Genomic DNA, 110011 nt, shown 5'->3' on the forward strand with positions numbered 1-110011 from the left:
TGCATGCACCAACTCGTGTTTCACACGAGTTGGCCTCATGACTGCGACTCATGTGACCCGGCATGCTACGGCAAATATATCAAAGCCATTGATCTGAAAAGACTGCTCATTAAAAAAAGCGCAACGTTCTAGTCATTACTCGCAACAGTGTGTAGAATTCCCGCAACATTCTGCCTCAAATGCGCAACATTTTGGGGTAATTGCGCAACGTTGACAAAAATGAGTCACAGTCATCGTTGTCTCACTCCAAGTAAACTTGTTGTTATAAGTATTAGTTGCTTTCATATGCAATTTAGTTGCTCTCACGCCTATTTTGGTTGCTTTCGGAATAGATTTAGTTGCTTTCCACAATCAATTGGTTGCCCAAAGCCATTTACTGGATACACTTCATGAAAAAATTAGCATCACATTTTGTTTTTAGTGAGCAGATACTTAATAAGTAAACAATTTCTATTGATTTTCACTGTAGACGGCGACTCCTATCGAGACCAACAGAATGTTGGTCTCGAAGGTGTTACCACACGATGTGGCGCTCTTAGCCTTTGTTCTTCTGGGAGCAAAATGAGCCTTCACAAGGATGAAGGCTCATCACTCACCCTACGGAAAGCGTCCGCCCTGCTGCGAAAATCCCTGTAGACACTTCATACAACACACTACGATACACTATCACTATAAGATGAAAAACAAAATAAACTTAAAAGACAGTCTCGTGTTTTATTAAATATATTAAACTAAATATTTGCAATTATAGTTCTAATCTGACAAAATGAAATAGAGACTATTTTTTTATTTTAATAGTTTTGGAAGCGCATACACGTATATGTTCAAGCATATATATTTGTGATGTGCAAAAAATGTTGCTAAGGGGAGGAATTACAAAATGGTTTATGCATTTCCGAATACAGAAGGTTCAAAGGTTTCGTTTAAGGACAAGTATGAAAACTATATTAATGGTGAATGGACACCCCCAGTAAAAGGACAATATTTTGATAACGTTACACCGGTTACAGGTAAAGTATTTACACAAGTTGCGCGTTCAACGGCAGAAGATATCGAACTTGCATTAGATGCAGCTCATGCAGCAAAGGATGCATGGGGCAAAACTTCTGTTGCAGAACGATCTAATATATTAAATAAAATAGCAAATCGAATCGAAGAAAACCTAGAAACACTAGCGATAGCGGAAACATGGGATAATGGAAAGGCAGTTCGAGAAACATTAAATGCCGATTTACCACTTGCTATTGATCACTTCCGTTACTTTGCTGGAGCTATTCGTGCACAAGAAGGTGGACTAAGTCAAATTGACAACGATACAGTGGCGTATCACTTCCATGAGCCGCTTGGTGTTGTTGGACAAATTATCCCTTGGAATTTCCCGCTTTTAATGGCAGTTTGGAAACTAGCACCAGCACTGGCAGCAGGGAACTGCGTGGTGTTAAAACCGGCTGAACAAACACCAGCTTCTATTTTAGTATTGACAGAGCTAATTGGTGATTTATTACCACCTGGTGTTTTAAATATTGTGAATGGCTTTGGTTTAGAAGCTGGAAAACCGCTAGCATCTAGTCCGAGAATTAGTAAAATTGCCTTCACTGGAGAAACAACTACTGGTCGTTTAATCATGCAATATGCTTCTCAAAACTTAATCCCTGTCACGTTAGAGCTTGGAGGGAAATCGCCGAATATTTTCTTCGAAGATATAATGGACGAAGACGATGCATTTTTAGATAAAGCAGTAGAAGGATTTGTTTTGTTTGCCTTGAACCAAGGAGAAGTATGTACATGCCCTTCGCGTGCACTTATCCAAGAGTCTATTTATGATAAATTTATGGAACGTGTTCTCCAAAGAGTAGAGGCGATTCAAACAGGAAACCCACTAGATCCAAACGTAATGATGGGTGCTCAGGCTTCCACAGAACAAATGGAGAAAATTTTATCTTATTTAGATATTGGTAAGCAGGAAGGTGCAGAATGTTTAATCGGCGGAGAGCGTAATACACTAGACGGAGAGCTTTCAGAAGGGTATTATATTAAACCAACTGTGTTTAAAGGGAATAATAAAATGCGTATTTTCCAAGAAGAGATTTTCGGACCAGTAGTATCTGTTACAACGTTCAAGACGAAAGAAGAAGCATTAGAAATTGCGAATGATACATTATACGGATTAGGTTCTGGTATTTGGACAAGAGATATGAATACTGCATACCGTTTTGGACGCGAGATTCAAGCGGGCCGTGTTTGGACGAATTGCTATCACCAATATCCAGCACATGCTGCATTTGGTGGATATAAAATGTCCGGCGTAGGTCGTGAAAATCATTTGATGATGTTAAGTCATTATCAACAAACAAAGAATCTTCTTGTAAGCTATAGTGAAAATAAATTAGGATTCTTTTGATTAAAGAAAGGGTGAGTGTAGATGGTTGAGCGGGTAATTGCAACAGACGCTGCACTGGAACTCATAGAATTATTGAAAAGTAAGCATGGTCCTTTAATGTTCCATCAGTCAGGCGGTTGTTGTGATGGTTCTTCCCCGATGTGTTATCCAGACGGTGACCTTATTATAGGAGATCAGGATGTGTTATTAGGTCAAATTGGAGAGGTCCCGTTTTATATGCATAAAAACCAGTTCGATTACTGGAAGCATACGCAGTTAATCATTGATGTGGTGGACGGTAGGGGAGGAATGTTCTCTTTAGAAGGAGTAGAAGGGAAACGTTTTTTAACAAGGTCTCGTGCTTTTACAGAGGAAGAATATAGACAACTACAAGCATAATCAAAGAGCGTATGAGGAAGTCAAAAAGACCTCCTTATCCGCTTTTTTTATGCTGGAAAGGCTTGCTCCTGGGCAAAGCTCGTCGCAAACAAAACCCGCACGATGCGGTGCACTTTGCAGACTTACCCTATTCACATTTACCTGTTGGGGCAGAGACAGGCACTTGCGCTTTTGTACATAAAAAATCCCAAAATATTGTTTAATCAAGAAATATAAGTTCGAATATTGTTATAATTGTGTTAAACTAACTATATTGATGGCAATTGAATTTAGTTAGGTATGTTTAGTTGGAAGGGAAGATTACATAGTAATGATTATTGGTTTACTTATTATACTGTTGCTCGTATTATTTTTACCTTTTAGTGTTAAATACGTGGAACATAACTTAGAAGTCTTTTTATTTATCATGGGTATTGCGGCGGCAATTGTCAGTGGCGTGTTGGATATGTCTCTATTTATAAAAGCACTAGAAGATCCTATTAAAATAACGCTAGCTGTTCTAGTGGCAGGATTATTATTCAAATGGCTTCAAACTCCTTTAGAAAAAGGAATTTTAGGCATAAGTAATGCAATGCCATTTCGGTTATTTACCGCACTGATTGTTATTGTTTTAGGATTACTTTCTAGTATTATTACAGCAATTATTGCTGCTTTAGTATTAGTGTTAATCGTTAGTGTCATTAAACTTGATCGCAAATCAGAGGTACGTCTTGTTGTATTAGCTTGTTTCTCTATTGGTCTTGGTGCGGCTTTAACTCCGATTGGAGAACCACTTTCGACGATTGCTATTAGTAGACTAGATCAAGACTTTTTCTATTTAATCCGTCTAATCGGTCCGGAGATTATTTCTGCGGTCATTATTTTTGGGATATTAGCAGCTTTTCTTGTAAAGCCGAAACAAAGCGAAGAAGGTCTATCTAGTAAGCAAGAAAGCGAATCATATAAAGAAATTATTATTAGAACAGTTAAAATCTACTTGTTTGTAATGGGACTAACATTACTTGGAGCAGGTTTTGAACCACTCATCAATAATTACTTGCTTGATTTGAATCCTGCTATTTTATATTGGATCAATATGATTTCAGCTGTTTTGGATAATGCTACGTTAGCAGCTGCTGAAATCAGTCCAGCTATGAGTGAGGAAACGATTCGAGCGATTCTACTAGGTCTTATGATTAGTGGAGGAATGCTCATCCCGGGGAATATACCAAATATTATTTCTGCAGGTAAACTTGGTATTCAAAGTAAAGAATGGGCTAAGTTTGGGTTCCCGCTTGGACTAGTTGCAATGGTTGTATATTTTATCGTGCTATTCGCATTCTAAATTATTAAAGTATAAGAGTGGATGAAAGTGTCTATAGAAGGCACATTTGTCCACTCTTTTCGTTTTTTCGGTATACTTATACATAACAATTAAAAATGAAAGAGGTTATGGCAAATGGTAGAAAAATTATTACGTTCCCATGCATCGGTTCGAAAGTATAAAGACTATACACTTACGAAAGAAGAGGTCATAGAGTTAGTCGAAACTGCTCAACACGCTGCGAGTTCTCACTTCGTACAAGCATATAGCGTCATTTGGGTAACAGACAAGGTTAAAAAAGAGGAACTAGGTAGACTTTCACAAAATCCTAAACAATTTGAAACAGCCGGAGCTGCATTATTATTATGTGCAGATTTCCATCGCCTGCAAGCAGCAGGAAAGCTACATAACATGCAGATTGAAATCGATACAACTGAAAATGTTTTGGTTGGAACGGTCGATGTAGCTTTATTTGCACAGAACTTAGTTATTGCTGCAGAGTCGAAAGGTTTTGGTATTTGCTTCATAGGAGGAGTGCGTAATGCACCAACAGAGATTAGTCAGTTAGTTGGCTTGCCGGAAGGAATATTCCCGTTATTTGCGATCACTTTAGGGGTACCAGATCAGCAAAATGAAGTAAAACCTCGTCTTCCCGTTGCTGCAATTTTACATGAGAATAACTATGATAGTGCAAAATACGAATCACTATTAAGAGAATACGATCACACGATGGAAGCATACTATGCAAGCCGTGGTTCCAATCAAAAAGTAGCAAATTGGACGCAACAAATGGCAGAATTCCTGGAAAAACCACGTCGTCCACATATGGCAGAATTTCTTGCAAGTAAAGGATTTCAATTGAAATGAAATGGTCAATCGAACTTGTGAAAAGCTATATGGAACCTTATAGAAACGAGGAAAACGCATTGCCAATGGCTGCGTATATGAAAAATAATTTTCCGTTTTTAGGTATTAAAACGCCCGAACGAAGGGTGCTATTTCGGGCACTTGTGAAAGAAAATGAGCTGCCTGATTTGGAAGCTGTACAAGAAGAGGTTTGGGCACTTTTTCAATTAAAAGAGCGTGAATATCATTACGTAGCAATTGAATTGCTTGCCAAATACCAAAAACAATTGACAGTCGACCATTTGCCTTTTTGCCTAAAACTCATTGAAACAAAATCCTGGTGGGATAGTGTTGATGCCATTGCTCCTAAAATTGTTGGAGATATTGTAAAAAGGAATAGAGTAGAAGGAGAAGCTATTATGATGGAGTGGGCAAAGTCTGCTAATATGTGGACAAATCGTGCATCCATTTTACATCAGTTAAAGTATAAGCAAGAGACGAATGAAGCATTATTATTTGCAATCATTAACCGACATGCGGGTTCAAAAGAATTCTTTATCCAAAAAGCAATCGGTTGGGTACTAAGAGAGTATGCAAAAACTAAGCCAGAAATTGTTCTTCAGTTTGTAGAAAATACAAAGCTTGCACCATTGAGCAAAAGAGAAGCGTTAAAACATATGAAATAATGAAAAGGGCTACCTTAAAAGGATAGCCCCATTTTTTTATTTCGAGTAAAAATTTTCCGTATAGTAAGGAGTGGCATTTTCATTAAAAGCAGTTCCTACACCTAAATTTCGGTAATCGCTATTTAATATATTTTTTCTATGGCCCATGGAATTCATCAACCCTTCATGAGCGAAAATACTACTCGTTTGTCCATAAGCTAAGTTTTCACCTGCGAAAGAAAAAGTTAATCCGTCATCCTCTAGTCTATCAAAAGGGGATTTTCCTTTTAAATTTTCATGACTAAAGTAATTATGAATCGCCATATCCTCACTATGTTTGCGCGCTGTGTTACTGACAGCATCATCATATGTAAGAATAGACAAGCCTCTAATAACTCGTGCAGAATTAGTTAAGTCAAAAAGTTGAAATTCAAAACCTGTCTTTAGTTCGTCAGAAGGTTCACCGAATGTCTTAGTTTGATTTTTTTCGACAGATTCTTTCATAATTTGTATTGCAGTAATCGTATTGTTTTCATGTAAATCATAAAAGAAAGTTACATAACTTTGGTCGATTAGAAATAGATCGTATTCTCCCGAATCGGGCAGTATATAGATGATATTGCCTTTTTTTAATTTCTTAATGGGTTCCCCTAGTTTAGCAAGAACTTCATCTCTTGTACTGTCCATCGGTAATCCTAAAAAGGAAGATTCGGAAGGTTGATTTGTGAACATGGCATTCACCGTATTTTTGCTATCGTATGAAACCATCATGAAGTTTTGATAGTCTTCATGATACGTATGCCAAACCAAATTGTATTCATTCAAACTTACTCTTTTTGCATTGCCATGGGTTTTCTCAATATCACTTTTCTTCATCCCAATGGTGATTTGATCTAATTCGATACCTTCACCAGGAAGTGTTTGTTCGTTGGAAGAAATATTGGTGACTGGTTCATCTTTTATTTCTTTCCAGTATGCTTTTGCTTCGTTCAAATAGTGTGTAACCTCAATGGAATCGATCCATTCATCTACAGGCTCTAAAAAAGCAAGGTCTACATATTTTGCAGCATGTTCTTCCCATAATGGTCTAGAGAAGAAGATGGCTAAAACTAAAAGGAGTAACCAGCCTATTGTTTTCATCCAAATCACCTCCCAATTTATTGCTTAATCTCTCCACAAACGATACGATCTCCGGAATTGCCGGAAGGGTCTGTCTTATAATCATCTGCACTTTCATGGATAATAATAGAACTCCCATCTGCGTCTAATAGAGAGTTACTTTTTCCGGCAGCTAATACTACCGCAGGAGATACTGTTTCTAATTCAACTGTACCATTTGCATCCACTTCAATATTAGGTAAATCACCTAAATGATAACCTTTTGGATTTTGAAAACCGTGTTCTTTATGCGTAGGATTAAAGTGGGCGCCGGCAGTTTTGAAATCTGGTTTCTCACATAAAGCTGTCTCATGAAAATGTATTGCCTTCACTCCTGGTTCTAGGCCTTCTGCTTTTATGAAAATGTGAACACCTTTTGCTTGGTCAGTAAGGGTAGCTTGTCCTACTTCTTTCCCCTCCGCATTTAGCAGTGAGACTTGAACTTGTTCATTTGAATCTGCGTCTGCTAACGGGAAGCTACATCCACTAAGTATAACTATTAATAAAACGTATAAACTAATGTATGGTTTCTTCACCTGTATTCCCTCCTGAATATATGTCCATTCAAGTCTTGCCAAATAGAGGGATAATATACATAGTTGAACCGGAAATTGGTAAAGAAAAACCGTTCAGCTTTTCGCTAAACGGTCTTTTTTCTTTTGTAATCCCATAAATAGGAGGAGGGCTACAAAAACAATTACGCCAGACAATAAATATAAGTTCTGATAGCCAAATTGTGCAGCAATTATTCCGAGTAAGAATGATCCTATTGCTAATCCAGTATCAAACAAAGTAAAGAATGTAGCGGTAGCATATCCACTTCTTTTATGTGTAGTAGATTGGATAGCGAGTGTTTGAAAGCTCGGTACAACTGCCCCGTATCCAAGGCCAATAAATGCACCTGAAAGTAAAAATAAGAATGGAGAATTCATAAAAGCAAGTAAAACAAGGCCAATAATAAAAGAAATTAGACCTGGGATAATAATATACTTTGGTCCCTTTTCATCGAAGATTTTTCCGGTAAAAGGACGAGTCACTAGCATCACGATTGCAAACAATGCAAAAAAGCTACTTGTTAAATGTAATACTCCTTTTTGTTGTGAATAAATCGACAAATAGGAGAGAACACCCGCATAGGAGAAACCAACTATACAAGCATTAAGTGCAATAGGCAGTGCTTTTTTCTCAAATAGATCATTCCAAGTCAATCGGGACTTCGCTGGAGGAGTGGCAGCTTTCTTATCGGCAGGTATCATTAAAGCAGCAATCCCACCAATAATAAGTAAGACAGTCAACGTTAAAAACATGATATCGTATGAGAAATATTGAATAATAGTTAATGTGACAAGAGGTCCGACAACAACAGCTAAGTTTGTTGACATCACAAAATATCCTAATCCAGCACCACGTCTAGAGATAGGGATATTGTCTGCTGCCAAAGATCCGCTTGCTGTCGTTGCAATACTAAAGAAAATCCCTTGTGCGAGTCGTAAAACTAATAACGCCTCAAAGGGTACTACGAAGTAATAAAGCGCAGTACATAGCAGGTAAAGAAAAAGTGTAGCCCAAAGTACCTTTCTCTTACCGATTAAGTCCAATATCTTTCCAGAGAATGGGCGCACAATAATTGCGGAGATTAAAAAGATAGTCATTAATAAACCTGCATCTTTGTCAGAGCGAGATAAAACGTCCGTTGCATAAAGAGGAAGTGCTGATACTAAACCATAAAAAATGAGAAAAATAGAAAAGTTTGTTGTGAACAAACTGATAAATGCTTTTGTCCATATAGGTTCTTTTTTGTTCACATGTATTGCTCCTTATTTAATTTTACGTAAAAGCTCGATTAGTATAGTTTCTTCTTCTTTTGTGAGACTTTCGACCATTCTATCTTCAAACTCCAAGATAGATTCTTTAATGTGGGCGAAGTCTTGAGAAGCCTTTTCGGATAAACGCACAATTTTCTCACGGCGATCTTTTCCAGGTCGAATATCAATCCATCCGAGCTCAACTAAACGATAAACAGTACGAGTAATGGTTGGAGCTTCCACATTTAAATACTTCCAAATTTGTGTCAATGACATCTCTCCATGTTTTTGAATGGTAAATAGAACTGTCCATTGGGAGGCATATAAATTGTGTTTTTTTAAAGTAAGATTTATTTCATTCGTTAAAAAACGAGTTTTCTGAAAAAGTTCATGAAAAAGTGGGTTCATCGATTAAACGGCTCCTTTTAAAATATTAAAGAAATATATTTACCTAGCTAAATATATTTTACTACGATTTAAACACTCTGTAAAGAATGATGAAAAAGCGGGTTGAATCGAATGAGGTAGACTTGTCCAAACTAATTAGAAAGAAGGAGGCGAGAAGATATGACGGAATTTCCTGTAATACATACAAATATTTGGGACTCTCTTTGGGCTGTACCAGTTATCATTGTGCTAACAGAAATTTTAAAAGTAATGCTCCCTATTCGACCGCAATACATTTCTACTATTGCGACGTCTATTGGGCTAATCATTTCTATTTTTATAAGCCATCCCCATCATTTATCAGCTGGGATTTTTATGGGTTTTTTTTATAGTGGAGCCGCGATTGGAGCTTATTCTTCTATTAAAACTTCTCTTATGGCTTACCGTAACCGTGCATAAAAACCGAGCATCGCTGCTCGGTTTTACTTTAGAAACATTGGAAAGACGAGATTCTATTTAAATCTGTTCCATAATATGTCCACATACGTCCAGTCCATCTAAATCCAGCTACTGATCTCCTGCCAACAAAGGTTGGGTAAAACCAAAAAGAATTTCCGTTTACAAGCCAGATAAACGTATTTCGGAATAAACACCCTCTTATAGCACCTGCATCTACAGCAAAAGTACCTATAGACTGTTGCTGACGTTGTGGAGTAAATGACGGTGGTGGGCTTGTTGGTGGATTCCCTTCCGGATTTTGTTGTTGCCCTGGAAAACTAGGGGGAAATGATGGTCCTTGTTGACCAGGAAATTGCCCAGGGAACTGTCCTGGAAACTGTCCAGGGAAACGACCAGGGAATTGATCAATTGGTGGCATCATGGGCATTGTATTTCCTGGGAAACGTGAACTTCCCGATTGAAAAGGGTTTTGATCTTGTGGAAATGGAAATTGATTGTTCAACTTAAAAATCCTCCTCTCCTTGCATTGTCAAATTATTATATGGAGGGAGGATTTTTATGGAACGGTGATTTACCTTATTGTATATAAAAAATTGCTTTTTCTATCAATTGTTCACTAGATAATGTATTTTCTCCTCCTCCTTGTGCCATTTTTTCATTGCCCCCTCCTTTTCCGTTTATAGAAGGAAGAACATTTGTGATTAATTCTTTCATGCTTTTTTCTACCATGTCACCTTTTGCTGCCACGATTTGTAGTTTATGTTCGTTTTCCGAAACAAGTATGCAAATTGTGTCTAGCGCATCTGCTACTACTGTTTTTGCTAACTTCTGTAGTTCTTGAATAGAGCGGTTTTGAAAAGTATCCGTAACAATAGACGTTTCTGCTCTCGATAATAACTCTCTTGCTTCATAGTGTATGAGTGTATCTTTTAAATCGGCTATTTGTTTTTCAGAAGCCTTACCATTGTCTAACGATGACTTTGCTGCCTCTACTAACTTTTCTTCTGGTGCGTTTAGTGTACTGATTAAATTTAATAGTACTTGTTGTTTGCGATGTAAATGCGTAAGGACTCTTTCCCCACAAACGAACTCAACACGGATATGTCTTTTTTGTTTTTCTGTCTGCAGTATTTTGATGAGTCCGACTTGTCCTGTTTCTTTCGGATGTGTACCTCCACATGCATTGTAGTCGAAATCGGGTATGAGGACGAGACGAATATCTTCTGTAAGAGTAGTCGCTTTTCGTAACTTGTACTGGGCAAGTTCTTCCAATGTGACCCATTTCGTGTCGATTGGTCGATTTTCCAAAATGATTTGATTGGCAAGTTTTTCTGCATCTTTTAATTGCTCCGCGGTAACGACAGTCGTGTCTAAATCGATTGTAGCGCTTACTTTTCCTAAGTGGAAACTAACCGTTTGAAATCCAAATAAGCTTTCAAAAGCAGCAGATAAAATATGCTGTCCAGCATGTTGCTGCATATGGTCAAAACGTCTATCCCAGTCAATAGTACCTTCTACTACTTCTGTATTTTCTGGAAGCGGCTTTGCTAGAAAATGCCTTACTTCTCCGTCAATGGTTTCCACATTTATCACGTCAATCCCGCTTAATGTGCCGGTGTCATGCGGTTGTCCGCCACCAGTAGGGTAGAAGGCAGTCTCTGAAAGCACGACGTAGTCATGGTCCTGCTTGATAACTTGTGCGGAAAATGTTTGTATGTATGGATTTTCATAATATAGTTTTTTAGTCATTTGCGATCTCTCCTTTATAAAAATATAGCATGATAAAGAAAAGACCGCATTTTTAGGCGGTCTCCTTTGGTTGGTTAATCATTTGCAAAGCATATTGGATTGCATCATCTGTATGTGTAAAGAACTGATCGGCACCAATCAGGTTATAGATACTTCCTCGTTTTAATCCATTTATAAGCTTTGGCGAAGCTTCAGCAATCAGCAGTGTACCATTACTTTTTTGCACGTATTTTATGATATTCGATAAGTTCTCTTCAGCGGTAGTATCGATGAAAGGAACATTTTTCATATTAAGTATAAGTACGATCGCCTTTGAATGAATCATTTCGATTACTCGTTGCTCAAATAGCTCCGCCGTCCCGAAAAACAAAGGACCATTAATCGTGAACATATCAATTTGAGGAGAATCATAGTCAGGCAATACTTTTGTAACAATTTGGATAGCGGTCATTTTTCCAATAAATAACACAATAGATAGTATCAGTCCAACTAAAACAGCAGTTGTAATACTTGTGAAAACGGTAAAGAAAAAAGTTGTTAATAAAACAAGAGACTCACCATTTTTAAGTTTCAAAACTCGACCAAATGCTTTCCGTTCACTCATATTCCAAGCAACCATCATGAGCACGGGTGCCATGCTGGCAAGTGGAATTTGCGATGCAAAAGGAGCAAACAGTAGTAAAGTCACTAAAACGATTAATCCATGAAAAACACCCGACATTCTGGAAACAGCACCGGATTTAATATTGGTAGCAGTACGAGCAATGGCTCCAGTAGCAGGAATACCACCGAAAAGGGGAGTGACGATATTAGCAATTCCTTGTCCGATTAATTCTTTATTACTATTATGTTTTGTTCCAGATATTGTGTCTGCAACAACGGCAGATAGAAGTGATTCTATCCCCCCAAGCACCGCAATTGCAAAGGCAGGAACGATTAATCGTTGTATTCTTTCCCAGCTTAGCTCAGGAAGATGAAATGCTGGAAGCGAATTTGGAATACCTCCATATGCAGAACCGATAGTCGCTACTTGCCCCGAAAAAAAGAAGTAACCTATTAATGTAGATACCAAAAGACCAATAATGGGGCTAGGAACTTTAGGAAAGACTTTTGGTGTAGCAAGTATGAAAAAGAAACAAATAATACTGATAGCAATACTATAAACATTGAGTGTAGGGAGATGAATCACAATTTCTTGCATATTGGCAATAAAACTTTCATGTTTTTCAATACCTTCCAGACCAAAAAAGTTTGCGATTTGTCCAGTAAAAATAATGATAGCGATACCTGCTGTGAACCCTATCGTAACGGGTCGTGGGATAAATTTAATAAGCGAGCCAATTTTGAATATCCCCATAATGACTAATAGTATTCCTGCTAATAATCCAGCAAGAAGAAGATCTTCATAGCCATATGCTATAACAATACCAAGCAAAATGGGGACAAAGGCACCCGTAGGACCGCCAATTTGAAACTTAGAACCACCGAAAATAGAAATAATAATACCTGCAATAATTGTTGTATAAATTCCATATTCCGGTTTAACTCCCGAAGCAATAGCAAAAGCCATTGCTAGTGGAATAGCAATGACACCAACAATCAGCCCTGAAAGTAAATCTTTCTGAAGATGATACAAGGAATAATTTCCTTTATTCAACTGAAATGGTCCTTTCACATTTACCCCTTCTTTTTCTCCCTATTTTTACTGCTCTTCTAATTCTTCATACATTGATAAAGTATCGATTAAATGGTTGTTAAAAAGTTCTTTTGCCACGTTAAGCAAATCTACAATTGCTGGGTCACGTAATGAATAGACAACCCGTTTTCCGTCTTTTGCCCCAATGACGATGTTTTTTGCACGAAGTACACTTAATTGCTGTGAAACAGTGGAGCCTGAGCTTCCTATAATCTCTTGTATTTCATTGACACTTTTTTCCCCGGTAGATAAAATTTCTAAAATCCGAATTCGTAAAGGATGGGAAAGTGCCTTGAAGAAATCAGCTTTAAATTGTTGTAAGTCACTCCACATAAAAACGCTCCTATATTATACATATTTAAATATTTGAATATGTTGATATAATCATCATAAGATGAACTTGACGGTTTTGCAATAGTATTTAGACAATTGTTTTAATATACTAATAGTAAAGCAATGAAGAATCGAGGAACTCATCATGAATGAAAGAGCGCAAGAATATTGGAAGACATTTTGGGCAGGAAAAGATGAACCCAAATCAGTTAGTGCATGGCAATTTGGAGGAAGTCCAGATGAATTAGCGCAGCTTGTAGTAGATGGAGTGAAATCTGCCACATGCTCGGGGCATATATTTTATGAGGTAGAAAAAGAACCACTTCCAAAAGTGGATGACTACAGTATTGTTTTAAATAGTAGAGATGAACCTGTTGGCATCATTCGAACTTCTGAAGTGAACATAATACCGATGAACGAAGTGCCAGAAGAATTTGCATACGATGAAGGAGAAGGAGATCGTTCCTACAAGTATTGGAGAGATGTGCATATTGAATTTTTTACAAGTGCATTAAAGGAAGTAGGATTAGCTTTTTCGGAGGATATGCTTTTAGTTTGTGAGCGTTTTGAATTAATCGACGTCAAATAATGGGGTGAAAATATGTTTCAGTCAGTAAAGTTATATACAGATAAACTAAAACAACTGAAGGGCTTCTACGGAAATGTATTAGGGTTTACTATTGTCGAGTCGGGCAATGAGTATTTCAAATTATCCGTAGGTACATCTACATTAACTTTTCAGCAATCGACTAAAGAGGCTTTATATCATTTTGCTATTAATATTCCTGGAAATCAATTTACACTTGCAAAACACTGGGCAAAAGAAAGAGTTACGTTAAATAGGGAAGATGCGGTAGATGAAATTTATTATTCTCGTTTTGATGCAGATGCATTTTACTTTGAAGATCCAGCGGGTAACGTTATCGAACTAATTGCAAGACGAAATGTAGATAAGTGGAGTGATTTCAGTATCGATTCTCTGTTAAACCTAAGTGAAGTTAGTATAACAACTCCTTTTGTACAGGAAGTAGGAGAGCAAATACAAGACATTGGTATACATGTTTCGGGGCATGTAGATATAGAGCCGAATGAGCTTAACTTTTTAGGAAGTAAAAATACATTTATTTTATTAGTTCCTCCTAATAGAAGATGGTACTTCTCGAAAAAAATGAGTATAACATCGCCTATTGAAATAGAACTTACAGCTGGGCAGACGATTAAAGTATCGGAAGATGGAAAAGTAGTATAATGTCCCTGTGCAGCAAACAATTCAGAATTGTTTGCTGCACAGGGACTTTTGTTAAGAGTTTTCCTTCAAAGCTTGCATTAAACTTGAATACGTCTTAATACTTGTAAAATCTATCTCGAGTGAAAGCATAGATTGTGCTAACTCTGGGCGAATACCTGAATAAATCGCTTCGACACCGATAAGATTAAGCGCCAATAAGAGCTGATATAACTGGTGTGCTACTGTCGAATCAAGTATTGGAACTGCTGAAAAGTCGATAAAAATAGTAGTGATTTTTTTGGCATAACTTTGCGCTAACGTAGATTCAAAGATTAGTTTTGCTCGGTCGTTATCAATACTACCTATGAGCGGTAACACCCCAATTCCTTCTTTAATAGGAATGACAGGACTACTAAGTTCGGTGATTAATGCTTGATTCGTAGTGAGAATCTTATGTGAGTACTCATGATGGTGCTTAGCAAAAAGCTCAATGATATAATCGATAGCCGTATTCATCAAATCAGACCAAATAGCCACATCAATTCCTGTCACTTTTTCCTCTGTCTGTTCGATAAATTTTTCGACGTAATTCCAAAATATTTTCCGAACTTTATTGAATCCATGAATACTTTCATAGAGTGGAAAAGATTCTTTCACACGAATTTCCGCTACTTGGAAAGCTCGGTTTTCGATATACGCTCGATATTCTTTTTTATCTTGAATGTACACGGAAGAAATAGCCTCTATTAGAAAACCATTTTCATCTCTCAGAAACTTTTCCTTGTCGTTTTGGATAAAAGAGGGGTTGTCCAACAGCTTACCTGCTAGCCACTCATCGGTTATATTTGATTTGTTTTCTATGAGGAAGTTATATAACTCTTTGTTTAAGTTACTCAATTTTATATGCTCCTTCGCCGTTCATTCTATTATGTACATTGTAGAATATTGCTCCGTTTAATTCTAGTCATGACAATGCGAGCAAGGAGATTAATAGTGTACAATGGAAGAAGCAATAGAAAAAGTAGAGGGGGGAAACAATTGCATAAAACAACATGGACAATTATAGGAATCACCCTCGTCTTACTAATCGGTGTAGTTTATGTATTAAATAGCAACCAAAAGCAAGCGAAACAAGGGAATGTGGAACAATTACATGTAACAACACATGATTTTCAAAAAGTGTTAGCTTACGAAAGTGATTATATGGGCGATGCATCCAATATTAGTAACCTATTTAATAATCTCCCGCTTTCTAATCACAAAGGGACGATTGAGCTAGATTCGGATAATTTCATATGTGTCGTCAATTATGATGCAAAAAGTGATGAAAAAGTAGCTATTTACAATGCAACAGCAGCTTTTGTGTTAATTAAAAACTTAGAAACGGTCGACATGCGTTTTTCTGATCGATCATATGAGATTACAAGGAAACAAGTCGAAGGATGGTTTGGGCCTGATTTTGAAGCATTGATCGATCCAACCGTATTTAAAGAGAAGATTCAACAGCCTTTGTTGGAGAATAATACAGGTGAATGGATAAAATAACTGGACTTACAAGGGGAAATGAGAATGGGAAATGGTTTAATCGAGCATATTGAACATATTCAAAAAGAAATTGGTTTTTCGGGGTCATTAATGGTTAAACAAAAAGGGAAAGTACTTGCTCAAAGCGGTTTTAGTTATGCTAATCGATCAGATGAAATTAAAAATGAAATAGCAACTCGTTATGGTATAGCATCTGGATGTAAAATTTTCACGGCAGTAGCTATTTGCCGACTTGTTGAGGAAGGTAAGCTTTCTTTTGATACAAAGTTAAAGGAATGCTTAGATATCCCTTTCCCTAAATTTGATGAAAATATTACTATCCATCATCTCTTGACTCATACTTCAGGCATACCTGATTATTTCGATGAGGAGACAATGACAGACTATGAGGAACTGTGGATAGACAGGCCGATGTATCATATGAGACGTCTTCATGATTTCTTGCCATTATTTCAACATGCCCAAATGAAATATAGCCCCGGTGAGAAGTTCCATTACAATAATGCTGGATTTATCGTCCTTGGTTTAATCATTGAGAAAGTAAGTGGTTTGCTATTTAAAGATTATGTACAAAAACATGTTTTTGAAAAAGCCGGGATGGCATACTCAGGTTATTTTGCTTTAGATTCCCTACCTGAAAAAACGGCAATTGGTTATATAGAGCATGAAGATGGTACTTGGAAAACCAATATGTACTCTCTTCCTATTCAAGGTGGTTCCGATGGAGGAGCCTTTGTAACAGTGGGGGATATGTTAAAGTTTTGGGATGCACTTATGAACAATGTATTGCTTAGTGAGTCATTGACGAAAACGTTACTAACACCTCATGTTAAAGAAGAAGCCGATGATTTTTATGGGTATGGAGTATGGATGAAGAAAAAAGGTGATACAATTTTGAAGTATCATGTAATGGGCTACGATCCAGGGATAAGCTTCCATTCCGCCTTGTATCCGGAAATGGACACACAACTAGCTGTTTGTGCAAATATTTCTAGCGGAGCCTATAAAATAATGAATGAAATAGAGAAACGATTATATAAATAGGATTATTTTTTAAAAAACATGATAAACTGTATAAACGGAGGTGGACTTTGTGAAAATAACATCCTACGAGGTTGATAAAATAAAAGATCCAACAGGTATTATTACGGGAGATCGTTATGAGTTCCTATTAGGTATTGAAGTCCCGGAAGATGACGAGTTATTCGATGAAAATAATTCTTTAGATTTGCGTGTGATTTTAGCGGTAATAGAAACCGAAGAACGTATTGTGCAATATCATTTCTTAGATCGTAGTAATGGAAAAGTGCTAGACTTTGGTTTGGAAGAGGAAGAAGAGTTGGAAGTTCTTGCTTTTTGTAAAGAACATTATAAAGAAGCAATTTAAACCGAGAAGGGACTTCCTTCTCGGTTTTCTTCTTTTGTTAATTACGGTAAACTGTAATGTACAAACGATTTCACAAAAAGGTGGCCACTTTAATGGAAATAACAAAGTTAATGAAATATGTAGATGTAATTGAAGTAAAAAATGCAAAACAATTAGATATAACAGGACTTGCTTATAATTCACGAAAAGTGGAAGAAGGACAAGTATTTGTTTGTATAAAAGGATTTAAAGTAGATGGACACCAGTTTGCTGGACAAGCTGTTGAAAATGGCGCAGTAGCACTAGTTGTGGAGGATTATATAGAAGGTTTGGAAGTTCCTCAGTACAAAGTAGAAAATGGCCGTATCGCACTTGCTACACTTGCAGATGCTTTTTATGATCACCCCACTCGTAAACTAAAAACGATTGGTATTACTGCGACAAATGGGAAAACTTCTACTTCGTTTATGACGAATGCTATATTAGAAAACCACGGTTTGAAAACAGGATTAATGGGCACGGTTGTAGTGAAAATTGGCGATTATGCAGAACCATCTGAGCTGACGACACCTGAATCTCTAGATTTACAACGTTTTTATGCACAAATGGTCAAAGAGGAAGTAACACATGCAACGATGGAAGTCTCTTCATCCGCACTTGAATTAAACCGTGTGGGATGCGTAGATTTCGACATTGTTACATTGAATAATATAAGTCGAGAACATATTGACTTACATTCGTCATTTGAAAACTATTTTGAACATAAATCTAGTTTGATTCGTAAGGCTGGAAAGAATAAAGTAGCAATCTTAAATTTAGACGATTCATACTCAGCTTCCCTTGTAGATCAAACCGAAGCAACAGTAATCACTTATGGCGTGGAAGAGCAGTCCGCAGACGTTACTTGCAAAAACCTAGATTTATCAACAGGTCGTGCAAACTTCACAGTGGTCATTTCTAAAGATATTGTTACGAAGGATATCGTTATTCCGAAGCAGCAATTCCAGATTGAGCTTTCTACACCAGGTTTCCATTCTGTTTATAATTCGATCGTTAGTATTATTATAGGATTATTATGCGAAGTACCTGTTGCGACGATTCAAAAAAGCTTACGAGAATTTGTTGGAGTGGAACGCCGTTTTGAAATTATTTTTGAAGATGATTTTAAAATTATCGACGATCACTTTGCCAATAGCGGAAACATCGATATTACGTTAGGGACATTAGAAAAAATGGATTTTAATCGTATTTCTCTAGTGTATGCGATTCGAGGAGATAGAGGAGTCACGGTGAATAGAGAAAATGCTGAAACGATTGCTAAATGGGCACCAAGATTAGGTATTCATGAGGTTGTCGCTACATTAAGCCGCTCCCACGTCACGCAAAAGGACGTTGTTTCTGATAGCGAGCTTGCGGTATTTGAAGAAGTGATGGAAGAAGCAGGCATTAACGTTCGTTTATACGAAGAATTGCCAAATGCGATTGAACAAGGTTTGCGAGATGTAGCAGAAGGGGATCTCCTATTACTAGCGGGATGCCAAGGAATGGACTACGGAGCAAAAATAGCATTAGAACAACTTGAATCGATTCGACCGAACGTAGACAAAAAGAAATTATTCCAAGCGCTAGAAAAACGTGTAGCTGGAAATTCATAATAACGATAAACACAAACGTGCAATTGAAAATATACATGAAATAGCCCAGTTCAAGGAACTGAGCTATTTCATGTATTTCTTCTTCAGTTTCAACTATTACTTTTTGCCACGCCTGTTGGTTAGCCAAAATTATCCGGTAAATTGAATATTATGGTTGTGATAACTCATAGCACTCTATGCATAAATGCTTTTGTAGTGCTTTGAACGAAAGCGAGTTCTACACCATTATACGAGATTTCTTCATGTATAGGGATGCGACTTCGTCGCATCCCTATACATTTTTTTCGGTAATCGTGTGGTAGTCTTTCGGCCGTCGCACTCCAAAAGCATGGGTAATCGAAGTGCTAAAGCTTTGGAGAACAAAAGAATAGCCACCTTCCTATCTGGATAAAAGCAGCAAAGATACAATTTTGGCTGCTCAGTCCTTCTCTATTGTAATTCTGCCTTTACGATTGGAAGGAAGCGTTCCTTTTCTATCTAGTATCAACGTATTACTAGCACGAACTTTGAAAAAAATAAGCAAGGAACACCTGATACACTTATCCCACGATGATGATATAGTGAATATTTCGTCTAAAAAGAACCAAGAACGTAAAAGTAAAAAATGAGATACTTGAGCATAATTGGTGAAATTTTAATGGTAGAAATTAGCCAATCAACAGATGTGATTTTTGTAACTATATTCTTCAATAAAATCACCATCTACACTATGAGAAACATTCATTTGTTCTCCAACAAATGTTAATGTCCTAACTCCTCGTTGTCCCTCTGTTCCATACTGATCATCCTCTTAGTTATAAGTAAAGTAATAATATATAATCCAATCAAAACTAAAAGAACTATATGTCAAAAACAAGAATTTTTTTCAGAAAAACGACTGAATTCTTCCTCAAAGCAGGACGTGCTACTGTATGCTTTTATGTGAATTATGTTACTATTTTCTTAATATATTGAAAGGGGCGATTGCATTGGGAAGGAATTCATGCATATTGGCGAGATAGCGAAACTTAGCGGATTATCTACTCGGACAATCGATTACTACACAAGCTGCGGTTTTTTTCCTATTGAGCGTTCTGAAGCCAACTATCGGCTATACCCTGCAACGGTCCTTCAGACGATTGAACGGATTCAGCTATTAAAAAAACAGCGCATGTCCATTGCGGAAATCAAACAAATTCTAGTCACAGATGAAAATCTAGAAGCCGAACTCTTGTTAAAGGATATTCAAGAGGAATTTGATTGTTTACAAAAAAAATTAGCTCGGTTGGAGGAACATTTGAAAGATGCTCCTACTCACGTAAAAGTAACCATTCATAAAACGATAGAAACACGAATGACGTCGATTGCTTTGTTATTGACTTTAATGTAATTAATTTGGAGGTGAATCCCTTAAAGGGAATATAGGTGGATATAATTACTATATTGAATTTAGTTTTATTAGTGATTTTGATTGGCTTGACCGCGTTTTTCGTTGGAGCGGAATTTGCCGTCGTCAAAATTAGGATGTCTCGGCTTGATCAATTAATCGCTGAAGGAAACCAAAAGGCTGTAATTGCGAAAAAAGTTGCTGTTAATTTGGATTATTACTTATCAGCCTGCCAGCTAGGTATTACAGTTACCGCTCTAGGATTAGGTGCATTAGGGAAACCAACTGTTGAACGTCTAATGTACCCGATTTTTGACTTTTTTGCTGTCTCCGATGCGGTAGCATCCGCAGCCTCATACGCCATAGCCTTTCTACTTGTAACGTTTCTACACGTCGTTATTGGAGAGATGGCACCGAAAACATTGGCTATTCAATATGCTGAAAAGATGACCTTGATTCTCGCACCTTCTCTTTACTGGTTTGGATATGTCATGAAACCGTTTATTTGGACTTTGAATGGATCAGCGGGCGTTTTGTTAAAAACATTTGGTGTTAAACCTGCTGGACATGAACAGGCTTACTCGGAAGAGGAACTAAAAATCATCATGACCCAGAGTTACGAAGGGGGTGCGCTCAATCAAACGGAGCTATCCTATATGGAGAATGTATTCACGTTTGATGAACGGTTTACCAAGGACATCATGGTTCCAAGAATGGAACTGGTTACTCTGGATAAAGACATGCCACTAGATGAGATAATTAAAACGTTGGATGAAAACAACTACACTCGTTATCCGGTATCGGAAAACGGGGACAAAGACCGGATCCTCGGTTTTGTCAGTGCTAAAAAGATGCTGCCCCATATTGTGGCTGGACGAGAGCGAAAACTCGAGGAATTCATACGAGAAATTCCTATTGTTTTTGAAACTACTGGACTACAGGATGCTTTGCTTAGGATGCAGAATACACATGTTCATATCGCATTAGTAGCTGATGAATATGGAGGAACTGCCGGCATCATCACTATGGAAGACATTCTAGAGGAAATTGTGGGTGAAATCCGCGATGAATTCGATGCTGACGAAGTACCGGATATCAACAAGATTGATGAAAAACAATACCTCATTAATGGCCGTGTACTCTTAAAAGACCTTCAAGACCGCTTTGGTTTAGTTTTTGATGAAAGCGAAGATGTCAATACCATTGCGGGATGGATTCATACCCAAAGCCCAGGAGAAGTTCAAACAGGTGATATAATCTCCAAAGATAACTTTCTATGGACGGTTACTGAAATGGATCAACAACAAATAAAGAGGATTATGTTTCAACAAGAGACTTAAAAAAGGTGATCCGATACAATTGAGTTAAATATTACTGGAGGTGAATCCCTCTCATGGGGGAGAAAATTTGGATGGACAAACCATAATAAACTTGTTATTAATAGCATTGCTCATACTCTTGACCGCTTTCTTCGTTGGGGCTGAATTTGCCATCTTAAAGGTGCGTATGTCAAGAATCGACCAATTGATATCAGAAGGAAATAAGAAGGCAGCACTCGCAAAGAAAATTACGAACGAATTGGATTATTACCTTTCTGCCTGCCAACTGGGCATTACGGTTACAGCTTTAGGGCTAGGTGCATTGGGTGAACCGACTGTTGAAAGAATGCTACATCCATTATTTGAGTATTTTGCTGTTCCAGAAGCATTGGCGACTGTACTTTCTTATGCCATCGCACTAGCAATAGTAACGTTCCTGCACGTGGTGATTGGAGAATTGGCACCAAAGACATTGGCTATTCAATTCGCAGAAAAAATGACCTTGCTACTTGCTCCCCCGTTATATTGGTTCGGAAAAGTAATGAGTCCGTTCATCTGGTTACTGAACGGTGCTGCGAGGATCTTTTTACGACTATTCGGAGTAGAGCCAGCTGGGCATGAAGAGGCCCATTCGGAAGAAGAATTGAAATTAATCGTGGCGGAAAGCTTCCAAAGTGGCGAAATCAATAAAACCGAATTAACCTACCTTAAAAATATTTTTGCTTTTGACGACAGAATTGTAAAAAATATCATGATAGATCGGTCAAAAATCGTAACTGTGGACAAAGAATTATCGAAATCCGAATTGTTTGAGGCACTAGATGCACATGAATACACGCGTTATCCCGTGACAGAAGGCGGAAACAAAGACAAACTAATCGGTTTTATCAATACAAAAGAGTTATTGACCAGCATGGCTGCTGGAAGAACAGTGAAATCGGAATCGTTTATTCATGAAATGCCGCGTTTCCCTGAGACTACTTCTATCCAGAAAGTACTGTCTAAAATGCAGCAAAGCAGGGTTCATATGGCCATTGTTACAGATAAAGATGGTATCACTGCCGGTCTCGTGACAATGGAAGATATTTTAGAAGAAATTGTCGGCGAGATTAGTGATGAATATGTGGATGTTCAAACCACTTAAGGAAAAATTTTTATTATATGAACTTCTATTGAATTAACAAAAAAGAGACTGCTTATGGGGCGTCTCTTTTTTACAGTGTAGAACTCGTTCTGTTTAAAGCACTCTATTGGATATTTAATGTTATTCAACCCATGTGATTTCAACTATCTTCATCATCATTTTCCACCACATACTTCAGCATCGACAACTTATTATTCCAAAACTGATCGTAATAAGAAAGCCAATCTTTTAACTCTTGAAACGTTTCAGGTTGTAGACGGTATATTTTTTCTCTACCGACTTTTTGTCCGCTTACTAAATTTGCTTCTGAAAGTATATGGAGATGCTTGGCGATTGCTGTGCGGGTCATCGGAAAATGAGAAGTAATTTCCCCGATTGGCAGTTCCTGATGGGCAAGCAGCTTTAATACGTCTCTACGTGTTGGGTCAGCTATTGCTTGAAACACATCATACTTTTGGGCAGAAGAGGACAATTAGTTTTCAACAGCCTTTCGCAAGCCCTTTTGTACAATGCCCACCCAACCTTGAGACATTTTTTCATGAATATCTGCGCTTTTTTGATTTGCTTTTGAGATGAGTGCATCTGGTTGTTTCCATCCACCGTGAATAAGCGTGAACTCTGTTTGATCTCCTAATTCTTCTAAAATAAAAGAAACAAACCATCCATCTGTATCCCATATAAATGAAAGCTTGTGGGGAGCATTTACTTCTGTCACTTTGCAAGGAGACGGTCCGAAAGGTGATTGAATATGGAATTCGTACCCTACTTCTAATTTAAAGTCATTTGGCATAAACCATGAAGCAATACCTTCGGATGTAGCAACTGTATCCCATACTTTTTGAATTGGCGCGTTTAAAATGACCGTTTGTGTAATATCTTGTAATGTATTATCCATCGATTTCCCTGCTTTCTTATAAAAAATATGAAACCTTTTAGTTTCGCTTTATTTATTATATGAAACCATTTGGTGTTATGTCAAATCCATGTTTGCACAATTATCGTTTGGGGGAATAGTTAAGTGTAGTGAATAATTCTTTTTTCTCACTGTCGGTTAACTCTCTCCATTCTCCGATAGGAAGACCTTCGATCGTAATATTCATAATTCGAATACGCTGCAATCGTTTAACAGTAAAGCCAAGGGCGGAACACATTCTTCTAATTTGTCTATTTAGACCTTGTGTTAATGTAATGTTGAACATGTTTGGACCTAATTTTTTCACTTTACAAGGTAGTGTTTTCGTACCGAGTATATTTACTCCTGCAGCCATTTTCGTTAAAAATGTATCCGTAATTTTTTCATTGACAGTAACGATATATTCTTTCTCATGCCCTTTTTCGGCACGAAGAATTTCATTGACGATATCGCCATCGTTTGTTAATAGAATGAGACCGTCTGAGTCTTTATCCAATCGACCGATATGGAAAATGCGAAGTGGATGATTTACATAGTCGACGATGTTTCCTTTAATATGACGTTCCGTTGTACTTGTAATGCCAACAGGCTTATTTAAAACAAGGTACACTAGTGGTTGTTCCACAACAATTGGTTTTCCGTCTACTTGTACATCATCGCCAGCTTCTACTTGGCTACCTAACTCTGCTTTTTTTCCATTAATCATAACTCTTCCATCTGTAATCCACTTGTCCGCACCTCGTCGAGATACAATGCCAGCTTCACTTAAAAATTTATTTATACGAATGATTGCCACCTACTTTTATTAGTTAAAATAATTATATCAAAGCGTGAAACCATTATAGTGCAAATTCCGTAAAAAAGAAAAGGAGTGAGTGAAGATGATGGTCAATGAAAAAATTGAAAGAACATATAATGCGCTTAAAAAAGTTTTAGGGTGGACGGTAGATAAAAGAGTAATATTGTCTCTTGCGGGGTATTATGTAACATTAGAAAGAGAATTTAACGAAAAAAGATATAATGAAATTTCGATGCATATTAAAAAAAGTACTGGCATGTTTAGTCCGTTACGTTCTCATTTACATCCTCTATTCGTATCCACGCTAGATGTAAGTGATTTAGAAGCAAAAGAAGCAGTAGAATTGCTTATAGAAAAAGCTGATGCATTAAAATCAGCTTCTTTTAAGATGAATAGCTATGCGTATTTAGCCGCGTTAATGATGTCTGATGACAAAGAGACATGGTCCGAGGAAATAAAGCGTGCAGAGCAATTGATGGCAGATATGAAAAAACATCACCGTTTTTTAACATCTACCGATGACTATCCTTATGCAATGTTTTTAGGAAAGCTAGACGGTGACACCGCTCTCCGTGCAGAAACGATGAACAGGTATTACAAAGAATTGAAGGATTATAAGTTTTATGGAGGAAATGAATTACAATGGATGTCCCAAGTATTAACATACACGGGTCCCGACTACGAAGATAGCTTAGTACAAAGAGCAGTTATTATTCGAGATGGGTTAAAAACTGTCAAAATAAAAACATCGGCGCCGCAATATCCGATTATTGGATTTATGGCCGCACTAAAATTAGGGGAAGATCAGTTAAATGAAATCGTGACTACCTACGAATCAATCGCAAGTATGAAGTTATTTTCCTGGTATAAAGAATCCGCATTGCCAATAGCGTTCGGACTTTCGTTAAGATCATCAAAAGACATTTATGCCACAGCTGCAATTTCGATGGCAACTTCTCTAGAACTTATTTTACAAGCGCAACAAGCCATGATGATTTCTACTATTGCAGCAACGAGCGTAGCAGCGTCTTCTAGTTCCAACTAAACATCATGGTATACTAACAAAGAATAGAAACAGACGATTAAAAGGAGTAATTTATATGAAAACAAACCCGATGAGCCAATCTAGAACCATACAGTCCCATTTAGTTCTCCCGCCGGATACAAATCACCATCAAACAATTTTTGGTGGAAAAGTACTCGCTTATATCGACGAAATTGCAGCTATTACTGCGATGAAACATGCAAAAGGTGCGGTAGTAACAGCATCAATCGATTCGGTGGATTTTGTATCTTCTGCAAGGGTCGGGGATGTAATTGAACTAGATGCCATTGTTTCTTCAACTGGTCGTTCTTCGATGGAAGTATATGTACGTGTAACGTCGATGAATGTACTAACGGGAGAAGAGAAGTTAACAACCGAGTCTTTTGTAACAATGGTTGCAGTGGACGAAAATAATAAACCGATTCCCGTAAAAGGTATTCATCCAGAAACGAAAGATGAAATTCGCTTATATGAAACAGGACCTGCAAGACGCTTACACCGTAAACAACGTATGGAGATGAGATACTAGAAGAGTAGGACGTGATCGTATGCTTAAGAAAATCGACGAACTTTATAAATATATTTTGATTATATTGCTCGTCGTTTATTTGATCAATTCTATTTATATAAAGGCACTGATGCTCACATTTACTATTATAGGTCTTGTAATTATTTTAGAGCTTGTGAAACATCGTCGTCGCATCAAGCGACTTACATTCTCACAACTTGCTATTATCGGAGTCGTGCTGCTCACAGGCGGCGCAGGAACGATCTATTTACTCGTGTTGTTTCAAATTTTCTTAGAGCCTTTATCTATACCAACCTCTTTGGAAACAGTGTTATTAATCTTGTTTGTGCTCGTTTGTTTATATGTCCTAGGATACTTTTTGAAAAGAATGTTTGGGCGAGCGATAAAGAATCGATAAAATTCCCTTTAGAAGTTATAGAAAGATAGCTTCTAAAGGTTTTTTTATGAAACTATTCGAAATGTTCACTCGTATGTAGTAGTAGAGGTGTTGCAAATGAAGCATATATATGAACGGACAGCAAAGTATACGAAGTTAGGTTCATTTTTAACATTAGTTATTTATTTGGTGCTAGTCATTATTTTTCGGGATGTGATGTGGAAAGATCTCGAGAATCATTTTATGATAGGATTTTCAGTGTGTATGCTGTTAGGTACTTCTTATTTTTTTCAACATGCTGCAGAGAAGTTGCCGGATGAGAAAAAAATAGATAGCGAATATTATTCTATCGATTTCCCTGTTCATGAGTTAAACTATCAAAATGATGTATCGCTCATTCCTCATAGTTATTTAGTTTCCCATACAGGAGAACGACTTTACACTATTACACCGACAGAAAATGAACCGCTCAAGCGTAGGTTAACTAGCTTTGCTATTTTTAAAAGCGGTTTGTTTTTTCCAATTACATATGATTTAAAGACAATGGATGGGCAAATCGTTAGTCAATTTTCCATTCGAAACAAATTCAAATTTATGCAAATGAGCGTTTATGATCAAACTAAAACATTAATTTCTACAATTGTTATGCCTATTGCTTCTGTGAAAAATAGAGCAGTTATCTTTGATGCCAATAATGAAAAAATGCACGAAATGAAAGCAAAAAGTGCATACGGAGATATTGACGTAAATAATTTCGAGGGAAAACGCTTGGCAACGTATCGTTTTGGTATGTTTCCTTATGCAACCCACCCAGCATTTGAAGCACAAGCCATGAACACACACGTATTGCTAACTTCTGATTTGTCCAATATAGAGAAACTAACTTTTACTGCACTGTTTTACTACTGGACCGCCAATCAATAAGGAGCTGACATTGTCAGCTCCTTTTCAATGTGCTTTATAGTTATAAATTGGTTTAATAACTATAAAGCTCCTTTTCAATGTGCTTTATAGTTATAAATTGGTTTAATAACTTCCAACACATCTACCGTATCCTCGATATGTGCAAGTATGTCTTGCATATCTTTGTAAGCAAATGGTGACTCATCGACTGTACTTGCTACAACGGAAGTACTCCACACGTCTTTCATCGAATTTTGAAAGTCCTCCAATGCTACAAGCTTTCTCGCTTGGGAACGACTCATAATACGACCTGCACCATGTGGACCGGAGTAATTCCATTCCGGATTTCCTTTTCCTCGACAAATTAATGAACCATCTCGCATATTCATTGGAATAATGACAATTTCTCCATCTTGTGCAGAAATAGCACCTTTACGGAGTATCATATTATCTAAATCGATATAGTTATGAATGGTGTCGAATGCTGATTCTATTTTCCAGTTCATACCTCTGCAAATAACATCAACCATCGTTTTTCGATTAAGTGCTGCATACTTTTGTGCGATAGAGAGATCCCATAAATAATCTTTCATATTTTGGCCTTCTACATATGCTAAATCTTTTGGAACAGTATCCCCGAGAGATTGATGAGCAACTTGTTGATAATGTTCTGCAATTTGTTTTCCTAAATTTCTGCTCCCCGAGTGGATTACTAAATAGATACTACCGTCATTTCCTTCATTCAGCTCGATAAAGTGATTTCCACCACCAAGTGTCCCGAGGCTTAAACGAGCACGGCTTTCATTAATCGGAGCAGCAACTTCTGCAAATGGTATTTCTATCGTATGACGATGTTCTTTATTTCTAATTCGTGTTCCGCTTGGGACATTTTTCTTTATTGTTTTATCTAGTTTTTCGAAGTTAACGTCTTCTTTTTTTATCTCTAGTTTTGCACAAATCATTCCGCAACCTAAGTCGACACCAACAAAGTTAGGTACAACTTTGTCGGAAATTGTCATTGTTGTCCCGACTGTGCACCCTTTTCCTGCGTGAAGATCTGGCATCATACGTATTTTTGAATCTTGTAGAAAGGACAGACTACAAAGCTCCTCGACTTGATGCTTTGCCGTTTCCTCTATTGTATCCGTAAAAACAACTGCATCATTAAATGTTCCTTTTATTTCTATCAATATTTCACCTCATTAAGTTAGTTTTTAAATAAGTTAAACCAGCCTTTATATTTAAACCAAGCAAGCATTGATATGGCAGTAATTAGCATAATGCCAAGTACAACGAAATAGCTATATCTCCACTCAAGCTCAGGCATATTTGTGAAATTCATCCCGTACACTCCAGCGATAAAAGTCAAAGGGATGAAAACGGTAGAAACAATCGTTAAGATCATCATTATTCGGTTCATATGGCTCGAGTTAATGGACATTTGACTATCCCGAATGTCAGCTGTTAACTCTCTATTCGATTCGACCATATCCGCAAGTTTTAATAAATGATCGTAAATATCTCCAAAATATGCTTTTTCAGTTTGTTGCAAATTGACGCGTTCAGAATTCATCACCCGGTAGAGCAAGTCTCGCATTGGAAGAATTGTGCGACGTAGTCTTAGCAAATCACTTCGAAGGTCAAACACCTGATCTAAGGATAAGTGGTACACATCGGAGGATAGCTTATCTTCTATATCGTTTAAATAATCCTCAATTTTATAGACAATCGGAAAATAAGCATCCACTACTTTATCTACGATATGGTATGTTGTATGCATTGCTCCACGATCCCAACCTTTTGGGTTTTGTACAATACGATCGCGTGCTTGATCTAATTCATGCATCGGAGGAAAGTGGAAAGACACGATAAAATTTTGACCGACAAATAAGTTTAGTTCCTCTGCTTCAAGTGTATCTTCGTTAAAAGTATGCAACACAAAAAAAGAATGTCCGTCATAATGATCTACTTTTGGCCGTTGAAGACGAAACAAACAGTCTTCGATTGCTAACGGATGAAAATGAAAAAAAGAACTAAGTAATGCTTCCTCTTCTTTTGTAGGCTCGCCGATATCGACCCAATACCACTCAAACTTGTTTTCTGATATATCTTCTAGCTGGAAATCATTTATTATTTCTTGATTAATTGTTTTTCCAATTGTTCGAATCATACTAAAACCCCCTTTGCAGCTTTATTATCTCATAATCAATTCTATGTATTCAAAAGTATGCCGTTTCTTTAGAAGAAAAATGTAAAATGCCAAGGAAATATGGATAGTCCTTGGCATTTTAACGTATTTATTTTTTGGTTTTCATCAGTTTCGCTTCTTTTTTTAATCCCATTAGTAAAGAGGCGATCATGAGAAGCATGACGAAAGAAAATGGCAAAGCTGCGATAATAATTGTATTTTGCAAAGCATCAAGTCCGTTAACGGCCAATAAAACTATTGCAATGATAGACAATGTAATTCCCCAAACAAGTTTCACTTTATTTGGTGGAGTCAATGATCCTTTTGTCGATAGCATACCCAGAACAAAAGTTGCGGAATCGGCTGATGTGATGAAAAAGCATGCAATAAGTACCACGGCAAAAATAGATATAATGGTAGCCAATGGCATTGCATGGAACATTTCAAATATAGTCAACTCTGTAGATGCTTTCGCTAAATCAGCAACCCCTCTTTTTTGGATATCGATGGCAGTGGATCCAAAAGCGGAAAACCAAATTGCTCCAAGTAATGTAGGCGCAACTAATACGGCAGTAACAAACTCTTTAATCGTTCTTCCTTTGGATACACGAGCTATAAACATGCTGACAAATGGTGCCCATGAAATCCACCAAGCCCAGTAAAAGATTGTCCAATCTTCCAGCCATGCGCGATCCGTTACACTGAGTGGTGCTGTACGTAAGCTCATTTGAACGATATTGGCTAAATATCCTCCAAAAGAATCCGTGAACATATCAAAAATGAGTAACGTTGGACCTACTAGGATAACAAAACCCAGTATTGCAAGTGCTAATACTAAATTTGTATTCGATAAATACTTAATACCTTTACTTAAACCGGACCAGGCAGAGGCAAGGAATAGGACCGTTACGATAGCGATAATAATAACTTGAGTAAATATTCCAATCGTCCATCCGAAAAGATAGTTTAAACCTGCATTAATTTGAACGGCACCGAAGCCGAGTGAAGTAGCCACACCAAATGCGGTAGCAAAAATAGCAAGAACGTCGATAAGGATGCCAAATGGACCTTCCATCTTTTTACCGAAAATCGGCTTCAATGTTGCTGATATTAACCCTGGTTCGTCTTTACGGAACTGAAAGAAAGCAAGGGATAATGCAACAACTCCGTACATGGCCCAAACATGAAATCCCCAGTGGAAAAAAGATTGGCGGAGAGCTTCTTTAAAGGCAGTAGCTGTGTTAGGTTCTGCTGTAGCTGGATTGATTGCATAATGCGATAAAGGTTCTGCCGCCCCGTAAAAAACAAGACCAATGCCCATACCAGCTGAAAATAACATTGAAATCCAGGTTACCGTTGAAAATTGTGGACGATCAGTATCTTTTCCCAAACGAATTTTTCCATATGGACTAAAGATAAAAAATATACTAAGTGCCAACATGAACGTCATCAGTAGCATGTAGTACCAACCAAACGAAGATGCAACAAAGCTCTTAATGAAGGTGGTGATTTCTTCAAAACTTTCGGGCCAAAGTGCTCCGTATCCGGCAGCTAAAATGATTAAGCCCAGAGTGATATAAAATGTTATAGATAGTTTCTTCATACTTCCCCCTCGTGGAATGGATAATTTAAATGTTTAACTATACTAATAAAGCAATGTGAAATCAAATGATATCAAGGGTTCCGTTTCTTCAAAATCATACCCGTAATTCGAATATTTAAAACAGTTTATTGGACTTAAAATAAAACATCTAAAATTCAGTATTGACGGAATAAATGAAAATATGTAATCTAGTAATCGATTTAGAGTATGATGATGACAGTTCTGGTGATTTACATTCCAAACGGCGGAGCAAAAGTAGTTCTAAGTGTGTTCACATCGAAAAATGGACAACTAGAAAATAAAGAAAATATTATCGCACGTGTCAAAGAAGCATTGGAATATGTGCCGCTCGACCTACTAAGCATAAGCTCGCAATGTGGATATGCTTTTACACATCACGGCAATAAATTAACAGAAGAGCAACAGTGGGAAAAACTAAAATACATCGTAGACATCTCAAAAGAAACTTGAAGTTAATAAAGGGCAACATCTCGTAACAAGCCAATTTCCCGTTTGCAAGGCTAGAACGAATAAAAATAAAATGCTATCTTTCCTGAATGTCTCATTTGATCGAGTAGGAAAGAGAGTTGTAAATTGCAAGGAAACACTACACACATGAATATGGGAAGTAGAAAAAGAGCGTATTCTTCGGAAGCGTTCTTTTTTTATGTTGAGCGTAGTATAGGGATAATTCGTCGTAGTAAGCTCAATAAGGAGACCACTATACCGCCGCCGGTCGAGTGACGAGCCACTACGTCGCTAACGCTCTTGCACGAAGGTTCTTCTCAAACCTTCGTGCAAAATTCCAAAGAATGGCTAAGGGCAATCAAAAAGCTATTGAAAGCAACTAATTTTAGTACGAAAGCAACTAGAACTAGCATGAGAGCAACTAAAATGTCGATGAAAGCAACTAATTCGTTACAATAACAAGTTTACTAGTATTGAGACGATCAAAATTTAGGTACGTTATAGAAATAATATGCTTAAAATCCTACCTAACTCGCCTAGCCGTCATATGCTCGACTATTTTGTCGAGTTCCACCACTTATTGTTAATTTGGGATGCTGGTAAGTAAGCATTTTCCAGTGGGTTTTCGCTGCAGGGCGGCGAAGGCTCATCGCTCACCCCACAAAAAGCGTCCGCTCTACAGTGAAAGTCACAGTGGATCCTAATAGAGCAATATAAGACGCACTATCCCTATTATGTGCAATCTATCCTTAAAAAAGGAATTTTTTTATTTGCAGTGAACTGAGATGTTTGTCTAGTTTGTCGACCGGTCTTTTGCATCTACTATTATAAGTGCAAGAAGGAGGTGATTTAATCATGAACCAAAATCGTCATTCATGTAGTTCATGCGGGCAAATGCAACAATGGGGACAAAATCGATGTGGCTGTGGGCAAGTATCCCCATGGCAGCAACCACCAGCTCAACCAATAGTATGTCCTCCACAATATCGGGTGCGGGATTCATTCTTACCAAGAATGCAACCGGTAATTCATCCAATTGTGAATGTAAATAGAGAACATATTGTCAACGTGCCTCAACATTTCTGGACTGAAACCAACCGAAATGTAGTTGTGAATCCACCTCAGCAAGCTTTCCCGATGCAACAAGGAGGATTCCAGCAACCATTTGGCCAACAATTCGGGCAGCCGATGGGGCAACCGATGGGGCAACCAATGGGGCAACCGTTTGGTCAACAACAGTTCTTCCCAGGCCAACCAAGATAACGGAACTAAATTTTTTTAGTTAAGGAGAGCAAATGCCTTTATTTTAAAGTGCATTTGCTTTTTAGAGTTTAACATTTTATGTAATTCTGAAGATTAAAACATATTGTAATAGTCTGTATATTTTGATAAAGTAGAACTATTCTATATTTGGAATTTGTATGAAAAAAGTAAAGGGTTGGGGGTTGGTCACATGAAACTTTTTCTATCCATTGATATGGAAGGGATTACAGGCTTACCAGACTATACATTCGTAGATTCTAGTAAGCATAATTATGAACGTGCACGACGTATAATGACGCAAGAAGCAAATGCAATTGTAGAAGGAGCTTTATCAAGCGGTGTAAAAGAAGTGCTAGTAAATGATAGCCATTCGAAGATGAATAATATTTTGATAGAAGAATTGCATCCGGAAGCATCCTTAATAACTGGCGATGTGAAACCGTTTTCAATGGTGCAAGCCTTAGATGAAACATACATAGGGGCAGTATTTGCTGGTTATCATTCGAGAGCAGGACAACCTGGGGTAATGAGCCATTCGATGATATTTGGCGTTAGAAATATGTATATAAACGAAGTAGAAATTGGTGAACTAGGATTAAATGCATACGTAGCGGGTCATTTTGGTGTACCAGTTATCATGGTTGCAGGAGATGATGGAGCTTGTAGAGAGGCGGAGGCACTAATTCCTGGTGTTATCACTGCAGTAGTGAAAGAATCTATTTCTCGATCTGCTGTTAAAACATTGCATCCGCAAAAAGCACATGCATTACTAAGAGAAAAAGTTACACAAGCTATTAGTGAAAGAAATCAAATAAAACCGCTCGTGCCACCAAAAACTCCTACGTTACGAATAGAGTTTGCCAATTATGGTCAAGCGGAATGGGCAGCGCTAATGCCAGGTTGTGAAATTATAGAGGGAACGACAATCGTCCAGTTTGAAGCGAAGGATATATTAGAAGCATACCGCGCGATGCTTGTAATGGTTGAGCTAGCAATGCAAACGAAATTTTGTTAAGGGGGGAGTTTGCTAATGGCGAAGTATATTATTAAACGTTTTCTCATGATGATTGCAACAATTCTTATCATTTCTACCTTAACTTTTGTATTGATGCACTCCATCCCCGGTTCTCCATTCGATGAGGAGCGCACATCGAATCCTACTATTCAAGCAAACTTAGAGAAATTTTATAAACTAGATGAACCCATGCATGTTCAATATTTGTATTATTTAAAGTCCATAGTGACATTTGACTTTGGTCCTTCTATCAAAAAACCAAATGAATCTGTAAACGAATTACTTGCCAGAGGATTCCCCATTTCGTTTGAGCTAGGTATGCTCACGATACTAGTTGCATTATTGTCCGGGACTATTTTAGGGACACTTGCGGCTCTCCGGCATAACGGCATTATAGATTATTTGGCAATGACCTTTGCGGTAGTTGGTATTTCCGTGCCGAACTTTGTGTTAGCGACATTGCTTATACAACAAGTTGCCGTAACTTGGGAGTTGCTTCCTGCAGCTACATGGAGTAGCCCTTTGCATATGATTTTACCGATTCTTGCTCTAGCAACCGGACCAACTGCAATTATTGCTCGTTTAACGAGATCTAGCATGCTAGAAGTACTTACTCAGGATTATATAAAAATGGCTCGTGCAAAAGGTCTTTCACCAGTTCGAATTGTCGTCAGGCACGCACTGAGAAATGCGCTAATGCCTGTGGTGACAATTATGGGGACGATGCTAGCGGGTATTTTAACTGGAACTTTTGTTATTGAGAAGATTTTCGCTATTCCCGGAATGGGAAAATATTTCGTAGAGAGCATTAATAATCGTGACTATCCCGTAATAATGGGATCGACGGTATTTTATAGTGCATTTCTCGTATTCATGCTTTTCTTAGTGGATATTGTATATGGATTTTTAGATCCACGCATAAAATTACACCGAAAAGAGGGGGATGCATAATGACGAACGCACAAAACTCGGTATCCCCGCCGAATATTAAAGATGAATGGTTCCGTCCAAAACAGAAAGATCAAGGCAGGGCGGAGTCTGTCGTAAGACCCTCCTTGTCTTATTGGCAAGATGCTTGGAGAAGACTCCGCAAAAATAAGCTTGCAATGGGAGGACTGATATTCCTAGTTTTGCTTATGCTCTTTGCAATCTTTGGACCAATTTTTTCTCCTTACTCCGTAACAGCAACTGACTATCCTAGTCAGAACCAAGCACCATCTGCAGCTCATTGGTTCGGTACGGATGAAGCGGGAAGGGATGTATTTACTAGAACATGGTATGGTGCCCGGATTTCCTTATTTGTTGGAATCATGGCAGCTCTCATTGACTTTTTTATCGGCATTATTTACGGCGGAGTTAGTGGATATAAAGGCGGTCGCACAGATACAGTCATGATGCGTGTAGTAGAAGTGCTATATGGATTGCCACATTTGTTAGTTGTTATTTTACTAATGGTCGTCATGGGTGCTAGCTTAACTACGATTATTGTAGCTCTTACTGTAACCGGATGGGTAGGGATGGCTCGAATTGTTCGAGGACAAGTGTTGCAGATTAAAACGTATGAATTTGTGACCGCATCTAAATCGTTTGGTGCAAAGACTTCTCGTATTATTCGGAAAAACCTTCTACCGAACACGATGGGCCCTATTATTGTGCAAATGACGCTTACTGTTCCAAGTGCTATTTTTGCAGAAGCATTTTTGAGTTTCTTAGGTTTAGGTGTTGCGGCTCCTTTTGCAAGTTGGGGGGTAATGGCCAACGACGCGTTGCCCGTTATATTATCTGGTCATTGGTGGCGTCTATTCTTCCCGGCACTTTTTATTTCCCTAACAATGTTTGCTTTTAATGTACTAGGAGATGGGTTACAAGATGCGCTTGATCCGAAGCTTAGGAGGTAAGAGTTGTGAATGCAGTTAAGAAAAAAGAAAAGAAAATGATGTCTAGCGAAAAAGTATTACAAGTGAATAATTTACAAGTTTCTTTTCGAACATACGGCGGTGAAGTAGAGGCCGTTAGGGGTGTTGATTTTGTCTTGTATAAAGGTGAAACACTTGCAATAGTTGGGGAATCTGGCTGTGGTAAAAGTGTTACGTCCAGTGCAATTATGGGGTTAATCCCACAACCACCTGGAATTATTAAAAACGGAAGTATTGTATTTAAAGAAAAAGAATTAACGAAGATGTCTAAGGCACAATTGAGAAAAATTCAAGGTGTCGACATTTCAATGATATTCCAAGATCCGATGACTGCGTTAAATCCGACGTTAACGATTGGGGAGCAGTTAACAGAAGGATTACGTACACATAAGAAAATAGGGAAGAATGAAGCGAAGGAAAAGGCAATTGACATGTTGAAGCTGGTAGGAATTCCGAATCCAGAAGAGCGATTAAAGCAATTCCCTCACCAATTTTCAGGTGGTATGCGCCAACGGATTGTTATAGCTATTGCACTCATTTGTGAGCCACAAATATTAATAGCAGATGAGCCAACGACTGCACTAGATGTTACGATACAAGCGCAAATTTTGGAGTTGTTTGAAGAGATTCAGGCGAAAAAAGGAATTTCTATTATATTAATCACGCATGATCTGGGAGTAGTAGCAAAAATAGCGGATCGGATTGCGGTAATGTATGCAGGGAAAATTGTAGAGATCGGTGATAAAAGAGAAATTTTCTATACTCCCGAACATCCATATACGAAGGGGCTACTAAACTCGGTACCCCGTCTAGACTTAGTAGAAGAAGAGTTGCAACCAATCGACGGAACACCTCCAGATTTATTTTCACCACCGACAGGATGTCCGTTTACGGCACGATGTGATTTTGCAATGGAAGTTTGTGATCATGTCTATCCATATTCAACTAAGTTATCCGAAACACATGGAGTAGATTGTTGGCTACAAGACGAACGAGCAAAGGTATTGCAAGCTCAAGATAGAATCGGATGAGCGCGCGCAAGTGCATTCACATATACAATACAGAGGGGGAACTAAGATGAAGAAGTGGTTATCGTTATTTGTAGCGGCATTATTTGTACTCGTGTTAAGCGCTTGTACAGCTACGGAAAACGCTGGGGAAAAACCGAGTACAGAAACAGAAGGAGGCAAAGAGGAAACAGGAACAGAAACAGAGTCAGCGCCAACAGAAAAAGTACTCTATTTGAATAATGGCAATGAACCGACCTCTTTCGATCCATCTGTGGGGTTCGATGCAGTATCCTGGAATTCTTTAAACAATCTAATGGAAGGGTTAGTTAGACTTTCAGAAGATCATCTAGCAGAGCCTGCAACAGCTGAAAAAGTGGATGTGTCTGATGATGGTTTAACGTATACATTTACGATTAAAGATGATGCAAAATGGTCTAATGGTGATCCGGTTTTAGCGAGTGATTTCGTATATGGCTGGCTTCATATGCTTAATCCGGAAACTGCATCTCCAGCAGCGTTTCTTGCTTATTTTATTGAAGGAGCAGAAGCTTATAATGACGGAAGTGGGACTGCGGATGCGGTAGCAATCAAAGCAGTAGAAGAAAAGGTATTTGAAGTAAAACTGAATACCCCAACAGAAGCATTTTTAAATATCGTGACTAACCCAAGCTTCTTCCCGGTAAATGAAAAAGTAGCAACAGCAAATCCAACATGGTTTGCAGAAGCGGACTCATTTGTAGGGAATGGTCCATTTAAACTAGCGGCATGGGAGCATGATGTAAGCCTTACATTCGAGAAAAACGAGAACTATTGGGATGCGGATACAGTTAAACTTGATAAAGTAGAGTGGGCGATGATAGACGATTCCAATACAGAATACCAAATGTATAAAACTGGAGATTTAGATGTATCAGGTGTTCCAGCAGAACTTGCTGATCAGTTATTGAATGACCCGGAACTTAAAAATGAGGACCAGGCAGGACTATACTTTTACCGCTTCAATACGTCTATGGAGCCATTTACAAATAAAAAAATCCGCCAAGCGTTTGGATTAGCGGTAGATCAACAAGAAATTGTGGAGTTTGTCACGAAAAATGGAGAAAAACCAGCGGAAGGGTTTGTTCCTTATGGATTTATCGGACCTGATGGCAAAGAATTTAGAGAAACTGCTGGGAAACTAGTAGGTTTTGATGCAGAAAAAGCAAAAACATTATTAGCAGAAGGTATGAAAGAAGAAGGATACACAGAACTTCCAGCAGTCACATTAACTTATTCAACTAGCGATTCTCATAAGAAAATCGCGGAAGCACTTCAAAGTAAATTTAAAGAAGTACTGGGAGTAGATGTGGCACTACAAAATGTAGAGGCGAGTGTATTTGGAGCAGAACAAAAAGAATTTAAGTATCAATTATCGCGCTCTTCTTTCTTGTTTGATTATGCTGATCCGGTGAATGCGCTGGAAAGCTTTATTACAGGTTCATCGATGAACCGTACTACATGGTCCAATGCTGACTTTGATAAACTTATTTCTGATATCAAAAATGAAACAGATGAAGCGAAACGTTGGGCTATGTTAATAGAAGCGGATGCATTATTGATGGAAGAAATGCCGATTTTCCCACTTTATTATTATAACCAAGTGACGCTTGAAAAGCCGTCAGTATCAGGTATTGTTAGACATCCAGTAGGTTACTTAGACTTAAAATGGGCTGACAAAAACTAAAAAGACGCGGCACTTTTCTTAGTGCCGCCCTTTTGTATTAGAAGGAGAAAATAAATATGAAAATTCGTCCAAAAAGATTACAACAAGGAGACACGATTGGCATTATTGCACCTTCGAGTCCTCCAAATTTAGAACAACTGAAGCGTTCGTTAACATTTTTAGAAGAGCTAGGCTTATCTTATAAAATGGGGAAACAAGTAGAAAATGTACATGGTTATTTAGCCGGCACAGATGAAGAGCGTATAGAAGATTTACACGAAATGTTCGCAGATCCAAGTATCGCTGGAATCATTTGCGCAGGAGGTGGATATGGTTCTGCTAGATATACCGATAAAATCGATTTTCAATTAATGCATGAATGTCCGAAAATTTTCTGGGGCTACTCAGACATTACTTTTTTACATACAGGTATGAATTTGTATTCTAATATCGTAACATTCCACGGTCCAATGCTAGCTTCCGACGTAGGAAAAGACACCTTTTCCGACTTATCAAAGAAAATGTTCGGACAGCTATTTGAACCGATGGAGCTTCATTATACAGAAACGATATCCCCCCTTGAACGACTTTCGGGAGGAATAGTAAGAGGTGAATTGACAGGAGGGAATTTATCGCTTCTTGCTAGTGGGATTGGTACCAAATACCAAGTCGATGCAAGAGGGAAAATATTATTAATCGAAGACATAGGGGAAGAACCATATCGAGTGGACGGCATGCTTAATCAGCTAAGACAGGCAGGGATATTGGAGGCGGCAGCAGGATTTGTGATTGGTGATTTTAATGATGCAAAACCAAAAAAGCGTAAAGTTTCTCTATCATTAGACGAAGTGTTAGATCATTATTTAGGGCATCTAGGAAAGCCGGCTGTCAAGGGATTCAAGATCGGGCATTGTGAACCGCACTTTGCCGTTCCACTTGGGGCAGATGCGGAGTTAGATGCAAATAACTTATCATTAATAGTTTTACCAGGAGTTGAGTAAAGGAGGGGCAACTGATTGATTATCCAATCGATTGAAACGTTCGACGTAGCTATACCACTTACTAAACCGTTCAAAACTGCATTACGGACAGTCACTACCGCTTATTCTGTCTATGTGAAGATTACAAGTAGCGAAGGTATGATAGGGTACGGGGAAGCTCCTCCGACTCATGTGATTACGGGAGAGTCCATGGCTAGTATTCGGTACGCAATTAATGACATTATTGCACCTCAACTTGTAGGGTTAAATCTTTTAGAAAGTGACCGCATCTTTCAAAAACTAAATACTTCACTCGTCAGAAATACAAGTGCGAAGGCTGCAATTGATATGGCGCTTTATGATTTACTTGCCAGAAAAGCTAATCTTCCTTTGTTTCAATTTCTCGGTGGGTTTAGAGATACATTTGAAACTGATTTTACTGTTAGTGTAAATGATCCGCAGGAAATGGCGGATGATGCCGAAAAGTATATAAAAGACGGATTTACTATGCTAAAAGTGAAAGTCGGTATAGGGGACGTGAAGGAAGATATTGAAAGAATCCATGCTATTCGCAAACGGATAGGACATGACCCAAAGCTGCGGCTGGATGCAAACCAAGGTTGGAATGCAAAAGAAGCTGTGCGAGCGATTCGTACAATGGAGGAAGCGGGACTTGAAATCGAATTTGTCGAGCAGCCTGTTCCGGCGCACGACTTAGAAGGACTGAAGTATGTTACGGACCATACAGATACGCCAATCATGGCAGATGAAAGTGTATTTTCGGTTTATGATGCAAGAAGGGTTTTGGAAATGAGGGCAGCAGATTTGATCAATATTAAGTTGATGAAATCTGGGGGTATCTATCATGCGATTAAGATTAATGCACTGGCAGAAGCTAATGGAGTTGCATGTATGGTAGGAAGTATGATTGAAACGAAAATAGGAATTACAGCCGCTGCCCATTTCGCTGCTAGTCAGCCAAATATTCAGTACTTCGATTTTGATGCACCACTGATGCTTGCGAAAGATCTCGTTTCTGGTGGAGTTATCTATGAAAGAAGTAAGATGACGTTCTCAAAAGGATATGGTCTTGCTATTTCAAATTTAGAAATCATTTAGGGGGGATTTGGATGGAAACAGAAGCGCAAGAGTGGGTTTGTTCTGTAAAAGTAGCCACAGTTTGGACGGATCCAGCGTCCGCAAGGGAATTGGATAGCCCTGGGACAACGAACCCGGTTTTATTGGCAGAGTGGCTGGAGGCATTGACATATAAAGAGCGACTCGCACTTTGTGATGAAAACCGTATACAAACACAACTCCTTTACGGGGAGCCTGTGCTTGTAGAAAAGATAGAAGGGGAATGGGCGAAAATCATTGCTATGTGGCAACCTTCTAAAAAAGATACTCGAGGATATCCGGGATGGGTTCCAGTTAAGCAGTTACAAAAATCGACATATGTTGATTCCATCGGCTTTGCACGTGTCAGCTCGGTGAAAGTCCAATTATGGGATAAAGAAGGAAATCCTTTACTAGTCATTCCATTTAACACTATCCTACCTATTATTGCAGAGGATAAATCTGCATTTACTGTTCAAACACCTCAGGGGGAAGCGAGACTTTTGAAAGAGCATGCTGAATTTGCAACGTCTATGGAACAATATCCAAAACGTACTGCGGAAGATGCAGTAACCCTCGGTGAGCAGTACTTAGATTTGCTTTATTTATGGGGTGGGATGTCTCCGTATGGCTATGATTGCTCCGGATTTACGTACAATATGCTGAAAGCGTGCGGATATTTAATCCCTCGTGATGCAGGAGATCAAGCGGGTAGTGGAGAAGAAATTTCGCTAAGTGATCCATCGGCTTGGAAAAAAGGGGACTTGTTGTTTTTTGCGAACGATGAGGGTACTGGACCGGTTCGTCATGTCGGATTTTATTATGGAAACGGTCAATTATTGCATTCACCGTCTACAGGAAAAACAGTGGAAATTTTGACCTTAGAAGGATCAAAGCTAGAAAAGGAAATTTGTGCAGTGAGAAGATTTGCCGTTTAGGGGGGATTTACATGGCAGAAAAAGTTCTTTTATCCGTACAAGATTTAAAAAGACATTTTGAACTCGGGCGCGGTGAGACGTTAAAAGCGGTAGATGGCATTAGTTTTGACATTGTAAAAGGGGAAACGTTTGGCCTTGTCGGAGAGTCAGGTTGTGGAAAGTCTACAGCAGGTCGAACGATTTTAGGATTGTACAATAAAACAGAAGGTAATGTTCTGTTTGAAAATAAAAATGTCCATGAAATGAACGATAAAGAACGAAAACAATACCTCAAAAAGATGCAAATGATCTTTCAAGATCCGTATGCTTCACTAAACCCAAGATCAACCGTACTAGAGATTATTGCGGAACCCATGGAAGTACATAATTTATATAAAACGAAAGAAGCATTAAAAAGTAGAGTATATGAGTTGCTAGAAGATGTGGGTCTGAATAGAGATCACGCTAACCGCTATCCGCATGAATTTTCTGGTGGACAAAGACAACGTATAGGGATTGCACGTGCATTGGCATTAGATCCTGAATTCATCATTGCAGATGAACCAATCTCTGCTTTAGACGTTTCCGTTCAAGCACAAGTTGTGAAGTTACTGCAACGATTGCAAAAAGAAAAAGGGTTAACGTATTTATTTATTGCGCATGATTTATCCATGGTAAAATATATTTCCGATCGGATTGGGGTCATGTATTTAGGGCATATGGTGGAACTAACAACAAGTAACCAATTGTATGATGACCCATTGCATCCGTATACACAAGCATTATTATCGGCTATTCCTATCCCAGACCCAGATATCGAGGAATCTCGTGAACGTATTTTGTTGCACGGAGAGCTGCCAAGTCCAATTAATCCTCCATCTGGTTGTGTTTTTAGAACACGATGCGCGCATGCGATGTCTATTTGTGCAGAGAAAAAACCAGTTTGGAAAGAACAAGAAACAGGACATTTTGTTGCTTGCCATTTATATAATTGACAAGTCTCGGAATTTATTGTATTCTGAAAACAACTTAAAGAAAAAGGAGTGAGGCATTATGGCAAACTTAATTTTAAATACACAAATCAGTAAGTTCATGATGTCCCACTCTCAATATATCTAAGAATGCATAGTTTTTTATGCTGTTCTTTGTATATACTTCTTTTCTAATGACCGGGGAAACCATGTTTGCTGATTTGTGCAATCATGGTTTTTTATTGTCTAAAATTAGGAGGAAGTAAATTGAATTTAATCGAACAATATGGTTGGAATGATAAATGGGAAGAAAAAAAGCAAGGTAGTGGAATCGTAGGTCGCGTTCTTTTAGAGCATAAACATTTATATCGCGTTATAACAAATGAAGGAGAATGGCTATGTTCTCTTTCTGGAAAGTTTAAATTTGAGCATGGTCGTGAAGCATTTCCAGCGGTTGGAGATTGGGTTGTATTAGAACAAATGCCGGGAGAAGAAAAAGGAATTATCCATGAAGTGCTCCCTCGTAGTTCTCAGTTCTCGCGAAAAGTGGCTGGCTTAACAATTGAAATTCAGTTAGTCGCTGTAAATGTCGATTATGTCTTTCTTGTGATGTCTCTCAATGACGATTTTAATGTGCGTAGATTAGAGAGATATTTATTAGCAGCATGGGATTCTGGGGCAACGCCAGTAGTGGTTCTAACTAAGAAAGATGCATGTGATGACTTAGCGTATTATGTAAGTGAAGTAGAATCGGTTGCTTTTGGCGTAGATGTATTTGCGGTCAGCAGTGTAACAGGAGAAGGGATCGATAATTTAGCGAATCTTTTGTCTACAGGTAAAACAGGTGCACTTTTAGGATCTTCAGGGGTAGGGAAGTCTTCCTTGATCAATGCACTGTCTGGTGAAGAAGTAATGGCTGTTAACGATATTCGAGAAGACGACAGCAAAGGTCGACATACAACGACACATAGAGAGCTTACATTACTACCGGATGGCGGGTTACTAATCGATACTCCAGGGATGCGAGAATTTCAACTTTGGGATACAAGTGAGGGAGTAAGTGCAAGCTTTAAAGATATTGAAGAACTTGCCGAAGGGTGCCGCTTCCGAGACTGTAAACATGTGAAAGAACCAGGATGTGCGATACAAGAAGCTATATATACTGGTGCGCTTAAAGAAGATCGATATAAAAGCTATGTAAAACTAATGAGAGAACTTGCACATATCGAACGAAAAAATGATGTCGCCGCTCGAAAAGTAGAACGTGATAAATGGAAACAAATTACGAAAACGCAAAGAAGTAATTACAAAAAGAAAAGTAAATAATGCGATAAAAAACTACTAATTCATGTGATTAGTAGTTTTTTTATCTTTTAGGGAATAATAAAGTAGATGATTTGGCGCGGTTTATAGATAATGTGTCTTAGTGACCACTGTGATTTTCGCTGCAGCCGTACGCTTTCCGCCGGGTGAGCGATGAGCCATTCCCGCCGCTTGCGCGTACGTTGGAATGGCTCATTTGCTCACGCATCCGGCTGGAGTCGACGTCTGCAGCGAAGATCAATACAAGTTACCTACTTATTTAGTATCGTCTCGATTAAAACAATTATCTTTTCATGGAGTGTATCCAGTAAATGGTTTAGAGCAACCAACTAGTCATTGAAAGCAACTAAATCTACTCCGAAAGCAACTAAACTTAGGACGAGAGCAACTAAATCGCTGATGAGAGCAACTAATTCTTGAAACAGTAAGTTAACTTGGAGTGAGACGTCGATGTTTTCGACAATTTTCTAGGAATAATATGTAGTAAAGCCTGCTAAGCTTGCCTAGGCACATCTGCTAGATAGTGGTTGTCGCGTGACATCATTTATTGTGAATTTTCCACTACGATTAGTTAGTATTTTCCGTTGATTTTCTCTGCAGGTCGGCGACTCCGAAGGGATCAAGTGAGTAAGATGAGACTTCACAACGTACGCGCGTAGGCGCGGCGATGAAGGCTCATCACTCCCCCCCCCGGAAAGCGTCCGTCCTGCAGCGAAAATCACAGCGGTCGCTACGACGCTTTATCTCTATACTATACAACTTCTTCCGAAGCTCAAAAATAACATACATATAAAGCCTATTCATGTTTTTTTATTTGAAATTTCGGGAACACTGTAGGGAGAATCGTATCAATTGCACATCCATAATTTTCTCGTTATAATATAGTCAAAGTTAGTCAAAGTCAGTTTGCGAGAAGAGGTGAGAAGGTGAAAAATATATCTGACATTATTGAAGGTTATTTGAAGTCAATTATCGAAGAAGAGAGTAGGGGACAAATTGAAATAAAAAGAAGTGAAATTGCTGAAAAATTTCAGTGTGTCCCATCACAGATAAATTATGTGATCAATACTCGATTTACCCAAGATCGTGGATACTTAGTGGAAAGTAAACGCGGTGGCGGTGGATATATTCGAATCCTCCGTGTGCGGGCGCATACGAAAGCTGATTTGATTGAGCATATAATACAAAGTCTAGAAAATGGCGCATCTGAATCGGTAACAGAAGATATCGTGTTTCGATTAATTGATGAAGAAGTTATTTCTAATCGAGAAGCAAAACTCATTTTAGCTGCCCTTAATCGTACAACACTTGCTATTCCACTACCGGCAAGAGACGACTTGCGAGCACGTATCCTATGCGCAATGTTACTGACATTAAAATACGAAAAAAAGTGAAAACGAACGGGGTGTTGAAAAGTGATTTGTGAAAATTGTAAGCAAAGACCAGCAAAAGTAACGGTTACGCAAGTGCATAATGGAGAGCACTTTGAAAGACATTATTGTGAGGTCTGTGCAAATAGTCTTCACCCGTTTTATGTAGAATATAAACAAGATCCATTATCTCTTCACCACCTATTATCGAATTGGTTCAATCAAACAGAACAGAAACCAATGCAACAAGTACAAAAGAAACCTCCGTTAGAATGCGAATCGTGTGGTTGGTCTATTCAACGATTTCTAGATGAAGGTAAATTTGGCTGTGCCGCTTGTTACAATAGTTTTCGTCATCAGCTGCCTACTGTGTTTAAACGTCTACATAACGGAAACGTGGAACATGTAGGGAAAGCACCTGGTGCATTTGGTGAAAAATTAGCTTTGAAAAAACGTATTGAAGCAATACGATTGCAGATGAAAGAAGCAATTGAAACAGAAAAATTTGAAGAAGCAGCATTGCTAAGAGATGAGGCAAGAGAGCTAGAGGATAAGCTTGTCGCTGGAGGTGAAGAAACGCATGTCGATTGAACGGTTTTTAGATAATTCAATTTCCAGTTGGATGGCAGGAGATGGGGAACATTCCGATATTGTCATGAGTACAAGAATTCGACTAGCTAGAAACTTAAATGGATACCGATTCCCGCTTGCATTTACAGAGGACGAAGCGCATAAAATTGACCAATCCGTTTCGGCTACATTATTAGACGCCGATGAAGATTTACAGATGAACTTTTCTTCTATTCAAATAAAGGATCTGTCCGAATTGAGTCGCCAAGTGCTTGTAGAAAAGCATTTAATCAGTCCTAAACTAGCAAATTCTCCGGAGACTGGTTCTGCTCTAATATCTGATGATGAAGCTGTTAGTGTAATGGTCAATGAAGAAGACCATATCCGTGTTCAGTGCTTATTTCCAGGTCTTCAAATTCAAGAAGCTTATAGTCAGGCAGATGCGATTGATCGCGTGTTAGAAAAAGAATTATCTTACGCGTTTGATGAACAATTCGGTTATTTAACAAGCTGTCCTACTAATACGGGGACTGGGCTACGTGCTTCTGTCATGATGCATTTGCCAGCTTTAACGATAACGAAACAAATGACTCGAATCATCACTATTATTTCTAGGTTAGGAATGGTTGTAAGAGGGATTTACGGGGAAGGTAGTGAAGCGCTCGGGAATGTATACCAAGTATCCAATCAAACAACGCTTGGTAAATCAGAGGAAGACATAATTGCCGATCTTCAAAGCATAACCGAACAAATTATTCAAAAAGAAAGAGAAGCAAGGGATGCACTCTTAAAGCATTCGGCCAATACACTAGAGGATCGGTTATATCGTTCTTTAGGGACATTGTCATATGCACGTATCATGACGACGGAAGAGGCAGCAAAATGTCTATCCGATGTTCGTTTAGGGATAGATATGGGACTCATAGAAGATATAAGTATGACTATTTTGAATGAATGTATGGTCTTTATGCAACCAGGATTTTTACAGCAATATGCTGGCACTACTTTAAATACTTCGGAGCGCGACTTGTTTCGTGCGAAGTTACTAAGGGAAAGGTTGCAAAAGGGAGAAAATATAAAAACAAAAGGAGAGAACTCGTATGATGTTTAATCGATTCACACAAAGATCACAAAAAGTTTTACAATTAGCGCAAGAAGAAGCAATTCGCTTAAAGCACGAATCTATAGGCACTGAACATATATTGCTTGGCTTAATCCGAGAAGGTAGTGGTATAGCTGCAAAAGCTCTAGAAGCAATTGAAGTAGATACAAAAGTTATTGAAGTGGGAATTGAAGAGTTGGTAGGAACTGGTGCAGAAGATGTTGGGCCAATCGTCAATTATACACCACGTGCGAAAAAAGTGATCGAGCTTTCTGTAGACGAGTCTCGTAAACTAGGGCACTCCTATATAGGAACAGAGCATTTATTGCTAGCATTGATCCGTGAGGGAGAAGGAGTTGCAGCAAGAGTTCTAAATAATGCTGGTGTTAGTCTAAATAAGGCACGCCAACAAGTACTTCAATTACTAGGAAGTAATGACCAATCACATGGTAATGCTAATAATAGCGCTGCTCCTGCTAGTACTCCTACGCTCGATGGATTGGCACGTGATTTAACTCAAATTGCTAGAGAAGGTACATTAGATCCTGTAGTGGGACGTAGTAAAGAAATTACACGTGTCATTGAAATCTTAGCGCGTCGTACAAAAAATAACCCTGTTTTAATAGGGGAACCTGGTGTTGGTAAAACAGCCATTGCAGAAGGTCTTGCACAACAAATTATACAAAATGAAGTGCCAGAAATATTGCGAGATAAACGAGTAATGACGCTTGATATGGGGACAGTGGTTGCTGGAACCAAGTATCGCGGTGAGTTTGAAGATAGATTGAAAAAAGTAATGGATGAAATTCGCCAAGCGGGAAATGTGATTTTATTCATCGATGAACTTCATACATTAATCGGAGCAGGTGGGGCCGAAGGTGCAATTGATGCATCGAACATTTTAAAACCAGCACTTGCACGTGGAGAAATTCAATGTATTGGCGCGACAACATTAGATGAGTATCGCAAATACATTGAAAAAGACGCAGCATTGGAGCGTCGTTTTCAACCAATTCAAGTGGATGAACCATCCGTTGCTGAAGCGATTCAAATTATATACGGCTTACGTGATCGTTATGAGGCGCATCATCGTGTGAAAATTACGGATGAAGCTGTAGAAGCGGCGGTTAAAATGTCCGATCGTTATATTTCTGATCGCTTTTTACCGGATAAAGCAATCGATTTAATCGATGAGGCAGGTTCAAAAGTAAGACTACGTTCTTATACAACTCCTCCTAATTTAAAAGAATTAGAGGCGAAACTAGAAGCAATTCGTTCGGAGAAAAATGCTGCTGTTCAAAGTCAAGAATTTGAAAAAGCTGCATCATTCCGCGATAAAGAACAAAAGCTTAAAGACGAGCTTGAAAAAATGAAAAATGACTGGAAAGAGAAACAAGGAAAAGAAGAGTCAGAGGTAACAGTAGAAGATATCGCAGCTGTTGTGTCTATGTGGACGGGAGTACCGGTATCTAAACTAGCACAAACAGAATCTGAAAAGTTATTAAAACTAGAAGAAAAGCTGCATGAACGCGTAATTGGTCAAGCGGAAGCTGTGGATGCAATCTCTCGAGCTATTCGCCGTGCCCGTGCAGGATTAAAAGATCCTAAACGCCCAATTGGTTCCTTTATTTTCCTTGGACCTACTGGTGTTGGTAAAACAGAACTTGCCCGTGCGCTTGCGGAAGTAATGTTTGGCGACGAAGATGCAATGATTCGGGTAGATATGTCTGAGTATATGGAAAAACATTCGACTTCGCGTCTTGTAGGTTCTCCCCCAGGTTATGTTGGATTTGAAGATGGTGGACAGCTAACGGAAAAAGTACGTCGTAAACCATATTCTGTTATCTTATTAGATGAAATAGAGAAAGCACATCCAGATGTGTTTAATATTCTTCTTCAAGTATTAGAGGATGGTCGATTAACCGATTCGAAAGGACGTACAGTTGACTTCCGCAATACGGTTGTTATTATGACATCTAACGTAGGGGCAGATGCACTTAAATACAATAAACATGTTGGATTTAACCTACAAGAAGGTGGAAAAACGGATTATAAAGATATGAAAGGCAAAATGTTAGAAGAATTGAAAAAAGCATTCCGTCCTGAATTTTTAAACCGTTTGGATGAAATGATCGTGTTCCACTCACTTGAAAGAGAACATTTAAAACAAATTGTTTCCCTAATGACAGAACAATTAGCGAAGCGTTTGAAAGAACAAGGAATTGATCTAGAGCTTACAGAAGCAGCTCAAGAGAAGATTACAACAGAAGGATACGATCCGACATATGGAGCACGCCCGCTACGTAGAGCGCTTCAAAAGCACGTAGAAGACCGACTTTCTGAGGAGTTATTAAAAGGAGAAGTTTTAGCAGGTCAACATGTCGTGTTCGATGTGGAAGATGGAGAATTTGTTGTTCGTACAAAAGCGAAGGTAGCTGTGGAAAAATAATATTGTGGGCATTCCAACCCTTATGGACGGAATGCCTTTTTTACATAGGAGGCACTATGGCGAAGAAAAAAACGAAATTTATGTGTAATGCTTGTGGATACGAATCGGCTAAATGGATGGGAAGATGTCCAGGATGTGGCGAATGGAACACGATGGTGGAAGAAGTAGAAATCGTATCAAAAGGACCAAAACGTTCGTTTCAGCATTCTACAGGAGTAGCACAAAAAGCAACACCCATTGTTTCAATTGAGACAAAAGAAGAACCCCGCGTAGCAACTGATTTCGGTGAGTTAAATCGCGTACTAGGCGGAGGAATAGTGCCGGGTTCCCTTGTGTTAATAGGTGGCGATCCAGGTATAGGTAAGTCAACGCTTCTTTTACAAGTTTCAGCCCTACTTGCCAATAAAGGAGAGCGTGTTTTATATATTTCTGGTGAAGAATCTATTCGTCAAACAAAGCTTCGTGCAGAACGTTTAGGGGTTACTTCAGCAGAACTGTATATTTATTCAGAAACGAATTTAGAATTGATCAACGAAACAATCGATAGTGTAGAACCGAAATTTGTTATCGTAGATTCTATTCAAACCGTCCACCATCCAGAAGTAACAAGTGCACCGGGAAGTGTGTCTCAAGTAAGGGAATGTACAGCGGAGTTAATGCGTATCGCTAAAACGAAAAATGTGGCTATCTTTTTAGTGGGGCACGTAACGAAAGAAGGGCAAATCGCGGGACCTCGAATACTAGAACATATGGTAGACACCGTTTTATACTTCGAGGGAGAACGCCACCATACGTATCGGATTTTAAGGTCTCAAAAGAACCGATTTGGTTCTACCAATGAAATTGCGATATTTGAAATGGTGCAACAAGGATTAAAAGAAGTATTAAATCCTTCCGAACTATTTTTACAAGAACGTTCTCATGGTGCAGCAGGGTCGGCAATTGTTGCCTCGATGGAAGGGACAAGACCGATTTTAGTAGAAATCCAAGCGCTTGTGACACAATCTAGTTTTAACTATCCGAAACGAATGGCAACGGGAATTGATCAAAATCGTGTGTCTTTGCTCATGGCAGTGTTAGAAAAACGTATGGGATTATTACTTCAAACACAAGATGCATATATAAAAGTTGCCGGTGGAGTGAAGTTAGACGAACCTGCGATCGATTTAGCCGTCCTAGTAAGTATCGTATCAAGTTTTCGCGATACAGGTGCATCTCCTACCGATTGCTTCATAGGAGAAGTTGGACTTACTGGAGAAGTGCGAAGAGTTTCTAGAATAGAACAACGTGTGCAAGAAGCGGCAAAGTTAGGGTTCAAACGAGCGATTGTTCCTGCTTCTAATATTGGAGGATGGGATTATCCGAAAGGAATTCAAGTGATCGGAGTAGAATCTGTAAACGAAGTAATGAAAGAAGCATTTTCTTAAGAGAATGCATAAATATGTATACTTCTTGTGGTCTCAATAGACGTAAGAAGACTACAAGAAGTATAATTAATAATTAATGGAGGTGGCATTTTGTTGAAGTGGATTATACAAATCGCATTTGTTTTAATTGGAGGTACGTTGGGGTTAATATTATTACCGCATTTATACGAATTTATTAATTTATCTAATACCCCTTGGCTCCACAATCCTTATGTATCTATTCTAATTGGAGCGGTTTTACTTTATGTTATTGCCTTATTTTTAACGGATTACTTAATAAACTTTATTAAGTGGATGGAAGAACGTCTGTTAAGGGCACCGATTGGAGATTTACTTTTTGGTACACTCGGGTTAGTTATTGGATTAATCGTCGCATTTTTACTTGGGTCGGCGATTAATAATATTGCCATTCCGGGTATAGATTCCGTCGTTCCGGTCTTATTGTCGATCGTTCTTGGGTATTTGGGATTCCAAGTAGGATTTAAAAAGAGAGATGAATTACTTCATGTTTTTACTTCTACCAAGCAACAATCGAACAAAAAGAAAGCAACAGATGAAGAAGTGGTGCAAGGTTTAGGTTTGGGTACGTATAAATTGCTAGATACGAGTGTTATTATCGATGGGCGTATTACAGATATTTCGGAAACAGGTTTTATCGAAGGAGTACTAGTAGTTCCTCAGTTTGTACTAACGGAGCTGCAACATATCGCGGATTCTTCTGACACCCTTAAAAGAACGAGAGGTCGCCGTGGGTTAGATGTATTGAAAAAATTACAAACCGAGCGTGCTTCCGCAGTTTTAATAGTGGAAGAAGACTTTGAAGATATTCATGAAGTAGATTTAAAGCTAGTTCGTCTAGCGAAGAAGATGAATGGAATTGTTGTTACAAATGATTTTAATTTGAATAAAGTGTGTGATCTACATCAAGTACGTGTTCTAAATATTAATGATCTAGCGAATGCAGTTAAACCTGTTGTTATTCCCGGGGAAATAATGCATGTAGTAGTAATTAAAGATGGGAAAGAACATAATCAAGGCGTTGCATACTTAGATGATGGTACGATGATTGTTGTAGAAGGTGGGAAAGCATATATTGGTCAGGCGATAAATGTAGAAGTAACAAGTGTTTTGCAAACTTCTGCAGGTCGTATGATTTTCGCGAAACCACAAGAGTCCAAATAATGGAGAAGGGTAGTTTCCTCTTACTTTAATAGGAAAACGCCCTTTTTCTATGTAAAGTAGGAGGGAATATTAATGGCATACACGGTGTTATTACCTGCTGCTGGAAGCGGAAAACGAATGGGAGCAGGACAAAATAAACTTTTTTTAGAACTAAGAAATACGCCTATATTAATACATACATTACGAGCTTTTGAACAAGACCCATTGTGTCGTCACATTGTATTAGCGGTGAAAAAAGAAGAGCAGGCTTTTATCGAAGAGTTGCTAGCAGAATATCACATAACAAAAGTAGCTGCGATTACAGAAGGAGGAGCAGAACGTCAACATAGTGTATATGCTTGCTTAAAAGCTTCTCCTACAAAAGGTATTGTGCTTGTGCACGATGCGGCAAGACCCTTCATTAAACAAGAAGTTATTCACCGTCTAGTGCAGGCAACAAAGGAATTTGGTGCAGCAGTAGCAGCGGTTCGGGCAAAGGACACGATGAAAAAAGTAGAAAATGGTATAATCCAAGAAACAGTAGACCGTAATAGTCTATGGATTATTCAAACACCGCAAGCATTCCAATATGATGTACTAGAAAAAGCCGAAAGACTAGCCGAAAAAGCAGGTTTTTTAGGCACAGATGAAGCAATGCTTGTGGAACGACTAGGCGAGCATGTTCATATTGTGGAAAGTACCTATGATAATGTGAAAATGACAACACAAGAAGATCTTCTTTTTGGAGAAGTAATTTTAACTAAACGAGAGCAGGAGGAACAATAACATGATGCGAATTGGTCAAGGATTTGATGTACATGAGTTTGCGGATAATCGTCCGTTAATAATAGGGGGAGTTACGATTCCTTACGAAAGAGGGCTTATCGGCCATTCTGATGCAGATGTACTGCTTCACACGGTGACGGACGCAGCGCTTGGAGCAATTGGAGAAGGTGATATCGGAAGACATTTCCCAGATACTGATCCTGATTTTAAAGATGCGGATTCCGCAAAATTACTGGAACATATTTGGAAAATGGTAGATGCAAAAGGGTATAAACTAGGGAATATCGATTGCACGATTATTGCGCAAAAACCAAAAATGGCTCCACATATTGAAGCGATTCGTGCAAGAGTTGCAGAGCTTCTTCAAGCGGATGTAAGCCAGGTGAATGTAAAAGCAACAACGACAGAAAGATTAGGATTTACTGGGCGTGAAGAAGGAATTGCTTCGATGGCGACTATTTTACTTGTAAAGAAAGACTAACTTTAAAAAACGTCGCAGCAGTGGTAAAATGATAAAAGTTTACACTTAATTCAGCAAAAGAAGCCCTTACTGAATTAAGTGTAGCCTCCGGCGGATGTCACAGATTTTGTAGGGAGTTAATTGAGCAAGCTCAATTCAAAATCTAGACGCAAATACGCCAAGGCGGATTTGATTTAGACGAAAACTAGGAGGAAACACAATGACACAAGAAGTTCGCGTACGTTACGCACCAAGTCCAACTGGACATTTGCATATTGGAGGAGCACGTACAGCATTATTCAACTATTTATATGCACGTCACCATAACGGGAAGTTTATCGTTCGTATTGAAGATACGGATATTGAACGTAATATTGAAGGTGGCGAACTATCGCAACTAGAAAACTTAAGATGGTTAGGGATCGACTACGATGAGTCTGTTGATATCGGAGGGCCATACGCACCGTATCGTCAAATGGAGCGTCTAGATGTCTATACAAAACACGCAGAAGAAATGTTAGAAAAAGGACATGCTTATAAATGCTTCTGTACTTCAGAAGAATTAGAAGCAGACCGTGAAGTACAAAAGGAAAATGGAGTAGCTGCTCCTATGTATAATGGCAAATGCCGTCATTTATCAGCTGAGGAAGTACAAGCAAAAGAAGCATCAGGTCTTCCTTACACTATTCGCATGCGCGTACCAGAAAATGTGACATATACATTTGAAGATTTAGTTCGTGGAGCTGTTACTTTCGAATCAAAAGATGTTGGTGATTGGGTTCTTGTAAAAGCAAATGGAATTCCGACATATAACTATGCAGTTGTATTAGATGATCATTTCATGAAGATCTCTCATGTATTCCGTGGAGAAGAGCATTTATCGAATACGCCGAAACAATTGATGATATTTGATGTATTTGGATGGGAGTATCCTAAATACGGTCATATGACATTAATCATCAATGAAAACCGTAAAAAACTTTCCAAACGTGACGAATCGATTATTCAATTCGTTTCTCAATATAAAGATCTTGGCTACTTGCCAGAAGCAATGTTCAACTTCTTTGCATTATTAGGGTGGTCACCTGAAGGGGAGGAAGAAATTTTCTCCAAAGAAGAGTTCATTAAAATCTTTGATGTAACGCGCTTATCTAAATCTCCATCGATGTTTGATAAACAAAAACTAACATGGATGAACAACCAATATATTAAGCAATTACCATTAGAAAAAGTAATAGAACTTGCATTACCGCATTTGCAAAAAGCAGAACTTCTTCCAACCGAATTATCGGAAGAGCAACAAACATGGGCAAACAATTTAATCGGATTGTATCATGACCAAATGAGTTATGGGGCTGAAATCGTAGAATTGTCTTCATTGTTCTTTAATGATGAACTTGCATATAATGAAGAAGCGACGGAAGTGTTAGCAGGAGAACAAGTTCCAGAAGTGATGGCTGCATTCAAAGTGCAATTAGAGAGCTTAGAAACATTCGAAGCTGCGGAGATTAAAACTGCAATCAAGGCTGTGCAAAAAGAAACAGGACATAAAGGGAAAAATCTATTTATGCCGATCCGTGTCGTAACGACTGGTCAAACACATGGTCCAGAGTTAGCAGATGCTATTAGCCTAATCGGAAAAGAAAAAGTAATCGCACGTGTTGCAAAATACGCAAAACAATAAGATTGACTTTCCGCATCTAAGGTGTGAAAATGAGGGTACAATTACGAAAACGAAAAAATAGAAAGCGAAGAAGAGGAGAAGTAAGTAACGCATGTTCTTTAGAGAGGACCATCACCGGCTGAAAGTGGTCTGAACGAGTGAGTTACTGAAATGCACCTCAGAGCGCCATGCCGAACATACGAAGTAGGCTGGACGTACCATCTGCGTTAAAGATGCGAGAGTGGGAAAGAGTAGTATGTTTTTCCAATCAGAGTGGAACCGCGCTTACTTGCGTCTCTGTCTATGTATATAGGCAGAGGCGTTTTTTATTTGCCAATAAAAGAGGGAGGAACCAACATGTTTGAACGTATGAAAGAAGACATAGCTGTCGTTTTTGAGCAAGATCCTGCAGCAACTAGTAAACTGGAAGTAATATTAACATACGCAGGCTTACATGCTATTTGGAGTCATCGACTTGCGCATGCTTTATTTAAAAAACGCTTTTTCTTCCTTGCTCGAGCAATCTCCCAAATCAGTCGCTTTTTCACTGGTATCGAAATTCATCCCGGAGCTACAATTGGTAGACGATTTTTTATAGACCACGGCTCAGGTGTTGTAATTGGAGAAACTTGTGAAATTGGGAATGACTGTACGATTTATCAAGGAGTCACATTAGGTGGAACGGGTAAAGAAAAAGGGAAGCGACATCCTACTCTTGCAGATAATGTACTTGTTGCGACGGGAGCAAAAGTATTAGGATCCATCACAATTGGGGAAAATAGCAAAGTAGGTGCTGGTTCAGTTGTGTTGAAAGACGTACCAGGGAACTCTACGGTTGTTGGTATACCAGGAGTTGTCGTTATACAAGATGGAGTGAAGGTGAAACGTAACTTGGATCATCAAGACTTACCGGATCCATTCGCTGACCGTTGTAAAAAGATGGAAGAGGAAATTGCAGCACTTCAAGAAGAAATTAGACGACTAGCAAATGAAAGGGAGAAACACTTATTATGACAATTCAAATTTTTAATACATTAAAACGTGAAAAAGAACCTTTTGTACCGATGGAAGAAGGCAAAGTAAAAATGTACGTTTGTGGTCCAACTGTCTACAACTACATTCATATTGGAAATGCCCGTCCTGTAATTGTTTACGATACAGTTCGAAAGTATTTGCAATACCGAGGCTACGACGTAACGTTTGTATCGAACTTTACAGATGTGGACGACAAAATTATTAAAGCGGCAAACGAGCTAGGAGAAGATGTTTCCGAGTTAACTGCTCGTTTTATCAAAGCATATTTTGCGGATGTAGAAGCACTTGGTTGCAGTAGAGCAGATGCGCATCCTCGTGTAACAGATCATATGGATGGAATTATTGATTTTATTAAAGTTTTAGAAGAAAAAGGGTACGCGTATGAATCACAAGGAGACGTATATTACCGTACTAGAAAATTTGACGGTTATGGTAAGCTCTCTCACCAATCGGTGGATGATCTGAAAGTTGGAGCGCGTATCGAAACTGGGGAAAAGAAAGAAGATGCTTTAGATTTTGCTTTATGGAAAGCAGCAAAACCAGGAGAAATTTTCTGGGAAAGTCCTTGGGGGCAAGGGCGACCTGGTTGGCATATCGAATGTTCAGTAATGGCACGTGAAATACTAGGAGATACAATTGATATTCACGCTGGCGGGCAAGATTTAACTTTCCCACACCATGAAAACGAAATTGCTCAGTCGGAAGCTAGAACAGGCAAAACATTTGCGCGATATTGGATGCATAATGGGTATATTAATATTGATAACGAAAAGATGTCTAAATCTCTTGGTAACTTTGTATTAGTAAATGATATTCGTCAGCAAATTGATCCGCAAGTATTGCGTTTATTCATGTTAAGCGTACATTACCGCCACCCAATCAATTATTCAGTCGAGCTTGTAGAACAAGCAGAAGCGGGACTTGAACGTATCCGTACTGCATATGCAAATGTATTACACCGTTTGAATGCTACAGCAGATTTGGGTGATCAACATGATATTTGGCTCCATAAAATCGCGGAAGTCCAAACACAATTCGAGACAGCCATGGACGATGATTTCAATACAGCCAACGGTATAGCAGCAATTTTTGAATTGTCGAAACTTGCGAATACGTATTTGCTAGAAAAACAAACCGCTGAACAAGTGTTAAAACAGTTTATAACAGTATTTGATAAGTTAATGGCGGTATTAGGTATAACGCTCCAACAAGAAACCGAAGTATTGGATGAAGAAATTGATGCATTAATCGAAGAGCGAAACCAAGCGAGAAAAGATCGAAATTTCGCACGTGCTGACGAAATAAGAGATCAACTGAAAGAAATGAATATTATTTTGGAAGATACTGCGCAAGGTATCCGATGGAAACGAGGATAAACTTGTGGGGAATTTTAAATTATCCGATGTAAAACAGTTAAATGCTTTAGCATTAGCGTATATGGGAGATGCTGTATTCGAACAAATAGTTCGGAAGCATCTCATCCATTCTGGGCGAGTGAAGCCCAATACTTTGCATAAAGAAGCGACGAAGTATGTTTCTGCTAAAGCACAAGCGACAATTGTACGAGAAATGCTAAATATCGGGTTTCTAACAGAAGATGAGGAAGCTGTACTTCGAAGAGGACGCAACGCAAAGTCTGGTACAGTTCCTAAAAATACAGATGTCCAAACGTATCATTATAGTTCAGCGTTTGAAGCGGTTGTAGGGAGTCTATACTTAAGTGAACAAGAAGAACGTCTACAAGAAGTACTGCAATTTTCAATTGACTTTATCGATGGGCAGAAAGGGGAGAAAAAGTAAATGGCAGAACAAACAGAACAAACAGGAGAAATTATTGCAGGAAAAAACCCCGTAGTGGAAGCTTTACGTTCGGGTAGAGATATGAATAAGGTGTGGCTAGCAGAGGGAATCCAAAAAAGTGGAGTTTCTGAAATTATGCAATTAGCAAAAGAGGCTGGAATCATTGTTCAATTTGTACCGAAAAAGAAATTGGACGGTTTGACGGATGCCAATCACCAAGGGATTGTCGCATCCGTTGCAGCTTATCGATATGCGGAATTAGATGATTTATTTGCTTTAGCAAAAAGTAAACAAGAGGACCCACTTTTTATCATTTTAGATGAAATCGAGGATCCGCATAATCTAGGTTCGATTATGCGAACAGCTGATGCAGTGGGGGCACATGGTATTATTATCCCCAAAAGACGTGCTGTTGGACTGACGGCTGTCGTTGCAAAAGCATCTACAGGAGCGATTGAACATATCCCGGTATACCGAGCGGGCAATTTGTCTCAAACGGTAGATGAGTTAAAAGAACGTGGTATATGGATTGCTGGAACAGATGCTCAAAAATCAACCGATTATCGTAATATGGACGCAACACTCCCGCTTGCGCTAATCATTGGTAGCGAAGGAAAAGGGATGAGTCGTTTATTAAAAGAAAAATGTGATTTTCTTTACCATTTGCCAATGGTCGGTCATGTAACTAGTTTGAATGCGTCAGTAGCCGCGTCTATACTTTTATACGAAGTATTGCGCGTCAGAAATCCGCTAAAAGGATAAAAAAATGCAAATTTTACTAGTCGATGGATATAACATCATCGGCGCATGGAGCGAACTAAGAAAGCTGAAAAATGATAAATTGCTAGACGCTAGAGACCGATTGATCGAGCTAATGGCAGAATATAAGGCGTTTACAGGTATTCGAGTGATTGTTGTTTTTGATGCACATCTAGTGCCAGGTATCGAGCATAAAAAGAAAGAATCTAATGTGGAAATCATTTATACACGCAAAAATGAAACAGCTGATGAGCGCATTGAAAAACTTACGTTAGAACTTAGCGGCAGAAGAGTGCAAATTTATGTGGCAACTTCAGATATGACAGAACAGAGAGTAATATTTGGTCAAGGGGCGTTAAGAAAATCGGCAAGGGAATTTGAAATTGAAATGATGGCTATTTCCTCGAATATAACAAAGAAAATGAAGCATATACAAGAGGATAAGCCGACTTCTACTATTCCGCTTACAACGGAAATTGCAGAAATTTTTGAAAAATGGCGGCGTGGATTAAAATGATTCATTGACGCTATAAAATTTCATCCTGTATACTTGTGGTAACTATTAGTAATTTGGCTGAGGTGACTTCATTGGAAAAGACAGAACAGAATCTACAGCAATTGGATAGTTTACTAGATGAGGAACTTGTAGAGCTAGTTCATCAAGGAAACACTGAAGCGCTAGATTTCTTAATAACGAAGTATCGTTCATTCGTTCGAATGAAAGGAAGATCCTATTTTTTAATAGGTGCCGATAAAGAAGATATTCTCCAAGAAGGAATGATTGGATTATATAAAGCAATACGAGATTTCAAGGAAGAGAAGCTTGCTTCTTTTCGTGCGTTTGCGGAGTTGTGTATTACAAGGCAAATTATTACCGCGATTAAAACCGCAACCCGTCAAAAGCATATCCCGTTGAATTCTTATGTATCCTTGGACAAGCCTATTTACGATGAAGAATCGGATAGAACGCTGATGGATATGATTGCTGGTTCGGTCGTCGATGACCCAGAGGAGTTAATCATTAATCGGGAAGATTATGTTTATATGGAAGGAAAGATGGCCGAAATACTAAGTGAGCTAGAGCAACAAGTGCTCGCTTTGTATTTAGACGGACAATCTTACCAAGAAATCTCCGAAGAGTTAAATAGACACGTAAAGTCAATTGACAATGCCTTGCAACGCGTTAAGAGAAAGCTAGAACGGTATATGGAGATTGATAGTAATTATGTATAGACGCTTTTGTTTGGTTGACACCGTTTCTTTAAGATGATAATCTTGAAAAAGAATTATACGCCAAAAAGGTGATAAAATGACAAAGAAAATTGTCTTAAGTTGTGTTCAATGTGGTCACCGGAATTACACAGTTCCTGCGTCTAAAGAAAGTTCATCGATACGCACAGAGCGAAAAAAATATTGTACGCATTGTAACGCGCATACACTTCATAAACAAACGCTATAAGTATGAAAGTAAGATAGATTTTCCATGTGGAGGTTTAGCTAGAATGGCTAATGTAGGTGGATTTTTTAAAAATGTAATGTCTGAAATGAGAAAAGTAAGCTGGCCAAAACGGAAAGAACTAACACGCTATACAATAATTGTTCTTACTACCGTTGTATTAATGGCTGTATTTTTTGCTATAGTAGACTTAGGGATTTCAGAATTATTCCGTTGGTATCTAGAGTTTTAAGAAGTTGAATGTAAATATTTTTCGAAAATAGCCCGTCTTAGAAAACGAACGGGTTTTTTCATTTGTCTAAAGAAAAGGAGGGAAAGGACACTAAGTCCTAAATGATATGGAGAAAAATTGGTATGTCGTTCATACTTATTCAGGGTATGAAAATAAAGTCAAAGCAAATTTAGAAAAACGTGTAGAAACGATGGGAATGTCGGATAAAATTTTCCGTGTGTTTATCCCTGAACAAGAAGAAATCGATTTTAAAGATGGTAAAAAACGTGCAGTTTTAAGAAAAACTTTCCCAGGATATGTATTTGTTGAACTGATTATGACGGACGATGCTTGGTACGTTGTGCGAAACACACCGGGAGTAACAGGCTTCCTAGGTTCTTCAGGTGGAGGTACAAAACCAACTCCTTTAGCTCCGGAAGAAGTACAATCCATGTTAAAACAAATGGGTACAGAAGATCGTATAGTGGAAGTCGATTTCTCAGTAGGAGAATTGGTGGAAGTTTTAGAAGGACCGTTTGCTCATTTCCAAGGGAAAGTAGAAACAATCGATACAGAAAAAGCAAAAGTGACTGTATCGGTAGATATGTTCGGGCGAGAAACAAATATGGAATTGGACTTCGATCAAGTAATTAAAATATAATTATGTAATGATGCTTGCAGAAGTAACAAAAAAATGGTATCATTTCAAAGGTCAGACTGAAAATACGTCTGCATGAATTTTCTAATGTTATCAGCGCAGAGCTGAGAGACAGATATTTGAGTGGGAGGGGCAACCCAATTACCACATCACGGACTTAAGGAGGTGTGTCTCGTGGCTAAAAAAGTGATTAAAGTTGTTAAATTACAAATTCCTGCTGGTAAAGCAAACCCAGCGCCACCGGTTGGTCCTGCATTAGGACAAGCAGGTGTTAACATCATGGGATTCTGTAAGGAGTTCAACGCACGTACTGCAGATCAAGCAGGTCTAATCATTCCGGTTGAAATTTCTGTATTTGAAGACCGTTCATTTACTTTCATTACAAAAACTCCGCCGGCAGCAGTGTTACTTAAAGTAGCAGCAGGTATTCAATCTGGATCAGGTGAACCGAACCGCGTAAAAGTGGCGACAGTGAAACGTGAAAAAGTTCGCGAAATCGCAGAACAAAAAATGCCAGATTTAAATGCAGCATCTGTTGAAGCAGCTATGTTAATGGTTGAAGGTACTGCACGTAGCATGGGTATTACGATCGAAGACTAATACTTAATGTGCATTTTGATATGACGCATTTGTTTTTTTGGAAGGTTGTAGTTGTTCATTAGGATAACTGCAACCTTTACACGTGGGAGGTTTATTCCGCTAAAACCACTATCAAGGAGGACGTTTTTAATGGCTAACAAAGGTAAAAAGTTACAAGAAGCAGCTAAATTAGTTGATAACAGCACATTGTACTCAGCTAAAGAAGCTATCGAGCTTGCGAAAAAAACAAGCACAGTTAATTTCGATGCAACTGTAGAAGTTGCTTTCCGTTTAGGAATTGACACTCGTAAAAATGATCAACAAATCCGTGGAGCAGTAGTGCTTCCAAACGGTACTGGTAAAACACAACGCGTATTAGTATTCGCTAAAGGTGAAAAACTTAAAGAAGCGGAAGCTGCTGGTGCAGACTACGTAGGCGATGCAGAATACATCAACAAAATCCAACAAGGATGGTTTGACTTCGATGTAATCGTAGCTACTCCTGACATGATGGGTGAAGTTGGTAAAATTGGACGTGTTCTTGGGCCAAAAGGTTTAATGCCAAACCCGAAAACAGGTACTGTTACATTTGACGTAACTAAAGCAATCGAAGAAATTAAAGCAGGTAAAGTTGAATACCGCGCTGATAAAGCTGGAATCATCCACGCTCCAATCGGTAAAGTTTCTTTCGAAGACGATAAATTAGTAGAAAACTTCATGGCTGTATTTGAAGTGATTCAAAAAGCAAAACCAGCTGCTTCAAAAGGTGTTTACATGAAGTCTGTTAATGTTACAACTACTATGGGTCCAGCTGTAAAAGTTGACGCTCAATCGATTAAATAATAATTGACAACATGAAGTTTATCTGTTAAGATGGCTTTTGTTGTGAAATATACATTTGTACCGAAGACAGTAGGAGTGACTTGTCACTTAATATCCTACCGAGGACAAGCAAATTCAGATTCTTATTAGATGATGACTTTCTGCCTCTGTGTCTATCCGTAGATCAGAGGCTTTTCTTTTGTCGGTATAAATGGCCAATTCTTATAGGAGGTGCCAAGATGAGCAAAGCAATTGAAACAAAAAAAGTGCAAGTTCAAGATATTGCAGAAAAGTTTAAAGCTGCAGCTTCTGTAGTAGTAGTTGATTACCGTGGTTTAAACGTAGCGCAAGTTACAGAATTACGTAAACAACTTCGTGAAGCTGGTGTGGAATTCAAAGTTTACAAAAACTCACTTACACGCCGTGCTGCTGAAGTAGTTGGAGTTGACGGGATTAATGAACATCTTGTTGGTCCAAACGCAGTTGCATTTTCAAACGAAGATGTAATCGCACCTGCAAAAATCATTAATGAATTTGCTAAAAAGAACGACCAACTTGAAATTAAAGCTGGTATCATCGAAGGAACTGTAGCATCTGCTGAAGATGTGAAAGCATTAGCGGAACTTCCATCACGCGAAGGACTTCTTTCTATGCTTCTTTCAGTACTTCAAGCTCCAGTACGCAACTTCGCGCTTGCAACAAAAGCTGTTGCAGAGCAAAAAGAAGAACAAGGCGCATAATTCGTTACGCGACTTAACAAAAAAACGGCTAATAGCCTAAAAATTATCCAATTATAGGAGGAAATTATAATGAACAACGAGCAAATCTTAGAAGCTATCAAATCAATGACAGTTCTTGAATTAAACGACTTAGTAAAAGCAATTGAAGAAGAATTCGGTGTAACAGCTGCTGCTCCAGTAGCAGTAATGGCTGGTGGCGGTGCTGCTGCAGCTGAAGAAAAAACTGATTTTGACGTAATCCTTGCATCTGCAGGCGACCAAAAAATCAAAGTAATTAAAGTAGTTCGTGAAATCACTGGTCTTGGTTTGAAAGAAGCTAAAGAATTAGTTGACAACGCTCCAAAACCACTTAAAGAAGGCGTTTCTAAAGATGAAGCAGAAGCTTTCAAAGCTCAACTTGAAGAAGTTGGCGCAGGCGTAGAAGTTAAGTAATTTTTGTACAGTTCGAAGAAAAAAGCTCGTCAGTAAACGACGGGCTTTTCTTCGTATGTATTGTGGAGGGTTATACGGTGTCTGATCATTATTATTCTAGAAAACCTCAAACGGAAAGCAAACCACGTCATTGGAATTTTACATTGCTCGGTCATAATTTTCGATTTGAAACAGATGCTGGTGTATTTAGTAAGAGCGAAGTAGATTTTGGCTCCCGTGTATTAATCGATGCTTTTGAAGTGCCTAACCTAGAAGGTGACTTTTTAGATGTAGGGTGTGGATATGGGCCGATAGGTCTTTCCATTGCAAAAGCAAATGAAGAAAGAACAGTTCATTTAGTAGATGTGAACACGCGTGCAATCCAACTTGCAGAAAAAAATGCTGCTGCTAACGGGATACAAAATGTACGAATCTATGAAAGTGATGGGTTGTCAGCGGTTACGACTGCAAACTTTGCGGCTATTATAACTAATCCACCGATTCGCGCTGGAAAAGAAACTATTTTTCGTTTTTATAAAGAATCCTGTGAGAAGTTGGTTTCAAAGGGAGAATTGTGGGTTGTGATTCAAAAGAAACAAGGGGCACCATCTACTTTTAGTTATTTAGAAGAGATTTTTGGTCAAGTAGAAGTTGTAGACAAAGCAAAAGGCTATTGGATTATAAAAGCTACAAAAGATTGACTTGACAAAATCGCTATGATATTATAATAAAATGCAAATATATTATTTTGAGGTCTTATGCCCTTTTGAATAAAACTTATTGAAAATGGGTATACTGGCCGAGAAAAAGTTTGGTTAATCGAAAAATGAGCTCTTATTAAGAACTCGTTTTCTTTTTGTCTTTCGTTATCATACACCAAAATGTGTGTCTCGAAAAGACCTAATATCGCTTTATTGAGGGGTGAATGAGTTGACAGGTCAACTAGTTCAGTACGGACAACACCGCCAGCGCAGAAGTTTTGCGCGTATTAGTGAGGTGCTTGAACTTCCGAATCTAATCGAAATTCAAACGGCATCTTACGAATGGTTCCTTGAAGAAGGTTTACGTGAAATGTTTAAAGATATTTCACCAATCGAGGACTTTACAGGCAATCTATCACTTGAATTTGTCGACTATAGTTTAAATGAACCGAAATATTCCGTCGACGAATCGAAAGAACGTGACGCAACATATGCTGCACCACTGCGCGTAAAAGTGCGTCTCCACAACAAAGAAACGGACGAAGTGAAAGAACAAGATGTCTTCATGGGTGATTTCCCATTGATGACAGAAACAGGTACTTTCGTTATTAATGGTGCTGAGCGCGTTATCGTATCTCAGTTAGTCCGCTCACCAAGTGTTTACTTCCATGACAAAACAGACAAAAACGGTAAAAAAGGTTTTGGGGCAACAGTAATCCCAAACCGCGGTGCATGGCTAGAATATGAAATCGATGCAAAAGACGTAGTATACGTTCGTATCGATCGCACACGTAAATTACCAGTGACTGTTTTACTTCGCGCATTAGGCTTTGGATCCGATCAAGAAATCATCGATTTAATCGGTGACAACGAATATTTACGTAACACGCTTGAAAAAGATAACACAGAAACGGCTGAAAAAGCGTTGCTTGAAATCTATGAGCGTCTACGTCCTGGTGAACCACCAACAGTAGAAAGCGCAAAGAGCCTGTTATATTCTCGCTTCTTTGACCCAAAACGCTATGATCTTGCAAATGTTGGTCGCTACAAAATGAATAAAAAGTTGCATATAAAAAATCGTTTATTCAATCAAACGGTAGCAGAAACGTTAGTGGATCCGGAAACGGGTGAGATATTGGTAGAAGCTGGTACACTTATCGATCGTCGTGTACTAGATAAACTAATTCCTCATTTAGAAAATGGAATTGGCTTCAAAACACTATCACAAGTTGGTGGTGTATTAGAAGACGATATTACTATTCAGTCGATTAAAATATTTGCTCCAAATGATGAAGAACAAAAAGAAATTAATGTTATTAGTAACGCGTATGTAGAAAACGAAGTAAAAAATATTACGCCTGCTGATATCGTATCTTCTATTGGTTATTTCTTCAATCTTTTATTTAATGTTGGAAACACGGATGATATTGACCATCTTGGTAACCGTCGTTTACGTTCAGTAGGAGAATTATTACAAAACCAATTCCGTATTGGTCTTTCTCGTATGGAACGTGTGGTACGTGAACGTATGTCTATTAACGACACACAATCGATCGTGCCTCAACAATTGATTAATATCCGACCAGTTATTGCATCTATTAAAGAATTCTTTGGTAGCTCGCAATTATCTCAGTTCATGGACCAAACAAACCCACTTGCTGAACTTACGCACAAACGTCGTCTGTCAGCGCTTGGACCTGGTGGTTTAACACGTGAGCGTGCTGGCTTTGAAGTACGTGACGTTCACTATTCTCACTATGGTCGTATGTGTCCAATTGAAACGCCAGAGGGTCCGAACATTGGACTTATTAACTCACTTTCAAGCTTTGCTAAAGTGAATAAATTTGGTTTTATTGAAACACCGTATCGCCGTGTTGATCCAGAAACAGGTCTAGTAACAATGCGTATTGATTACTTAACTGCGGATGAAGAGGATAACTACGTAGTTGCACAGGCGAATTCTCTATTATCAGATGAAGGTGCGTTCTTAAACGAAGAAGTAGTAGGACGTTTCCGAGGGGATAATACAGTATTTAGAAGAGAACAAGTGGATTACATGGACGTTTCTCCAAAACAAGTTGTTTCTGCTGCGACAGCATGTATTCCATTCTTAGAAAACGATGACTCGAACCGTGCCCTAATGGGAGCGAACATGCAACGTCAAGCTGTTCCATTATTAAATCCGGAAGCTCCGTTTGTTGGAACTGGTATGGAACATGTAAACGCACGTGATTCTGGAGCTGCTGTTATTGCCAAGTATCACGGAATCGTTGAGCATGTAGAAGCTAAAGAAATTCGTGTTCGACGTATCGAAGAAGTAGATGGTAAAGAAGTTAAAGGTGACTTAACTTCGTATAAAGTCCATAAATTCGAACGATCTAACCACGGTACATCTATAAACCAACGTCCAATTGTAAAAGTTGGAGATCGAGTAAAACCACTTGATATTCTTGCAGATGGTCCTTCCATGGAACAAGGAGAGCTTGCTCTAGGGCGTAATGTACTAGTAGCCTTCATGACATGGGATGGATACAACTACGAGGATGCTGTTATTATGAGCGAACGTCTCGTGAAAGATGATGTATATACTTCTGTGCATATTGAAGAATACGAATCAGAATCACGCGACACGAAGCTTGGGCCAGAAGAAATTACAAGAGATATTCCAAACGTTGGAGAAGATGCGCTACGCAACTTAGACGATCGTGGGATTATCCGTGTAGGTGCAGAAGTACGTGATGGGGATATTCTAGTAGGTAAAGTAACACCTAAGGGAGTTACAGAACTAACTGCCGAAGAACGTTTACTACATGCTATTTTTGGTGAAAAAGCGCGTGAAGTTCGTGATACATCTCTACGTGTACCTCATGGTGCTGGCGGGATTGTATTAGATGTAAAAGTCTTTAATCGTGAAGATGGCGATGAATTATCTCCAGGTGTTAACCAATTAGTTCGTGCTTATATCGTTCAAAAACGTAAAATCTCCGTTGGGGATAAAATGGCCGGACGACATGGTAACAAAGGGGTTATCTCACGTATCCTTCCGGAAGAAGACATGCCATTCCTTCCAGACGGCACACCAGTTGACATCATGTTAAATCCACTTGGTGTACCTTCTCGTATGAACATTGGGCAAGTATTAGAGCTGCACTTAGGTATGGCTTCTAGACTTCTTGGAGTTCATATGGCTTCACCAGTATTTGATGGTGCCAACGAAGAAGATGTGTGGACGACAATGGAAGAAGCGGGACTAAACCGTGATGGTAAAACAACTTTATATGACGGGCGTTCAGGTGAACCATTCGATAACCGCGTTTCTGTCGGGGTTATGTATATGATTAAACTTGCCCACATGGTAGATGATAAGTTACATGCTCGTTCTACTGGACCATATTCACTAGTTACGCAACAACCTCTTGGAGGGAAAGCGCAATTTGGTGGACAACGTTTCGGAGAGATGGAAGTATGGGCACTGGAAGCATACGGTGCGGCTTATACATTGCAAGAAATTTTAACTGTGAAATCCGATGACGTTGTAGGGCGTGTAAAAACGTACGAAGCAATTGTTAAAGGAGAAAGCGTGCCAGAACCTGGTGTTCCGGAATCATTCAAAGTATTGATCAAGGAATTACAAAGTTTAGGTATGGACGTTAAAATGTTAACGATTGACGAAGAAGAAATTGAGCTTCGTGATCTAGATGAAGATGATGATATCCCAGCAGCTGACGCACTTGGAATTTTGCCTCAAGCAAATGAAGAGGAAACAGTGGAAGTAGGGGAATAAAAATAAAAATCGGACAGGTGATACCTGTCCGTATTTCCGTATTAAATTGCATAATGCAGAGCTACTTGGAAAGTCTTTTTAAAAGACACAAGACTAAAGGGAGGTAGGCTCCTTGATAGACGTTAATAATTTTGAGTATATGAAAATAGGTTTAGCTTCACCTGATAAAATCCGTTCATGGTCTTATGGGGAAGTAAAAAAACCAGAAACGATTAACTATCGTACATTAAAACCAGAAAAAGATGGTTTATTCTGTGAGCGTATTTTCGGTCCAACAAAAGACTGGGAATGTCACTGTGGTAAATACAAACGTGTTCGTTATAAAGGTGTCGTTTGTGATCGATGTGGAGTAGAAGTTACACGTGCGAAAGTTCGTCGTGAACGTATGGGACATATCGAATTAGCTGCACCAGTATCACATATTTGGTATTTTAAAGGTATTCCGAGTCGTATGGGTCTACTTTTAGATATGTCTCCAAGATCACTAGAAGAAGTCATCTATTTTGCTTCTTATGTAGTAATCGAGCCGGCAGATACACCACTTGAAAAGAAACAATTACTTTCTGAAAAAGAATACCGTGCATACCGTGATAAGTTTGGCACCAAATTCCAAGCCGCTATGGGTGCAGAGGCTATTAAACGTCTACTTCAAGAAATTGATTTAGAAAGTGAAACAGAAAGTTTAAAAGAAGAATTAAAAACAGCACAAGGGCAACGCCGTACACGTGCGATTAAACGTTTGGAAGTAGTAGAATCATTCCGTAACTCAGGAAACAAACCTGACTGGATGATCTTAGATGTACTTCCGGTAATTCCACCAGAATTACGTCCAATGGTTCAATTAGACGGTGGACGTTTTGCTACGTCGGATTTAAACGATTTATATCGTCGTGTTATTAACCGTAATAACCGCCTAAAACGTTTATTGGACCTTGGTGCACCAAGCATTATTGTTCAAAACGAAAAACGTATGTTACAAGAAGCCGTGGATGCTTTAATTGACAATGGTCGTCGTGGCCGTCCGGTAACAGGACCAGGTAACCGTCCATTGAAATCACTTTCACATATGTTGAAAGGGAAACAAGGTCGTTTCCGTCAAAATTTACTTGGTAAACGTGTAGACTATTCTGGTCGTTCGGTTATCGTAGTAGGACCAAACTTAAAAATGTATCAATGTGGTCTTCCAAAAGAAATGGCAATTGAATTATTCAAACCATTTGTGATGAAAGAACTTGTTGAACGTGGGTTAGCTCATAACATTAAAAGTGCAAAACGTAAAATTGAACGTATGCATGCAGAAGTTTGGGACGTATTAGAAGATGTTATTAAGGAGCATCCGGTTTTACTAAACCGCGCACCTACTCTTCACCGTCTAGGTATTCAAGCATTCGAACCAACATTAGTAGAAGGCCGTGCAATTCGTCTTCACCCATTAGTATGTACAGCTTATAACGCTGACTTTGATGGTGACCAAATGGCTGTTCACGTTCCTCTATCTGCAGAAGCACAAGCAGAAGCGCGTCTATTAATGCTTGCAGCACAAAACATTCTTAACCCGAAAGATGGGAAACCAGTTGTTACACCTTCTCAAGATATGGTTTTAGGAAACTATTACTTAACACTTGAACGTAAAGGGGCAACAGGAGAAGGTACTACGTTCTACGGACCAGAAGAAGTGCTAATTGCTTACAATACAGGACATGTGCATTTGCATACACGTATCGCAATTGCAGCAGGCTCTTTAAATAACCAAACATTTACGGAAGAACAAAACAAGATGTTATTGTTAACAACTGTAGGTAAAGTAATTTTCAATGAAATACTACCAGAAACGTTCCCGTATATTAACGAACCAACGGATTTCAACTTACAAATTGAAACTCCAGAAAAATATTTTGTTTCTACACTGACAGATGTGAAGAAACATATTGAATCTACCGATCTTGTACAGCCATTCAAGAAAAAAATCCTTGGAGAAATCATTGCAGAAGTATTTAAGAACTTCCATATCACGGAAACTTCAAAAATGCTTGACCGCATGAAGGCACTTGGATTTAAATATTCTACTAAAGCAGGTATTACTATTGGTATTTCGGATATCGTCGTACTTCCTGATAAAGGTGAAATTCTAGAAGAGGCACAAGGTAAAGTAGATAAAGTCATGAAACAATTCCGTCGTGGTTTAATCACGGAAGACGAGCGTTATGCGAGCGTAATCGGACATTGGAGTAAGGCGAAAGAAGTAATTCAAGATAAGCTGATGAAAACTCTTGATAACATGAACCCGATCTTCATGATGAGTGACTCAGGTGCCCGTGGTAACGCATCTAACTTTACTCAACTTGCAGGTATGCGTGGACTTATGGCCAACCCGGCAGGACGAATTATCGAACTTCCGATCAAGTCATCATTCCGTGAAGGGCTAACTGTACTCGAGTACTTCATTTCTACACATGGTGCTCGTAAAGGTCTTGCCGATACAGCACTGAAAACAGCCGATTCAGGTTACTTAACTCGTCGTCTAGTAGACGTTGCACAAGATGTAATCGTTCGTGAAGATGATTGTGGAACAGACCGTGGCTTACTGATTGGCTCACTTATGGAAGGTACGGAAGTGATTGAAGAGTTTGGTGAACGTATTGTTGGACGCCATACGAAGAAAACCATTTTCCATCCAACTACAAATGAAGTCATTTTAGAAAAAGACGGACTAATTACACAAGACGTTGCCCGTGTTATTGAAGAAGCAGGTATCGAAGAGCTTACAATTCGCTCTGCGTTTACATGTAATACAAAACATGGTGTATGTAAAAAATGTTACGGTCTTAACTTAGCAACTGGAGATACGGTAGAAGTTGGGGAAGCAGTTGGTATTATTGCCGCTCAATCAATCGGGGAACCAGGTACTCAGTTAACGATGCGTACATTCCATACAGGCGGGGTTGCAGGAGACGATATTACACAAGGTCTTCCGCGTATCCAAGAGATTTTCGAAGCTCGAAATCCAAAAGGGCAAGCTGTTATTTCGGAAATTACAGGTACTGTAACTGAAATTGAAGAGATAAGAGAAGGCCAGAAAGAAATTACAATTCAAGGTTCTGTAGAAACACGTAAATACTTAGCACCATATAATGCACGTTTAAAAGTACAATTAAATGATGTAGTTAATCGTGGTCAAGTATTAACAGAGGGTTCTGTAGATCCAAAAGAATTGTTAAAAGTAAAAGACGTTTCAACAGTTCAAGAGTATTTACTAAAAGAAGTACAAAAAGTTTATCGTATGCAAGGGGTAGAAATTGGAGATAAGCATATCGAAGTAATGGTACGCCAAATGCTTCGTAAAGTGCGTATTATCGAAGCAGGAGAAACGGATTTATTGCCAGGTTCACTGCTGGATATCCACCAATTTGCTGAAGCGAACAAAGATGCTGTTTTACAAGGTAAAATACCTGCAACTTGTCGTCCAGTTATCCTTGGTATTACAAAAGCTTCTCTTGAAACAGAATCATTCTTATCTGCTGCATCGTTCCAAGAAACGACTCGTGTCTTAACAGACGCAGCGATTAAAGGAAAACGTGATGAATTGTTAGGATTGAAAGAGAACGTAATTATCGGTAAATTGGTTCCTGCTGGTACTGGAATGCAACGTTATCGTCAAATTGAAATCTCACCTAACGAAGCAGATGCGGAAAAAGAAGTAGTAGGCGCTGAGTAAAGAAAACATTATTAGGGAGAATATTCTCCCTAATAATTTTCATGATAAGTGTTGACACTTTTTTCAAGGAATGATAATATACTTAAGGTTGATAGTTATCGTACTTGTAGCTTTGGAGGATATGAAAGTGTCTTATGAAAAAGTAAAGCAAGCGAAAGAAACAATCATAGGTACAAAGCAAGCAGTAAAAGCAATGAAAAAAGGGCTTGTCAAAGAAGTTTATATTGCGCTTGATGTAGAAGAAAAAATCATTGAACTAGCACGATTAACAGCTCGAGAAAACAATGTATTTATTCACTATGTTGAGTCTAAAGTAGATCTTGGTAAAGCTTGTGGATTGCGCGTTAGCGCATCAGTAGTAGCTATTACTGTGTAACAGTTTTTGTGTGAAGCACAAAAGCTTTGTTTTTACCCAAAAAATGAACCACCTGGATGTGTGGTATTAACAAGATGATATGAAGGGAGGAGTAATCGATGCCTACAGTTAACCAATTGGTCCGTAAGCCTCGTCAATCCAAAAGCACGAAATCTAAATCACCAGCGTTAGGAAAAGGCTATAACAGCTTTAAAAAATCAGCTACGAATCTGAACTCACCTCAAAAGCGTGGGGTTTGTACTCGTGTTGGTACTATGACGCCGAAAAAACCGAACTCAGCACTTCGTAAATATGCACGTGTACGTTTAACAAATACGTTAGAAGTAAACGCATATATTCCGGGTGAAGGTCACAACCTTCAAGAACACAGTGTTGTTCTTCTTCGCGGCGGACGTGTAAAAGACTTACCAGGGGTACGTTACCATATCGTACGTGGTGCTCTTGATACTGCTGCAGTTAATGGTCGTATGCAAAGCCGTTCTCTATACGGTGCAAAACGCCCGAAAGAAAAGAAATAATTTAATCTATAATTAGACAATTGTCGAAAGGAGGAAAACACATGCCTCGTAAAGGTCCTGTTTCCAAACGTGACGTGTTACCAGATCCAATTTATAATTCAAAACTAGTAACTCGTTTAATCAATAAAATGATGGTTGATGGTAAAAGAGGTACTTCTCAAAAAATCCTATACGGAGCGTTTGATCTTGTAAAAGAACGTTCTGGTAAAGATGCATTAGAAGTATTCGAAGCTGCATTAAACAATGTAATGCCAGTTTTAGAGGTTCGTGCTCGTCGTGTTGGTGGTGCAAACTACCAAGTACCGGTTGAAGTACGTCCTGATCGCCGTTCAACTTTAGGTCTTCGCTACTTAGTAAACTATTCACGTCTTCGTGGAGAAAAAACAATGGAAGAGCGTTTAGCTAACGAAATTCTTGACGCATCTAACAACACTGGTGCATCAGTTAAAAAACGTGAAGATATGCATAAGATGGCGGAAGCTAACAAAGCATTCGCACACTATCGTTGGTAAGATTTACTTTAAAATGATACCTAATCTGAAATTGGAAGGAGAAATACAATATGGCTAGAGAGTTCTCCTTAGAAAAAACACGTAATATCGGGATCATGGCTCACATTGATGCTGGTAAAACGACTACTACGGAGCGTATTCTTTATTACACTGGTAAAATCCACAAGATTGGGGAAACTCATGAAGGTGCATCTCAAATGGACTGGATGGAGCAAGAGCAAGAACGTGGTATTACAATCACTTCTGCTGCAACAACAGCTTCTTGGGATAACCACCGTGTAAATATCATTGATACACCTGGACACGTAGACTTCACTGTTGAAGTTGAACGTTCACTTCGTGTACTTGATGGTGCGGTTACAGTATTAGATGCTCAATCTGGTGTTGAACCACAAACAGAAACAGTATGGCGCCAGGCTACAACTTATGGTGTACCACGTATTGTTTTCGTTAACAAAATGGATAAAACGGGCGCAGATTTCCTATATTCTGTAGGAACACTTCATGACCGTTTACAAGCTAATGCTCATCCAATTCAGTTACCAATTGGTGCTGAAGATCAGTTCAACGGAATTATCGACTTAGTAACGATGAAAGCTACTTTGTATGGTAATGACTTAGGAACAGATATCCAAGAAGTAGAAATTCCAGAAGAATACAAAGCGCAAGCTGAAGAATACCGTGAAAAACTAGTTGAAGCGGTAGCTGAACTTGACGAAGATTTAATGGAAAAATATCTTGGTGGAGAAGAAATTACGAACGAAGAATTAGTAGCTGGTATCCGTAAAGGTACTTTAAACGTAGAATTCTATCCAGTAGTATGTGGTACTGCATTTAAAAACAAAGGTGTTCAAAAAGTTCTTGACGCAGTTGTTGCATACCTTCCATCTCCATTAGATATTGCTGCTATGAAAGGTATTGATCCTAACACAGATGAAGAGGTAGAACGTCACTCAGACGATTCAGAACCATTCTCTGCATTAGCGTTCAAAGTAATGACAGACCCTTATGTTGGTAAGTTAACATTCTTCCGTGTATATTCTGGTACATTACAATCAGGTTCGTATGTACAAAACTCTACAAAAGGTAAGCGTGAGCGTGTAGGACGTATTCTACAAATGCATGCTAACTCTCGTGAAGAAATCTCAGAAGTGCACTCTGGAGATATCGCAGCGGCTGTAGGTTTAAAAGATACAACTACTGGTGATACACTATGTGATGAAAAAGCTCTAGTAATTCTAGAATCTATGGAATTCCCAGAACCAGTTATCTCACTATCAGTTGAACCAAAAACAAAAGCAGACCAAGATAAAATGGGTCAAGCTTTACAAAAACTTTCTGAAGAAGATCCAACATTCCGCGTGCATACTGACCAAGAAACTGGTCAAGTAATCATCGCTGGTATGGGTGAACTTCACCTTGATATCTTAGTTGACCGTATGCGTCGTGAGTTTAAAGTAGATGCTAACGTGGGTGCTCCACAAGTATCTTACCGTGAAACTTTCCGCTCTTCAGCTGAGGTTGAAGGAAAATTCGTTCGCCAATCTGGTGGACGTGGTCAATTCGGACACGTTTGGATTGAATTCTCTCCAAACGAAGAAGGAAAAGGCTTTGAATTTGAAAATGCAATCGTTGGTGGGGTAGTACCACGTGAATATATTCCAGCTGTTGAAGCGGGTCTTCGTGACGCACTTGACAACGGGGTAATCGCTGGTTTCCCATTGATCGACATTAAAGCTAGATTATTCGACGGATCATACCATGATGTTGACTCGAATGAGATGGCATTTAAAATTGCGGCATCTATGGCATTGAAAAATGCTGTATCTAAAGTAAACCCAGCACTTCTTGAGCCAATCATGAAAGTAGAAGTTGTTATTCCTGAAGAATATTTAGGAGACATCATGGGTGATATCACGTCTCGTCGTGGTCGCGTTGAAGGTATGGATGCTCGTGGTAATGCACAAGTAGTACGTGCGATGGTTCCACTTGCTGAAATGTTCGGATATGCAACGTCTTTACGTTCTAACACGCAAGGACGCGGAGTATTCTCTATGGTATTTGATCACTATGAAGATGTTCCAAAATCAATTTCGGAAGAAATTATTAAAAAACATAAAGGTGAATAATTGATATTTCACCAAAATTCAAGTATAACTATTTTATAGAGTATAAAAGTTAGGGGGACGTACGCCCTCTACCTTTTATCATAAAAAAATCATACAATTACTGAGGAGGATCTCTCTAATGGCTAAAGAAAAATTTGACCGTTCAAAAACGCATGCTAATATTGGTACAATCGGACACGTTGACCATGGTAAAACAACTTTAACTGCTGCTATCGCAACAGTTCTTTCTAAAAAAATGGGTGGTACAGCTAGATCATACGCTGACATCGATAACGCACCAGAAGAAAAAGAACGCGGTATCACAATCAATACTTCACACGTTGAGTATGAAACAGCTACTCGTCACTACGCTCACGTAGACTGCCCAGGACATGCTGACTATGTTAAAAACATGATCACAGGTGCAGCTCAAATGGACGGCGGTATCTTAGTAGTATCTGCTGCTGATGGCCCAATGCCACAAACTCGTGAACATATCCTTCTTTCACGTCAAGTAGGTGTTCCTTACCTAGTTGTATTCATGAACAAATGTGATATGGTTGACGACGAAGAACTTCTTGAATTAGTTGAAATGGAAATTCGTGACCTTCTTTCAGAATATGAATTCCCAGGAGACGATATTCCAGTAATTAAAGGTTCTGCTCTTAAAGCTCTTGAAGGTGAAGCAGAATGGGAAGAAAAAATCGTTGAATTAATGGATGCTGTTGATAGCTATATCCCAACTCCAGAACGTCAAACTGACAAACCATTCATGATGCCAGTTGAGGACGTATTCTCAATCACTGGTCGTGGTACAGTTGCAACTGGACGTGTTGAACGTGGTCAAGTTAAAGTAGGAGACGTTGTAGACATCATCGGTATTACTGAAGAAGCAAAATCAACTACTGTAACAGGTGTTGAAATGTTCCGTAAACTTCTTGACTATGCAGAAGCTGGTGACAACATCGGTGCTCTACTTCGTGGGGTTGCTCGTGAAGACATCCAACGTGGTCAAGTATTAGCTAAACCAGGTTCAATTACACCACACACAGACTTCAAAGCTGAAGTTTATGTTCTTTCAAAAGAAGAGGGTGGACGTCATACTCCATTCTTCTCTAACTACCGCCCACAGTTCTACTTCCGTACAACTGACGTAACAGGCGTTTGTAACTTACCAGAAGGCGTAGAAATGGTTATGCCTGGAGACAACATCGAAATGACTGTTTCTCTAATCTCTCCAATCGCTCTTGAAGAAGGTACAAAATTCTCTATCCGTGAGGGTGGACGTACTGTAGGCGCTGGTGTAGTTGCTACAATCACTAAATAATTTATGATTTAAACTTTTAAAATCCATCTCGTGACGACGAGATGGATTTTTTTGTGCTCTAGGAAGATATAAATTCTATAATATATGGGTTTACATTCACCATAAATTATAGAGCATGTTGGAACGTAATATAGGGGTAATGCGTCTTAGCAAGCTCAATAAGGTGGCTGCTATATTTCCGCTGTGCAAGTGACGAGCCCCTACGTCGCTAACACTCTTGCAGTGTCTCACACCTTCTAGCAAAATTCCAAAGAATGGCTAAGGGCAACCCAAAAGCTGTTGAAAGCAACTAATTTTAGTATGAAAGCAACTAAAATCAGCATGAGAGCAACTAAACTACCGATGAAAGCAACTAATTTCTTACAATAACAAGTTTACTTGTATTGAGATGGCTATGATTTCGACATATTAGAGGAATAAAAAGCCTAAAAGCCAGCCGATTTTGCCTGGCCTACATCTGCTCGACTAGTGTGTCGTGTTCAAAGGCAAGATTGTCTCGTTCAACCACTTATTGTTAATTTCAGACACTGATAAGTTAGTGTTTTTTCATTGATTTTCGCTGCAGGGCGGCGACTCCGAAGGGATCAAGGGAGTAAGATGAGACTTCACAACGTTCGCCTAAGCGGCGGTGAAGGCTCATCACTCACCCCACGGAAAGCGTCCGTCCTGCAGCGAAAATCACAGCGGTCACCTAATAGAACTCTCTAAGACGCACTATCTCTATATTGTGCACTATAGTTTATTGTGTTTGAAAATAGTGTAAACTGGTAATTAGAGGTGGAGTCTAATGAATGCACAAATTTTGTTAATTGAAGATGATCAATTAATTTTTGAAATGATTAAAGAGCGATTCATCCAGTGGTCTTTTGATGTAGTACGCCCAGATGATTTTCAAAAAGTGATGCCTGTTTTTATTGAGCAAAAACCACAATTAGTTATTATTGATATTCAATTGCCGTCTTATGATGGCTTCCATTGGTGTAGAGAAATTCGACATATTTCTAAAGTACCGATTATTTTCTTATCTTCCCGAGATCATCCAATGGATATGATTATGGCGATGCAAATGGGTGCAGATGACTTTGTACAAAAGCCATTCAATATGGATGTGTTGCTTGCAAAGGTACAGGCATTACTACGACGAACGTATGATTATCAGGAAGAGAAATTGGATGTTAGTAATTGGAATGGTGCAATCATTGACTTTGCCAAAAGTGAAGTGAGAAAGCAAGATAGATTAGTTGAACTTACGAAAAATGAGCTTTTTATATTGCGTATTCTATTAAACTCTGTGGATGTTATTGTTTCTCGTGATGAGTTAATGCGGGAGCTCTGGGATGATGAGCGATTTGTAAACGATAATACGTTATCTGTTAATGTGAATAGATTGCGCTTAAAGCTAGAGGAGATTGGATTGAATGAAGTTATCCTAACGAAAAAAGGATTAGGTTACATGGCAATAACGAAAGAGGGGTAAAGTTAATTGTTCATTTTGTATGTAAAAGAAAGAAAAGCATGGATTCTCTTTTTTGTAGGATTGCAAATCTGGTTGAACATCCTATTAACTTTAGATATTGCCTTCCAAGATGTTTCTATCCTTTATATCAATCTGGTGTATATAATAACTTTCCTATTATTTATTTTTTGGAGGTATAAGAAAGAGACAACTTATTATAAAGAGTTAGGTGAAAGTGCAACGTTTGATTCGCTCCCAGAGGGTGAGTCTAGTTTTGAAAAGAAAATAACAAGTATTATGGAAGAGTTAATATTAGTAAATAACGAGGAATTAAATCAATTGAAGGTGGAGCATTTAGAAGAGAATGATCGCATTTTAACATGGATTCATGAAGTGAAAACTCCATTGACTGGCATGAGGCTCATAATCGATGCTGTACAGGAACCTTTATTACGGAAAAAACTAGAGGTCGAGTGGTTAAGAATTCATTTATTATTAGATCAGCAACTTCACCATACAAGATTGCCTTCTTTGGAAAAGGATTATGTAGTAGAGCTTGTTCCGCTTCAAAAATTAATACATAAAGAAATAAAAGAACTGCAAGCATGGTGCATGCAAAAAGGAATTGGTTTTGAAATTGATCTTCTCCAAGAAGAAGTATTAACCGATCAAAAATGGTTAGCATTTATCCTTCGCCAGTTATTATCTAATGCTGTTAAGTACAGCAATCCAGATAATGAAATTCACATTTCTTCTAGAAAAGACGAAGCGGGTCATACAATTTTGACTGTAAAGGACTTTGGAAGTGGAATAACGAAGGCAGACCTACCACGTATATTTGAAAAGTCATTTACCGGTACAACTGGCAGAAACACCGCTGCTTCAACTGGAATGGGACTATATTTAACGAAAAAAGCCGCTGATAGACTGGGGATGCGAATAATAGTAGATTCTAAAGTAGGCGAAGGATCCACATTTTCATTACAATTTCCCTTAAAAAACGAAATGAGCAAAATAATGAGTAGGTGACAAAATTGTCATCTACTTTGTTTGTTTGTCATGTAAATCGAACGATTAAAAGTATAAAAAGTCTTACACTAGAGTTAATACTATGTAGGAGGTAAATACATGATTATATTGAGCGGACGTAAAATAAGAAAAGTTTATGGTAAAAAGTCAACTGCGCAAGAAGTGTTAAAAGGCATAGATATGGAAGTACAGGAAGGCGAATTTGTTGGAATCATGGGACCATCGGGTTCTGGGAAGACAACTTTACTAAATGTACTTGCTTCTATTGATAAAGCGACGGAGGGTGTCATCGAGATTAGTGGCCATAATTTACGAACGATGAAAGAACGCGAGTTATCCAATTTTCGTCGAGAGCAATTAGGTTTCATATTCCAAGACTACAATCTCTTAGATACATTAACGGTGAAAGAAAATATACTATTGCCACTTTCCATTAGCAATATTTCTAAAAAAGAAGCGGAAGCACGGTTCAAAGATCTTACTAAAACATTAGGAATTGATGATCTTGCAAATAAATACCCAAACGAAATATCTGGAGGACAAAAACAAAGAACATCTGCTGCACGTGCATTAATCAGTAATCCGACCGTAGTGTTTGCCGATGAGCCCACAGGAGCATTAGATTCTAAAGCAGCTACTGCACTGCTCAGTAACCTGGAGAAAATCAATCTTGATAAAAAAGTGACCATTATGATGGTTACACATGATGCGGTTGCTGCGAGTTTCTGTTCGCGCGTGTTATTCCTAAAAGATGGTCAACTATATACAGAGCTGTATAAAGGTGAAAAAGACCGTACACGGTTTTTCCAAGAAATTATGAGTACGCAAGGTGTGCTTGGTGGTGATGGCTATGACGCTTAGTCAGTTAGTTCTTCGAAGCATGAAGAAAAATATTAAACATTATTATTTATATTTCTTTGCACTTATTTTCAGTGTGACGCTTTACTTTTCTTTTGTGACTTTGCAATACAACCCTAGTGTAGTAGATGTATCGCAAGGGGTAAAGATTGCTGCTGGTTTAAAGGCCGCTTCGTATATATTATTATTTGTAGTAGTGTTTTTTGTTCTGTATGCCAACCTTTTGTTTATGAAACGAAGAAGTAAAGAAATTGGGCTCTACCAGTTAATAGGGATGTCAAAAGGGCTTGTGACAAGGTTATTAGTGCTTGAGAATACGATTCTATGGGTTAGTGCACTTGCGATAGGTGTTGGACTTGGTTTTTTAAGCTCTAGAATTTTTGGGATGGTTTTACTGCGCATTTTAGAAAAAGACGTTTTGGTTCAGTTAATATTTTCGGTGGAAGCACTGCAAATGACCATTTTCGTATTTTTAGTGTTATTGATCGTAGTATTGATCCAGACTGCAATCGGTATCCGACGGGTGTCGTTACTTGCATTGTTTACGGCAAATGCAACAGCGGATGTAAAAGTGAAACGATTTAGTGGATTTCAAATGTTACTTGGCTTCATAGGTCTTTTATTAATTGGTTACGGGTATTACCTGTCTACTACTTTGTTCGAATTAGAAAGTGATAATCCCAATATGCTTTTTTATAAAATGATTGCTATTTTAGGTTCAACAATTGGAGGAACATTTTTTGTTTTTCGATTTTCAGTAGCATTCATATTGAATTTAATTCGAAAACAGAAAAGAGGACATTTGTCTATACAGGATGTACTATCTTTATCACCAATCATGCATCGTATGAAATCGAATGCTATGTCACTAACTGTAATTACGGTTATATCTGCAACAGCATTAGGAATTCTTTGTTTGTCGTATATCTCCTATTACTCGGCAGGTTCATCGGCAAAACAGAATATACCTTTTGATTATATTCTTATGAATGACCAAGGCGAGGCATTCATAGAGCGATTAAATGAGAAGAAAATAGACTTTACACAAACGGATATTGAATTATTGAATGTGGAAGTCGATACGGCGGATATCTACGCTAGTGAAATGCCAGCGGGATTAAGTATGGCATCTAAAGGGCCGATGATCATCTCGAAGCTAAGTGATATGCAAAAGGTAATGCCGGAGCTCTCATTAAAAGCAGGGGAAGGGTATATCACGGGATATAGTAATATGATGTCAGAAATAGTGAAACTGGAGGAAAATAAGCCAGTACAGCTAACGACATCAGACGGAGAAGAAGCTATTACAATTAAAGAAATCAAATCGGATTCATTGCTTGTCTATTACCTAACTGGTGCCGGCATGTCAATGGTTGTGACCGACGATCTATTTGAAAAGCTTGCGGAAGATTCTATGATTAGCGAGCAAACTGGATGGAAAAAACAAGTTGGTATTGATTTGGTGGATAGAGCGCAGTTAAAAGAAATGCAAGTGATATACGAGGAAACAACCAATAATGGTCATTTTGAAATGACTAAAGATGACGGCGTAATTGATAGTGTGAATATGGATTCGCAAGAAGCATATAGATTGTCGATGCTAGATATGTTTGGGCTAGTGATCTTCGTAACGGGATTCTTAGGCTTAGCATTTTTAATGACCACAGGTAGTATTCTCTACTTTAAACAAATGACAGAAGCAGAAGAAGAAAAAGCTTCTTATACGGTGCTTAGAAAAATTGGTTTCACTACGAATGAGTTGATGAAAGGAATTTACAAAAAGCAATTGTTTAACTTTGGAGTTCCATTAGTTATTGGCTTAGCGCATAGCTACTTTGCTGTTAAATCGGGCTGGATGCTATTCGGCACGGAACTAGTAGCACCTTTACTGATTACGATGGGGATTTATGTAGTTTTATATTCGATCTTTGCATTTCTTTCTATTGGATACTACCGAAAAGTAGTGAATGAATCATTGTAAAATAGGAATATTAATTGAACGAAAGCCACTTTGTTTTTTAGCGAAGTGGCTTTTTTATATTGACATTTTGTTCAAGAAGAATTAAACTTTCATTTATTAGTAATCTAGTGTGTGAAAGTGAGTGTTTTTATGAATGCTGTTTTAATTGCAGTAATAGTGATGTTAGTTTTGAGTTTACTTCGTATTAACGTTGTATTCTCGCTGACAATAGGTGCGTTAGTAGGTGGTCTCACAGCTGGTTTATCTATCACGGAGACCGTCGATTCATTTACAGGAGGCTTAGGGGAAGGCGCAGAAATTGCTTTGAGTTATGGGATGTTGGGTGGTTTTGCGATAGCTATATCCAAAACCGGCATTCCTGAACTATTAGTTGCTACCATTTTGAAATTAGTAAAAAGAGATGGGGATACACAAAAAACTGGCTTAGCAAAAGCCTTAGTATTCTTAGTTTTATTGTTGATGGCAATATTCTCACAGAATTTAATTCCAATTCATATAGCCTTTATTCCATTATTGATACCACCGATCTTAAGGATACTGAATTTAATGAACGTGGATCGTCGATTAATAGCTTGTATTTTAGCTTTTGGTTTAATAACCCCTTATATGAGCTTGCCTTTTGGTTTTGGGCTACTCTATCAAGATATTGTAGCAACACAAGTAACAGCGGCAGGAGAAACTATTTCCACATCTGATGTATATGGTCCGATGTTGATCCCGGCTATAGGAATGGTCGTAGGTTTAATCATTGCATTTATCGTGTATCGTAAACCGCGCTACTATAAAGATTTAGAAAAGAACAAAGCATTAGAAATAGAAGTGACAATTGAGAAGAAAAATGTTGTTTTTACTATCATTGCACTTTTAGCTGCTGTTATTGTACAAATACCTACAGAATCTATGATCTTAGGAGCATTAGCTGGAGTAATTATTTTATATATAACTGGTGCGCTTAAATGGAGACAAGCAGATGAATTGTTAACAGATGGTATGCGTATGATGGCATTCATCGGATTGGTTATGATAGCTGCTAGCGGATTTGCAGAGGTAGTGAAAGACTCAGGAGACGTAGAGAAGCTAGTTACGGCGTCTACGTCTATCATGGGGGATAACAAAGGACTTGCGGTATTAATCATGTTACTAATAGGGTTGATCGTGGACATGGGTATTGGTTCTTCGTTTGCGACGATTCCAATTATCGCGGTTATCTTTGTACCGATTGCTCAAGAATTTGGTTTGAGCCCAGCAGCGATTATAACGCTAATAGGAACAGCAGGTGCATTAGGAGATGCGGGCTCTCCTGCTTCCGATTCAACGCTAGGTCCTACAGCAGGATTAAATGTCGATGGTCAACATAACCATATTCGGGACACTTGTATCCCAACGTTTTTTATCTTTAATATTCCACTGATTATATTTGGATGGGTTGCGATTATGTTTTTCTCGTAATGATTATCATAATTTATGAAGGAAAAGGATGATCTCCATGAGGTCATCCTTTTATTGTTAGAGATACTGCATCTTAGTGAGCTCAATAAGGAGACCGCTATATTTCCGCTGGACGAGTGACGAGCCACTACGTCGCTAATGATACACCTTGGAGCAAAATTCCAAAGAATGGCTAAGGGCGACCAAAAAGCTATTGAGAGCAACTAATTTCAGTAGGAAAGTAACTAAAAACTGCGTGAAAGCAACTAAATTGCCGCTGAGAGCAACTAATCTCTTACAGTAGCAAGTTTACTAGTATGTGACGCCCATGACTTAGGTATGTTATCTGCCTAAAAGCTCGCCGAACTTGTCTAGCTGGCATCTGCTCAACTTTTTTGTCGCGTACGTGGTGTATATTGTCTCATCAACTACTTATTATTCATTTCGAGAACTGATAAGTTAGTTTTATCCTTCGATCCTTGATGCAGCCGGCGACTCCAGTGGAGGCATCACGATGTGACGTTCTTAGACTTTGTTCCTCTGTTGAGTAGGATGGAGACTTCACAACGCACATATAAACGGCGGTGAAGGCCCACCACTGCCCCAAGGAAAGCTTCCGTTCTGCAGTGAAAATCACAGTGAATCCTAATAGAGCAATATGCGAAGCATTATCCCTAAACAGTTACAACCATGTTTCTTACCATTATATTAATGCCAATTATATATTCCACAAATTCACAACACCATAACTCTTGATATTTGTGGTCGAATTTTATATACTGAATACCGGCTTAAGAAAGCATTTATAGCTGTAAAATATGTTTTTAAAACAATTTAAAAGAATTTCGCTAAAACACTTGCGAAATCTTTTTTTATTGTATATAATGTTGTAGTTGGTCTTTGACTGCGATGAAGCGAGAGGTTACCGACACACCCGGCCGCTTTGCCATGGCGAGTGATTGGAAAATTTTCGTGGAGAATGTCTAGAAAATAGGCGAGAAGGAGGGAAAATAATGGCAAAACAAAAAATTCGTATCCGTTTGAAAGCGTATGATCACAGAATTCTTGATCAATCTGCTGAGAAAATTGTGGAAACTGCTAAACGTTCAGGTGCAAGTGTATCAGGTCCGATTCCACTTCCAACTGAGAAGTCGACGTACACAATTCTTCGTGCTGTTCACAAGTACAAAGATTCTCGTGAACAATTCGAAATGCGTACGCATAAACGTCTGATCGATATCGTTAACCCAACACCACAAACTGTTGATGCGTTAATGAAGCTTGATTTACCATCTGGCGTTGATATTGAAATCAAACTTTAATGGTAAAAAAATAAAACAACAAATTATTATAGGAGGTGTGACGGATGACCAAAGGAATCTTAGGTAGAAAAATCGGTATGACGCAAGTATTTGCTGAGAACGGTGACTTAATCCCTGTAACTGTAATTGAAGCTACACCAAACGTAGTACTTCAAAAGAAAACAGTTGAAACAGACGGTTACGAAGCTATTCAGTTGGGATTTGAAGATAAGCGCGAAAAGCTTTCTAACAAACCTGCTAAAGGGCACGTAGCAAAAGCGAGCACTGCTCCTAAGCGCTTCATCCGCGAATTCCGCGGCTTGGATACAGCTAATTACGAAGTTGGTCAAGAAGTCAACGTAGAAAGTTTTGTAGAAGGCGATGTAATTGATGTAACAGGAGTTACTAAAGGTAAAGGTTTCCAAGGTGTTATTAAACGCCACGGACAATCTCGTGGACCAATGGCTCACGGATCTCGTTACCACCGTCGTCCAGGTTCAATGGGGCCAGTTGCTCCGAACCGTGTATTTAAACAAAAGAAATTACCTGGTCAAATGGGTGGGCATGTAGTGACAATCCAAAACTTACATATCGTAAGAGTGGATGCTGAACGCAACCTACTACTTGTTAAAGGTAATGTTCCTGGTTCTCGTAAATCATTAGTAGTTGTAAAAGCTGCTATTAAATCGAAATAATCTCTTAAAGAAAGGAGGAAACAGGAATGGCAAAAGTATCTTTATTAAATCAAGCAGGAACTTCTGTTGGTGAAATCGAGTTAAACGATAAAGTTTTCGGTATCGAACCAAACGAAGCTGTTTTATTTGAAGCTATCATTGCTCAACGCGCATCACTTCGTCAAGGTAATCACAAAGTGAAAAACCGTTCTGAAGTAGCTGGTGGCGGACGCAAACCATGGCGTCAAAAAGGAACAGGTCGTGCTCGTCAAGGGTCGATCCGCTCTCCACAATGGCGTGGCGGTGGTGTTGTATTCGGTCCAACTCCACGTAGCTATAGCTATAAATTACCTAAAAAAGTACGTCGTCTAGCACTTCTTTCAGCTCTTTCATCTAAAGTGCGTGAAGAAAGCATCGTAGTACTAGAAGGTTTAGCTTTTGATGCACCAAAAACAAAAGAATTCGTGAAAGTGTTATCTAACCTTTCAATCGATAAAAAAGCGTTATTCGTAACTGCTGATTTAGATGAAAACGTAGCATTAGCTGCTCGTAACATCCCTGGAATCACAGTTGTGTCTGCAACAGGTATTAACGTATTAGATTTAGTAGGACACGATAAATTAGTGTTAACTAAATCTGCAGTAGAAAAAGTTGAGGAGGTGCTTGGATAATGGAAGCACGTGATATTATTAAACGTCCGGTCATTACCGAGCGTTCTTCTGAAATTATGGCAGATAAAAAGTACACTTTCGAAGTGGACACTCGCGCTAACAAAACACAAGTTAAATATGCTGTTGAAGAAATCTTTGGAGTAGATGTTGAAAAAGTGAACATCATGAACTACAAAGGGAAATTCAAACGCGTAGGTAAATTTGGTGGTTATACAAACAAACGCCGTAAAGCGATTGTTACATTAACTCAAGATAGCAAAGAAATCGAATTATTCGAGATCTAAATCTTATAAAAACAAATCAATACTCAAGAAGGAGGGAATACAATGGCGATTAGAAAGTATAAACCAACGACAAACGGACGTCGTAACATGACATCGTTAGATTACGCTGAAATCACAACAGACAAACCTGAGAAATCACTTCTTGCTCCTGTGACACGTAAAGGCGGCCGTAACAATCAAGGTAAAATTACTGTTCGTCATCATGGTGGTGGACACAAACGTCAATACCGTATCATCGATTTCAAACGAAACAAAGATGGTATTGAAGGTCGTGTAGCTACTATTGAATATGATCCAAACCGCACTGCGAATATCGCATTGATTAACTATGTGGATGGGGAAAAACGTTACATCCTAGCTCCTAAAGGCTTAGAAGTTGGAATGACAGTTGTGTCAGGTCCAGAAGCTGATATTAAAGTAGGAAACGCGCTTCCATTAGAAAACATTCCAATGGGTTCTACAATCCATAACATTGAAATGAAACCTGGTAAAGGTGGTCAGCTAGTACGTTCTGCTGGTACATCTGCTCAATTACTTGGTAAAGAAGGTAAATACGTAATCGTACGTTTACAATCTGGTGAAGTTCGCTTAATCCTAGGTGTTTGCCGTGCAACTATCGGTGAAGTAGGAAACGAACAACACGAACTAGTAAACATTGGTAAAGCGGGACGTTCTCGTTGGTTAGGTAAACGCCCAACTGTACGTGGATCTGTCATGAACCCGAACGATCACCCACACGGTGGTGGTGAAGGACGTACGCCAATCGGTCGTAAGTCACCTATGTCTCCATGGGGTAAACCAACTCTTGGATACAAAACTCGTAGCAAGAAAAATAAATCCGACAAACTTATCATTCGTCGTCGTAAAAAATAATGTGGTTTACTACGGTTCAAAGAAAGGACCGTGGTGTAATCACGAAAGGGAGGATTCAGCATGGGTCGTAGCTTGAAAAAAGGACCTTTCGCAGACGATCATTTACTTAAAAAGGTCGATGCACAAAAGGATTCTGAGAAAAAACAAGTGATTAAGACTTGGTCTCGCCGTTCGACAATTTTCCCTACTTTTATCGGATTAACAATCGCAGTATATGATGGACGTAAACACGTTCCAGTATACGTGACTGAAGATATGGTAGGTCATAAACTAGGCGAGTTTGCACCAACACGCGCTTATAAAAGTCATGGTGCAGATGATAAGAAAACAAGACGCTAATTTGAGAGGAGGTCATTCAAATGTCACAAGCAAAAGCTATTGCTAAAACAGTGCGCATTGCTCCTCGTAAAGTAAGATTAGTCGTAGATTTAATCAGAGGTAAGCAAGTTGGTGAAGCAGTTGCAATTTTACAACTTACTCCAAAAACAGCATCTCCTGTTGTTGAGAAAGTATTGAAATCTGCAGTTGCAAACGCTGAGCACAATTATGATTTAGATATTAACAACCTAGTTGTTTCTGAAATTTTTGTTGACGAAGGTCCAACATTAAAACGTTTCCGTCCGCGTGCACAAGGTCGTGCAAGTGCGATCAACAAACGTACTAGCCACATCACTGTAGTGGTATCTGAGAAGAAGGAGGGATAATTCGTGGGTCAAAAAGTACATCCAATAGGATTACGAGTAGGTATTATTCGTGACTGGGAGTCAAAATGGTACGCTGGTAAAGACTATGCAACTCTACTTCACGAAGACTTGAAAATTCGTAAATACATTGAAACTCGTTTAAACGACGCATCTGTTTCTAAAGTAGAAATCGAACGTGCTGCTAAGCGTGTTAACATTACAATTCACACTGCGAAACCAGGTATGGTAATCGGTAAAGGTGGTACTGAAGTTGAAGCACTTCGTAAACACTTAAACGATTTAACTGGCAAGCGTGTACACATCAACATCGTAGAAATTAAAAGAGCTGACTTAGATGCTAAATTAGTAGCAGAAAGTATCGCACGTCAATTAGAAGGCCGCGTATCTTTCCGTCGTGCTCAAAAACAAGCAATTCAACGCACAATGCGTGCTGGCGCTAAAGGTATTAAAACTCAAGTATCTGGACGTCTTGGCGGCGCTGACATCGCGCGTGCTGAACACTATAGTGAAGGAACTGTACCACTTCATACATTACGTGCTGACATTGATTATGCACATGCTGAAGCTGACACTACTTATGGTAAGCTAGGCGTAAAAGTATGGATCTATCGTGGGGAAGTCCTTCCAGTGAAGAAGAACTCTGAGGAAGGAGGCAAATAATATGTTAATGCCTAAACGCGTTAAATATCGTCGTGAACACCGCGGAAAGATGCGTGGTGAAGCGAAAGGCGGTAAAGAAGTATCATTCGGTGAATTTGGTTTACAAGCAACTGAAGCAAGCTGGATTACTAGCCGTCAAATCGAATCTGCTCGTATTGCAATGACACGTTACATGAAACGTGGCGGTAAAGTTTGGATTAAAATTTTCCCACATAAACCATATACGAAAAAGCCTCTTGAGGTTCGTATGGGATCAGGTAAAGGTGCTCCTGAAGGTTGGGTAGCTGTAGTAAAACCAGGAAAAATTATGTTTGAAATTGCTGGTGTATCTGAAGAGATCGCTCGTGAAGCGCTACGCTTAGCATCACATAAGCTTCCTGTTAAATGTAAAGTAGTTAAACGTCAAGAAATTGGTGGTGAATCTAATGAAAGCTAATGACATCCGTGAACTTACTACTGCAGAAATAGAACAAAAGGTAAAATCACTGAAAGAAGAGCTTTTCAACCTTCGCTTCCAATTGGCGACTGGTCAATTAGAAAACACAGCTCGCATTCGTGAAGTACGTAAAGCGATTGCGCGTATGAAAACTGTGGTTCGCGAAAGAGAAATCAGTGCAAACAACTGATAAAGGAGGTTTTCAGGCATGACTGAGCGTAATCAACGCAAAGTATACACAGGCCGTGTTGTTTCAGACAAAATGGATAAAACAATTACTGTTTTAGTTGAAACTCATAAAAAACATAAGTTATACGGTAAACGTGTTAAATACTCGAAGAAATTCAAAACTCATGATGAGCAAAACGAAGCCCAAATCGGAGATATCGTCCGCATTATGGAAACTCGTCCGTTATCAGCTACAAAACGTTTCCGCCTAGTGGAAGTTGTAGAAAAAGCGGTTATTATCTAATAATAAATTTCGGAACTAATTAATTCCGAAGGGAGGTTACCTAAGTGATCCAACAAGAAACTCGTATGAAAGTTGCTGACAACTCAGGTGCACGTGAAGTTTTAACAATCAAAGTACTTGGTGGTACTGGACGTAAGACTGCTAATATCGGCGATATCGTCGTATGTACGGTTAAGAAAGCAACACCAGGTGGCGTTGTCAAGAAAGGTGACGTCGTTAAAGCTGTAATCGTTCGCACGAAAAGCGGCGTACGCCGTAAAGACGGTACTTATATCAAATTTGATGAAAACGCATGTGTTATTATCAAAGACGATAAAGGACCGCGTGGAACTCGTATTTTCGGACCTGTTGCGCGTGAACTACGTGACAGCAACTTCATGAAAATCGTATCTTTAGCTCCAGAAGTTCTTTAATTTACATGAAAGTGCCAATCAAGGAGGTGCGACAGAATGCATGTTAAAAAAGGCGACAAAGTAATGGTAATCTCAGGTAAAGACAAAGGGAAAACAGGTGTTATCCTAGCTTCTTTTCCTAAGAAAGACCGTGTGTTAGTTGAAGGTGTAAACATCATCAAAAAACATATGAAGCCAAACCAAGTAAATCCGCAAGGAGGAATTGTAAGTCAAGAGGCTGCAATTCACGTATCGAATGTTATGTTAATCGACCCTAAAACTGGCGAGCCGACTCGCGTAGGTTATAAAGTAGAAGATGGCAAAAAAGTTCGTGTTGCGAAAAAATCCGGTGAAATCATTAAATAAGTAAAAAGAAGGGAGGTACACACATGAACCGCCTAAAAGACAAATATCTTAAGGAAGTTTCTCCTGCTCTTATGAGCAAGTTTGAATATAAGTCAGTAATGCAAGTACCTAAAGTTGATAAAATTGTTATCAACATGGGTGTGGGTGATGCTGTATCTAATACAAAAGCACTTGACGCTGCTGTTGAAGAATTACAAATTATCTCAGGTCAAAAACCTGTAGTTACGAAAGCTAAAAAATCGATCGCTGGTTTCCGTCTTCGTGAAGGAATGCCAATCGGAGCAAAAGTTACACTACGTGGAGAGCGTATGTATGACTTCTTGGACAAATTAATCGCTATCTCTCTTCCTCGTGTACGTGACTTCCGTGGTGTTTCTAAAAAAGCATTTGACGGTCGCGGTAACTACACTCTAGGAGTAAAAGAGCAATTAATCTTCCCTGAAATCGATTATGATAAAGTTTCGAAAGTACGCGGTATGGACATCGTAATTGTAACAACTGCGAACTCTGATGAAGAAGCTCGTGAGTTATTAACACAATTCGGTATGCCATTCCAAAAGTAAAATAAGGGAGGCGAAAACGTGGCTAAAAAATCAATGATCGTTAAACAACAACGTACGCCAAAGTTCCAAGTGCAAGGCTACACACGCTGTGAGCGCTGTGGACGTCCGCACTCTGTATTACGTAAATTTAAGCTTTGCCGTATTTGTTTCCGTGAACTTGCATATAAGGGACAAATTCCTGGCGTTAAAAAAGCAAGCTGGTAAACCCCTATAAATGGGAAGGAGGTAAATGTAATGACAATGTCAGATCCAATTGCAGATATGCTTACACGCATTCGTAATGCTAACATGGTTCGTCACGAGAAATTGGAAGTTCCTGCTTCAAACATGAAAAAGGAAATCGCTGAAATTTTAAAACGCGAAGGTTTCGTACGTGATGTTGAATTAGTAGAAGATAGCAAACAAGGTATCATCCGTATCTTCTTAAAATATGGTCAAAATGATGAGCGCGTTATTACTGGTTTGAAACGTATTTCAAAACCTGGTCTACGCGTTTACGCAAAAACAAACGAAGTGCCTAAAGTACTTAACGGTTTAGGAATTGCTTTAGTTTCTACTTCAAATGGTTTATTAACAGATAAAGAAGCTCGCGCTAAACAAGTTGGCGGAGAAATCGTAGCTTACGTTTGGTAATAATCAACAAACGAATGGAGGTGCAACAAAATGTCTCGAGTAGGTAAAAAACCAATAGAGGTTCCTGCAGATGTTACTGTTACAGTTAACGCTGACAACACAGTAGTAGTAAAAGGACCAAAAGGTGAATTAACAAATTCTTTTAACCAAGATATTAAAATTGAGCAAGAAGGTAATGTAATTACTTTAGTACGTCCTTCAGAGTCTAAAGAACACCGTACGATTCATGGTACTACACGTGCTTTATTAGCAAATATGGTTACGGGTGTATCACAAGGATTTGAACGTGGACTTGAATTAGTTGGGGTTGGTTACCGTGCACAACTACAAGGTACTAAACTTGTACTTAACGTAGGGTACTCTCATCCAGTTGAATTCACTCCTGAAGACGGAGTAGTAGTTGAAGTTCCTTCTAATACAAAAATTATCGTTCGCGGTATTAACAAAGAACGTGTTGGTGCTTTAGCATCTAACATTCGTCAAGTTCGTCCACCAGAGCCTTACAAAGGTAAAGGTATTCGTTACGAAGGCGAAGTTGTACGCCGCAAAGAAGGTAAAACAGGTAAATAATGCATTGCGCATTAGAAAGGAGTGACCACTGTGATTACGAAACAAGACAAAAATCAAGTTCGTAAGAAACGTCATGCACGTGTTCGTACAAAAATCACGGGTACTACTGAACGTCCTCGTTTAAATGTATTCCGTTCTAATAAACATATTTACGCACAACTTATCGATGATTCACAAGGTGTAACAATCGTAAGTGCGTCTACTATGGATAAAGACTTTAATGGTACAGCTGGAAATGTTGAAGCTGCTACATTAATCGGTGAAACAATCGCAAAACGCGCTGTTGAAAAGAACATCAAATCTGTTGTATTCGACCGTGGCGGTTACTTATATCATGGACGTGTTAAAGCGTTAGCTGAAGCTGCACGTGAAAACGGCTTAGAATTTTAAGAAGAAGGAGGGACATATTTCATGCGTGGTATTGACCCAAACAAACTTGAACTTGAAGAACGCGTAGTAACGATTAACCGTGTTGCTAAAGTTGTAAAAGGTGGACGTCGTTTCCGTTTTACTGCATTAGTAGTAGTTGGAGATAAAGACGGACATGTTGGATTTGGTACTGGTAAAGCTCAAGAGGTTCCAGATGCAATCCGTAAAGCAGTTGAAGATGCAAAGAAAAACTTAGTAGAAGTACCAAGAGTTGGAGGAACTACTCCTCATCAAATCATTGGTCGTTTTGGAGCTGGATCTGTTCTAGTTAAACCAGCAGCACCTGGTACAGGAGTTATCGCTGGTGGACCGGTTCGTGCGGTACTAGAATTAGCAGGTATTACAGACATTCTTTCTAAATCACTTGGATCTAACACACCTATTAACATGGTTCGTGCTACAGTACAAGGATTAACTGAATTAAAACGTGCTGAGGACGTTGCTAAATTACGTGGTAAATCAGTAGAAGAACTGTTAGGATAAGGGGGGAAATGACAATGGCAACTAAATTAGAAATCACCCTTACTAAAAGCTTGATCGGTACAAAACCAAATCAACGCAAAACAGCTGAAGCCCTTGGACTACGTAAATTACACCAAACTGTTGAGCATCAAGACAACGCTGCAATCCGTGGAATGGTTGGTAAAGTAGCTCACCTAGTAACACTAAAAGAAATTTAAGGTTTATCTTAAGAATAAGGAGGTGCCACCATATGAAACTTCATGAGTTAAAACCAGCAGAAGGATCTCGTTCTACGCGTAACCGTGTAGGTCGTGGTACCGGTTCTGGTAATGGTAAAACTGCAGGTAAAGGTCATAAAGGTCAAAACGCTCGTTCAGGCGGAGGAGTTCGTCCTGGATTTGAGGGGGGTCAAAACCCATTATTCCGTCGTTTACCAAAACGTGGATTTACGAACATTAATCGTAAAGAGTTTGCAATCGTGAACCTTGACACATTAAATCGTTTCGAAGAAGGCACAGAAGTAACACCTGCTCTATTAATTGAAACAGGTGTTGTGAGTAGTGAAAAATCTGGTATCAAGATTCTAGGTAATGGAACACTTGACAAGAAACTTACTGTTAAAGCTCACAAATTTTCTGCGTCAGCGAAAGAAGCAATTGAGAATGCTGGCGGACAAACTGAGGTGGTTTAATGTTTCAGACAATCTCCAACTTTATGCGTGTGCGAGATATTCGAAATAAAATCATTTTTACCTTGTTGATGTTGATCGTATTTCGTATCGGAACATTCGTACCGGTACCATACGTTGATGCAAATGTATTAAAGCAAACAGACCAACTAGGTTTGATTGGCTTCTTAAATACATTTGGAGGTGGAGCATTAGCCAACTTCTCCATTCTAGCGATGGGCATCATGCCATACATCACGGCATCTATCATTGTACAATTGTTACAAATGGATGTTGTACCGAAGTTTACAGAGTGGGCTAAGCAAGGAGAAGTCGGAAGACGAAAACTTGCTCAATTCACACGTTACTTCACCATTGTGCTAGCTTTTATTCAAGCAATCGCGATGTCATATGGTTTTAACCGTATGTATGGTGGATCTTTAATAAAAGAAGAAGGCATCTTAAATTATGTTGTCATTGCAATTGTATTAACTGCAGGAACTGCATTTTTAATGTGGTTGGGAGAACAGATTACTTCTAAAGGCGTTGGTAATGGTATATCCGTTATTATCTTCGCTGGTATCGTAGCTGCTATGCCAAATGCGGTTAACCAAGTGTATGCTCAATTTATTGATGGTGCTGGAGAAGCACTATTTATCAATATCGTAATTGTCGTATTACTATTATTGGCAATTGTTGCTGTTACAGTTGGAGTTATTTATGTTCAACAAGCGTTGCGTAAAATTCCAATTCAATATGCAAAACGCGTAGCTGGTACTGCCCAAACGGGTGGCCAACAAACGCACTTACCTTTAAAAGTAAATGCTGCGGGAGTAATTCCGGTAATCTTTGCTTCTGCTTTTCTTATGGCACCTCAATCACTTGTTTTGTTCTTTGGACAAAACAGTACGACTGAGTTCATAACGAGAGCATTAGATTATACACAACCTATTGGTATGATTATTTACATTGCTTTAATTGTTGCGTTTACTTACTTCTATGCATTCATTCAGGTGAATCCAGAAAATGTAGCAGACAATTTGAAAAAGCAAGGTGCTTATATTCCGGGTATTCGCCCAGGTATAAACACACAAAATTATTTGACTAGCGTATTGTATCGATTAACTTTTGTTGGTTCTATTTTCTTAGCTTTAATCGCAATAATGCCATTATTATTTGTTAAGTTTGCGGGACTACCGCAATCTGCACAAATCGGTGGTACCAGCTTACTAATCGTAGTTGGGGTTGCATTAGAGTCTATGAAGCAATTGGAATCACAATTAGTTAAACGTCACTATAAAGGCTTTATGAAATAATATTGGTTTTTAGGAACGGCTAGTTCCTAAAAATCTACAAATAGTCCTGAGGGGGTATTTTCGTATGAATATCGTTTTGATGGGTCTGCCTGGTGCTGGTAAAGGTACACAAGCAGATAAAATTGTTGAGAAGTACGCAATCCCTCATATTTCTACAGGCGATATGTTTCGTGCAGCTATTAAAGATGGTACGGAACTTGGTTTAAAAGCAAAATCGTTTATGGATCAAGGTGCATTAGTACCGGATGAAGTAACGATTGGTATCGTTCGCGAAAGATTAAGCAAACCAGACTGTGAAAAAGGATTCCTACTTGATGGTTTTCCACGTACTGTGCCGCAAGCAGAAGCACTAGATGCTTTACTTACGGAACTTGGAAAATCAATTGAGCATGTGCTGAATATTCAAGTAGAACAAGATGAATTGATCAGACGTCTAACGGGCCGTCGTATTTGTAAAGTATGTGGTACTGCTTACCATTTAGTCTTTAACCCACCTGCTAAGGACGGGGTATGTGATAAAGATGGTGGAGAGCTTTATCAACGTGCGGATGATAATCCGGAAACGGTAACTAACCGTCTGGAAGTAAATATGAAGCAAACACAACCTTTGCTTGACTTTTACGAAAACAAAGGTGTTTTAACTAATATAGATGGACAGCAAGATATTTCAAAAGTATTTGCTGATCTAGATGCTCTGTTACAGGGCAACCGCATCTAATAGCCCGGTGCCTGTCGCAGACGACTAGAATACCCGGGCACTATGCATAAGAACGAAGACGTTTTTTTCGAGAGCTGCAAAAGCATATTGCGCCCGGTATACGAACTGGATGAATAGAAATGTATTTATAACGAGGACCCCCTAGTCCACGTGCATTTTGACTTCTGAAAGGGTATAATGGGTTTCGTGGAAGCATCTATGTAACGAACGGGTACTATGGAACTCATCCAACACATTCGTACGAACATGTTGACATGAGGGAGACGGGTTTCTACCAGTCAGTCTACTCCGTGGATTGCAAAAAGCGAAACCTTACGAGTGTCTTTCGAACATCTCTCATGATTTCCAAACATATGCTTGAAACGAATAGTTTCGTTCCACTAGAGGCTATAACTAAAGCAAATTACGTTTGAGTAGTGATGAGAACCTGATTTGTATATAGAAGGGAGACAGGGTTGATGGCGAAAGATGATGTAATTGAAGTCGAAGGAACAGTTGTTGAGACTTTGCCAAACGCGATGTTTAAGGTAGAATTAGAAAACGGTCATACGATACTTGCGCATGTATCGGGTAAAATTCGTATGCACTTTATCCGCATTTTACCTGGAGATAAAGTCACAATTGAACTTTCTCCTTACGATTTAACTCGCGGTCGTATCACGTACCGTTTTAAATAATCTTTTGCACTCCGGACTACTAAGGAGGTTGGGTTAGATGAAAGTGAGACCATCTGTGAAGCCGATCTGCGAAAAATGTAAAGTAATTCGCCGACGCGGTAAAGTAATGGTAATCTGTGAAAATCCTAAACACAAACAAAGACAAGGATAATTAGAAGGAGGTGCACGACACATATGGCACGTATTGCTGGTGTTGACATTCCACGCGATAAACGCGTAGTTATTGCATTAACATACATTTACGGAATTGGTAAAACTACTGCACAAAAAGTTCTAGTAGGAGCTGGTATTTCTGAATCGACACGAGTTCGTGATCTTACAGAAGACGAGTTAAACAAAATCCGTGAACAAATCGGTGTATACAAAGTAGAAGGTGACCTTCGTCGCGAAGTATCACTTAACATTAAACGTTTGATGGAAATCGGATCTTTCCGTGGTATCCGTCACCGTCGCGGCTTACCTGTACGCGGACAAAATACGAAGAACAACGCACGTACTCGTAAAGGTCCACGTAAGACAGTCGCTAACAAGAAAAAATAATCGGTAAAGGAGGTTTCTTCTTAACATGGCACGTAAACAACAAACACGTAAGCGTCGTGTGAAAAAGAATATCGAATCCGGTATTGCTCACATTCGCTCAACATTTAATAATACAATTGTGACTATCACAGACATGCAAGGTAATGCACTTTCTTGGTCAAGTGCTGGAGCTCTTGGATTCAGAGGTTCTCGTAAATCTACTCCATTCGCTGCACAAATGGCTGCAGAAACTGCTGCAAAAACGTCTATGGAACATGGTCTTAAAACTTTAGAAGTAACAGTTAAAGGTCCTGGTGCTGGACGTGAAGCGGCTATCCGCGCACTTCAAGCTGCAGGTCTAGAAGTTACAGCTATCAAAGACGTAACACCAGTACCACATAATGGTTGTCGTCCACCAAAACGTCGTCGCGTGTAAAAGGTGACTCTCAAATTGTTTGAGAACATCATTTATTGTACAGACTGAGGTTGTTCAAAATAAGCAACCAGTTAAACGATCGAATTCATGATGGAAAGAACCTATACATTCGATGTTTTGAGGGAGGGTAAATTGGAATGATCGAAATTGAAAAACCAAAGATTGAAAGTGTAGAAATCAGCGAAGATACCAAGTTTGGTAAATTTGTTGTAGAACCGCTAGAACGTGGCTATGGAAATACTTTGGGTAATTCTTTACGTCGTATCCTTCTGTCTTCTTTACCAGGAGCTGCAATAACTTCTATTCAAATTGATGGCGTTTTACATGAGTTTTCAACTATTGAAGGCGTAGTGGAAGATGTAGCATCTATTATTATGAATGTGAAGAAGCTAGCTCTAAAAATCTACTCTGATGAAGAAAAAGTCATTGAGATTGATGTAAAAGGAGAGGGAACGATTACAGCTGCTGACATTACACATGACAGTGATGTTGAGATATTAAATCCAGAACTCTATATTGCAACAATCGGCAAAAATGGTCATTTCCGTATGCGTATGTACGCAGGTCGAGGCCGTGGCTACACTCCTGCTGATCAAAACAAACGTGAGGATCTTCCTATCGGCGTAATCCCGATCGACTCTATTTATACTCCAGTTTCACGCGTTAATTTTCAAGTGGAAAATACTCGTGTTGGGCAATCGTCTAACTACGATAAATTAACTCTTGATGTGTGGACAGATGGCAGCACCGGTCCTAAAGAGGCGATTTCGCTTGGAGCAAAAATTTTAACTGAGCACTTAAACATTTTTGTAGGGATGACAGACGAGGCACAAACTGCTGAAATCATGGTTGAAAAAGAAGAAGACCAAAAAGAAAAAGTATTAGAGATGACTATCGAAGAGCTTGATCTTTCTGTTCGTTCTTATAATTGCTTGAAACGCGCTGGTATTAATACAGTACTTGAGCTTGCAAGTAAGTCAGAAGACGACATGATGAAAGTAAGAAACCTTGGACGTAAATCTTTAGAAGAAGTAAGAGCGAAGTTAGATGAGCTTGGCTTAGGATTACGTAAAGAAGACTAAGCGAATTTTGATATAGCTAGATTTGAACTATTCACCAAAGGAGGGAAACATCCATGGGTTACAGAAAACTTGGACGTACAAGTTCTCAACGTAAAGCGATGTTACGTGACTTAACTACAGACTTAATCATTAACGAGCGTATTCAAACAACTGAAGCGCGCGCTAAAGAATTACGTTCTGTCGTTGAAAAAATGATCACTTTAGGTAAACGCGGAGATTTACATGCACGTCGTTTAGCTGCATCTTACATTCGTCGTGAAGTAGCAACATCTACTGACGAAGAAGGAAATGAAACAACTGTATTTGCATTGCAAAAGTTGTTTGATGATGTAGCACCACGTTATGCAGATCGTCAAGGCGGTTATACTCGTATTATGAAAGTTGGACCTCGTCGCGGAGACGGAGCACCAGTTGTAGTAATTGAGTTAGTTTAATTTGTTAGGCGGTTATACGCCTGCGAAAGTTAAACTCAAAAAGTTGAAGAGGGATGTTAGTATTTCTGACCTCCCTCTTCTTTTTTCAAACAGATTTATACGACATTATAAAAGCAGAGTGTTATGATGAGCGGACTTTTCAGTTGAAAAGTAGCGACTCGTCTAGCTCTACGCACCTCATTTTCGGATTGGTCTTGAGCAGCCAATCTTGAAATAAGTTATAGAAGAGCGCATTTCTCTAAATGAGGTGCGCGCTTTTTTAATTTGTCGTAATATAGTGGTAAAGGGAATTAGGGTAGCTGAGATGAGCTAGAGGAGGTAAAGGATGAAACACGAGATTATTTCTTTACAAGAAGTAACTTTTACATATGCAGAAGAAGATGAAAGCATACGACCTGCTGTAAATAATGTATCTTATACAATTTATGAAGGGGAATGGGTGGCGATTGTTGGCCATAATGGATCAGGAAAATCAACGCTTGCACGATTAATGAATGGTCTTCTATTTCCTCAGACGGGACAAGTACGTGTTTTTGGAGAACCACTTGCCGAAGAAAGTTTATGGGATACACGCTCTCAAATGGGAATGGTTTTTCAAAATCCAGATAACCAGTTTGTAGGAGCAACTGTACAAGATGATGTGGCATTTGCATTAGAAAATAACGGGATCCCTTTTGAGGAAATGGTAGAACGAGTGAAACAGTCATTAGTAAAAGTGAAGATGAGCGGCTTTATGAATAGTGAGCCCCATCATTTGTCAGGTGGTCAGAAACAGCGGGTGGCCATTGCTGGAGCTATTGCGTTACAGCCTAAAATTCTATTATTAGACGAAGCAACATCGATGTTAGACCCTCAAGGTAGGGAAGAAGTGCTTTCAACCGTGCGACAACTTAGAGCCGAGACAGATTTGACCGTTATTTCCATTACACACGATTTAGAAGAAGCTTTGCTTGCTGATCGCGTCATTATGATGAATCAAGGAATGAAATACGCAGAAGGTACGCCAGAAGAGATTTTTCAGCGTGGACAAGCATTAGTGGATGTGGGACTAGACCTTCCGTTTGCAATGAATGTTTCTAGATTATTAAAGGAACAAGGAATTGAGTTAGTAGCAGAACATATGTCAGAAGAAGAATTGGTGAATGATTTATGGACATCACACTTCAACAAGTAAGTTACGCCTATGCGAAGAATACACCATTTGAAAAAAGGGCGCTTTTTGATGTTGATTTACATATTCCTTCCGGATCGTATCAAGCCATTATTGGTCACACCGGTTCAGGGAAGTCGACGGTTTTGCAACATTTGAATGCTTTATTGAAACCGACGGAAGGTGCTATTAAAATTGGCGACGTAGAAGTTAAGGCAGAGAAGAAAAATAAGCAGCTTCGAAAAGTAAGACAAAAAGTGGGTATTGTCTTTCAATTTCCGGAGCATCAACTATTTGATGAAACCGTGTTGAAAGATATTATGTTCGGACCGATGAATTTTGGCGTGCCAGAAGAAGAAGCAAAACATCGTGCCATTGAATTAGTGAAATTATTAGGCTTACCCGATGAAGTATTAGAAAAATCACCTTTCGATTTATCCGGAGGGCAAATGAGACGTGTCGCCATTGCAGGAGTGCTTGCGATGAATCCGGAAGTGTTAGTACTAGATGAGCCAACAGCAGGTCTAGATCCAAGAGGAAGAAAAGAAATAATGGATTTGTTTTATCGACTTCACAAAGAAAAAGGATTAACGACGGTGCTTGTGACACATAGTATGGAAGATGCCGCAAGATACGCAGATCGGATTGCCATTATGCATGACGGTAAATGCGTTTTAGCTGGAACACCACAAGAAATTTTTTCTGATGAAAGTCGTTTGATGGATTATCGATTAGAGCTTCCCCAAAGTATTAAATTTCAAAAAAAAGTGGAACATATGATGGAAAAGAAATTACCTATTCTTTGTTTAACAGAAGAAATGTTAGCAGAAGAACTCGCGCGATTTTTAAAGAAGGAGCGTGAGTTATAATGTTAGAGAAAATGATATTTGGTCGATTTATACCGGGGGATTCATTTATTCATAGGTTAGATGCTCGAGCAAAATTGATTTTTGTATTTTTGTTTATCGCAGTAGTGTTTATCGCAAATAACTGGGTTACCTATGCAATTTTAGTTGCGTTTACATTTTTAATCATTCGAACGTCTAGAATTCGACTTTATTTTTTGATTAATGGGTTGAAACCGGTTGTTATTTTGATTATTTTTACGTTTTTATTGCATTTATTCTTTACACGAGAAGGCGCAGTAATATTCGAGTGGAAGTTTATAAAGATATATGAGGAAGGTTTACGCCAAGGGATATTCATCTCTATCCGTTTTTTTGTCCTTGTTATACTAACATCCATTTTAACGCTCACTACGACCCCTATTTCGATTACAGATGCATTAGAGACATTGTTAAACCCATTGAAGAAATGGAAGCTCCCAGTGCATGAATTAGCGCTTATGATGTCTATTTCCTTGAGATTTATCCCGACCTTAATGGATGAAACAGATAAAATAATGAAAGCACAAATGGCAAGAGGTTCGGATATGACAACCGGTAGTATGAAAGAAAGAATGAATGCTGTTGTTCCGCTACTTATTCCTTTGTTTGTTAGTGCATTTAAACGAGCGGAAGATTTGGCCACTGCGATGGAAGTGCGAGGTTATAAAGGTGGAGAAGGAAGAACGAGGTATCGGAAGTTAGAATGGGCAACAAAAGACACGGTAGTTATTGTTATTCTTTTACTTTTAGCGATCGTTCTCTTCTACTTTAGATCGTAATTGGAGGTGTATCATGCGGCTACGTGCAATTATTAGCTATGATGGTAGTGCGTTTTCAGGCTATCAAGTACAACCTGGAAAGCGAACCGTTCAGTTGGAGTTAGAACGAGTATTACAGACTATGCATAAAGGAATGGTTGTGAAAGTTGTTGCCAGTGGAAGAACGGATGCAGGCGTGCATGCAACAGGTCAAGTGATCCATTTCGATAGCTCGCTTTTATTGCCGATGGATCGTTGGAAAATGGCATTAAATGTACAACTTCCAGGAGATATTCGAGTGTTATTGGTTGAACAAGTGCGGGATGACTTTCACGCAAGATACGATGCGGTTGGAAAAACGTATCGGTATATTTGGTCATTGGATGAAGTGCATAGCCCATTTGAACGCAATTATAGCGTCCATGTGGAGCGGTATAAACCGAATATTGAGCTGATGAGAGAAGCGTCTAACCATTTGCTTGGAACACATGATTTTTCAAGTTTTTGTGCGTCTAACACGAGTGTGAAAGATTTTGTGCGAACGATCCATTCCATTCGCTTAGAAGTGAATGTAGAGAGAAATCAGCTGCATATGGAGATTAGCGGAAATGGATTTTTATATAATATGGTTCGAATTATTGCAGGAACTTTATGGGAAGTTGGAATCGGAAAAAAAAGTGAAGAGGACTTGCCTGAAATCTTGCAGTCTTGCAACCGAAAAAATGCCGGGAAAACAGCGCCAGCACACGGTTTGTACCTAGAAAAAGTAGTGTATTTATAACGAAGCAACCTTTCCAGGTGTTTTTCATAAAACGCTTGACTAAATGAAGTATTCGAGGTAAGATGATGTATGGTATTTTCATTAACCCCACAATATAAGCCCCGAAACTTATTGGTATGAGGATATAGAAAATTATAGATCGATTATGATTGAATTAGGAGGACAAAATACATGCGTACAACATTCATGGCTAAAGGTCACGAAGTAGAACGTAAATGGTTAGTAGTAGACGCTGAAGGCCAAACTCTTGGTCGTCTAGCTTCAGAAGTTGCAGCTATTTTACGTGGAAAAAACAAACCAACATTCACACCAAACGTTGATACAGGTGATCACGTTATCATCATCAACGCAGAAAAAATTCATTTAACTGGGAACAAGTTAAATGATAAAATTTACTACCGTCACACACAATTCTCTGGTGGTCTTAAACAACGCACAGCTTTAGAAATGCGTACTAAGTACCCAACGAAAATGATCGAATTAGCGATCAAAGGAATGCTTCCTAAAAACTCTTTAGGACGTCAAATGTTTTCTAAACTAAACGTTTACGCTGGAGCAGAGCATCCACACGCAGCACAACAACCAGAAGCATACGAGCTTCGCGGATAATAACTAAGAGGAGGACATACACTTGGCACAAGTTCAATATATCGGCACTGGTCGCCGTAAAAGTTCAGTAGCACGCGTACGTTTAGTACCAGGCGAAGGAAAAATTATTATCAACAAACGTGACGTAGAAGATTACGTACCATACGAAACTTTACGTGAAGTTATTAAACAACCATTAGTAACTACTCAAACTTTAGGTAGCTACGATGTACACGTAAACGTTAATGGTGGTGGATTCACAGGTCAAGCAGGAGCAATCCGTCACGGTATTGCACGTGCATTACTTACAGTAGACCCTGATTTCCGTGCAGCATTAAAATCTGCAGGATTCTTAACACGTGACCCACGTATGAAAGAACGTAAAAAACCAGGACTTAAAGGCGCTCGTCGTGCACCTCAGTTCTCAAAACGTTAATATTATATTATCAGTTCAAAGCACTTCTCGAGATTTCTCGGGGAGTGCTTTTTTTAGTTCTCGTTGATTTCTTAAAGTTTGAAAGGTGTGTTACAGGATTGTTACAGGTGCCTGGCACCAGTAACAATTAAAATATATATGAAAGTGGTTGTTTCGTTGTTTTTGGAGGTGTATATTAAGTAAATATTTATGAAATAGAAAAAACTCGGTGGGGGTGTGAGTGTGGGGTTTGCTTCTGAAAGGTTGTTGTTTCGTTCGTATATACAAGCTGATTTTGATTTTTTATATGGCATGTTATCTGATCGGGAAATGGTACGTTATATTGGAAATGGAGATACGCGTGATCCAGAAGGTACTCAAGCATTTTTAGATTGGATCTATAGTCATTATGAAATGGATGAAAAGTTTGGGTTAAAAGTGATTGTCCGGAAAGAAGATAATGTACTGGTTGGGCATGCGGGCATTGTTCCGCAAAAAGTAAACGGTAACGATGAGCTGGAGATTGGTTATTGGATTGCAAGACCGTATTGGGGAAATGGTTATGCTTCCGAAGCAGCGAAAGCCTTCTTAGATAGAGGGCTAAATCAATTAGGGATAGAAAGGTTTATATCTTTAATTCAACAAGGAAATGAAGCTTCTAGAAAAGTAGCAGATAAAAATGGTATGAGTGTAGAGGCAGAAATTAGTTTAAAAGGGCGAAATGTATACGTCTATTCAAATACTAGATAATCAATTTAAAGAAAAAGAGGCAATGTATGAAAAACAAATTTAATATGGTGACATCCACGATTCTCATCAGTATTTTTATCGCACGATTTGGAACTTTTTTAGTATTACCGTATTTAACATTGTTTTTGTTAGATGAATTTCATTACTCGGCAGTTCAAATAGGGACCGTTATTTCTACGCTTGCATTGTCTAACTTGATCATGAGTTTCATAGTTGGACCTTATATTGATAGGTTTCCAAAAGATAAAGTGATCATAACTGGGCTCGTCGGTTATTTAGGCTGTTATGTATACTTTCCTTTTATTGATCAATATGTAGGGTTCATAATGTTTGCTGCATTGCTTGGTGTGAGCCAGGCTATTGTTGAGCCAACTTACCGCGTGTTATTAAGTCTTTATACAGAACCAGAAAATAGAAGGTTCATTTTTAATATTCGATATTTCCTGATCAATATATCTGCAGCTATTGCACCGTTAACTTCTGTGTATTTTCAGCAGTTTGGTATGGAGAATTTGTTTTTTGTAGTAGGCTTTATTTTCTTTATTAATATTATGACTTTTGCAATCATTTTTAAAAAGTATCCAATGAAGCCAGTAGCTGCACAGAAAGAAAATCCTTCTATTTTTCAATCTTTCTATGTATTCCAGAAGGATTATGCATTTGGCGTTTTTATATTAGCGTTGATTTTCATCAGCTTCGGGTATAGCCAGTTTGACTCCACGTTTAGTCAGTATTTAGGTATAAGGTTTAACCATGAGCTAGCGATTCAATACTTTGCATGGCTCATTACTACGAATGCTATTACAGTAATCATTATTCAATATTTCGTTTACAAATTGGGGGAAATTATTAGTACGACTTCTTCCCTCATAATAGGTAGTGTCTTGTTATCGGTAGGTCTTGTCTGTTTTGGGCTGAGTGAACAAATTCTTTTATTAATAGGAGCAATGATTGTTTTTACAGCAGGAGAAGTACTAGTTTTCACCATGATAGATATACATCTAGACGGCATGTGTGAGGATCATGAAAAAGGAACGTATTTTGCTTTATCTGGTGTGAAATCAGTTGGGAGGATTGCTGGACCGAGTATAGGAGGCGTTCTTTTAGATAGTTTGAATAGTGGAGCTCTTGTCTTTACGATTATTGGAGGGGTTACATTACTAGCAATACCATCTTTCTATCTTAGTAACCGAATGAAAAAAAGGAGGACTGCACATGCAATTATTCAATCTAATTAAAAACGAAAAAGAATATTGGTTAGTCGATCAAGTGAAGTTAAAGAGCAAGTCGGAAGAAGATTACAAAGAAGCATTTACTAATATTTTGAATGCCTTTAAAGAGGAACAGATAGGCTATTTGTCTTTACTAATGGATGAGGCATTTGAAAGTTGGTTACTAACTAATGGGTTTAGAAAGATTTCTTCTATTGTGGAGTACACGAAGCAATTACAGGAGGAAGTTATACGAACGAGTGATCTTAAAATTCATTCGTTAGCAGAAGAGGGCATGACTGATGCAGAGTTTGCCGAAGCATATGAATTGTGTCGTGCTGGAACTGCAAATAAGAATATACCTCAGCCCATCGAGCAAGTGATGGCCTCGATAGCCAATGAGTTAGGAGACGAGTGGAGGAGTAATTGTTACACCTTTTTTCACGAAAACGAGTTAGTCGGGATAAGCATTCCTCATATTGAAATGGGAACAAAAGAGGAAGGAAGAATGTTCTACTTTGGTATAGTTCCTAGCATGCGCGGGAAAGGATATGGTGCGAAAATGCATAGGGCTACACTTCCGCTCATGAAAAAAATGGGTGCAACTTATTATGTTGGCAGTACTGACGAAAGTAACGGGCATATGGTTCAAATTTTCAAGAAAAACGGTTGCGTACTAAGAGATAAAAAAGGAATTTACCGAATCGAAAAATGACTAACTAAAGCTATCATACTCTTTGTCCCTCATACGTATAATGAGTGAAAAAGGAGCGATGAACCTGAAAAAGTGGATAATCATCTTCGTATTGTTTTTAGTATCATTACTTGCAGTAATTTACGGAACGAAGGCAAGTGATACTGGTTTTTTCTTACCGGATCCGCTAAGTGGCGTAAAGATTGTCATTGACCCAGGGCATGGTGGGATTGATGGCGGTGCAAGTCATGGAGAAGTAGTGGAACGTGATATCACATTAGCTATGTCATTAAAGTTAGAGAAAAAGCTAAAAGCACAAGGAGCTACAGTTGTCATGACTCGTACGAAAGATGGGGACGCAGTAGCGGAACATAAACCGGATGAAGATTTTCCAACAACTCGCGCTAGAAAACGGGCAGATTTACTCCTTCGAGAAGAAATTATGAACAACTCGGAAGCTGATATTGTCTTGAGCCTACATGTGAATGCAGTTCCGGAAGAGAGATGGCGTGGGGCACAAGTATTTTATCACGCAGAAGGTCACGAAGGCGGAGAACTTCTAGCCAAGTCCATCCAAGGGTCGATTAGAGAAAGTATAGGCAACACGGAAAGAGAAGCACTGGCGATTAAACAAGTCTATATTTTGAAAAAAGCAAAGGCACCAGCAGTTTTGGTAGAAACAGGTTTTATAAGCAACAATGAAGAGAGAGAATTACTGCAATCAGACAAATACCAAAATCAAATGGTCGATGCCATTTCAGATGGGGTCCTTCGTTTTGTAGAGGACAATATTTACTGAGCCAATGTTTAGGAATGTAGACACTCGTATATGGTATACTATATTGTGAATAGTTAACTAAAGGGGAGTGTCTACAAATGATTAATGAGCAACAAGTTCGTTCGTTACTTGGCGAATTAAATGATCCATTTTTACATAGAACTTTAGAAGAAACAAACGGAATATCAACAGTATCCATAAAAGAAGAAAAGAATCATGTCAGTGTGAAGCTGGCAATTGCCAAAATAAATTCGGCAGAACAAATGCAACTACAAACTAAAGTAGTGGAAGTATTAAAAAACGCAGGAGCAGCAACAGTAGGTATTCGCTTTGAAGAATTACCGAAAGAAGTATTAGAACAATTTCGTGGAAAAGCAAAAGAGAGTGACAGCCAGAGCATTCTCTCCCCTGATAGCAAAGTAAAAATCATCTCTATTGCTTCTGGTAAAGGAGGAGTAGGGAAATCTACAGTATCAGTCAACCTAGCAGTAGCACTTGCACGACTAGGCAAAAAAGTCGGTTTAGTAGATGCAGACATTTACGGCTTTAGTGTACCAGATATGATGGGAGTAAAAGATATCCCGCAAATAAAAGAGGACCGTATCATACCAGTGGAACGCAAAGGGGTAAAAGTTATCTCTATGGGGTTCTTTGTGGAAAACAATACACCGGTCGTATGGCGCGGACCGATGCTCGGTAAAGTATTAGATCAATTTTTCAAAGATGTTGAATGGGGAGAATTAGATTACTTACTATTAGATTTACCACCGGGCACAGGGGATGTTGCATTAGACATTCACCAAATGTTACCTGCGTCTAAAGAGATTGTTGTTACAACACCTCATCCGACAGCTGCTTTCGTTGCAGCAAGAGCTGGTGCCATGGCACTCCAAACAGATCACGAAATACTCGGCGTTATTGAAAATATGTCTTGGTATGAAGCAAAATCTACAGGAGAGCGTGAATTCGTATTTGGTAAAGGTGGAGGTCCTAAGCTTGCGGATGAACTTCGGACAGAATTACTTGGTCAACTTCCATTAGGACAACCAGATTGGAATGATATTGATTTTGCACCTTCTGTATATGCAGAAACACATGAAACAGGGAAAATTTATTTAGAGATCGCACAAAAAGTAATCGAAAAAGCATAAAAAAGGGCCGTTTCCACTGTGGGAGCGGCCTTATTTGTCTGCTTCTTCTTTCTTTTCTTCAGAGGAACCTGATTCTTCTTTAGATTTACCGCCGCCTTCTTTCTGCGAGCCAGCTTCTTCCACTAGCTTTTGCCACTTCGTTTGCAATAAAGGATTTTGAATCGCTTCTTCTACAACCTTTTGCATCTCTTTGCGCATATCACTGGATTGTAGTACTTTTCCTAATTCTTTTTTCATTTCGGCAGAAGCAAAAAAGCTTTCTAAGTCTTGTAAATAAGTGGGATCCTTCATGAGTGCTTTCATTAGTTCTTCTTGTTGTTTCACCATACTTTTTGCCATTGTCTCCGAAAATTTAGGGTCTTGATAAACTTCCTTCCAAAATTCTTCTGCCTCTTTAGATAACATTGTTTCTTCAACAGATTTCTTTACTTGCTCATGGTCGATTACTAGCAGTTCTTTAAATTGTGGATCATCTAAAAGCGTTCGAATAGCCTTTTTTCCGTCTTCTGTTTGTAACGCATCTATGAGCATTTTTTTATTTTCCTCATAGGAAGGAGGAGCAGTAGAACTACTACATCCGGCAAGAAATCCAATACTCAACAAAATAAGCGCAAAATACTTCATAATCGTCACCGTCCTTTCGATTATTGTTCACATTTGTTTCAGAAATATGTATAGTAACTAGGAAGAAATAGATTTTTAAGCAAATGGTTGTTACAATTTAAAGTAAAGAAGAAATAAGTACTTTTGGAGGAAATCGTGCTGTGACTATACGAAATTGGTTTAAATTTTTTCTAAATGCCATGTTAATCGGTGGAATAATTACAGGTGTTTTTGGTTTATTTATACGTTGGGATGATGCTTTTGCAAAATATTTCGAAGCAGGGCAATGGGGAGAATTTTTTGCAGCTTTTGCATTCATGATTGTGATGGGCTTTACAGTAAGCGTAATAGCGCAGATGGGTTATTTTGCTTACTTAACGATTCACCAAATGGGTGTAAATATTTTTAGAACATTGACGCTTTGGAATTGGGTTCAGTTACTTATTATTGCCTTCGTTATTTTTGATTTGATCATGTTCCGATTCCGACCTAATGCTGAAACAACCGGACAAGTATGGCTTTACGTCATCTTACTTGCAGTATTAATCATTACAGCTATCATTGTTGCCATTACAAAAGCAAATATGACGAAAAAGCATACCCTTATTTCTGCGTTGTTCTTTATGATTGTTGTATCCACACTGGAATGGTTACCAGTATTAATGGTACGAGCAGATAATGTGGATAGTTGGGTAACATTATTATTATTCCCAATTCTTGCTGTAAATGCATACCAATTATTAGCTTTACCAAAATACAATGCAAAATCCGACGAGGATCGTTTGAAATTGGAAGCCCGCAGAAAAGAGAGAAGAGAAGCAACAACTGTCGAAACAAAGTAAATAGAAATTGCCATGACGAATGAGTCATGGCAATTTTTTTATTCAGGAAATGTTTTAGTGTTCATTTTTAAACCGAATATATTTTGTTCTATTGATAAAAATGATTGAGAATTCAAAAGTTTGGTAAGTTGTTTTATATCAACCCGTTCCTCTTGGTGAAGTGGTACAGAAAGGACATCTCCTTTTGTAAGTACAGGAACTTCATCATCCCAATATTTACTGGAGCTAAGTAAGTTTACTTCATGCTCCCAAGCAACATCTTGTAATTCCATTGGGAACTGATAATCCTTTGGTCGAAACCAAAGCGGTTTTTCACCCATCACTTTTTCAAATTGATCTATTTCTTTTTGAAATAAAACAGGATCCTCTATATAAGCCGCGCCGTCCTGACCTAAAAGCCCAATCGGAATATGTTTATCTTGCATACTCTTTATAATGGGTTCGGATCGTTCTAACCATTCAATGCTTACAAAAAAATGTGGATAAGGTGCTTTTAAATCTTTTAGCAAAGTTTCAATTTCCTCTTTTCCAAATGTCAAATCGATAGTGACTGTTTTTCCGTATGTTCCTTTGGATATAACAGAAGGTTTTTCTGTTAATTGAAAAACGGGTAGTATAGAGGGATAATTCGTTGGAACGAAAAATAACAGGGTGATAAATAATGTGAATGAACCGACTAACAATAGCTTTTTTTTCAAAGTAACACGCACCTTTTCAAATCATTTTAATAAACTTTATGTTTTAGTGTTGACATTCATGTTAAAACGATGTTAAGATACAAAGGTCGCCAAAACAAGACGACAACATGAACATTGAAAACTGAACATGCAAAACGTTAAGACATATAGCTTGAAAGATTAACTTCGGTTAACTTGATAGCAAAACAATTTTGACATCATTTAATGATGATGCCAGCAAAACAACATGAGCTTTTTAAGTTCTCTATTATGGAGAGTTTGATCCTGGCTCAGG

123 protein-coding genes, 1 pseudogene and 2 other annotated features are annotated in these 110011 nt (G+C 38.7%); of the genes and pseudogenes, 107 read left to right on the top strand and 17 right to left on the bottom strand.

Annotated features, from left to right (window positions below; all coding sequences use genetic code 11):
- Positions 1-880: 880 nt before the first annotated feature.
- From adh to ACIQ38_RS16745, 5 genes are all read left to right on the top strand, one after another.
- Positions 881-2401 (top strand): aldehyde dehydrogenase, encoded by a 1521-nt coding sequence (adh, locus tag ACIQ38_RS16725; protein WP_402825507.1) that lies wholly within the window; start codon positions 881-883, stop codon positions 2399-2401.
- A 21-nt stretch (positions 2402-2422) separates the two neighbouring features.
- On the top strand, positions 2423-2779 hold the full coding sequence (locus tag ACIQ38_RS16730; protein WP_402825510.1) for a DUF779 domain-containing protein: 357 nt from the start codon (positions 2423-2425) through the stop codon (positions 2777-2779).
- Between the two features lie 310 nt (positions 2780-3089).
- Positions 3090-4103 carry a DUF1646 family protein gene (locus ACIQ38_RS16735; RefSeq protein ID WP_402825512.1) on the top strand — a complete coding sequence of 338 codons (1014 nt, stop codon included), beginning with the start codon at positions 3090-3092 and terminating at the stop codon, positions 4101-4103.
- Positions 4104-4217: 114 nt separating this feature from the next.
- On the top strand, positions 4218-4949 hold the full coding sequence (gene nfsA, locus ACIQ38_RS16740; protein ID WP_402825515.1) for an oxygen-insensitive NADPH nitroreductase: 732 nt from the start codon (positions 4218-4220) through the stop codon (positions 4947-4949).
- Complete coding sequence (locus tag ACIQ38_RS16745) at positions 4946-5614, top strand: DNA alkylation repair protein (protein WP_402825517.1); 669 nt, start codon at positions 4946-4948, stop codon at positions 5612-5614. The genes nfsA and ACIQ38_RS16745 overlap by 4 nt, the downstream gene beginning before the upstream one ends.
- A gap of 36 nt (positions 5615-5650) precedes the next feature.
- On the opposite strand, the gene ACIQ38_RS16750 is transcribed toward ACIQ38_RS16745, so the two are convergent.
- The 4 genes from ACIQ38_RS16750 to ACIQ38_RS16765 all read right to left on the bottom strand — a co-directional run bounded on the left by ACIQ38_RS16750 (position 5651) and on the right by ACIQ38_RS16765 (position 8964).
- Complete coding sequence (locus tag ACIQ38_RS16750) at positions 5651-6733, bottom strand: CAP domain-containing protein (RefSeq protein WP_402825520.1); 1083 nt, start codon at positions 6731-6733, stop codon at positions 5651-5653.
- A gap of 17 nt (positions 6734-6750) precedes the next feature.
- On the bottom strand, positions 6751-7287 hold the full coding sequence (locus tag ACIQ38_RS16755) for a superoxide dismutase family protein (RefSeq protein ID WP_402825523.1): 537 nt from the start codon (positions 7285-7287) through the stop codon (positions 6751-6753).
- A 93-nt stretch (positions 7288-7380) separates the two neighbouring features.
- Positions 7381-8556, bottom strand: a complete 1176-nt coding sequence (locus ACIQ38_RS16760) for an MFS transporter (protein WP_402825526.1) — start codon at positions 8554-8556, stop codon at positions 7381-7383.
- Between the two features lie 12 nt (positions 8557-8568).
- Positions 8569-8964, bottom strand: a complete 396-nt coding sequence (locus tag ACIQ38_RS16765; protein WP_402825529.1) for a MarR family winged helix-turn-helix transcriptional regulator — start codon at positions 8962-8964, stop codon at positions 8569-8571.
- Between the two features lie 159 nt (positions 8965-9123).
- Between ACIQ38_RS16765 and ACIQ38_RS16770 the strand changes: the two genes are divergently transcribed.
- Positions 9124-9402 (top strand): hypothetical protein, encoded by a 279-nt coding sequence (locus tag ACIQ38_RS16770; RefSeq protein ID WP_402825532.1) that lies wholly within the window; start codon positions 9124-9126, stop codon positions 9400-9402.
- A 28-nt stretch (positions 9403-9430) separates the two neighbouring features.
- Here ACIQ38_RS16770 and ACIQ38_RS16775 read toward each other — a convergent pair whose 3' ends face one another.
- The 4 genes from ACIQ38_RS16775 to ACIQ38_RS16790 form a co-directional block, all read right to left on the bottom strand.
- Entirely contained in the window at positions 9431-9904 is a 474-nt protein-coding gene (locus ACIQ38_RS16775; RefSeq protein WP_402825534.1) for a transporter, read from the bottom strand.
- Positions 9905-9978: 74 nt separating this feature from the next.
- The gene (locus ACIQ38_RS16780; RefSeq protein ID WP_402825537.1) at positions 9979-11151 is read right to left on the bottom strand and encodes an alanyl-tRNA editing protein; all 1173 of its coding nucleotides are present in this window, start codon (positions 11149-11151) and stop codon (positions 9979-9981) included.
- Between the two features lie 52 nt (positions 11152-11203).
- Positions 11204-12826 (bottom strand): SulP family inorganic anion transporter, encoded by a 1623-nt coding sequence (locus ACIQ38_RS16785; RefSeq protein ID WP_402825540.1) that lies wholly within the window; start codon positions 12824-12826, stop codon positions 11204-11206.
- Between the two features lie 27 nt (positions 12827-12853).
- Positions 12854-13180: an ArsR/SmtB family transcription factor gene (locus ACIQ38_RS16790; RefSeq protein WP_402825543.1), complete on the bottom strand. Its 327-nt coding sequence runs from the start codon at positions 13178-13180 to the stop codon at positions 12854-12856.
- Positions 13181-13325: 145 nt separating this feature from the next.
- Between ACIQ38_RS16790 and ACIQ38_RS16795 the strand changes: the two genes are divergently transcribed.
- Positions 13326-13769 carry an ASCH domain-containing protein gene (locus tag ACIQ38_RS16795; RefSeq protein ID WP_402825546.1) on the top strand — a complete coding sequence of 148 codons (444 nt, stop codon included), beginning with the start codon at positions 13326-13328 and terminating at the stop codon, positions 13767-13769.
- Between the two features lie 12 nt (positions 13770-13781).
- On the top strand, positions 13782-14429 hold the full coding sequence (locus tag ACIQ38_RS16800) for a hypothetical protein (RefSeq protein ID WP_402825548.1): 648 nt from the start codon (positions 13782-13784) through the stop codon (positions 14427-14429).
- A 51-nt stretch (positions 14430-14480) separates the two neighbouring features.
- On the opposite strand, the gene ACIQ38_RS16805 is transcribed toward ACIQ38_RS16800, so the two are convergent.
- Entirely contained in the window at positions 14481-15305 is an 825-nt protein-coding gene (locus ACIQ38_RS16805) for an STAS domain-containing protein (protein WP_402825551.1), read from the bottom strand.
- Positions 15306-15446: 141 nt separating this feature from the next.
- Here ACIQ38_RS16805 and ACIQ38_RS16810 point away from each other — a divergent pair, with 141 nt between their 5' ends.
- From ACIQ38_RS16810 to ACIQ38_RS16840, 7 genes are all read left to right on the top strand, one after another.
- Positions 15447-15953, top strand: coding sequence for a DUF4825 domain-containing protein (locus tag ACIQ38_RS16810; protein WP_402825553.1), 507 nt, complete (start codon positions 15447-15449; stop codon positions 15951-15953).
- A 24-nt stretch (positions 15954-15977) separates the two neighbouring features.
- Positions 15978-16997: a serine hydrolase domain-containing protein gene (locus tag ACIQ38_RS16815; RefSeq protein WP_402825556.1), complete on the top strand. Its 1020-nt coding sequence runs from the start codon at positions 15978-15980 to the stop codon at positions 16995-16997.
- A gap of 49 nt (positions 16998-17046) precedes the next feature.
- Complete coding sequence (locus tag ACIQ38_RS16820) at positions 17047-17340, top strand: DUF6509 family protein (RefSeq protein WP_402825559.1); 294 nt, start codon at positions 17047-17049, stop codon at positions 17338-17340.
- Between the two features lie 92 nt (positions 17341-17432).
- Positions 17433-18974 (top strand): Mur ligase family protein, encoded by a 1542-nt coding sequence (locus ACIQ38_RS16825; protein ID WP_402825562.1) that lies wholly within the window; start codon positions 17433-17435, stop codon positions 18972-18974.
- Positions 18975-19956: 982 nt separating this feature from the next.
- A complete protein-coding gene (locus ACIQ38_RS16830; RefSeq protein WP_402825565.1) occupies positions 19957-20343 on the top strand; it encodes a MerR family transcriptional regulator in 387 nt (128 codons plus the stop codon).
- A gap of 35 nt (positions 20344-20378) precedes the next feature.
- Positions 20379-21680 (top strand): hemolysin family protein, encoded by a 1302-nt coding sequence (locus tag ACIQ38_RS16835; protein WP_402825568.1) that lies wholly within the window; start codon positions 20379-20381, stop codon positions 21678-21680.
- A gap of 67 nt (positions 21681-21747) precedes the next feature.
- Positions 21748-22803 carry a hemolysin family protein gene (locus tag ACIQ38_RS16840; RefSeq protein ID WP_402825571.1) on the top strand — a complete coding sequence of 352 codons (1056 nt, stop codon included), beginning with the start codon at positions 21748-21750 and terminating at the stop codon, positions 22801-22803.
- A gap of 139 nt (positions 22804-22942) precedes the next feature.
- Here ACIQ38_RS16840 and ACIQ38_RS16845 read toward each other — a convergent pair whose 3' ends face one another.
- The 3 genes from ACIQ38_RS16845 to rluF all read right to left on the bottom strand — a co-directional run bounded on the left by ACIQ38_RS16845 (position 22943) and on the right by rluF (position 24503).
- On the bottom strand, positions 22943-23275 hold the full coding sequence (locus tag ACIQ38_RS16845; protein WP_402825574.1) for an ArsR/SmtB family transcription factor: 333 nt from the start codon (positions 23273-23275) through the stop codon (positions 22943-22945).
- Entirely contained in the window at positions 23276-23698 is a 423-nt protein-coding gene (locus tag ACIQ38_RS16850) for an SRPBCC family protein (protein ID WP_402825576.1), read from the bottom strand. It abuts the gene before it with no gap.
- A gap of 100 nt (positions 23699-23798) precedes the next feature.
- Positions 23799-24503 (bottom strand): 23S rRNA pseudouridine(2604) synthase RluF, encoded by a 705-nt coding sequence (gene rluF / locus ACIQ38_RS16855; RefSeq protein ID WP_402825829.1) that lies wholly within the window; start codon positions 24501-24503, stop codon positions 23799-23801.
- A gap of 94 nt (positions 24504-24597) precedes the next feature.
- Between rluF and ACIQ38_RS16860 the strand changes: the two genes are divergently transcribed.
- From ACIQ38_RS16860 to ACIQ38_RS16875, 4 genes are all read left to right on the top strand, one after another.
- Positions 24598-25560, top strand: coding sequence for a DUF4003 family protein (locus ACIQ38_RS16860; RefSeq protein WP_402825579.1), 963 nt, complete (start codon positions 24598-24600; stop codon positions 25558-25560).
- 55 nt (positions 25561-25615) lie between these two features.
- A complete protein-coding gene (locus ACIQ38_RS16865; RefSeq protein WP_402825582.1) occupies positions 25616-26089 on the top strand; it encodes an acyl-CoA thioesterase in 474 nt (157 codons plus the stop codon).
- Positions 26090-26108: 19 nt separating this feature from the next.
- Positions 26109-26486, top strand: a complete 378-nt coding sequence (locus ACIQ38_RS16870) for a hypothetical protein (protein WP_402825585.1) — start codon at positions 26109-26111, stop codon at positions 26484-26486.
- A 96-nt stretch (positions 26487-26582) separates the two neighbouring features.
- Positions 26583-27389, top strand: coding sequence for a hypothetical protein (locus tag ACIQ38_RS16875; RefSeq protein ID WP_402825588.1), 807 nt, complete (start codon positions 26583-26585; stop codon positions 27387-27389).
- A 74-nt stretch (positions 27390-27463) separates the two neighbouring features.
- Here the strand turns inward: ACIQ38_RS16875 and ACIQ38_RS16880 are convergent, their stop codons facing one another.
- The 3 genes from ACIQ38_RS16880 to ACIQ38_RS16890 all read right to left on the bottom strand — a co-directional run bounded on the left by ACIQ38_RS16880 (position 27464) and on the right by ACIQ38_RS16890 (position 31159).
- The gene (locus ACIQ38_RS16880; RefSeq protein ID WP_402825590.1) at positions 27464-28558 is read right to left on the bottom strand and encodes an RtcB family protein; all 1095 of its coding nucleotides are present in this window, start codon (positions 28556-28558) and stop codon (positions 27464-27466) included.
- 17 nt (positions 28559-28575) lie between these two features.
- Positions 28576-29538 (bottom strand): magnesium/cobalt transporter CorA, encoded by a 963-nt coding sequence (corA, locus tag ACIQ38_RS16885; RefSeq protein ID WP_402825593.1) that lies wholly within the window; start codon positions 29536-29538, stop codon positions 28576-28578.
- Between the two features lie 127 nt (positions 29539-29665).
- Positions 29666-31159, bottom strand: a complete 1494-nt coding sequence (locus ACIQ38_RS16890) for a BCCT family transporter (RefSeq protein WP_402825596.1) — start codon at positions 31157-31159, stop codon at positions 29666-29668.
- A 200-nt stretch (positions 31160-31359) separates the two neighbouring features.
- On the opposite strand from ACIQ38_RS16890, the pseudogene ACIQ38_RS16895 reads away from it, so the two are divergent.
- From ACIQ38_RS16895 to ACIQ38_RS17325, 87 genes and pseudogenes are all read left to right on the top strand, one after another.
- Positions 31360-31630, top strand: a pseudogene (locus ACIQ38_RS16895) (5-methyltetrahydropteroyltriglutamate--homocysteine S-methyltransferase); the annotation flags it as partial.
- Between the two features lie 852 nt (positions 31631-32482).
- On the top strand, positions 32483-32890 hold the full coding sequence (locus tag ACIQ38_RS16900) for a hypothetical protein (RefSeq protein ID WP_402825598.1): 408 nt from the start codon (positions 32483-32485) through the stop codon (positions 32888-32890).
- 190 nt (positions 32891-33080) lie between these two features.
- Entirely contained in the window at positions 33081-33905 is an 825-nt protein-coding gene (locus ACIQ38_RS16905; protein WP_402825601.1) for a M55 family metallopeptidase, read from the top strand.
- A 15-nt stretch (positions 33906-33920) separates the two neighbouring features.
- Complete coding sequence (locus ACIQ38_RS16910; RefSeq protein ID WP_402825604.1) at positions 33921-34856, top strand: ABC transporter permease; 936 nt, start codon at positions 33921-33923, stop codon at positions 34854-34856.
- A complete protein-coding gene (locus tag ACIQ38_RS16915; protein WP_402825607.1) occupies positions 34856-35803 on the top strand; it encodes an ABC transporter permease in 948 nt (315 codons plus the stop codon). Before ACIQ38_RS16910 ends, ACIQ38_RS16915 begins: the two co-directional genes overlap by 1 nt.
- A gap of 38 nt (positions 35804-35841) precedes the next feature.
- Positions 35842-36852 (top strand): ABC transporter ATP-binding protein, encoded by a 1011-nt coding sequence (locus ACIQ38_RS16920; RefSeq protein WP_402825832.1) that lies wholly within the window; start codon positions 35842-35844, stop codon positions 36850-36852.
- Positions 36853-36898: 46 nt separating this feature from the next.
- Complete coding sequence (locus ACIQ38_RS16925) at positions 36899-38554, top strand: peptide ABC transporter substrate-binding protein (RefSeq protein ID WP_402825610.1); 1656 nt, start codon at positions 36899-36901, stop codon at positions 38552-38554.
- 56 nt (positions 38555-38610) lie between these two features.
- The gene (locus ACIQ38_RS16930; RefSeq protein WP_402825613.1) at positions 38611-39534 is read left to right on the top strand and encodes a S66 peptidase family protein; all 924 of its coding nucleotides are present in this window, start codon (positions 38611-38613) and stop codon (positions 39532-39534) included.
- Positions 39535-39549: 15 nt separating this feature from the next.
- On the top strand, positions 39550-40632 hold the full coding sequence (locus ACIQ38_RS16935) for a mandelate racemase/muconate lactonizing enzyme family protein (RefSeq protein WP_402825616.1): 1083 nt from the start codon (positions 39550-39552) through the stop codon (positions 40630-40632).
- Positions 40633-40643: 11 nt separating this feature from the next.
- Positions 40644-41567, top strand: a complete 924-nt coding sequence (locus tag ACIQ38_RS16940) for a C40 family peptidase (protein ID WP_402825619.1) — start codon at positions 40644-40646, stop codon at positions 41565-41567.
- Positions 41568-41578: 11 nt separating this feature from the next.
- On the top strand, positions 41579-42541 hold the full coding sequence (locus ACIQ38_RS16945; RefSeq protein WP_402825622.1) for an ABC transporter ATP-binding protein: 963 nt from the start codon (positions 41579-41581) through the stop codon (positions 42539-42541).
- Positions 42542-42784: 243 nt separating this feature from the next.
- A complete protein-coding gene (rsgA, locus tag ACIQ38_RS16950; RefSeq protein ID WP_402825625.1) occupies positions 42785-43843 on the top strand; it encodes a ribosome small subunit-dependent GTPase A in 1059 nt (352 codons plus the stop codon).
- A 923-nt stretch (positions 43844-44766) separates the two neighbouring features.
- A complete protein-coding gene (locus ACIQ38_RS16955; RefSeq protein WP_402825628.1) occupies positions 44767-45234 on the top strand; it encodes a CtsR family transcriptional regulator in 468 nt (155 codons plus the stop codon).
- Positions 45235-45255: 21 nt separating this feature from the next.
- Complete coding sequence (locus ACIQ38_RS16960) at positions 45256-45801, top strand: UvrB/UvrC motif-containing protein (RefSeq protein ID WP_402825631.1); 546 nt, start codon at positions 45256-45258, stop codon at positions 45799-45801.
- Positions 45791-46891: a protein-arginine kinase McsB gene (mcsB, locus tag ACIQ38_RS16965; protein ID WP_402825634.1), complete on the top strand. Its 1101-nt coding sequence runs from the start codon at positions 45791-45793 to the stop codon at positions 46889-46891. The genes ACIQ38_RS16960 and mcsB overlap by 11 nt, the downstream gene beginning before the upstream one ends.
- Positions 46881-49331 (top strand): ATP-dependent Clp protease ATP-binding subunit, encoded by a 2451-nt coding sequence (locus tag ACIQ38_RS16970; protein WP_402825637.1) that lies wholly within the window; start codon positions 46881-46883, stop codon positions 49329-49331. Before mcsB ends, ACIQ38_RS16970 begins: the two co-directional genes overlap by 11 nt.
- Before the next feature lie 56 nt (positions 49332-49387).
- Entirely contained in the window at positions 49388-50758 is a 1371-nt protein-coding gene (gene radA, locus ACIQ38_RS16975; RefSeq protein ID WP_402825640.1) for a DNA repair protein RadA, read from the top strand.
- A 90-nt stretch (positions 50759-50848) separates the two neighbouring features.
- Positions 50849-51940, top strand: a complete 1092-nt coding sequence (locus ACIQ38_RS16980) for a PIN/TRAM domain-containing protein (RefSeq protein WP_402825643.1) — start codon at positions 50849-50851, stop codon at positions 51938-51940.
- A gap of 72 nt (positions 51941-52012) precedes the next feature.
- Positions 52013-52705: a 2-C-methyl-D-erythritol 4-phosphate cytidylyltransferase gene (ispD, locus tag ACIQ38_RS16985; protein WP_402825646.1), complete on the top strand. Its 693-nt coding sequence runs from the start codon at positions 52013-52015 to the stop codon at positions 52703-52705.
- Between the two features lies 1 nt (position 52706).
- Positions 52707-53186, top strand: a complete 480-nt coding sequence (ispF, locus tag ACIQ38_RS16990; protein WP_402825649.1) for a 2-C-methyl-D-erythritol 2,4-cyclodiphosphate synthase — start codon at positions 52707-52709, stop codon at positions 53184-53186.
- A 199-nt stretch (positions 53187-53385) separates the two neighbouring features.
- Positions 53386-54849 carry a glutamate--tRNA ligase gene (gene gltX, locus ACIQ38_RS16995; protein ID WP_402825652.1) on the top strand — a complete coding sequence of 488 codons (1464 nt, stop codon included), beginning with the start codon at positions 53386-53388 and terminating at the stop codon, positions 54847-54849.
- A 58-nt stretch (positions 54850-54907) separates the two neighbouring features.
- Positions 54908-55130, top strand: a binding site (T-box leader).
- Positions 55131-55185: 55 nt separating this feature from the next.
- Positions 55186-55842 carry a serine O-acetyltransferase gene (gene cysE / locus ACIQ38_RS17000; protein WP_402825655.1) on the top strand — a complete coding sequence of 219 codons (657 nt, stop codon included), beginning with the start codon at positions 55186-55188 and terminating at the stop codon, positions 55840-55842.
- On the top strand, positions 55839-57239 hold the full coding sequence (gene cysS / locus ACIQ38_RS17005; protein WP_402825658.1) for a cysteine--tRNA ligase: 1401 nt from the start codon (positions 55839-55841) through the stop codon (positions 57237-57239). Before cysE ends, cysS begins: the two co-directional genes overlap by 4 nt.
- A 4-nt stretch (positions 57240-57243) precedes the next feature.
- On the top strand, positions 57244-57663 hold the full coding sequence (locus ACIQ38_RS17010) for a Mini-ribonuclease 3 (protein ID WP_402825661.1): 420 nt from the start codon (positions 57244-57246) through the stop codon (positions 57661-57663).
- Positions 57664-58425, top strand: a complete 762-nt coding sequence (rlmB, locus tag ACIQ38_RS17015; RefSeq protein WP_402825664.1) for a 23S rRNA (guanosine(2251)-2'-O)-methyltransferase RlmB — start codon at positions 57664-57666, stop codon at positions 58423-58425.
- Between the two features lie 4 nt (positions 58426-58429).
- Positions 58430-58939, top strand: coding sequence for an NYN domain-containing protein (locus ACIQ38_RS17020; protein WP_402825667.1), 510 nt, complete (start codon positions 58430-58432; stop codon positions 58937-58939).
- A 71-nt stretch (positions 58940-59010) separates the two neighbouring features.
- Positions 59011-59655, top strand: a complete 645-nt coding sequence (gene sigH, locus ACIQ38_RS17025; RefSeq protein WP_402825670.1) for an RNA polymerase sporulation sigma factor SigH — start codon at positions 59011-59013, stop codon at positions 59653-59655.
- 76 nt (positions 59656-59731) lie between these two features.
- Positions 59732-59881, top strand: a complete 150-nt coding sequence (gene rpmG / locus ACIQ38_RS17030; protein WP_402825673.1) for a 50S ribosomal protein L33 — start codon at positions 59732-59734, stop codon at positions 59879-59881.
- A gap of 43 nt (positions 59882-59924) precedes the next feature.
- Positions 59925-60110: a preprotein translocase subunit SecE gene (secE, locus tag ACIQ38_RS17035; RefSeq protein ID WP_402825676.1), complete on the top strand. Its 186-nt coding sequence runs from the start codon at positions 59925-59927 to the stop codon at positions 60108-60110.
- A 106-nt stretch (positions 60111-60216) separates the two neighbouring features.
- Positions 60217-60750, top strand: coding sequence for a transcription termination/antitermination protein NusG (gene nusG / locus ACIQ38_RS17040; protein ID WP_402825679.1), 534 nt, complete (start codon positions 60217-60219; stop codon positions 60748-60750).
- A 171-nt stretch (positions 60751-60921) separates the two neighbouring features.
- A complete protein-coding gene (rplK, locus tag ACIQ38_RS17045) occupies positions 60922-61347 on the top strand; it encodes a 50S ribosomal protein L11 (RefSeq protein WP_139176005.1) in 426 nt (141 codons plus the stop codon).
- Between the two features lie 129 nt (positions 61348-61476).
- Entirely contained in the window at positions 61477-62169 is a 693-nt protein-coding gene (gene rplA / locus ACIQ38_RS17050) for a 50S ribosomal protein L1 (RefSeq protein ID WP_142538175.1), read from the top strand.
- Between the two features lie 42 nt (positions 62170-62211).
- Positions 62212-62355 (top strand) — a sequence feature (ribosomal protein L10 leader region).
- A gap of 32 nt (positions 62356-62387) precedes the next feature.
- Positions 62388-62888, top strand: a complete 501-nt coding sequence (gene rplJ, locus ACIQ38_RS17055; RefSeq protein ID WP_402825683.1) for a 50S ribosomal protein L10 — start codon at positions 62388-62390, stop codon at positions 62886-62888.
- A 69-nt stretch (positions 62889-62957) separates the two neighbouring features.
- A complete protein-coding gene (gene rplL, locus ACIQ38_RS17060) occupies positions 62958-63320 on the top strand; it encodes a 50S ribosomal protein L7/L12 (protein WP_402825686.1) in 363 nt (120 codons plus the stop codon).
- Positions 63321-63397: 77 nt separating this feature from the next.
- Positions 63398-64000 (top strand): class I SAM-dependent methyltransferase, encoded by a 603-nt coding sequence (locus ACIQ38_RS17065; protein WP_402825689.1) that lies wholly within the window; start codon positions 63398-63400, stop codon positions 63998-64000.
- 229 nt (positions 64001-64229) lie between these two features.
- Complete coding sequence (gene rpoB / locus ACIQ38_RS17070) at positions 64230-67784, top strand: DNA-directed RNA polymerase subunit beta (protein WP_483880212.1); 3555 nt, start codon at positions 64230-64232, stop codon at positions 67782-67784.
- Between the two features lie 112 nt (positions 67785-67896).
- Positions 67897-71499, top strand: a complete 3603-nt coding sequence (gene rpoC, locus ACIQ38_RS17075; RefSeq protein ID WP_402825697.1) for a DNA-directed RNA polymerase subunit beta' — start codon at positions 67897-67899, stop codon at positions 71497-71499.
- 127 nt (positions 71500-71626) lie between these two features.
- Positions 71627-71875: a ribosomal L7Ae/L30e/S12e/Gadd45 family protein gene (locus ACIQ38_RS17080; protein WP_402825700.1), complete on the top strand. Its 249-nt coding sequence runs from the start codon at positions 71627-71629 to the stop codon at positions 71873-71875.
- Positions 71876-71973: 98 nt separating this feature from the next.
- Positions 71974-72393 carry a 30S ribosomal protein S12 gene (rpsL, locus tag ACIQ38_RS17085; protein WP_093274835.1) on the top strand — a complete coding sequence of 140 codons (420 nt, stop codon included), beginning with the start codon at positions 71974-71976 and terminating at the stop codon, positions 72391-72393.
- A gap of 41 nt (positions 72394-72434) precedes the next feature.
- Entirely contained in the window at positions 72435-72905 is a 471-nt protein-coding gene (gene rpsG, locus ACIQ38_RS17090) for a 30S ribosomal protein S7 (protein ID WP_142538182.1), read from the top strand.
- 50 nt (positions 72906-72955) lie between these two features.
- Positions 72956-75034 carry an elongation factor G gene (gene fusA / locus ACIQ38_RS17095; protein WP_402825704.1) on the top strand — a complete coding sequence of 693 codons (2079 nt, stop codon included), beginning with the start codon at positions 72956-72958 and terminating at the stop codon, positions 75032-75034.
- Positions 75035-75152: 118 nt separating this feature from the next.
- Entirely contained in the window at positions 75153-76340 is a 1188-nt protein-coding gene (gene tuf, locus ACIQ38_RS17100) for an elongation factor Tu (RefSeq protein ID WP_402825707.1), read from the top strand.
- A 787-nt stretch (positions 76341-77127) separates the two neighbouring features.
- Complete coding sequence (locus ACIQ38_RS17105; protein WP_402825710.1) at positions 77128-77817, top strand: response regulator transcription factor; 690 nt, start codon at positions 77128-77130, stop codon at positions 77815-77817.
- Positions 77818-77823: 6 nt separating this feature from the next.
- Positions 77824-78825, top strand: a complete 1002-nt coding sequence (locus ACIQ38_RS17110; protein WP_402825713.1) for a sensor histidine kinase — start codon at positions 77824-77826, stop codon at positions 78823-78825.
- Positions 78826-78924: 99 nt separating this feature from the next.
- Positions 78925-79686: an ABC transporter ATP-binding protein gene (locus ACIQ38_RS17115; protein ID WP_402825716.1), complete on the top strand. Its 762-nt coding sequence runs from the start codon at positions 78925-78927 to the stop codon at positions 79684-79686.
- Positions 79676-81664 carry an FtsX-like permease family protein gene (locus tag ACIQ38_RS17120; protein ID WP_402825719.1) on the top strand — a complete coding sequence of 663 codons (1989 nt, stop codon included), beginning with the start codon at positions 79676-79678 and terminating at the stop codon, positions 81662-81664. Before ACIQ38_RS17115 ends, ACIQ38_RS17120 begins: the two co-directional genes overlap by 11 nt.
- Before the next feature lie 129 nt (positions 81665-81793).
- A complete protein-coding gene (locus ACIQ38_RS17125; protein WP_402825722.1) occupies positions 81794-83113 on the top strand; it encodes a Na+/H+ antiporter family protein in 1320 nt (439 codons plus the stop codon).
- A gap of 992 nt (positions 83114-84105) precedes the next feature.
- Positions 84106-84414, top strand: coding sequence for a 30S ribosomal protein S10 (rpsJ, locus tag ACIQ38_RS17130; RefSeq protein ID WP_093274779.1), 309 nt, complete (start codon positions 84106-84108; stop codon positions 84412-84414).
- Between the two features lie 44 nt (positions 84415-84458).
- Complete coding sequence (gene rplC, locus ACIQ38_RS17135; protein ID WP_402825725.1) at positions 84459-85088, top strand: 50S ribosomal protein L3; 630 nt, start codon at positions 84459-84461, stop codon at positions 85086-85088.
- A gap of 26 nt (positions 85089-85114) precedes the next feature.
- On the top strand, positions 85115-85738 hold the full coding sequence (rplD, locus tag ACIQ38_RS17140) for a 50S ribosomal protein L4 (RefSeq protein ID WP_402825728.1): 624 nt from the start codon (positions 85115-85117) through the stop codon (positions 85736-85738).
- Positions 85738-86022, top strand: a complete 285-nt coding sequence (gene rplW / locus ACIQ38_RS17145; protein ID WP_093274761.1) for a 50S ribosomal protein L23 — start codon at positions 85738-85740, stop codon at positions 86020-86022. The genes rplD and rplW overlap by 1 nt, the downstream gene beginning before the upstream one ends.
- Positions 86023-86064: 42 nt before the next feature.
- Positions 86065-86895, top strand: coding sequence for a 50S ribosomal protein L2 (gene rplB / locus ACIQ38_RS17150; protein ID WP_402825733.1), 831 nt, complete (start codon positions 86065-86067; stop codon positions 86893-86895).
- Between the two features lie 60 nt (positions 86896-86955).
- Complete coding sequence (gene rpsS / locus ACIQ38_RS17155) at positions 86956-87234, top strand: 30S ribosomal protein S19 (RefSeq protein WP_090567829.1); 279 nt, start codon at positions 86956-86958, stop codon at positions 87232-87234.
- Positions 87235-87254: 20 nt separating this feature from the next.
- Positions 87255-87599, top strand: coding sequence for a 50S ribosomal protein L22 (rplV, locus tag ACIQ38_RS17160; RefSeq protein WP_093274750.1), 345 nt, complete (start codon positions 87255-87257; stop codon positions 87597-87599).
- Positions 87600-87602: 3 nt separating this feature from the next.
- On the top strand, positions 87603-88259 hold the full coding sequence (gene rpsC, locus ACIQ38_RS17165; protein ID WP_402825738.1) for a 30S ribosomal protein S3: 657 nt from the start codon (positions 87603-87605) through the stop codon (positions 88257-88259).
- A 1-nt stretch (position 88260) separates the two neighbouring features.
- On the top strand, positions 88261-88695 hold the full coding sequence (gene rplP / locus ACIQ38_RS17170; protein ID WP_402825741.1) for a 50S ribosomal protein L16: 435 nt from the start codon (positions 88261-88263) through the stop codon (positions 88693-88695).
- Positions 88685-88885 (top strand): 50S ribosomal protein L29, encoded by a 201-nt coding sequence (rpmC, locus tag ACIQ38_RS17175; protein WP_090567840.1) that lies wholly within the window; start codon positions 88685-88687, stop codon positions 88883-88885. The genes rplP and rpmC overlap by 11 nt, the downstream gene beginning before the upstream one ends.
- Before the next feature lie 18 nt (positions 88886-88903).
- Positions 88904-89167 (top strand): 30S ribosomal protein S17, encoded by a 264-nt coding sequence (gene rpsQ / locus ACIQ38_RS17180; protein ID WP_402825746.1) that lies wholly within the window; start codon positions 88904-88906, stop codon positions 89165-89167.
- A gap of 44 nt (positions 89168-89211) precedes the next feature.
- Positions 89212-89580, top strand: a complete 369-nt coding sequence (gene rplN / locus ACIQ38_RS17185; protein WP_053591327.1) for a 50S ribosomal protein L14 — start codon at positions 89212-89214, stop codon at positions 89578-89580.
- Positions 89581-89616: 36 nt separating this feature from the next.
- Complete coding sequence (rplX, locus tag ACIQ38_RS17190; protein ID WP_142605848.1) at positions 89617-89925, top strand: 50S ribosomal protein L24; 309 nt, start codon at positions 89617-89619, stop codon at positions 89923-89925.
- 23 nt (positions 89926-89948) lie between these two features.
- Positions 89949-90488, top strand: coding sequence for a 50S ribosomal protein L5 (gene rplE / locus ACIQ38_RS17195; protein ID WP_402825751.1), 540 nt, complete (start codon positions 89949-89951; stop codon positions 90486-90488).
- Between the two features lie 18 nt (positions 90489-90506).
- Positions 90507-90692 (top strand): type Z 30S ribosomal protein S14, encoded by a 186-nt coding sequence (locus ACIQ38_RS17200; protein ID WP_093274736.1) that lies wholly within the window; start codon positions 90507-90509, stop codon positions 90690-90692.
- A gap of 30 nt (positions 90693-90722) precedes the next feature.
- Positions 90723-91121, top strand: a complete 399-nt coding sequence (rpsH, locus tag ACIQ38_RS17205; RefSeq protein ID WP_142538198.1) for a 30S ribosomal protein S8 — start codon at positions 90723-90725, stop codon at positions 91119-91121.
- A gap of 30 nt (positions 91122-91151) precedes the next feature.
- Positions 91152-91691, top strand: a complete 540-nt coding sequence (gene rplF / locus ACIQ38_RS17210) for a 50S ribosomal protein L6 (RefSeq protein ID WP_142605847.1) — start codon at positions 91152-91154, stop codon at positions 91689-91691.
- 30 nt (positions 91692-91721) lie between these two features.
- On the top strand, positions 91722-92081 hold the full coding sequence (rplR, locus tag ACIQ38_RS17215; protein ID WP_142538200.1) for a 50S ribosomal protein L18: 360 nt from the start codon (positions 91722-91724) through the stop codon (positions 92079-92081).
- Positions 92082-92102: 21 nt separating this feature from the next.
- Positions 92103-92603, top strand: coding sequence for a 30S ribosomal protein S5 (gene rpsE, locus ACIQ38_RS17220; protein WP_402825757.1), 501 nt, complete (start codon positions 92103-92105; stop codon positions 92601-92603).
- Positions 92604-92617: 14 nt separating this feature from the next.
- Entirely contained in the window at positions 92618-92800 is a 183-nt protein-coding gene (gene rpmD / locus ACIQ38_RS17225) for a 50S ribosomal protein L30 (protein WP_142538201.1), read from the top strand.
- 32 nt (positions 92801-92832) lie between these two features.
- A complete protein-coding gene (gene rplO, locus ACIQ38_RS17230) occupies positions 92833-93273 on the top strand; it encodes a 50S ribosomal protein L15 (RefSeq protein WP_142538202.1) in 441 nt (146 codons plus the stop codon).
- Positions 93273-94565: a preprotein translocase subunit SecY gene (secY, locus tag ACIQ38_RS17235; protein WP_402825762.1), complete on the top strand. Its 1293-nt coding sequence runs from the start codon at positions 93273-93275 to the stop codon at positions 94563-94565. The genes rplO and secY overlap by 1 nt, the downstream gene beginning before the upstream one ends.
- A gap of 64 nt (positions 94566-94629) precedes the next feature.
- Entirely contained in the window at positions 94630-95283 is a 654-nt protein-coding gene (locus ACIQ38_RS17240) for an adenylate kinase (protein WP_402825765.1), read from the top strand.
- A gap of 458 nt (positions 95284-95741) precedes the next feature.
- Positions 95742-95960 carry a translation initiation factor IF-1 gene (infA, locus tag ACIQ38_RS17245; protein ID WP_016429904.1) on the top strand — a complete coding sequence of 73 codons (219 nt, stop codon included), beginning with the start codon at positions 95742-95744 and terminating at the stop codon, positions 95958-95960.
- Between the two features lie 37 nt (positions 95961-95997).
- Positions 95998-96111 (top strand): 50S ribosomal protein L36, encoded by a 114-nt coding sequence (gene rpmJ / locus ACIQ38_RS17250; protein ID WP_003247619.1) that lies wholly within the window; start codon positions 95998-96000, stop codon positions 96109-96111.
- A 23-nt stretch (positions 96112-96134) separates the two neighbouring features.
- The gene (gene rpsM, locus ACIQ38_RS17255; RefSeq protein ID WP_142538205.1) at positions 96135-96500 is read left to right on the top strand and encodes a 30S ribosomal protein S13; all 366 of its coding nucleotides are present in this window, start codon (positions 96135-96137) and stop codon (positions 96498-96500) included.
- A 25-nt stretch (positions 96501-96525) separates the two neighbouring features.
- A complete protein-coding gene (rpsK, locus tag ACIQ38_RS17260; RefSeq protein ID WP_053591340.1) occupies positions 96526-96915 on the top strand; it encodes a 30S ribosomal protein S11 in 390 nt (129 codons plus the stop codon).
- Between the two features lie 137 nt (positions 96916-97052).
- Positions 97053-97997 (top strand): DNA-directed RNA polymerase subunit alpha, encoded by a 945-nt coding sequence (locus ACIQ38_RS17265; RefSeq protein WP_402825771.1) that lies wholly within the window; start codon positions 97053-97055, stop codon positions 97995-97997.
- Positions 97998-98050: 53 nt separating this feature from the next.
- On the top strand, positions 98051-98431 hold the full coding sequence (gene rplQ, locus ACIQ38_RS17270; protein ID WP_093274692.1) for a 50S ribosomal protein L17: 381 nt from the start codon (positions 98051-98053) through the stop codon (positions 98429-98431).
- Positions 98432-98756: 325 nt separating this feature from the next.
- The gene (locus tag ACIQ38_RS17275) at positions 98757-99605 is read left to right on the top strand and encodes an energy-coupling factor ABC transporter ATP-binding protein (RefSeq protein WP_402825775.1); all 849 of its coding nucleotides are present in this window, start codon (positions 98757-98759) and stop codon (positions 99603-99605) included.
- Complete coding sequence (locus ACIQ38_RS17280) at positions 99581-100450, top strand: energy-coupling factor ABC transporter ATP-binding protein (RefSeq protein WP_402825778.1); 870 nt, start codon at positions 99581-99583, stop codon at positions 100448-100450. Before ACIQ38_RS17275 ends, ACIQ38_RS17280 begins: the two co-directional genes overlap by 25 nt.
- Positions 100450-101247, top strand: a complete 798-nt coding sequence (locus tag ACIQ38_RS17285) for an energy-coupling factor transporter transmembrane component T family protein (protein ID WP_402825781.1) — start codon at positions 100450-100452, stop codon at positions 101245-101247. The genes ACIQ38_RS17280 and ACIQ38_RS17285 overlap by 1 nt, the downstream gene beginning before the upstream one ends.
- 10 nt (positions 101248-101257) lie before the next feature.
- Positions 101258-102007 carry a tRNA pseudouridine(38-40) synthase TruA gene (gene truA, locus ACIQ38_RS17290; RefSeq protein ID WP_402825835.1) on the top strand — a complete coding sequence of 250 codons (750 nt, stop codon included), beginning with the start codon at positions 101258-101260 and terminating at the stop codon, positions 102005-102007.
- A 171-nt stretch (positions 102008-102178) separates the two neighbouring features.
- Positions 102179-102616: a 50S ribosomal protein L13 gene (rplM, locus tag ACIQ38_RS17295; protein ID WP_402825784.1), complete on the top strand. Its 438-nt coding sequence runs from the start codon at positions 102179-102181 to the stop codon at positions 102614-102616.
- Between the two features lie 22 nt (positions 102617-102638).
- On the top strand, positions 102639-103031 hold the full coding sequence (gene rpsI / locus ACIQ38_RS17300; protein ID WP_402825787.1) for a 30S ribosomal protein S9: 393 nt from the start codon (positions 102639-102641) through the stop codon (positions 103029-103031).
- 222 nt (positions 103032-103253) lie between these two features.
- Complete coding sequence (locus tag ACIQ38_RS17305) at positions 103254-103760, top strand: GNAT family N-acetyltransferase (protein ID WP_402825790.1); 507 nt, start codon at positions 103254-103256, stop codon at positions 103758-103760.
- Positions 103761-103786: 26 nt separating this feature from the next.
- Positions 103787-104998: an MFS transporter gene (locus ACIQ38_RS17310; RefSeq protein ID WP_402825793.1), complete on the top strand. Its 1212-nt coding sequence runs from the start codon at positions 103787-103789 to the stop codon at positions 104996-104998.
- Positions 104976-105686 (top strand): GNAT family N-acetyltransferase, encoded by a 711-nt coding sequence (locus ACIQ38_RS17315; protein WP_402825795.1) that lies wholly within the window; start codon positions 104976-104978, stop codon positions 105684-105686. Before ACIQ38_RS17310 ends, ACIQ38_RS17315 begins: the two co-directional genes overlap by 23 nt.
- 64 nt (positions 105687-105750) lie before the next feature.
- On the top strand, positions 105751-106464 hold the full coding sequence (locus tag ACIQ38_RS17320) for an N-acetylmuramoyl-L-alanine amidase (protein ID WP_402825838.1): 714 nt from the start codon (positions 105751-105753) through the stop codon (positions 106462-106464).
- 77 nt (positions 106465-106541) lie between these two features.
- On the top strand, positions 106542-107594 hold the full coding sequence (locus ACIQ38_RS17325) for an Mrp/NBP35 family ATP-binding protein (RefSeq protein WP_402825797.1): 1053 nt from the start codon (positions 106542-106544) through the stop codon (positions 107592-107594).
- Between the two features lie 30 nt (positions 107595-107624).
- Here ACIQ38_RS17325 and gerD read toward each other — a convergent pair whose 3' ends face one another.
- The gene (gene gerD / locus ACIQ38_RS17330; RefSeq protein ID WP_402825800.1) at positions 107625-108218 is read right to left on the bottom strand and encodes a spore germination lipoprotein GerD; all 594 of its coding nucleotides are present in this window, start codon (positions 108216-108218) and stop codon (positions 107625-107627) included.
- 140 nt (positions 108219-108358) lie between these two features.
- Between gerD and ACIQ38_RS17335 the strand changes: the two genes are divergently transcribed.
- On the top strand, positions 108359-109039 hold the full coding sequence (locus ACIQ38_RS17335) for a KinB-signaling pathway activation protein (RefSeq protein WP_402825803.1): 681 nt from the start codon (positions 108359-108361) through the stop codon (positions 109037-109039).
- A gap of 38 nt (positions 109040-109077) precedes the next feature.
- Here the strand turns inward: ACIQ38_RS17335 and ACIQ38_RS17340 are convergent, their stop codons facing one another.
- Positions 109078-109737, bottom strand: a complete 660-nt coding sequence (locus ACIQ38_RS17340; RefSeq protein WP_402825806.1) for a polysaccharide deacetylase family protein — start codon at positions 109735-109737, stop codon at positions 109078-109080.
- Positions 109738-110011: the final 274 nt, after the last annotated feature.

The sequence above is a fragment of the Psychrobacillus sp. NPDC096389 genome (assembly GCF_044762855.1).
Classification (GTDB): domain Bacteria; phylum Bacillota; class Bacilli; order Bacillales_A; family Planococcaceae; genus Psychrobacillus.

Bases quoted from the DNA above. Each gene is read 5' to 3' on its own strand.
- adh (WP_402825507.1), top strand. From the start codon at position 881: ATGGTTTATGCATTTCCGAATACAGAAGGTTCAAAGGTTTCGTTTAAG.
- ACIQ38_RS16730 (WP_402825510.1), top strand. From the start codon at position 2,423: ATGGTTGAGCGGGTAATTGCAACAGACGCTGCACTGGAACTCATAGAA.
- ACIQ38_RS16735 (WP_402825512.1), top strand. From the start codon at position 3,090: ATGATTATTGGTTTACTTATTATACTGTTGCTCGTATTATTTTTACCT.
- nfsA (WP_402825515.1), top strand. From the start codon at position 4,218: ATGGTAGAAAAATTATTACGTTCCCATGCATCGGTTCGAAAGTATAAA.
- ACIQ38_RS16745 (WP_402825517.1), top strand. From the start codon at position 4,946: ATGAAATGGTCAATCGAACTTGTGAAAAGCTATATGGAACCTTATAGA.
- ACIQ38_RS16750 (WP_402825520.1), bottom strand. From the start codon at position 6,733: ATGAAAACAATAGGCTGGTTACTCCTTTTAGTTTTAGCCATCTTCTTC.
- ACIQ38_RS16765 (WP_402825529.1), bottom strand. From the start codon at position 8,964: ATGAACCCACTTTTTCATGAACTTTTTCAGAAAACTCGTTTTTTAACG.
- ACIQ38_RS16770 (WP_402825532.1), top strand. From the start codon at position 9,124: ATGACGGAATTTCCTGTAATACATACAAATATTTGGGACTCTCTTTGG.
- ACIQ38_RS16780 (WP_402825537.1), bottom strand. From the start codon at position 11,151: ATGACTAAAAAACTATATTATGAAAATCCATACATACAAACATTTTCC.
- ACIQ38_RS16790 (WP_402825543.1), bottom strand. From the start codon at position 13,180: ATGTGGAGTGACTTACAACAATTTAAAGCTGATTTCTTCAAGGCACTT.
- ACIQ38_RS16795 (WP_402825546.1), top strand. From the start codon at position 13,326: ATGAATGAAAGAGCGCAAGAATATTGGAAGACATTTTGGGCAGGAAAA.
- ACIQ38_RS16800 (WP_402825548.1), top strand. From the start codon at position 13,782: ATGTTTCAGTCAGTAAAGTTATATACAGATAAACTAAAACAACTGAAG.
- ACIQ38_RS16815 (WP_402825556.1), top strand. From the start codon at position 15,978: ATGGGAAATGGTTTAATCGAGCATATTGAACATATTCAAAAAGAAATT.
- ACIQ38_RS16825 (WP_402825562.1), top strand. From the start codon at position 17,433: ATGGAAATAACAAAGTTAATGAAATATGTAGATGTAATTGAAGTAAAA.
- ACIQ38_RS16830 (WP_402825565.1), top strand. From the start codon at position 19,957: ATGCATATTGGCGAGATAGCGAAACTTAGCGGATTATCTACTCGGACA.
- ACIQ38_RS16850 (WP_402825576.1), bottom strand. From the start codon at position 23,698: ATGGATAATACATTACAAGATATTACACAAACGGTCATTTTAAACGCG.
- ACIQ38_RS16860 (WP_402825579.1), top strand. From the start codon at position 24,598: ATGATGGTCAATGAAAAAATTGAAAGAACATATAATGCGCTTAAAAAA.
- ACIQ38_RS16865 (WP_402825582.1), top strand. From the start codon at position 25,616: ATGAAAACAAACCCGATGAGCCAATCTAGAACCATACAGTCCCATTTA.
- ACIQ38_RS16870 (WP_402825585.1), top strand. From the start codon at position 26,109: ATGCTTAAGAAAATCGACGAACTTTATAAATATATTTTGATTATATTG.
- ACIQ38_RS16875 (WP_402825588.1), top strand. From the start codon at position 26,583: ATGAAGCATATATATGAACGGACAGCAAAGTATACGAAGTTAGGTTCA.
- corA (WP_402825593.1), bottom strand. From the start codon at position 29,538: ATGATTCGAACAATTGGAAAAACAATTAATCAAGAAATAATAAATGAT.
- ACIQ38_RS16890 (WP_402825596.1), bottom strand. From the start codon at position 31,159: ATGAAGAAACTATCTATAACATTTTATATCACTCTGGGCTTAATCATT.
- ACIQ38_RS16900 (WP_402825598.1), top strand. From the start codon at position 32,483: ATGAACCAAAATCGTCATTCATGTAGTTCATGCGGGCAAATGCAACAA.
- ACIQ38_RS16905 (WP_402825601.1), top strand. From the start codon at position 33,081: ATGAAACTTTTTCTATCCATTGATATGGAAGGGATTACAGGCTTACCA.
- ACIQ38_RS16910 (WP_402825604.1), top strand. From the start codon at position 33,921: ATGGCGAAGTATATTATTAAACGTTTTCTCATGATGATTGCAACAATT.
- ACIQ38_RS16915 (WP_402825607.1), top strand. From the start codon at position 34,856: ATGACGAACGCACAAAACTCGGTATCCCCGCCGAATATTAAAGATGAA.
- ACIQ38_RS16920 (WP_402825832.1), top strand. From the start codon at position 35,842: ATGTCTAGCGAAAAAGTATTACAAGTGAATAATTTACAAGTTTCTTTT.
- ACIQ38_RS16925 (WP_402825610.1), top strand. From the start codon at position 36,899: ATGAAGAAGTGGTTATCGTTATTTGTAGCGGCATTATTTGTACTCGTG.
- ACIQ38_RS16930 (WP_402825613.1), top strand. From the start codon at position 38,611: ATGAAAATTCGTCCAAAAAGATTACAACAAGGAGACACGATTGGCATT.
- ACIQ38_RS16940 (WP_402825619.1), top strand. From the start codon at position 40,644: ATGGAAACAGAAGCGCAAGAGTGGGTTTGTTCTGTAAAAGTAGCCACA.
- ACIQ38_RS16945 (WP_402825622.1), top strand. From the start codon at position 41,579: ATGGCAGAAAAAGTTCTTTTATCCGTACAAGATTTAAAAAGACATTTT.
- mcsB (WP_402825634.1), top strand. From the start codon at position 45,791: ATGTCGATTGAACGGTTTTTAGATAATTCAATTTCCAGTTGGATGGCA.
- ACIQ38_RS16970 (WP_402825637.1), top strand. From the start codon at position 46,881: ATGATGTTTAATCGATTCACACAAAGATCACAAAAAGTTTTACAATTA.
- radA (WP_402825640.1), top strand. From the start codon at position 49,388: ATGGCGAAGAAAAAAACGAAATTTATGTGTAATGCTTGTGGATACGAA.
- ispD (WP_402825646.1), top strand. From the start codon at position 52,013: ATGGCATACACGGTGTTATTACCTGCTGCTGGAAGCGGAAAACGAATG.
- ispF (WP_402825649.1), top strand. From the start codon at position 52,707: ATGATGCGAATTGGTCAAGGATTTGATGTACATGAGTTTGCGGATAAT.
- gltX (WP_402825652.1), top strand. From the start codon at position 53,386: ATGACACAAGAAGTTCGCGTACGTTACGCACCAAGTCCAACTGGACAT.
- cysE (WP_402825655.1), top strand. From the start codon at position 55,186: ATGTTTGAACGTATGAAAGAAGACATAGCTGTCGTTTTTGAGCAAGAT.
- cysS (WP_402825658.1), top strand. From the start codon at position 55,839: ATGACAATTCAAATTTTTAATACATTAAAACGTGAAAAAGAACCTTTT.
- rlmB (WP_402825664.1), top strand. From the start codon at position 57,664: ATGGCAGAACAAACAGAACAAACAGGAGAAATTATTGCAGGAAAAAAC.
- ACIQ38_RS17020 (WP_402825667.1), top strand. From the start codon at position 58,430: ATGCAAATTTTACTAGTCGATGGATATAACATCATCGGCGCATGGAGC.
- rpmG (WP_402825673.1), top strand. From the start codon at position 59,732: ATGACAAAGAAAATTGTCTTAAGTTGTGTTCAATGTGGTCACCGGAAT.
- secE (WP_402825676.1), top strand. From the start codon at position 59,925: ATGGCTAATGTAGGTGGATTTTTTAAAAATGTAATGTCTGAAATGAGA.
- nusG (WP_402825679.1), top strand. From the start codon at position 60,217: ATGGAGAAAAATTGGTATGTCGTTCATACTTATTCAGGGTATGAAAAT.
- rplA (WP_142538175.1), top strand. From the start codon at position 61,477: ATGGCTAACAAAGGTAAAAAGTTACAAGAAGCAGCTAAATTAGTTGAT.
- rplJ (WP_402825683.1), top strand. From the start codon at position 62,388: ATGAGCAAAGCAATTGAAACAAAAAAAGTGCAAGTTCAAGATATTGCA.
- rplL (WP_402825686.1), top strand. From the start codon at position 62,958: ATGAACAACGAGCAAATCTTAGAAGCTATCAAATCAATGACAGTTCTT.
- rpsL (WP_093274835.1), top strand. From the start codon at position 71,974: ATGCCTACAGTTAACCAATTGGTCCGTAAGCCTCGTCAATCCAAAAGC.
- rpsG (WP_142538182.1), top strand. From the start codon at position 72,435: ATGCCTCGTAAAGGTCCTGTTTCCAAACGTGACGTGTTACCAGATCCA.
- fusA (WP_402825704.1), top strand. From the start codon at position 72,956: ATGGCTAGAGAGTTCTCCTTAGAAAAAACACGTAATATCGGGATCATG.
- tuf (WP_402825707.1), top strand. From the start codon at position 75,153: ATGGCTAAAGAAAAATTTGACCGTTCAAAAACGCATGCTAATATTGGT.
- ACIQ38_RS17105 (WP_402825710.1), top strand. From the start codon at position 77,128: ATGAATGCACAAATTTTGTTAATTGAAGATGATCAATTAATTTTTGAA.
- ACIQ38_RS17115 (WP_402825716.1), top strand. From the start codon at position 78,925: ATGATTATATTGAGCGGACGTAAAATAAGAAAAGTTTATGGTAAAAAG.
- ACIQ38_RS17120 (WP_402825719.1), top strand. From the start codon at position 79,676: ATGACGCTTAGTCAGTTAGTTCTTCGAAGCATGAAGAAAAATATTAAA.
- ACIQ38_RS17125 (WP_402825722.1), top strand. From the start codon at position 81,794: ATGAATGCTGTTTTAATTGCAGTAATAGTGATGTTAGTTTTGAGTTTA.
- rpsJ (WP_093274779.1), top strand. From the start codon at position 84,106: ATGGCAAAACAAAAAATTCGTATCCGTTTGAAAGCGTATGATCACAGA.
- rplC (WP_402825725.1), top strand. From the start codon at position 84,459: ATGACCAAAGGAATCTTAGGTAGAAAAATCGGTATGACGCAAGTATTT.
- rplD (WP_402825728.1), top strand. From the start codon at position 85,115: ATGGCAAAAGTATCTTTATTAAATCAAGCAGGAACTTCTGTTGGTGAA.
- rplW (WP_093274761.1), top strand. From the start codon at position 85,738: ATGGAAGCACGTGATATTATTAAACGTCCGGTCATTACCGAGCGTTCT.
- rplB (WP_402825733.1), top strand. From the start codon at position 86,065: ATGGCGATTAGAAAGTATAAACCAACGACAAACGGACGTCGTAACATG.
- rpsS (WP_090567829.1), top strand. From the start codon at position 86,956: ATGGGTCGTAGCTTGAAAAAAGGACCTTTCGCAGACGATCATTTACTT.
- rplV (WP_093274750.1), top strand. From the start codon at position 87,255: ATGTCACAAGCAAAAGCTATTGCTAAAACAGTGCGCATTGCTCCTCGT.
- rplP (WP_402825741.1), top strand. From the start codon at position 88,261: ATGTTAATGCCTAAACGCGTTAAATATCGTCGTGAACACCGCGGAAAG.
- rpmC (WP_090567840.1), top strand. From the start codon at position 88,685: ATGAAAGCTAATGACATCCGTGAACTTACTACTGCAGAAATAGAACAA.
- rpsQ (WP_402825746.1), top strand. From the start codon at position 88,904: ATGACTGAGCGTAATCAACGCAAAGTATACACAGGCCGTGTTGTTTCA.
- rplX (WP_142605848.1), top strand. From the start codon at position 89,617: ATGCATGTTAAAAAAGGCGACAAAGTAATGGTAATCTCAGGTAAAGAC.
- rplE (WP_402825751.1), top strand. From the start codon at position 89,949: ATGAACCGCCTAAAAGACAAATATCTTAAGGAAGTTTCTCCTGCTCTT.
- rpsH (WP_142538198.1), top strand. From the start codon at position 90,723: ATGACAATGTCAGATCCAATTGCAGATATGCTTACACGCATTCGTAAT.
- rplF (WP_142605847.1), top strand. From the start codon at position 91,152: ATGTCTCGAGTAGGTAAAAAACCAATAGAGGTTCCTGCAGATGTTACT.
- rpsE (WP_402825757.1), top strand. From the start codon at position 92,103: ATGCGTGGTATTGACCCAAACAAACTTGAACTTGAAGAACGCGTAGTA.
- rpmD (WP_142538201.1), top strand. From the start codon at position 92,618: ATGGCAACTAAATTAGAAATCACCCTTACTAAAAGCTTGATCGGTACA.
- rplO (WP_142538202.1), top strand. From the start codon at position 92,833: ATGAAACTTCATGAGTTAAAACCAGCAGAAGGATCTCGTTCTACGCGT.
- secY (WP_402825762.1), top strand. From the start codon at position 93,273: ATGTTTCAGACAATCTCCAACTTTATGCGTGTGCGAGATATTCGAAAT.
- ACIQ38_RS17240 (WP_402825765.1), top strand. From the start codon at position 94,630: ATGAATATCGTTTTGATGGGTCTGCCTGGTGCTGGTAAAGGTACACAA.
- infA (WP_016429904.1), top strand. From the start codon at position 95,742: ATGGCGAAAGATGATGTAATTGAAGTCGAAGGAACAGTTGTTGAGACT.
- rpmJ (WP_003247619.1), top strand. From the start codon at position 95,998: ATGAAAGTGAGACCATCTGTGAAGCCGATCTGCGAAAAATGTAAAGTA.
- rpsM (WP_142538205.1), top strand. From the start codon at position 96,135: ATGGCACGTATTGCTGGTGTTGACATTCCACGCGATAAACGCGTAGTT.
- rpsK (WP_053591340.1), top strand. From the start codon at position 96,526: ATGGCACGTAAACAACAAACACGTAAGCGTCGTGTGAAAAAGAATATC.
- ACIQ38_RS17265 (WP_402825771.1), top strand. From the start codon at position 97,053: ATGATCGAAATTGAAAAACCAAAGATTGAAAGTGTAGAAATCAGCGAA.
- rplQ (WP_093274692.1), top strand. From the start codon at position 98,051: ATGGGTTACAGAAAACTTGGACGTACAAGTTCTCAACGTAAAGCGATG.
- ACIQ38_RS17275 (WP_402825775.1), top strand. From the start codon at position 98,757: ATGAAACACGAGATTATTTCTTTACAAGAAGTAACTTTTACATATGCA.
- ACIQ38_RS17280 (WP_402825778.1), top strand. From the start codon at position 99,581: ATGGACATCACACTTCAACAAGTAAGTTACGCCTATGCGAAGAATACA.
- ACIQ38_RS17285 (WP_402825781.1), top strand. From the start codon at position 100,450: ATGTTAGAGAAAATGATATTTGGTCGATTTATACCGGGGGATTCATTT.
- rplM (WP_402825784.1), top strand. From the start codon at position 102,179: ATGCGTACAACATTCATGGCTAAAGGTCACGAAGTAGAACGTAAATGG.
- ACIQ38_RS17310 (WP_402825793.1), top strand. From the start codon at position 103,787: ATGAAAAACAAATTTAATATGGTGACATCCACGATTCTCATCAGTATT.
- ACIQ38_RS17315 (WP_402825795.1), top strand. From the start codon at position 104,976: ATGCAATTATTCAATCTAATTAAAAACGAAAAAGAATATTGGTTAGTC.
- ACIQ38_RS17325 (WP_402825797.1), top strand. From the start codon at position 106,542: ATGATTAATGAGCAACAAGTTCGTTCGTTACTTGGCGAATTAAATGAT.
- gerD (WP_402825800.1), bottom strand. From the start codon at position 108,218: ATGAAGTATTTTGCGCTTATTTTGTTGAGTATTGGATTTCTTGCCGGA.